Genomic DNA, 115,343 nt, shown 5'->3' on the forward strand with positions numbered 1-115,343 from the left:
GAATCTATACCCTCTATGGATGAGATTTTCATTAAATCCATCAAAGAAAGAGAAGCAAGAATATCAACACCAAACTCTGATTAGTACAAATGTATCACTGCACACAAAAAATTAAACGTAGAAATATCTAATGAAACACATAGGAATTATTACCAAACGAGAATATCTCAATAAAATACGCAATAAATCATTCATCATAATGACATTTGTAAGTCCACTAATAGTGGTAGTTTTTGGAACTTTGATAGGATATCTAACAACAATCAATAGCACAAGTAACGTAAAAAAAATCACTATTTTAGATGAAAGTGGTTTTTTTATGGACAGTTTCAAAGATTCTGAAACAATAAAGTATACTTTTCTTGAAAACATAACTCTTTCGGATGCAAAATTAAATGTTTTAACTGAAAATTCATACGGATTACTGCATATCCCCTCAAAAACAACACCTAAATGGAAAGAAAACATCGAATTTTTCAGTGAAGAAACTCCAAATATCACTCTTATAAACCAATTGTCGAACAGGTTGGAAGACACTCTTTTTGAATTGAACCTAACCGAAAAAGGAATTAATAAAAATCAAATTGACCATGCTCGTGAAAGCATACACATTTCTTTATCAAACTTCAGTGGAGAAAAAAGCTCTGAACTAAGTAGTGTCATCAAAATCGCTATCGGAGGCATCGCAGGATATTTGATTTTTATGTTCATTATCATCTATGGAAATATGATTATGCGAAGCGTCATCGAAGAGAAAAGCAATCGGATTGTGGAAATTATCATCTCTTCTGTAAAACCCTTTGAATTGATGTTAGGGAAAATTTTTGGCACTTCATTAGCGGGACTTACACAGTTTTTAATCTGGATGATTTTCGGTGGACTTTTGATGACTATTACAACAAATTTTTTAGGCATCAGTCCATCATCAACCAACGAAATTGTGATGACGAAATCGGGAATGGATAGAATTACTTCCGAAATTCTGGTTGCATTTTTCCAATTTCCGTTTATGGAAATGTTTGGAGCTTTCCTATTATATTTCATCGGAGGATATCTTCTGTACAGTTCTATTTATGCTACCATAGGAGCTATGGTGGATAACGAAACGGACACGCAACAGTTCCTGATGCCTGTCCTTATCCCCTTGATATTAGCAGTTTACATCGGATTTTTCAGTGTTATCGAAGAACCTCATGGCACTGTTTCAGTTGTGTTTTCGTATATTCCCTTGACCTCGCCTGTGGTCATGCTGATGCGAGTTCCCTTTGGAGTCTCGTGGTGGGAATTACTAATTTCAGTTGTAATTCTGTATGCTACTTTCTTCCTTTTTATCGGAATTGCTGCCAAAATTTACCGTATTGGTATACTAATGTACGGCAAGAAACCTACGTACAAAGAAATTTTAAAGTGGTTAAAATATTAAATGCGATTGTACTAAAAGTCATTAACATCTGACTTTTTGGCTTAATAGACATTTTTTGATTGAAAAGTACAAAGAAATAAAAATCAAACATATTTCAATCCATTACCAACATAAAAAAAGTAAAGACGCCACAACGGACGTCCTTACCGATAATTTTTTAATTTCTTATCCTTTTTTGGTCACAATGCCCAAAGCCTCAAGCTCCTGACTATGAGCAAATACAACTTTGGCGTAAGCTACAAACTCGCTGTACTGCGGATAAAGCTCATCGAAGAATTTGTCACGAATTTCGGTGGCTTTTTGAGCCTCGGCGGTTTCCTTTTTCTGACTTTCTTTCAGAGCGATGACCTCTGTGATTTTATTTTGTACGGCTTTTAAATCTTCTTCTTTGATGTTGATAGACTGCAACTTAGTTAGAAACGATGGGTTTTTAAGCAATTGCGAATAGAAGTTCCCCACTTGCACTAACCAATCGCTATATGCCGTTTTGCGTTTCCCTGCAAAATCGAGCGAAGCACCTGCTAACGTATCGCCCTTAAAAAGGATTTTACAGAAAGCCAAATGCTTGGTATACAAATCATTGATTTCGGAAAATTTTTGGTCAAACTTCTCCGTTTCGGCGTATTGCTGAGCGTATTCCGTCTTTTGGATTTGGTGTAACTCTTCCAAACGCACCACTTTTGTTAAAAGCTCATCAAGTTTTTCGGTAGTATAGCCCAACAGCCCCATCTTCTCCTGAATGTTAGGCAATTTCCCGTTAGAAAACGCTAATCGCATTCGCTGAATCCATTCTTCCATTGAAATATACACGTTTCGCTTCTTTGGAGTTGGTGTTTGCTCGTTTTGATTCAGATTTTGGTCATTCTGATTCAAGTTTTGTTCGTTCTTATGTAAATTCTCATTCATAATAATTGTGTTTTTGGTATTAAACTTTTAATTTTCTATTGATTTTATAGATTTTTACTTGCAAGAAATGGATTTTTACCGGTCAGAATTCATTTCTTATTGGTCAAGATTGATTTCCTGTCAGTCAAGATTGATTTCCTGTCAGTCAGAATTCATTTCCTGTCGGTCAGAATTCATTTCTTGTTGGTAAATACTTATTTCTTGTTGGTCAAAATTGATTTCTTATGGGTCAGAACTTATATAATGCAGGTCAAACCTCGCTTCTTTGCCGTTAGAATGCTTTTCTGTACGGGAATTATCAAAATCCTATGGGTAAACACTCATCACTTGTAGGGAATTCTTATGATATACGCAGCAATATCCGTGCCGTAAGTGGTAAAAATTCAGCAGATTAGTATTAAAATGCTGTTAAAAAGAAAAGACGCCGTGAGGGCGTCTGTGGGGGTGAGTTGTATTTGGTATTCTTTAAGAAAATAAAATTTTATAATTAATTCATCTGTAATAGCTTAGAAACATCTTCGGCGTGGATACGGCAATAGTACATCACATAAGCGATATAAGGAACAAAAAGCAAAATACTCCATAGCAATCCTTTGGCAAACGCCTGATAATTTGCGTTTTTCACAAAAAGATAAATCACCCATACAATGTTCAAGGTCATCACGATATGCGATATTTGAGCAAAAATATTGGCTCCGCTCCAACCGAAAGTAAACATTCCCATCGTTCCAAAGTAATACATCGGCAAGAGAGCAAGAGGCAACAAAACTGCTTTTTTCTTCCATATAAACAGCAAAAAACAAAGCAAATAGACCAAACTTGAAGGCGAACAAGCGTTGAACATTGCCCATTGTAACAGACTTACTTTCAGCTCTGTGAAGAAATACCACGAGCCACTTAGTGTCAGCAATAACAGCAAGAAAGCCAACACCATTCCGATTGTTTTTTCTTTTTTTGTAAGTATCATAGCTAATTATTTTATAGGTAAATAAATTTCTGTTTTAAGTTTTTCAGGCGGTGTTTTTCGGGCATCGTTCAAATATTTTTCAAACGGAACAATACTGCGAAGTTCGTAACCGCTTTCGGGCAACCATTTTCCGAAAATTGTGTCGTACACTTTCCCTAAATTGTCGTACGCACCCTGATAGTGAAAAACGGCGTATTTGCCTCCCTCAATTTCTTTCACCCCAACCTCGCTCTGAGGCTTGGCAGGTTTGTGAATCGCCAAACAGATGTCTGACCGCTGTTTGTCTCCCTCCGTAATTTTGGGGTCATCGTGCGAGATGCAAATATGTTCAATACCTGCCGTAAAGAGCTTATTTTCCTTAACGAAAGCCCAAAGTTTGGCGTAAGTATCGCCGTAATTGAGTGTTCCGTAAGTTCCTGTAAGGGCAATATAAATAACTTTTTTCGGCTCTAAATCAATGATTTTTGGAGCTTTAAGTTTGATTTCAGTGATAAATTCTTCTTTTCTCATAATATATAATGTTTTATTGTTTCTGTATTCGGTAGGACTTACATCATAAAACTTTTTAAAGGATTTGGACAAGGACGAAACCATCTCATAACCAACTCTTTCCGAAATCTGCTCAACCGATAGATTAGAATATCGGAGCAAAATCGCCGAAGCCTCTACCCGCAAACGCGTAATGTAAGCTCCTACAGATTCATTTACAAAGGCTTTGAAAATGCGATGGAAATGAAACTCCGAAAAATTGGCAATTTCGGCAAGGGTTTTCAGTTCTATTTTTTCATCTAAATGATTGCCGATATATTCGAGTACTTTGTTTATTCGTTCGTGATAGTCCGCTTGTGTGGATTTTGTATTCATCAGTATTGTATCTTTTAAATTTCTGAAACAAAGGTAATAAGGTTTAAAAGAATTTTGTTTTTCCTATCTTGCTAAATTGTTTTTTTGAAAAGATTTTTTATCTCTGTTACAAAAGAAATTTTGCAAAGTTTATAAATGTGTCAAGAAATTATAAAAAAATAAGGACGAAAAATACTTCGCCCTTACTATTTTCTATTTATTGATTTCTATTGCCTATTTGGAAAGATACATCTTCCTTCTTGCATAGAGTTCACAGAATTGGTCGTCTTTGAGGTCGTCTATGGAAAACAGACTTATATTTGGTAAAAGTTTTACCCCTCAAAAATAATCATCCAAGAGATTCCGAATTTATCTTTAAAATCTCCGAAATAGCCAAAAAACTGCTCTTCCATAGGCATTTCTATTTCGCCCCCTTCGGAAAGTGCGTGGAAAAGGCGGTCAGCTTCGGCTTTGCTATCTACGGCAATACTCACATAGTTGTGATTGCCCGTAACAAGTTTTTGCCCAAGCGATTCGAAAATGTCCGACCCCATTAGTTTGTCGTTTTCGCCTATCGGAAGTTCGATATACATCACGCGGTTTTTCTCATTTTCAGCCACTTCCATCGGAGTTTCATCAGAACGAACCACCATTGTAAAATCGCCCCCGAAAGCCTTTTTGTAAAAATTAAACGCCTCTTCGCAATTCCCATTAAAATTCAAATACGGATTGATTCTTGTTGCCATTTTTTTATCGTTTTAATTATTAAGAGCAAAAATAAGCAGTTGGAACGAAAAAAATCTTGTCATAAGGCAAGATTTTAAGTTAGAAATTAACTATTTTATCATACCTTCTTTTCCTAACAATCGGCGAGCATACCCGATTTGTCCACAATGATAAATCTCGTGCAGTGACAAAAATGAAAGTTCTACGATATTGCTTTTAGGTTGATTTTCAAACTGTTCCAAACCGTCCATTAAAGGTTTATATGTTTGCTGAAAATATGATTTAAGAAGTTCAAAATCAATGAGTTTTTCTGTTACATCCTTAGCGTTGATATATCTTCCGTAGAAAGCAAAATGTTCATCGTTCCAAACGGAATTTTTACCCAAAATTTTTAAAACCAAATTGCGAGAATAAATCAAATGCCCTAAAAGCCAATTCACACAATTAGCCTCATTCTGTGGAAAAATCAACGATTCTTCGGCTGAAATTCCTTCTAAATTCTTCAAAATCAAACCAAAATTGGCTTCAAATTGCGTTTTTAATATGAGAGTGTCCATTGTTATGTTTTTATTTGGGCAAAAATAAGCAGTTGGAACGAAAAAAATCTTGCCATAAGGCAAGATTTTGAGTTATTATACTACATAGTCTTCACAATATTCAGGTGGGTAAACTATCTTGAAATTCTTTCTATTTGAAGCGTTTTTTTTAACAAAACAAATTTGAACCGCTGGATCAAGATCAAGATATTGTGGCTTATTCCGGTTAAATGAGATTATATTAGAGAATTCGGATTCTCTCTTTTTAGAGAGTTTTCCCTCAGCCCTAACCGCTTCATAGGGAAAGAGTTTATTATTTTTCAGGAATTCAATTATTCTTCTAACTGTGTTATTATTTTCATTATATAATCCCTGTTTTTTTAACTCCTCTTTAACGCCTTTAAAAAGACTGCGATGTTCTGGGTTATCATACAAATCAAGGCATTTTTCATTCAAATAAAAAGAAGACTCACAAATAAGATAGCTTTTGTAACAAGCCCCTTCTTTTCCCCACCAATGTGCATTATCGATAGAAGAATCCCAAAAATAGTACCCATTGCCAAGCCACGCATCTTTACGATTGCAAAAAAAAGGACCCAGACTTTCTACCTCATCAGGATTGTTTCTGTCCTCAAGGGTTTGATAGATTTTTCTAATCATTTTTGAGTTGTATGTTCTCTTAGTTGATTTTCCAATCCCGACAAGTTATAGGTAGGCAGAATTATCCCTGGAACATTAGCTTGTGTGGTTACTAAACTAATGTAAGCCCTTATATAAGGAAAAAGTATGGCAATGCTATTTCTGTAAAAAAAATCTGGAATTTCTTCAAAGGAACTAGCATTTTCAAAGGCAAAAAATCCTTTGCATCTTATTTTAATAAAAGGACTTTCTTTCAACGAATTACTAACGGTTACGGTTACTACAAAAGTAAGCTCAAATATTTGTTTTTGATTATCGTATATCCCTTCAGGGGTAAAATCAATTTTTAAATCTCCCTCTTGAAAAGATTCAAGATTTATTTCTACTTGATCAAATAAATAATCTTTGATTGAAAAAGAAGCTTTTTGCATAATTGTATAGATTTAATAAAAAACCCGAAGAAAACTTCGGGCTATATGAATTTGTTATATTTTCACTCGTTTTTATAACAACCGACGATGGTTGATATTTCTGGATAGAATCTAAAAAATCCTCCATGAGAACCCCTCCTTGGTCAAATTCTTCAGTTTTTGCCCAATCTTCCAAAACCTTTTCACGAGAATTATTCTCAAAATAATGCCTCAAATTTTCTAAAAAATTGTTCATAACTGTAACTTTAATAAATTCATCTTCGGTGCAAAATTACATTTTATTTTTTATCTACGAAATTTTTTTCTATTTTTTTACCAAACCTCCTTCCGAATTCTACTCAGCGAAGTATCGGTAATTCCCAAATAGGTGGCGATGTATTTTAAAGGTACGCTTTGAATCACTTGTGGCTTGTCTTTGAGGAATTGTAAATAGCGGTCTTTGGCGGGAAGCGTAATCATCTCGAGGGAGCGTTGTTGGGTTTGGAAGAGTTTTTCGGTCATAAAAAGTCGCCCCCATTCAGAAACTCCCGCAATGGAATGGTACAACTGCTGAAAATCCTCGAAAGAAATTTCCCACACTATGCAATCGGTCAGGGCAACGATGTTTTCCAAACTTGGCTCTTGTTTAAAAAGCGATAATTCATTGATAACGAACTCCTGCTCACAGAAAAATCCCGTAGTAATGTCGTTTCCTTCGTAATCGTGGACAAAACTCCGAGCAATACCACTTTGCAAAGCGAAATAACTTTTGGAAACTTCGCCTTTTTGTAAAATAAAATCTCCTTTCTTGAAACTCACCTGCCGATGTACTGCCTTGATTTGTTCAAGTTGTTCACTCGAAATCAGCGGATGGGCATAAAGTGTGGAAAAATCAAAGGTGGTTTGCATTTTATATACGGTCTTTTGAGGTTTATGTTAAAAAAGGGCGAAAAAATTTTCACCCTTACTATTTTCTATTTGTTAATTCCTATTGCCTATTTGAACAGATACATCTTCCTTCTTGCATAAAGTTCATAGAATTGGTCGTCTTTGAGGTCGTCTATGAAAAGAATACTCTCGCCGGTAGATTTCATTTCGGGACCTAAACGCTTATCCACGTTCGGGAACTTGTTAAACGAAAACACGGGCTGTTTGATAGCAAATCCGTCCAATTTCGGTTGGAAATCGAAATCGGTTACTTTCTTCTCACCGAGCATCACTTTGGTAGCGTAGTTCACGTACGGCTCCCCGTAGGCTTTGGCGATAAACGGAACGGTACGCGACGCCCTCGGATTGGCTTCGATGATGTACACCGTGTCGTCCTTAATGGCAAACTGAATGTTTATCAATCCCACCGTGTTTAGGGCTTTAGCTATTTTGTGTGTATGGTCTTTGATTTGTTGCATCACAAACTCACCAATGTTAAACGGTGGCAGCGTGGCATTACTATCGCCCGAATGCACCCCACACGGCTCGATGTGTTCCATAATCCCGATGATGTACACGTTTTCGCCATCGCAAATAGCATCGGCTTCGGCTTCGATAGCTCCATCTAAATAATGGTCGAGTAAAAGTTTGTTATTCGGAATTTTACGAAGCAAATCCACCACGTGTTCTTCCAATTCGTGCTTGTTGATAACGATTTTCATTCCTTGCCCACCCAACACATACGACGGACGCACCAAAAGCGGGAAGTCCAACTCATCGGCTAACTTTAAGGCTTCGTCGGCAGTTTCGGCAACACCAAATTTCGGATACGGAATGCCCAATTCTTTCAATAAAGTAGAAAAACGCCCTCGGTCTTCTGCCAAATCCAACGCGTCAAAACTTGTTCCGATGATTTTAATGCCGTATTTATGGAGTTTTTCAGCCAATTTCAAAGCGGTTTGTCCGCCCAACTGAACGATAACACCTTCGGGTTTTTCGTGACGAATGATGTCGTAAATATGTTCCCAAAAAACAGGCTCGAAATAGAGCTTATCTGCCGTGTCAAAATCCGTAGAAACTGTTTCAGGGTTGCAGTTAATCATAATAGTTTCGTAACCGCACTCGGCAGCCGAAAGCACTCCGTGAACACAACAGTAATCGAACTCAATTCCCTGCCCGATGCGGTTCGGTCCTGAGCCTAGCACAACTACTTTTTTGCGGTCGGAAACGATACTATCGTTCGCTGTGAAAAGATTGCCGTTCGCATCACGAATTGGAGCTTCAAACGTAGAGTAATAATACGGCGTTTGTGCTTTAAACTCGGCAGCACACGTATCTACCAATTTATATACACGGTTGATACCCAATTCTTCACGTTTTTTATAGACTTCACTTTCCCAACATCCCAACATATGGGCGATTTGGCGGTCGGCAAAGCCTTTTTGTTTGGCTTCCAATAGTAAATCTTTCGGAAGTGTTTCTATTTTATAGGTTGAAATTTCTTTCTCAATGCTGTATAGTTCTTCGTATTGCTTCAAGAACCACATATCTATCTTAGTGATTTCGTGAATTCTCGAAAGCGGAATGCCCATCGCGATGGCGTCGTAAATCACAAAGACTCTATCCCAACTCGGATTGGTAAGTTTGTCGATGATTTGCTCATAGTTTTTGTATCCTTTGCCATCAGCTCCCAATCCATTGCGTTTAATTTCAAGTGATTGCGTAGCTTTATGAAGTGCCTCTTGGAACGAGCGACCGATGCCCATTACTTCTCCTACCGATTTCATTTGCAGACCGATAGTGCGGTCAGAACCTTCAAATTTATCAAAGTTCCAACGCGGAATTTTTACGATAACGTAATCCAATGTAGGTTCAAAAAGTGCCGAAGTGGATTTGGTGATTTGGTTGTTAAGTTCATCCAAGTTATAACCGATAGCCAATTTCGTAGCGATTTTAGCAATTGGGTAACCCGTTGCTTTTGAAGCCAATGCAGACGAACGTGACACACGCGGATTGATTTCAATGGCGATGATATCTTCTTTTTCATCAGGAGAAACAGCAAATTGCACGTTACAACCGCCGGCAAAATCCCCGATACTACGCATCATCTTGATTGCCATATCACGCATACGCTGGAAGGTTCTGTCGGAAAGCGTCATCGCAGGAGCAACGGTAATAGAGTCACCCGTGTGGATTCCCATCGGGTCCATATTCTCAATGGTACAGATAATTACCACGTTGTCGTTTTTATCACGAAGGAGTTCCAACTCGTATTCTTTCCAACCCATTAACGCCTTGTCAATGAGCACCTCGTGAATGGGAGAAGCCTCCAAACCGCGAGTTAGGAGCGTATCGAAATCCTCTTTTTTGTACACCACAGAAGCACCCGTTCCGCCCAAAGTAAACGACGGACGAATCACGAGCGGAAACCCGAATTTCTGAGCAATTTCTTTTCCTCGAAGGAAGGAATTTGCCGTTTCGGACGGAGCCATCGGAATGCCAATTTTGTCCAAAAGCACACGGAATTTCTCGCGGTCCTCGGTAATTTGGATAGCGTCAATATCCACCCCGATGATTTCCACCCCGAAATCTTTCCAAATACCCTTTTCGGCGGCTTCAATACACAGATTCAGTGCGGTTTGCCCTCCCATTGTGGGCAGAACGGCATCAATATTGGGGTGTTTTTTCAGAATTTCAACGATGGATTTGGTGTTCAACGGCTTTAAATAGACGTGGTCAGCCATTGAAGGGTCGGTCATAATGGTTGCAGGGTTGCTGTTGATAAGCACGGTTTCGATGCCGTCTTCACGAAGCGAACGCAACGACTGCGAACCTGAATAGTCAAACTCACAGGCTTGTCCGATAATGATTGGTCCTGAACCAATTAACAATACACAATTTAAATCTTTACGCTTTGGCATAATATTCAGATAAGTATTATTTTTTAAAATTTTAAAAAAAGGTGTTACCTAAAAAAGATAACACCTTCATATATTATAAAAATCAACCATCGACTTATTTTTTATGTCTTGGTTCTGAAGAAACTGTTAATTTTTTTCTTCCTTTAGCTCTTCTTCTTGCTAACACTTTTCTTCCGTTTGCAGTAGCCATACGCTCTCTGAAACCGTGTTTATTTCTTCTCTTTCTTTTTGATGGTTGAAATGTTCTTTTCATTGTCCTAAATCTTTAAAAATCTTATTTTAAATAAAAACTATTTTTCTCTACCTAATAAGTGGGGCAAAGGTAGTACTTTTTTTTGAATTGACAAATTTTATAAATTGAAAAACAAAAAAAAATAGAAAATACAGATATCTAACACCTGAACATTCATTTCCTAACCCTTAAAATTTAAAAAGAAAAAATAACTTTCCTTCTTTTATCTAACTCATTATCAGATTTCTAAAGTCATAACTATAGTTTAAATACAATTATCGATTATTTAAATACTTAAAAAATACACCCCCTATAAAGCAACAGATTAAGGAAAATTATATAGTCTTATACTTGACAACACATATATCCTATTCTCAACTATGAATAGCTAATCAGCACTGTTGACAGGATATTTATTAACAATTATATCAAAATATGTTGGGTCATACATCCCTACCATAGAATAAAATACACGTTTACGCTCTTCTGGATTTTTGGGTAATACGATTAGTTTTAGATCTACGTCCAAAATTTGCCAAATCATTTCGGTGCAATACATTTTTGAAGGTTCGTCGATCTCCCCTACCCTATCGAAAGGCACTCGTTTAGCTAAATAATATTTTGCCCGTTCCACTATTTTCTTCCCCTGTACTTCAGAAGTATTTTTCGTACGGACAATCATCATCTTTTCAGGCATGGAATAGGTCAAAAATTCGCGTAGTGGTTGCTCTTGCATTCCATCTGTATCACTGGCATCTGCCGAAAGAGAATGAATTACCCACCATTCATTGTCTTTTAGGTACAAAATTCCTGAATGAGTAACATCATAGACAGAATCATTCAAACGCTCAGCAATCAAATCACTAAAAAAACCATAGCCTCTGCGGAGAATAATATCTCCTTCTTTGATCTTAGCTATGTCTTGGCGAGTTAGTCGTGCCACTTGTCTGTTTCGTTTCACAAGTTTGACTTCCTGTTTTCGATCCACCCAAAAAAACAGATGAAACCCTCCTAAAAGAAACAACAAAAAAATCCCAAAATAAATCACTATCTTAACGGATATGTTCTTCATCTTGGGATTTATCTAAATAAAACACTAATTATCAATAATTTAATCTATTGACCTACAGCTTCCTGTACTTCTTCATTAACTTCTTCTAAAGAACTTTCTCCTAAGTCAACGTCATCCATATTTGGCATATTTTCCTTATTTGAATTTTCTTTATTGAACGTAACTTTCCATTTACCATCTACCTTTTTAAGGTCTATACTTTTTTCTTCCTCTTCACCCTCGACTTTATAGAACGCTTTGGCATTATCACCATCTTCTTCAACCTTAGTTATTGTTACTTTCTTTTTCTCATTTCCTTTGGGAAGTTCTTTTCCCATTCCACTTAACATACCTAACATCTGTTGCATCGAATCGTCAGCATATTTTTTAGCTTCTTCAAAATCAGAATTTTCCATAGAAGTTAAAAATTTTTCAGCTACCGATTTGGGTGAATTATTTGAACAAGAGGTCACTAAAAACGCTACAAATAGCGTCGCAATAAAAAATACTTTTCTCATTGTTTTTTTATTTTTAATAATTTAACTACGCAAAGGTAGTAATAAACAGCTAAGATTCCAAAAATAATTTTACAAAAAAAAAACGATTGATTCACATCAATCGTTTTTTAAAATAATAAAAAAGAAAACTTAAAAATAAAAATTATGAAAAAATTAATTTTATATCTTATTTTGATAGGTAGCTCGTTATACCCAATTTCTCTAATTTCGATTCTATTTCTTTTAATTGGGCATTGGTAAGCGTCGTGTGAGGATATCTTGCTACTCCACAATCAACACCTAATAATCTCATAAAACTCTTTCCTCCACCATTAAACCCTCCGTAGGAAGCAACAATATTAACAAACTCAATTGCCTTATGTTGTAAATCAGCAGCATCCTGATAATTACCTTTTTCAAAAAGTTCTTTAATTGTTAAATACAACTTAGCCAAATGATTATAAGTACTTCCTACCCAACCTGTTGCACCTAATGGTAAACTTGCTAAAAAAGCTTCATCTACCCCAAAAAGAACATTAAATTCCTGATTGTTACACAACTTTGCTTGAGTAAAATGAATCATATTATTCTGAGTAAATTTTAACCCTGCAAAGTTAGGTATCTCCTGTTTTGCCTTTTCCATAAACTGACACATATCAAAATTAGCTCCTGTGAGATCTGGTATGTGATAATAATAAAATGGAATATTTGGAGCAGCCTCAGCTATGGTTTTGCAGTAAGTAACTAATTTTTCTAAGTTAGGTTTAAAGTAGAAAGGAGCCAAAGTAGCTATAGCATCTACTTTATCCGCTGAATGTTTTGCCAAATCAACTGCATGATTCAAATTGATATCCCCAACATGGTTAGTGATGAAAAAATCTGGCGACTTTTGTTCTGCCCAAGCCTCTATAATTTCTTTGCGTTCTTCCACTGAAAGAGAAGCAAAATCACCTGTGGAGCCATTAGCGAAAATACCAGAAACTCCGTTTCTCTTTAAAAAATCAGCATACTTAGGAACAATCTTTGTTGATACTGCCCCTTTCGAATCCATAGGAGCATACGTCGCAGCGATTAAACTATTCATCTCATATATGTATTACATAGGACAAAGTTATAACTTTTTTTTGAAATTCAAAAGAAAAGTTGTTTTTTTTCATTTTGTTTCGTATAAAAAATGTTATCATAGATAAGAAGCGCTTATCATTTTGACACAAAATATTGTAAATCAATAGATAAATAATCTTTTATTTGGAAAATAGGTCTTGACAATATTTCCTTACCATATTACGGATGGAAACAAATCCTATTTCATCAAAGTTGATTGTATGGACTGACAACCAACGGAGAGCTTCGATCTCATCGGTTGCCGCTACCGACACTTGTGAATTGGTTAGTGGACATTCAAAAAATATATCCATCGTTCTGTAAGGAACATTTTTGTAAAGATAATCATTTGGATGTGTTCCTATGTACTTTAATTGCGATGGCAGAACATCTATCCCTAACTCTTCTTTTATTTCGCGACAAGCCGCCTCCTCTGCATTTTCTTTAGGATCGATAAACCCTCCTGGAAGATCTAATTTTCCTTTGTCAGGGTCAACATTTCGGACTGTGAATAATATTTTTTGTTCGTACGTAAATAGAACTGCCACGGCTGCTGCTATATTATGAAAGTAGGTGAACTGACAATCGTGACAAAAAAAACGTACGTTATTTGGAAATTCCACGTTGGTTGATGTGCAGTTCGGACAATGTTTAAATATCATTTTCAATGTTTTTAATATGGTATAAATTCAGAAAAAAAATTTATTCTTGTATAAAAACAGTAAAAGGGATTAGTCTTTGAACCAACCCCTTCTACTGTACATGGAAACTATCGATACAAAGTAAAGTTTCCGTAGAATTTACGTGTATCTTCTAACGTATTGAGTTCTAAGATGTACCAATAATCTCCTGATGGCATGTGCTTTTTATCGTAAATACCATCCCATGAGTCCATAGGTGTCAAAGTTGTTATTTTTCTTCCGTTTCGGTCGAAAATATAAATCACCGCTTTTGGATAGTTTTCTATATTAATAGGCTTCCAAGTATCATTAATACCATCTCCGTCTGGAGTAAAGAAATTAGGTACTCGGATGTCGTGATATACTTCCTCAATGGTTAAAGTACGTGTACAGCCTAACGCATCGACCACTTGTACATCTACTTCTTTGATTATCTGTCTAGAATCTGGGTCTACTCGTCCAGGGTCATTTATTTTCATAATATACACTGGATTCGATCCTTGTTCTCTACCATTGAAATAGTATGTATATGGTTCTACTCCACCCGTGGTTTTCACCTCAATGGTATTCAATCCTAAATTAGTAACTCGAGTAACGGTTAATGCTTGAATGTCTTCAATATCAGTCACAACATAGACTTGTTCGCATTGTTCAGTTTGTGAGCCATCGGAATGAGTATAGGTGTAGATTACCTTTAGTGTCTGCGTTTCACTGGTTCTGTCATAGTCATGGATGTAACCTATGGTAGTCACATCAGTAGTTCTTGACAATGTTCCAGAGGTAATGGCACCTGCTTGTGTTTTCAACTCATAGGTCACATTTGTTAAATCAATAGGTGTAGGGAATCGCACTTTAATAGCGTCCGTAAACACGTTTTCATCACAAGATTTTTCTTGATATACCTCACGTGGTTCTATATTCGGGAATTCTTCAACCGTAAATTTAACTGTTTGTGTTGAACAGCCGTTGACGTCTATGATTGTTACATAATATTCACCTGCTTCCAATATTGGATCGGTTACGATACTTACTGGACTGGCTATACGTGGGTCAGCAGGTACTCCTGAAACGTACGAAACTGGTGTTACACGTCGTCCATCCTTGCTATACACATCCATTTTATAGGGTTGTACACCTCCTTGAGCTGTAATAGCTACCCTTCCGTCAGCTTCTCCGTAACAAATTAATCTATCAGAACCTGATACGTCTACTGCTGCATATAGATAGTTAGGTTCCCAAACCTCAACTGTTGTTTGTGTCCAACATCCCATACCATCCGTAATTTTCAAGGTATAAATTCCTGCTTTCAAATTCTCAAACACAGGGGTTGATTGCTCTATTGCAGGAGTTGTTCCGTTATCTAACTCAAATAGGAATACTGTTGAGCCTGATCCTCCTTGTATGTTGGAGATGGTAATTTTCCCATTAGCTTCGTCCTTGCAATGTACGTCTTCAACGGTGATAGATGCTGTCAACGGATCTGGAGTTACCAACTCAGCGGTTGCAGTTCCTATAAAATCCATACAGCCCAAAGCATCTCTTACCGTAACTGAGTAAACACCTACCTCTAAATTATCAAATAATACGCGATTTCTGTTTACTGTTTTTGTGAATGTTGTCGCCAACGAACTCAAAGTAACCTCATACGGAGCTTGTCCTCCTGTTACCTCTACCATAATATTTCCTTTATCATTCAAACAACTCACTTGTGGAATTGGTGCTGGATAAGCATTTACGCTTATTTGCTCTGCCGAAACAGGTACTACGAATGAACTAGTTGCTTTACAACTATTTACAAAAGACTGTATTTCAATACTATACCTTCCTTCTTTTAATCCTGTAAGTGTTATAGATGAACTTCCCGCAACAATGGTTCCTGTGGTTGTAGCACCATTAACGGAATAGGTAACAGTGTAAGTGAATCCACTTGCAGATGTATCTCCTCCTATAGCGGGTTTTCTATCTACAACGGTAAGGGTTATCTCTCCATCATTACCTTGATAGCAGGTTGGTTGCTTCTGATTAGACATCGTAATATCATACTTATTAGTCAAATCAGCTACTTTATGTGTAGCTTTAGCTCTACCACAACTTGTAGCCATATTTTCGGCTGTTATTTCATAGTCTCCTGTACCCAAAGTAGTTGGCAAGGTATGAGTAATGTGAGTTGTAGCAATGGTTGATGAGTACACTGCGCTGGTTACGAATCCATCACTCAATCTTTTTACGGTAAACCTGATTTCGGTTCCTGGTATGTAGATTGGCGTTGCTTCAACACTAACTGCTATGGTTTCGTCCACAGCACAAGTCATTGGAGTTACCGTTGCTACTGTCATATTTGCTAATGTAAAGGCAGGATTTATGGTAACATCTGTTGTATCTGTTGCACAACCTCCTGAGCTATCTTTCACACGCACGTAATATGTCCCTCCATTAACATCGGATAACGAAACACTATTCGAATTTTCACCTATGACCGTATTGGTAGTTCTATCAATAAACTGCCACGTGTACGGTGGAACTCCTCCCGTGATTTTAGTAGCATCAAACTGCAATGAGGCAATCAACGCTGCACTTGTTGAACAAGTGAATTGCTGAGGAGTCAATGCAGTTGCTCCTACTTGCAACGGTGGCGGTGATTTAATAATTGCCTTATCATTGATAACACTACATCCGTTAGTTCCTTCAATTTTTATTTCATAAACAATTCCTGCCTCTGAACCTAACAAACCTGTGAATCGTGCTTGATTCGACACAACAGATGTAGGTGGTATGCTGGTGGCGGTCGTTACTCCTGTTCCCAAATCTCTCATCGAAATGATAGTGAAGGTCATAGGAGCAATATCAATTGGGGTAGCTATCAGTTCGATACTTCCTTCAGATGCAGAACCACAAGAGGTATTTGTCACCTTCAACGAACCATTGACAACTTGTGGAACCTTCTCAGGTTCTATAACAAACGGTCGTTTGATAGCATCAGAATTACAGCCCATCGTCACCATATCGGAATCCATCACCCAAAGCTCGTAACTTCCCGCTACATTGACAGTTACGGTTATTGTGGTTGCTGTTATAGTGGTTTGTCCTATGAATGGCGTTGTTGAGCCATCGTCTTCCACGCGTACCACTTCATAGGTGTAAGTGCCTGTACCCCCCGTAATGTTTGGTATCACGATTTCTGCTGGCGATGTCGTTGCACAGGTTAATCCTCGGGTTACGTTGGCATTTCCTACCTGCACTGGTGACTTAACCTCAAAGGTCGTTGATGTTTTACAACCTCTGATATTTGAATATGTCAAGGTATAAACTCCAGGATTTAATCCTTCCAACAAAATAACGTTATACGGATATTGTTGTTGTACTGGTGTCAATCCTCCTGGTTGTAACTTATAGAAGTGGATTAAGGACGATTGACTTTGGGTTACATTCAAACGTACATTATATTGGTTATTAATTGCCTGACAAACTTGCACTTGAACGCTATTGATTTTTGGTTGTGGTGCATCCTCAATCGTTAAAGTTGGACCTTGGTATTTAACAATACAATCTCCAGAATCTTTCACATACAAATCATACGTTCCTGATGTTGATACGATAATTTTTTGAGAACCTAAAGCAGAAACAAACTGTCCTGACTGAGGATGTGTAAAATCACCCACCGCTGGAGGTGTAGTAACTGAGGTTGGTTGCACCAAGAACAAATAGTCTGCTACTCCTCCTGAAACTCTATCTACCGTGATTTCCGCCTGATCTCCAATATCTGTTGTACAGTACACATGCTCTTTTGTTATGCTTACTTGATGTACTACCAATGGCTCCGGGCCTGGAATAGCAATAGGTGGAGTTGCATTAACGCAACCTCCATTATTCTCTTCAAAAACAATCACATAGCGTCCTGGTGCTAATCCATTTACGTTGCCACTTACTGAAGTCATTGAGCTACCTACAGTTATATTTCCTGACATTCCTGCTCCTGCTACAGGGTTATAATCAGGGTAGGTATAGACCTGCCAAGTAATACCAGTAGTAGACGACTTCCAATCTTTCAAAGTAAACAAAATAGTTCCACTTGATGTTCCTGAACAAGCTATGGTTCCTTGCGTTGTAGTCATAGACAAGGTTGAACTCGTAGGCACAGAAATCGTAGCCCCTCCCCGAAACCAACAAGGATCTCCTGAAGGAGTTTCTGAAACAATGATAAATTCGTACCACGCTCCTGGAATTAACCCTGTAAATGTATGCTCCAACTTTTCTCCTGCTTGCCCAGTAGTTGGCAAAGTTGTAGCTACTGGAGGATTGAACTGGTACCAACCTGGAGAGGTAGGATCATTCACATCTATAGTAGTCTTATAGATGGCTACATAATTTCCAGTATGTGTTAATCCTGTTCCCGCTCGGTATGACTGTACAATAAGTTCTCCTGAATTTGGAGTACATCCTACAACTGTTGTAGAAGCTGTCACAATGGCATCGGGAGCTAATCCTGTTTTGAATGTCTGTATATCTTGACAGGATGGCGAAGTCATATCTTGTAAGATAACTTCATACTCATCATAATGTAAATTTGACACTGTAATAGTTCTTGGCAACTGACTTGAGAGTATGTTTGTTGTACTATACACCGTTCCCGAAGCTGTTTTTACAATCAATGAAAAATTACTATTCGCATTACCTCCTGCTGAGATTTCAATATTTGCTTGAGCCAACACTCCACAGGCAATCGGCGTTGTTGTTACCGTTACTACGGTTGCCTTAGGTAATGAAGGAACGGTTACTGGTCGCGTAGCTTTACAACCTCGTGCATCGGTAATAACAACCACATAGTTACCCGTAGCCAAAGCTATTGGATTGAGCGCGGCTCCTGTTGGATTATCAGTTCCATCGTTGGCGTATACCTCAACATTAAACGGTGCTACTCCTGTCGATTGATTCACTATATCAGGAACGGACGTATTGATATATCCGTTATCTGCACAGTAAGCTCCTTTGACATTAAATAACGGTGTAGCATTGAATGCAGGTTGTGAAGCTACTCTGAAAGGTTGTGAATGTTGATAACTACATGTATGTCCTTTTTCAGTGTATTGTACATCAAATAGATAAGTGACTCCAAAATCGGTTGAAGTAAACGTATAGGTTGACCCCACAGTAGTTACTTCGGTGTATACGTTAGCTCGGTCTGTGGTGTAGATAATAAAAGTTCTATCACCAGGCACTCCACCATGGGCCGTCAATACAAACGTTGAGTTGGGCGAAGCTACACAATCAATTGCCGATGTTTGCGAAACGGTCAAAGTTAATGGCTCGTAAATAGTAACCACCGTATTTGTTTTACATCCTGAATTATCATTCAATGTAATGGTGTACGTTCCTACTTGCAATCCTTCGAAGGTATGCACGTAGTTCGAAACAGTATGCCAAATATGAGCTGGTTCATCAGAACGATTGATCACATAACCTCCATTACCATTGAAAATATCAATAATAACATCAGTTCCACTACCATCGTTACAAGGACTATAAATTACATCAAATTCAATTTCTTTTTTATACACCTCAAATTCAGTCTCAGTTGAACAGCCTTTCACATCGGTGACCGTAATGGTGTAAGTCCCTGGAGATAAAGACATCGGCTGTGAGTAGCGACCGTTGTAAATTCCTACCACTTGTGGTGTAGGCATAGTTGCACTTTGGTACGTAAAGTGACTGTACTCTGAATTACCTCCTGCTGCCTCAAAAGTAATCGATGCTATGTTTCCTGCATCACAACGCACAGGATTAATTGGTTCAACTACTCGTAATGAAAGCGGAACAGCAGGTTGTGTGATGACGTAGGTTGTTTCTACCTTACAAGCTTTTTTATCAATATCTCTAACATAGATTGTTCTACTTTGAGTTGCCTCTAAATTGGTTACGGTAAAAATTCCTCCAGCTAAAACTGTAGGTGTCCACGTAACCCCATTATCAGTTGAATACTCAACGTTCGTTGGTGGATTATGTACAAATATGCGTAGACTTCCATCATTACCTCCGTGACAACTTACAGCAGTAGTTCCTAATACCTCTAATTCTAATTTTTTACCATCTTCTATAACTACAGGAACAGACTCTGTAGTATCGCAAAGTTTAATATCTTGCTCAATCCCTATAGCATCCAACGCAACAACACCGTTACCAGGGACATTTTTGATTAGAACAATATACTCACTTTGTGTTACTTCCACATCTGTGAAATCTGCCGATGATTGCACCCAAGTAGGTGTTCCAGTGTTCGTTACTATAATTTGTTTGGAAATACCCGATGATGCACCTACTGGTACCAACTCAACATTGAACTGAGGAGTTGCTGTTGTAAGCATATTAAAATGGCGTACAGAAACTCGTAACGGTTCGTTTGGCACCACATTTTTGATATGTTTTCTGAATACTACAGCATTTTGTACCGATGCTTGGACTACCATATAACGTCCGTTATTGACTCCTTGTGCATCGCTTGGAACAACCCAAGTTCCTACAGGATGTGCTTGTTTAGTAATGGCATATTTACCCGCTCCCACAGCTACATTTTGTTCGCAAACCAAATCATTGATAGCGTTTGCCCCTGTAGGATACCCTAAATCACTACCACAAACATCATTACCTACACCAAAGTCTTCCTTGAACAATATATTTGGAGTAATTCCTGTTGGTTTGTAATGTACGTAAATAGTGTGAGCCCCTGGTGATAATGTAAATACCGACGCTTGTACAGCTCCCGTAGTTGTATTAACACTATATGTATAGGAATGGGTCTGCCCTGGTGGTGCAATAGCTGTAACTGACACAGTTCCAAAGCCAACACAATCATAGGTAGGTGTAGAAACATTCACTGTTGGTGCTTGTGGCGATTGCATCGTTACAGGTATTGTCAACTCACAACCTGAAAGTGAAAGATCTTTAATTTTTACAGTGACATTCCCGTCCACTTGAGCTGTCGGCTGATTTTGGTATCCTGTACCAAAATCGTACTGATAAGAACCAGAACCTCCAATTACATTATTTACCGAAACGGTATATTTCCCGTTAGTATCGCAAGTTTTATCTTTAGTTACACCGACAAAGGCACGTAACGGATTGGCTGGAGGGTTGATACTTATAGGTCTTTTTACAAAACTACACGTTTGTGAAGCTACCTGTGCTGTGTAAGCTACTTCATAATTTCCTACCTCCAAATTAGTAAATAAAGAAAGATTATTTCCTTGATAACGTGCAGGTAATATTCTGGCTCCTGTATCATCTAATTTGTACAAACTAACCTCACGCTGAACAGCCGAATTTTCGAATACTAATTGAATTTCCCCTGTTCCTGTTGCAGTTGCACAATCCAAATCGGTAACAGCAAAAGTAACGCTGTGTACTCCTACAGGTAGTATGTTAATTGGAGCTGAAAATGCTCGTTCTCCATTTTGTTGATGTCTCATCACAAATACATAGCTACCAATACGAGTAAGATTCATTAACCCTTCATAGTGAGTATCAAACTCACCTTGGTTGCCTACCCATTCTGAATCTGGAATATTCATGTGAGAACCTCCTGGAGCAAGTACCTCACCATCTACCGACCATACAGCAAATTGATACGGAGGATTACCGCCTTCACCTTTAAATTTAATTTTCGCTCGGTTACAACTTTCCCATTCAACAAATTCCGCAGTGAATTTTAAATTTGTATTCTTCTGTATAGTTATAGTTTGCGTATATTCAAGACATGATAATAAAGCCTCAGAAGAAGTTACTTCCACTACATACGTTCCCGCTTTCAGACCTGTAAAGCGGTACTGTGTAGTATTGGTGGTCATCGCTCCTGTAGCTCCTGTAGTAAGATTTTTATACGTATAGTTATAATTAACTCCTTGTGTAGACATGTTGATATTTATATATCCATCCACATATCCCGTTTCATCTCCGTGAGTTACGGTAGCAGCAGGAGTATTACTGTCGAACACATCAAAATAATAGAAGTCATAACAATTTGCCCCTGCTACTTTCAATCGATAGCGTCCTCCTTGTGAAAGAGTGAAAGTATTTGTATTGTTACTCACTTCTTCCCAACATCCGTCAATAACCACTGGACAAGTTTCGTGACGTGGCTGACAATTCAATCCACTGGCTGATGGGTTTAATTTCTCCCATGTCAAGGTTGAATTTACAAAATTGACCGCTATCGTTTTAGATGTACCACCGCATAGATAGAAATGGCTTGTCCACGTTCTATTGTCATTTCGACAAGTCACACCCACATTTGCTGCCAATGCCTTAATTGGGTCAGCAGAACTTCCTGGTTCATGGTAGTCTATAATTTCATAGCTTACTATTGTAGCGACTCCACAGTCAAATTTATATTTTTCAACGCGATATTCCCCTTGAGTAGTAGCAACAAATGTACTTGTATTGGTTCCTATAGGCGTTCCATTGAGGAACCACTTGTACTCATCAAAACCTGGTGTCACACTCAACGTCATTGGGTTGCCCACACAATAAATCTCAGTACGTTTGTTTTCGTTAGTTTTAATTTCTACTACGGTTGATGTCTGTATTGTAGCTGTTTGGGTACGAAGCGTACAACCTGCGACTCCTCCGGTGTAAACCATTGTAGGGATTATATTTACTTGGTTCATACATGGTTGCTGAGCCAAACCATACCCACCTACTATTTTTAACGGTATTCCTATGCTTCTTTCCTCGTGACCTCCTGTAGAGGGTAATGCTGCAGAGGGATAGGTAAAGGTATATTTCTTAGCTACTGAATCATAGGTATATGTCACATTAGAAACTCCCGAATTTGTAAAGTCTATTTGTTTACTTAAATCAGGTTGTACGTTAGCATTAGAAGGCAATTGCACTTCCAAAGTTGCCGATGTTAGGGTTACAATTCCTGTATTTCTATATTTTACGATATAATAAAATTCATTTTCTACTTGCAATGAATTCAATGAATACCCTTCCGTTAATTGCATTTCCATCTTAGGATCTTGGACCGTTACAATCAAGGTTCGTGAAACGGCATTTCCGAAAGCATCGGTAAATGTATATACCACAGAATGCACCCCAACACCGAATCTTCCTTGATGTTGCGTTCCTCCATTGAAATTGGTATCAATTGAAACTGTGGAAGTAACAGCCAGTTGCACTCCACAACGAACATTTTCATCCGTTACTTTCGGTTCATTCCAAGTTACCATAACATCACACCCCCCTATACTTGGATAGTCAACCAAATCAGCTGGGAAATACGTAACTGACGGCACTCCCGTATCAATAGCAAGTACTGATGTGGAGGTAGCCGTTAGCCAAACGTTTGTTGCACATCCAAATCGGTCTTTCAACTTTACTCTTACTTCATAGGTGGTATTGGTATACACTGCCTCCCCAAAAGTTTGGGTATTAGTTGCTACCATCACTTTTGAACCATCAGGATTGATTCTGTACCACTCCGCATCAAAGGAATTTATTGAAACTCCTCTCAATCGCATTTGAGTCGTTTCCCCTGGACATAATCCATTGGGATGGTCATAATTGATAATATGAGGAGTTGGAAATACACTCGAATCGGCTATCTCCTGTACACTAACAACAGGGGATCCCGCTATACACTCATCTTTTACGTATACTTTATAGGTTCCATCGGGTAGGTTTTTAAATTCGTAGTTTCGTTGTCCACCCGTCATCGTTACGCTTGCCACCTCTGCTTCAGTAGTTCCCGAAACACTTTTCAGTACATAAGTAACATCCCCAACGATCCCAACATTAGTATCATGCGGAAGATCCACCAAAATCATAGATGTTCCGTCCGAACCGCAAGCAATGGACGTAACCACAGGATCCATAGTTTGTGAAGGAACTTGGATTTCTGTGAAATAACGTAACAAATCTGGATTGTAATTCGTTTTATGACGATTCATCATGTTGGTAGATAACTTCCCGGGTCCTATCTCATTTGTAAAACTAGACAATAGTGTCCACGGAACTGTTGAAACCAAAGAAGAATTATTATGGGCTGTATATCCACCAAACTCATGTGTATATATTTTATAGGTTTCTCCAGGCTTCAATCCTGTAATTATACCATCTTTTCCTCGTATTCGTTTGATTTGCTCTAATCCAGAGTCAATAAAAACTCCTATCAAACCTGTCCACATTCTTTGGGTAAGAGTAGGAAAATTAGCATGTAATGCATCATGCGTAAACTCCAAATCGTAGTACCCACATCGTGGTACTAATTTATAGAAAGGTCGCTCGGTTTCTGTTACTCCATATCTTATTTCATTTCCCAATGTAATTGTCTTTGAAGCACTACCACACGCATCTTTGATAGTCAAAACATAGTTTCCAGGAGGCAAGTCACCAAATCCTATATGTCCATTGGGGTCTCCCATATAGGTAGGCGTTACCGTAGCTTCCTTTGGAAAAATAATAGTTTCTGTTTTGGTTTGTCCAAAAGGAAGCCTTGTTTCAAAGGAGACGGAAGGCTGTCCATCTGCTCGACCTAAGGAGATCGTTACTGTTGAAACCCCTGGATTGGCTGGGTCTTCATACATAAGCTCGTTTCTTTTTTCAATACGAAATGATGTTGTTCCTTCAGCGATCCCATAGTTAGACTGCAAAGTGTTAAAAGTCAATTCAAAACGATTTGTCGGAGTTGGTAAATAATTTATATTTGTAGTTCGTTCAAATGCAGAAACAACAGTTCCATCGGATTTTAAAAACTCCATACGAATCTTATATCTACCTGCTCCAGAACGATGTACGTCAATGGTTCGATAATCCACTATTGTATAGTCAGTCCCTTGGGTCAATGGTGGTCCATACGAATTTGGTGCGGTTTCTTTGTAAACTTTGTACTGATATGTCAACGAAGAGGTCGAAGAGGTCGCATTCCAAATATCTTCCAAATTAGATAAATACCAAGTGTAATTTATTTTCCTTTTTCCTCCTTCATTTAGATTAACTTCTCTTGCAGATGTTCCTGGACTGGCTACAATGTACAAAAAAACAGATGCTCCTGGACAAACAGATGTGGAAGGAGAAGTATTATTAGCAAGTACCAATCCTCGCGTAGGTGTTTCATTATGTACATCATGTAAGCCTGTCAATGTAAACGTATTGGTAACTATATTTCCTAAACCATCATCAACAACAATTTGAACCTGATCGTTTTCTTGAAAATCAGCACCATTGTATGAGTAAGCATATCCATTGAAACTTGATGTAATATCCGCTATAGGTACTGTTCGATTCAAGATTTGAACAGTAGCTTTTGCATTAGAAGTCCCTAATCCTTTGAAATGATTCCTAGGAATATCAGGATTAGCCTCTCCTCCCGTAAAACCTACCATAACATTGTTATTATCAACACCTCTCAACAAAGGGATTCTTAAGTTGAATTTGCCTGTAGGTTGTGGCACTGAAACTCCTGCTATCGTCCTTGCCTGAGTATGTAAACTCAGCGTCAAGTCGGATAAAGTTAGGGAATAAGTTCCCGGTAAATGAACCGATTCAGGAACTTGTATTTCTTGTGGGTGTGAAGGGAAGTTTCTACAATTATCTGGAGCTCCTAGAGGAATTTCTCTAACAAAAACGCTTATATTAGGGTGATCACTGTATGATATGCGCTCCCCTGTTCCTGGGACTATACTGAATACCTGATCTGCAAGTGGAGAATTGATAATTCTATCATTAATCAATACCTCACCAGTACTAGCAGACACAACTCGAACTTGATATTTTGAATTTCCAGTGGTAAACCGTTTAAGTCCAAGATATATTACTCCATTTCCTTCATCAATATTGGTATTTGTTACCGGGTCTCTACGGATAGTCGCAGGGGTAATACGTATCGATTTAACCTCAAAAGGAGTGTAAAGATCATTGATTGTTACAGGCTTTTCACAAGACATATTTACATCGTTTTCCAATGTGAAAGTATAAGTCCCTGCTGCCAAATTGGGAATGGTCATGGATTGTCCAGCAAGAACGGTGCCTCGTAATGAAGCCGAAGTTGCTCCTGGTTTTATCCAGTAAACACTAAACTCCGTCCCTGCAGGATGTTCTGCTGAAACTGGAGGTGCATTCAATGTTATGAGACCTCGATTCTCACACTGAATATCACCCGTTACAAGCTGAAAATTGTTAATAGGATGAGTTGAATCACATTGTGCATATATCCATGAGGTTGTTAGCATCATGAACGAAACGAAAATAAACAACTTTTTCATAACGTATTCGTTTTTAGTTAGTTTTTCAGCTAGTACTGTTAGATTAGATTAAGATTTTTCCCTCACTAAGTTGGAAATAAAGTATACAGGCGACAAAATTAAAAAAATGCCCTCCAATAAAAAAAATAATAACATTTCTATAACTAAAAAATAACAGTTGAAACATGAAAAATATACGTTTATCGGATTTTATTTAACATTGTTTAACTTTTTTAGTATGAAATTAAATATAAAAATAGTTCCATCAGAACTCTATTTTCTGCGAAAATAAAAACACTTCTAAAAAGAATTAATCCTATACGATGCTATCTTGTCTACTCTTACAAAACTTGACAGTTTTAAACGTTCTAAAATTTAAGACTCTTTTCCAAAATGTGGACTTATAAATCATTGATACAACACCGAGTAAGAATCTCTTTTTCACTGACTTTTAAAATGTAAAAGAACTATGTACAGCATAGTATAGTACTCTTTAAGAAAGTTTTTCTACATAAAAATATTATATTTCGGTAAAAATTGTATTTTTGCAACCTTGAAATCATACATACATATAGTGTAATCAAACTATGAAAATTTCGTACAACTGGATTAAAAAATTCATCAAAATTGATTTACCTTCAGAACAAACTGGAGCCTTACTTACCGACTTAGGACTTGAAGTTGAAGGAATTGAATCTTTCGAAAGCATCAAAGGAGGACTGAAAGGAGTTGTTGTCGGACACGTATTGGAGTGCCAACAACACCCCAACGCTGACCGATTGAAAGTTACCAAAGTAGACATAGGTCAGGGGAACATCGTGCAAATTGTGTGCGGAGCTCCAAACGTTGCTAAAGGGCAAAAGGTACCTGTTGCGACCATTGGAACAAAACTTTTTGATAAGGACGGAAACCCATGGGAAATCAAAAAAGGAAAAATACGCGGTGAAGAAAGTTTCGGGATGATTTGTGCCGAAGATGAACTCGGACTAGGTGAAGGACACGAAGGAATCATGATTTTGGATGACAAATACGAACCAGGAACCTTATGTAGTGAAATCTTTGAAGTAGAGAACGATGAGGTTTTTGAAATAGGATTAACTCCAAATCGTGCAGACGCCATGAGTCACTACGGTGTTGCGCGTGACTTACGTGCAGGATTGATACAAAGAGGTACTTCTTTGGAGTTGATAACCCCTTCGGTGACAAAATTTCACATTGACAATCGACTATCAAAAATTGATGTAGATGTTCAAAACAAAGAACTCGCACCTCGATATACGGGATTGACTATCAGCAATGTAAAAGTATCTGAATCCCCTATGTGGTTGCAAAACAAACTGAAATCCATCGGACTTACTCCTAAAAACAACATCGTTGATATTACCAACTATGTACTCCACGGACTGGGACAACCGTTACACGCTTTCGATGCAGATCACATCGTAGGGAAAAAAATTATCGTAAAAACGGCAGAAGCTGGTACAAAATTCAAAACCTTAGATGGTGTTGAACGTATCTTAGATGCAGAAGATCTAGTGATTTGTGATGCTGAAAAACCTTTGTGCATTGCAGGAGTTTTGGGTGGACTCAACTCTGCAGTAACCAGTAGCACTCGCAATATCTTTTTAGAAAGTGCCTATTTTAACCCTGTTTCGGTTCGAAAAAGCGCCAAACGCCATGCTATCAACTCCGATGCTTCTTTCCGCTTTGAACGAGGAATAGACATTAGCGAAGTAAAACACGCTTTAATGTACGCTGCTATCTTAATTGAGAATGTCGCAGGAGGACAGATTTCATCGGATATTATCGACTTATACCCCAAAAAACATGAGGATTTTCAGGTATTTTTAGCATTCGAACGCGTTCATAAAGTTATTGGACAAACCATTCCAAACGACACCATTAAAAGCATATTACATTCATTGGATATCAAAATCAACTCAGTTACAGAGCGCGGTTTAGGATTAGTTGTACCTTCATATCGTGTAGATGTACAACGTGAAGCGGATGTTATTGAGGAAATTTTGCGTGTCTATGGATACAATAACATTAATTTTTCAGAAAAAATTAATGCCTCAATGTCACACGCTTCAAAATTTGACGATCACAACGTTCAGAATGTAATAGCTTCCCAACTTGCCGGACAAGGGTTTTCTGAGATAATGACCAATAGCTTAGTATCTGAAAAAACAATTACTGATTTCGAAGAAGATCTTACAAAAGTGGTAAAAATTCTGAATCCTTTGAGTAGTGATTTAAATTTTATGCGCAAAAATCTCCTACCCTCTGGATTGGAGATTATTGAATACAACATTAACCGAAAGCGTTCCGATTTGAAACTATTCGAATTTGGGAAAAGTTATCACAAAATAGGTGATAATTTTGTAGAAAATAAACACCTAATGATTTATATCACAGGTAATCAACTTCCTGAAAATTGGAACATTATTCCTCAGAAAACAGATTTCTTCTTTTTGAAAGGAATTGTTGAATCCGTTTTTGAACGATTGCAACTAAAAAATATTCATACGCAACCTCTAGATAATAATCTCTTTATTCGAGAAGGATTTGAATGGCTTATCAATGGAAAATTGCTTGGAAGTATAGGCGTTGTTAAAGGTAAAATATTGAAAAAATTTGGTATCAAGCAAGAAATCTTTTTTGCCGACATCTGCTGGGATATAGTTCTTGAGAGCATTAAAAATCAGAAAAATACATTCAAAGAAATTGCTAAATTCCCAGAAGTAAGGCGTGACTTAGCATTACTCCTTGATGAAGCTGTTTCGTTCAGTGACATTCATAGAATAGCATTTGAAACCGAAAAATCCATCTTAAAAAATGTAGGCCTGTTTGATGTATACCAAGGCGAAAAACTTCCTACAGGCAAGAAAAGCTATGCAATTAGTTTCACCCTACAAGATGATTTTAAAACACTCACGGATAAACAGATAGAAAAGGTAATGCACAATTTACAAGAACGTTTCAAGGAAAAATTACAGGCATCTGTTCGCTCATAATAACTCATTAATGTTCTAAAAAAATAGAAGCTGTCAAAAAAATGTTTTTAAACAAAGTATATTTATAAAATCTTGATTATAAATATCTTTTAAATCTTCGAAATTAGTTTTTTGACAGCCTCTTTTCGTTTCAAATCGTAGAGATATTCCGTTATTAATCGACTTTAACTCTCCAACCAAAAGGGTCTTCAACTTTGTTATATTGGATATTCAAAATGGCTTCTTTGATTTTTGAAGCGTATAAATCAGCTGGAGGTGTAAACGTATATTTTTTGTCTTTATAACCAAATCCAGAAATTGGACTTATAACGGCTGCCGTTCCACTACCAAAAATTTCTTGAAGAGTTCCATTTTCAGCAGCTTCAATCAACTCTTTGACTCTTACTGGGCGTACCTCGGTTTTGATTCCCATTTTTTCAGCAATTGTAAGTACGCTTTTACGAGTAACACCGTCCAAAATACGTTCGCTTGCAGGGCAGGTCATCAATACATCATTGATTCTAAAAAATAGGTTCATCATTCCTGCTTCTTCTAAAAATTCATGTGTAGCATCATCTGTCCATATAACTTGCTGGTAGCCTTCTTCAATCGCTAATTGTGTTGGATAGAACTGACCTGCGTAATTTCCAGCAGCCTTGGCAGCACCAAAACCTCCATTAGCAGCACGACTATAGTAGTCTGCAATTTTCACTTTCACGTCGCCTGAATGATAGGCCTGAACTGGCGAAGTGATAATAATAAACATGTAATCCGTTGCAGGAGAGGCTTTTATTCCTGATGTGGTAGAAATCATAAAGGGGCGGATGTATAGTGAATTTCCAAATCCTTTTTGAATCCACTCACTATCAATTTTCAACAAAGCTCTCAACCCTTGGTCAAACCAACTTTCAGGAAACTCTGGAATTGCTAACCGAACCGCTGATTTATTCATTCGTTTGTAATTCTCTTGCGGACGAAACAAAAAGATGTCTCCAGCATCATCTTTATAAGCTTTCATTCCTTCAAAAATAGCCTGTCCGTAGTGAAAAACACTTGCTGAAGGTTCTAAAGTTATAGCTGAATATGGCTTAATTTCAGGTTGTTGCCACATTCCATCGGTGTAGTGGCATACGAACATATGATCTGAAAAAATTTTTCCGAATTGTAGATTCGAAAAATCTACTTCATTAATACGACTTTCTTTCGCTTTCTGAATACGTAAATTAAATGCAAGGTTATTCATAATTTTAAATATTTTCTGCGAATGTACTATTTTTTTTCGACATTTGGAAAAAATACGAAGCTCTGTTCAGATAAAAGCAGATTTTGAAATTAATTTTCGTTTTAAAAAGGCATTATGTTTTATGTAATAATAAAAAGAAGGAAAGGTCTTATGGGTTTTAAGGATAACTAATCATTTTCAAGAAAAAAATATGTAAATTCGATTTATTTGAGATTAGCTGTATATTCCTTGATAAATATTTATTACTAACAAAAAAATGAGGCTGTCCAAAAAGGTCAGCCTCATTTTCGATAATAGTTTGTTTTAATTTTGTCTAAACTTTTCCATGCACTATCTTGTGTATATTCATGAAAAAATTAGTCCCATCCAGGATTTTGTTTATACCCAACCAATTTTAACTCATCTGTTGGTATTGGATATAGATACATTTTATCATTCCACGTACGTCCGTTAGGAAATGCTGGGTAAACAATCAAATATTTCTCATTGTCCACGGGTAATTTATTGATAGCGTCTTTGTTATACTCCGCTTTCAACTCATCTGTTAATTTCATTCCTTTTATAGTTTTCGGATTGTTAAGCAGTTTTCCAGCCTTCCAACGTAAGATGTCATTAAATCGGAAACCTTCTCCTACAAGTTCTACACGACGCTCTCTGCGTATTTCGTAAAGAATGGGAGCTACGTCATACCCATAATCACTAGCGTTAGCATCTGCTACTGCATCCATCGTTAAATGGGGCATTGCAACTCTGTCTCTTATCTTGTTGATTGTTCTGTCTAAATCTGCTTGAGACAATGTTCCTAATTCATATTTAGCCTCTGCATAGTTTAACAGTACCTCTGCATATCGAAAGATAAACATATCTGTATCGCTACTGTACGCTTCTTCCTGTTTTGGATCGTTTGACATTCCTTTGATAAACCAATACCCTGTGGTAGTTACTGGTGTGCCTATTTCTGGAAGATTTACAATCACTGGCGGGGTAGAACTCGTTTTTACGAACCCTGGGGTGGCTACGGTTTGTGCATAGCGTGGATCTCTGTTTTCAGCTTCTTTACTTGGGGTGCTGTCGTCATAGGTGTAAGAGGTAGTACTAATTGGTTTTCCATCTTTAAAGAGGTAGTACTCCATAAAATCCTTGCTACATCCGTTGTTAGAGCCTTTGGCTGAACGGCTATATTCGTGTCTTCCAGTTTCAACAGCACGCAGATAATGTCTGTGGAATATAGCTTCTTTATTGCCTGCCAAATTATCCTGAATGAATAAATTGCGATAATCCTCATTTGGCTTTCCTGTGGAATAGATTTCATATCCTTTTGCCATCAGTTTTTCACTGGCATCAACGGCTGCTTCCAAAAATACACGCTCATCACCTAAATTGTGATACTTACGGAAAGTACCTTCCCAAAGTGCAATTCTTGATTTGAGAGCAAGGGCAGCATCTTTGTGTAACCTTCCTGCCTCTGCATTTGCCTTTTCGGGCAGATGCTCAATAGCAAAATTAAGGTCTTTCAAAACTTCGTCCATCACTTTTTTGTGAGGTTCTCTTGGACCGTATATTTCAGGTGAGGCATCACCTACTTTTTTGAGTATTAACGGCACATCACCAAAGCGAACTACTTTTTCCCAATAGTATAACGCCCTGAAAAAACGAACCTCTGCCGCATATTTTTCTTTGGTTGTTCCTGAAACTTTTTGGTAATTTTCTAAAAAGAAATTACAATTTCGTATGCCATTCCAAGCACCTGTGTCCCAACCTCCTCCTGATGAGGGAACTGTGTATGTCCCAAATAAAAAGTCATCAGGACTATTAGGTACCATATTATCCGACTGTACATCTCTATGTTGTAAGATGCTCAAAGGCAAGCTTCCGTAGAATCGGTTAGCAAAAAAACTCAATTCTTGTTCTGTTTTAAAATAGGAAGGCTCGGTAAACGCATCAGGAGGAAACTTGTCCAAAAAATCATCGTTTTTACAAGAAACGATTGTCAGCACAGCCGATAATCCTATTGCGATATGTTTAATTTTATTCTTCATTGTTTTGTTCTTTTTAAAATTATTAGAATCGTGCTTGTACCCCAAAGGTAAATACTCTGTTAAGTGGGTAAATCTGATTAAGCAATTCAGGGTCGTATGATTTTATGAGTTTGGTAAATTCCATTACATTTTCTCCTGTTACATAAACCCTCAAATTACTCATTCCAATGGCTTGCATTACGTCCTTAGGCAAGGTGTACCCCAATGTGATTTGTTTTACACGTAAGTAAGAAGCATCTTGCAAGTAGCGTGTAGAGGTTTGGAAGTTTCCTCCCCCGAAACGCTGTCTTGGAAAATAAGCATTTGGGTTTTCAGGTGTCCAATAATCCAATTGCTCGGTAGTAGGTACTGCCCATTGGTTGGTAAAGCCCCAAAAATAAGTGCCACCCAAAGCATAATCTCTTTTTGCCGTACCTTGTAGGAATAACGAAAAATCGAATCCTTTGTAATTAGCCCCCATATTTACCCCGAAAGTGTAACGTGAACGGTTGTTTCCTATAATGCTCATATCGCCAGGATTATCTAAGGTATTATCTCCATTATTGATTTTGCCATCAACTTTCAAATCCTCAAATTTTACGTCTCCCGCCAACCATTTGTAACCAGCCAATTTTTTCTTATCAAGTTTAGCGGCATCTTCATCGGTTTGGTACAAACCATTAGAAGTATACCCCCATATCTCGCCAATTTCAGCTCCTTCATACATAATATGACCATTTACTCGATGTCCAAGACTATTGATAGGGTTAAGATCATATTTGGTGATAAACGCCCTACTGTCCGCTAAATTGAAACTTATATTATAACTAAAATCTTCGGAAACTCGGTCTTTCCAGCCGATGGAAAACTCAAATCCTTTGGTTTCCAAATCGGCAGCATTTCGCTGTGGAGACCCTGTTCCCAACACTTTGGGCAAAGGAACTCCGTTCACCAACATTCCTTTAGTATTTCGGATATAATAGTCAAACGAACCTGATAAGCGGTTGTTAAAGAAGCCGTAATCTACCCCTATGTTACGCGTTTCTACGGTTTCCCAAGTAAAGTTATCGCTCACTAATCCAGGAGCATTTACGTAAGGAAGTCCTGCATTGCCGAACAGATAGCCTGTTTGTGCTCCATAGCCCATTGTTGCCAAATACGGGTAATTTCCTCCCACATATTGGTTGGGTAAATCACCGTAGGACACACGGAATTTCAAATCACTTACTACTTTGGTTAGAGGCTCAAAAAATCCTTCCTTAGAAATACGCCAACCCAACGAAGCCGAAGGGCTGAATACATATCTGTTATTTTTGCTGAATTTAGAAGAACCATCATAGCGTCCGTTGATTTCTAACAGATATTTTTCAGCAAATACGTAGTTCAAACGGAAGAAAGAACCTATCAAAGCCCAGTCAGAAATTCCACTACCTACGCGAGGTTTATCATCATTGTTTAGTTTCAGGTACGGATAATCTTGATTGATAAGGTTTTTCGCACTTGCCCAAAAAGATTCGTTGTGTTTTTCTTCTTGGCTATACCCTACCATTGCTTTGAAATAGTGTTTTTCAGCAAAGGTGTTTTCATACTGTGCATAAATGTTAGCTGCTTTGTAAATGTCTTGGCTACTGCTTTCATCTACTCGGGAAGTATTGGTGTGTGCGAAGAAGCCCAAATCAGTAGCTTTTGTAGAGTCAAAAATACTAACACCATCGGTAGGTGCTCCGTATTCTTTGAAACGTTTTACGTTTGTTTTACTATTGTTTCTATACGAATTCCAAGTATAGTCCCCTACCACTTTTACGTTTTTAATGGGTTTGAATACAAAATTTCCTGTTACCCATATATCATCAGAAGCGTACTTTTCTCTTCCTCCTGTGGCAATCATCGCGAACGGATTGGTAAAACTACCTTGTCCTGAGAAATTTCCGTCAGGGTGACGCACTGGCATCAAAGGTTTTAAATCACTGGCAAAACGTTCTGTCTCAACACCATTACGCCCGTTTGAAGTCTGGTCGTTTTGTTTGCGATTTAGGCTTGTTTTAACTCCAAGAGTAAGCCACTTGGTAACATCAGTAGTTAGCCCGAGATTTAAATTGTAACGATTGAATTTTTGATTAGACACTTTGAAAAGCCCTTGTTGCTCAAACATTCCTCCAGAAGCTATATAAGTAGTTTTTTCTGAACCTCCTGAAAGAGAAATGTTGTGTTGCGATTGTGGTGCCCAACCAGGGTACATTTCCTCAATCCAATCAGTATTGCCTACATAACGGTATTTTCGCGGATCGGTAGGGTCAATATACACAGCATTTTCGGGACGTGGGTCAGCCATATATTTTTTTACTCTGTCAATGTCTTCTTGCCCAAAACCTTGACCACCTCTAGAACCACCAGAGACGGCACCTGTTTCATCTGCCAAGAGATACATTGTTAAGTATTCTAACGAATTTACTAATTTAGGCAAACGTGTTGGGCGTGTAAGCGAGTAATTTGTAGAAATGCTCACTTGAAGCGGAGTTCCTTTTTTTCCTTGTTTGGTAGTGATAAGCACTACCCCAAAAGCGGCACGCCCCCCATAGATAGCTGCCGAAGCGGCATCTTTAAGTACGGTTACATTCTCTACGTCATTCGGGTTAATTTGATTAGGATCCATTTGCACTCCATCAACAAGTACTAAGGGATTTCCGCCATTGATGGAAGTAAAACCGCGAATATTGAAATTGGCACCTGTTCCTGGACGACCATTACCCACTCCGATATTTAAGTTAGGGACTAATCCCTGTAACCCTTGTCCGATGGTAGTGAGCGGACGGCTTTCTAATACTTTTGCATCAACGGTTGCTACCGCCCCCGTTAAGTTTTCTTTTTTCTGAGTTCCATACCCAACAACTACTACATCTTCCAATTGTTGAGCTTCTTCAACAAGTAAAACGTTGATAGTCAGGTTATTACCCCCCCCCACTACTTTTTCTTGTGTTACAAAACCTAAGTAACTGAAGACAAGAACCTCGCCTCGATTCGCTTTGATTTCGTACTTCCCATCAAAATCGGTAGCGACCCCACGAGTGGTGTTTTTGATCAACACACTTACGCCTGGTAGTGGCACTTTACTCTCGTCAGTAACCGTTCCTTTTACTGACACCGTCTGTGCAGAAAGTGTCAAACACCAACTGAACACAAACGCGAACAATGTTAAAATTTTTAATTTCATAAGCTGTTTGATTAATTTAAAATTCGAGTGTAAAGGTACATCTTTTTTTTCATTTCATGAAAAAAAACTATTTTTTTTTGTGAATATATTCTTAAATAAAAATCTAAATAAAAGAGCTTCATTTGATTATACTTCGAAAAAATACAACAGTAATATTCAAATATTAAGTATATAACCTCCTATAAATTATAGCACCTGGTCATTTAACTTATGTTTAAGAACACGAGGCTGTCTCAAAAGAGTTATTTTAAGCAAAATATTAAAAATAAAACACTTATTTTCAGTAGATTAATTTTGTGAAATTGCTAAAATTTGACTTTTTGGACAACTTCATTATCAGTGGCAAGGACGGACTTACTATAAACAAAGAAGCTACCCTTTTTGGACAGCTTCTTTGTTATAAATATATAAAAGTTTACCAACCGGGATTCTGTTTCCAATTATTACCTGTTAGTGATAACATACGTAACTGAATTGGCAATAAATAATCTCTGTTGGGATTAAATCGCAATCCATTACTATATCCAGAAGGGTTGTATGGATAAATATATCTCTCGGTGTCATTTGTAGAACCTGTCAAGAAAAAATTATTTCCACTTGCTTGGTCATACTTTAAAGAGTTACCGTATTGAGGATGTCCTTGCAAATTGCTACCTACAAATAATGCTCCTGTTGGAAGTTTTCCTACAATGAGCTCTTCGGCAGCTGCCCAACGTAAGATATCTATTAGACGTACCCCCTCACAAGCTTTTTCCACACGACGCTCTCTTCGTACAGCTTGGATATATTTGTCTAAATTACGGAAGGGATAATCCATTTCTTGATTATATTCTCTATCAAAATCCATAGAAGGCATCCCAACTCTGTCACGTAGTGGTTTCAATAAAGAAATAATAGTAGCTGCATTTGCTGCACCATCAAGTTCCGCTAGGGCTTCTGCATAATTTAACAATACATCAGCATATCTGAATTGAATAGCAGGTGTTGCTCCTTTGTATTCAGCATCTAAACTTCCTGCATAGTCAATTTGAACATGTTTAAGTAAAGAGTACCCTGTTACATTTTGATGGTATGCTCCACCTGTAAGTGGAGGGACAACATAGGAGCCTTCATCAGGACGTAACTTTTGCCCAGGTATACATACGGTTTGAGATAAACGAGGGTCTCGTACTGTTGGCAATAGTTCATTTCCGAAAACTGTTTTTGCGGTTTGTTTTTCCGTTCCTATGAATGGAGTTCCTGATATAGTAAGATAATCATCAACCAATGAAGCTGTAACTCCAACAGAACCACCGCCTTTGTTCAAATATCTATTTACGTTGTTACCTACTTGGTCTCCGTCATAAAGCTTAAACCATAAAACTTCCTTATTAGTTGACAGATTGGTTGTTTGAAAAAGTTTTCGATAGTCATTATTTACATCCCCCGTTGAATAGATTTGCCAAACACCTCTATCAACTACAGCTTTCGCTGCAGCAACGGCTTGTTGTAGATAGCTTTTAATTTTTTCATCTGTGACCGAAGGATCATAGAATGCATTTCCTTTGGCTTTATGATACTTTTCCCAGGTTGCTTCAAAAAGAGCTACTTCACTTTTTAAGGCACGAGCAACATCTTTGTGAATCCTCATAGTAGCACTGGAGTTTTGCTCAGAAAGCAACTCAATAGCTTTATCTAAATCAGAGAGGATGTTATCAGCGATGGTAGTACGACTATCTCTAGGAAGCTTCATTTGTTCTAAATCTGGGTCTAAAGGCTTTTCAACCCACGTTAGTTGTCCGTAGTTTATAAACATTTGGTAATAATACCACGCTCTAAAATAATACGCTTCACCAACACATTGGTTGTAAGCAACACTTCCTTTTTCTTGACTATAGTCTAAATTATTTAAAAGAAAATTTATATTTCGAATTTGTGTATAATTTCCTAAACTTTGGGCATTATTTAGTGTCAATTCTCCTGCAAGACGAGTACTCGCTGAACTTGCAGCCATATTGTCACTGTGTATGTCATCTCCTGCGATTCCACCACCGCCACCTGCTGCAAAACCTTGGTGACGAACGCCCGATTCATAAAACTGGTTGATGTAGTTTTGCATTTCACTTGCCGTAGCGAACGGGGCGTCCGTTGAGAGTACTCCCTCTGGTGATTTATCTAAATCATTACATGCTAACAATAATAGAGTAATGCTCACTCCTATATATTTTGTAAGTTTCATAGTCTTCAAATTTTAAAAATTAACAATTATTCCCATTGAAACAACTTTATTCATCGGGTAGTTTTTACCACCTTCGCCTGTATACGTATTTCCTGTAAAAATAGCTTCAGGGTCGTATATATCCATTAAAGATGTGAATGTCAATAGGTTTTCTCCTGAAATAAACATTTGTACCTTTTGGAAATTAAATCTTTTAATGATCTCTTCAGATAGCGTATAACTCAATGTAACATTTTTAAGTCGGCAATAAGCTGCATTTTGTAAATATCTGTCACTCACTGCTTTGTTCTTGCTCTGGAAAGTTCTTACTCCTCCTGCAGTATGAATATAAGGTTTTGGATAATAGGCATTAGGATTCGTTTCGCTCCAATAATCTAAATGTTGTTTAAAAACATGTACTTGTGCGTAAGGCCCTGAACCCCAGAAATAAGATCCGCTTTCAGGATGCCAATCGCGCTTGCCAACTCCTTGAAGCATTACATTGAGAGCTAATCCTTTCCAACTAATTCCTCCGTTTATGGTGTATTGATATCGTGGTGTTGTATTACCTATAATGGTCATATCTCCCATATTACTGAGTTTATTATCTCCTCGATCAATTTTTTTATCATTATTTAGATCTATGTATTTTACGTCTCCAGGAGTCCATGCCTTAGGACTTAAATAGCTCATATCGTAGGTTTTATTATATTCATCAGCCTCTGCTTGGGTCTGTATTAATCCTGACGAACGATATCCCCAAATTTCACCTACGGATCGACCTTCATACCAACTATTAGCAGGTGCAGTTCCTTCAGGATTCGTATATTTCGTAACTACTGAAGTAGCGTCAGAAAGCATTCCTCCAACATTAAAGCTAATGTCTTCTGTTATTTTTCCTCGATAATTGATTTGTAGCTCCCAACCTTTGTTTCGCATATTTGCATTGTTTGTTTTAGGGGCGTCTGCTCCAAAAAAATCAGGAAAGCTGAGAGCTGTTCCCAACATATCTTTAGTATCGCGTTGAAAAACATCAAACGAACCTGTTAGTTTATTGTCGAATAAACCAAAATCAATTCCAATGTTTTTGCTTTCTACTTTTTCCCAAGTTGTGTTTAAGTCAATCACCTTAGGTGCTTGTGTATATGAATGTCTTCCATCAGAAAAAATATAACCTCCTAATCTGTTACTCAAAGGCATGGTAGCGGCAAATGTGTACAGGTCTGCACCAGCTTGGTTTCCTAACAACCCGTAAGAGGCTCGCAATTTTAAATTAGATAGAAAATTGGAAGTCGTTTCCATAAAGCTTTCTCGACTTATATTCCAACCCATTGATAACGAAGGAAAAAAGCCCCATCTGTTGGCTTTTGCAAATCGAGATGAGCCGTCGTAACGACCGTTAATTTCAAGAAGATAACGACCATCATAATCGTAGTTAATTCGCCCAAAAATTCCTCGGGTTGCCCAACCATATCGACTATCAGTGATTACTTTATCCCCTGCTCCCATCCCTACATTAGGATTTATAGTAGAATAAAGTTTTGTAGTAGAATTTTTTAGGTAGCTATACGATAAATCTTCCTCCTGATAACCTGCCATAAAAGTAAAATTATTCTTTTCGGCTAATGTAAGTAGATAATTTGTGTAAAGGTTCATTGTTTTGTATCCTTCACGAGCGTAGTAGCGAGTAAATCGCCCATCAGGGGTAACGCTCAATTCGCTTCTTACACCCTTTGAAGTAGTAACCCCATCAGCAGCATAAATATTAGGCGCAACACTTAAAGCTTCGTATTCATCATTACCTTGACGATGAGTGTAGTCAAAAAATATGAACCAGTTTTTAAGAGGTTGCAATTCTGCCCCTGCAGTAATGTTCAGAGAGTTTCTGTCTAAAGTAGTGTATGTTCCACTTTGTAAATAAGGAATCATTGTCAGTTCTGTGAAATTTCCGTTAGGGTCTATGTGTGAAACTGTAGGACGGAAACGAGCTAATGAGTGATAAAATCCTTCTGACAAACCACCATCTCCAAAAGGAGTGTTATTTTGAGAAGACAAAAATTTTGTGTTCAATTTTATTTTTAACCAGTCGGTCATCTGTGAAGAAATGTTAGCAGTGAGTGTATGGCGTTTGAAATCCATTTTAGCATAGCGTAAAATACCGTCTTCCTCATAATATCCGCCCGAGAGATAATATTGAGCTTTTTTGTTTCCTCCACTCACGCTAAGATTATGGTTGATACGAACAGCATTATTCTTATAATGCAAATCAAAGTAATCAACGTTTCCTACACCTCGTTCAGAGTTTTCAAAAGCGGGATTCATAAGGCTGTTTGCAGGAAGTTCAAACCACGGATTTACGCTATTTGGATCAGTGATATACTGTTGCAATAAAGCCATTTTTTGGTCGCTGTACAGCCTTGTTGAGCCTGCATTTTTAACTCCAGCGTTCCAATATTGAGCGAATGAATAAGAATCAACCATATCAGGTAAAACGGTAGGTGAATGGAAACCCATTGTTCCTTGATAGTTTATTCTCATTTTGTCCTCCTGTCCTTTTTTTGTCGTCACCAAGATAACGCCGTAAGCTGCTCTTGCTCCATAAATTGCACTTGCCGCTGCGTCTTTCAAAACCGATATATTTTCTATGTCGTTTGGATTTACATCGGCTAAATTCATTTCAACACCATCTACTAAAACATACGGATTTGCGGTGTTACTCAAATTTCCTTGCCCCCGCAAACTGAGAGAACCATTAGCTCCAGGACGTCCTGAACCTGAATTGTTAACAAATAAACCCGAAACCATACCCTGTAAACTCTGCGTTGCGTTAGCAACAGGACGAGTTTCAAGAGTCTCTCCCTTTACAGAAGATACGGCTCCCGTTAAGTTTACTTTTTTCTGAACGCCATAGCCCACAACAACAACATCTTCCAGTTTTTCAGCATCTTCTCTTAATGATATGTTTATTATCAAAGATTTACTGCCATCTGCAATTACATTTTTAGTTTGAGATTGATAACCTATGTAGCTGAACTCAATAATATCGCCTTGATTAGCTTCAAGCGTATAGTTACCATCAAAATCGGTAACAACTCCTTTCATAGTCCCCTTTAGTATCACATTTGCACCAGGAAGTGGACTACTTGTCTCATCAGTAACTTTTCCAGTTACCTTAACCTGTGCCGTTAACGTTATTGCTGATAACATCAACAGCACTGCCAACAAAAACTTCTTAGTCATTTTTTAAAATTTTAGTTAAACTTTACTCATTGTACTCCACAATAGAGCTATGGCAAAGATAAAATATTATCTTAATAATAACAATAAAAAGTTTTTTTTTAACATTTTAAGGGTTGTAAATTTGTTATGACTATTTAGTTCATGTATTTTATGAATTTTATGAGGTGAAATTTTAGGAATTGAAAATAAAAAAACAATCCAATCTGAATAGTTTATCTCATAATTATAAGATATAAATTATTGATATTATGAGTTTTATATTTCAAACAGAAGACCTATAATCTTTACTTTATTTTTTGTTAACAATTCACAAGTTGATGTAATTATCAATTAAACCGTATTTATTTTGCCTTCTTCATGTTAGGAAAGAAATTCTGTTAGAAAAAAATCCGTTATATTTTATAGTACGTAAAAATAAAAAATGTATTTTTGCAAATTGAAGCTATTCGTATAAAATAGCAAACGACTAAAAGACAAATACTAATCGGACAAGGTTATTTTCTAACAACATCTATTCAAAACCTTGTTTTTCAATATAATAAATAACAAAGAATGAGTTGCAATAGTTGCACAACAAAAAATAAAAAAGGTGGTGGATGCAGTGGAGGATGTAGTTCTGGAGGTTGTAATAGCGGAAAATTAGCTGTCTTTGATTGGCTATCAAATGTGCGCTTACCAGGGGGACAAGATTTTTTTGACTGCGTAGAAGTCCGCTTTAAGAATAGCCGTAAGGAATACTTTAAAAATACAGAGAAATTATCGTTACAAATAGGTGATGTAGTTGCTACGGAAGCCAGTTCAGGACATGACGTAGGAGTGGTTACCCTCACAGGTGAATTGGTTCGTTTGCAAATGAAAAAGCGAAAAATCGATTGGAATGGAGAAGGAATTCCTAAAGTCTACCGAAAGGCAAATCAGCGAGATATTGATATTTGGCAAGAATCTCGGGATAAAGAGATTGAAGTGCAAAAACGCTCGCGAGAATTAGCAATTGCTTTAGGATTGGAAATGAAAATTTCAGATGTAGAATTCCAAGGAGATGGTTCTAAGGCTACGTTTTATTATACAGCTGAAGGTCGAGTCGATTTCCGTCAATTGATTAAGGATATGGCACGAGCCTTTTCGGTACGCATTGAAATGCGACAAATAGGTTTCCGTCAGGAAGCGGCTCGATTAGGAGGGATCGGTTCATGTGGGCGTGAACTGTGTTGCTCAACATGGCTCACTGATTTTAGAACTGTAACCACTTCAGCGGCTCGTTATCAGCAACTTTCACTGAATCCACAGAAATTAGCAGGACAGTGTGGAAAGTTGAAATGCTGTCTCAATTTTGAGCTGGATTCCTACGTGGATGCTCTGCAGGATTTCCCTCGTACAGAAACTAAATTACATACGGAAAAAGGGAAAGCAAGTTGTCAAAAAATAGACATTTTCAAACGTTTGATGTGGTATTCTTATGACGAAGACCCTATAAATTGGCATAAATTGTCGGTAGAAAGTGTCAAAGAAATTATTGCCAAGAATGGTGCAGGTGACAAAGATGTCGTATTAGAAGATTATGCCATTACAGCCGAAGCAGATGGAATAGGTTCTGAAATTGGAATGACAATGATCAAGGAAAATACCGAGGATAGTCTTACTCGATTCGACAAACCCAAACGCAAGAAAAAGAAAAATGACAAGCGTTCCAAGAATAACAAGGCAGGGAACCAAAATGGTAATGAAACAGGAAAAACAGAAAGTAAAGTAGAGATTCCTGAAAAACAGGTAGATGCAAATGTTCAACATAAAAATGAGCAGCGAAAACCAAATCAACAGGTAAAAATTAAAAAGACACAGCCCCAATCTCAAAAACACAATATTCCTATTGAAAACGAGAAGGACAAACAGAAGAATAATATCGCAAATCAGAAAAACTCAAAAAATCCAAAGCATTTGAAGGAAAAAAATCCAAATGCAAAACGAAAATCGAACCATTTTAATAAGAATAGCACCGATAATAATAAATAATGAGATTTTTAACCCTATTTTTGGCCGTCCTGATGTGGAGTAGCTGTCAGTCAAACATCGAATATAGCGAATATGTTTCACTTTCAGATGGAGAAGGTTGGCAAAAGGCATCGCCTGTGTCGTTTCAATTTCAACACTCCGATTCTATTGCTAAAAAAAACATATTCATTATGCTGAGAAATAATGAAAAGTATGAGTTTAGTAATTTATTTCTTATTACTCACATGGAATTGCCTGACAGAAGACTCATTATAGACACTTTGGAATACGAAATGGCAACCCCAGAAGGGAAATGGTTAGGTTATGGATATTCATCTGTAAAGGAAAATAAGTTGTGGTATAAAGAAAACTTTGTGTTTTCAGCCAATGGAACATATACTATAAAGGTAGAACAAGCCATGCGAAAAATAGGAGAAACAGACGGTTTGGAACAGCTCAATGGTATTACCGAAGTCGGATTGCAAATAGAAAATATTCAGGAAAGATAATCTACTGTTAGATAAATTTTGATATTAGCTTAAAAGGAATGAAAAAAGTTTATTTGATGTTCGAATTTATTATTTAAAAATATAATTATCAAGATATTACAAAAATACATAATGAAAAAGAATACAACGAAAGAAGGAAGTAAAAACAAGTTAGTTAAACTGTTTTGGTTGGTATTTTTCGGAAGCATTGGGTTTGTGTGTCTACTTTTTGCTTTTGGCTCATGGGGTTTTTTAGGAGAGATGCCTGATTTCAAACGATTGGAAAATCCAGAAACAAACTTGGCAACAGAGATTGTTACCGCTGACGGAAAAACATTAGGAAAATTCTATTTGGATGACAATCGAACTCCTGTAAGATATAAGGATTTGCCAAAACATTTGGTTGATGCTCTGATAGCTACGGAAGACGAGCGTTTTTATGACCATTCAGGAATTGATGTGCGAGGAACTCTTCGTGCCTTTGCTTATCTCGGAAGTAAAGGAGGAGCGTCAACAATCACGCAACAACTTGCAAAACAGTTATTTCACGGTACGAAGGCTCGTGGTTTGGAGCGATATACCCAAAAAATCAAAGAGTGGATAATTTCTACTCGCTTGGAAACACAATATACCAAGGAAGAGATTCTCACAATGTATTTTAATATATATGACTTTGGATATCAAGCAGATGGAATACGTTCGGCAGCACGTATTTTCTTTGATAAAGAACCTATGGAACTGAGCTTAGAGGAGAGTGCTGTATTGGTAGGAATGTTCAAAAATTCATCGCTCTACAATCCTGTACGAAATCCTGTAGGGGTTACTAACCGACGTAATGTAGTCTTGGCACAAATGGCAAAAAATAATTATATCACTCAGAAAGAAAAAGATTCATTGCAAAAATTGCCTTTGGAATTACGCTTTACTCCAGAAAGTCATAACGAAGGAATAGCAACTTACTTTCGTGAGTATTTACGCTCATTTATGAAAACATGGATAGACCAAAATCCCAAACCTGATGGAACGAAACATAATCTTTATTTGGACGGTTTGAAAGTTTACACCACCATTGATTCAAAAATGCAGACCTATGCTGAATTGGCGGTAGAAGAGCACATGCAACGACTGCAAAAAGTATTCGATGCTGAAAACAATCCAAAGAAAAACAAAACCTTTCCGTTTGTAGAAGTATCAAAAGATGAATTTAATTCCTTGATTAATAGAGCTATGAAACAATCGGAGCGTTGGAGAAAGATGAAATCTTTGGGCTATTCCGAAAAAGAAATAGAGCAATCGTTCAAAGAAAAAACCGAAATGCGTGTTTTCTCATGGCAAGGTGAACGAGATACGATTATGACACCTTTAGATTCGATTTTGTATTATAAAGCTTTTTTGCGAACGGGAATGATGTCAATGGAGCCTCAAACTGGGCATATCAAAGCATGGGTAGGAGGAATCAATTATAAACATTTTCAATACGACCAAGTGATTCAAGGTGCTCGACAAACAGGATCTACTTTCAAGCCCTTTGTGTACGCAACCGCCATTGACCAGTTACACTATTCACCTTGTCATGAACTTCCTGATATTCAGACATGTATTGAAGCAGGGAAATATCAAAACTTGACTGCTTGGTGCCCACGAAACTCTAACGGAAAATTTTCAGGTGACATGATGACTTTGAAGTATGCCTTAGCAAACTCAATTAACTCCATTACGGTGAACTTGATGGATAAAGTTGGGCCAGTTCCTGTGATTAATTTGGCTCGTGAATTGGGAATTTCAGCAGAAATTCCTGAGATGCCGTCCATCGCATTAGGGACAGCAGATATTACGGTTTATGAAATGGTTGGAGCTTATGGAACTTTTGCAAATGAAGGAGTATATGTGAAACCCACATTGGTAACGCGTATTGAGGATAAAAACGGAACCGTACTTTTTGAAAATACGCCTCAAACACGCGATGTGGTGAGTGCCGAAGTAGCCAGAGCTGTTGTTAACCTTATGGAAGGAGTTACACAGTATGGTTCAGGTGCCAGATTGAGAACCAAAGGAGCGGATTCTTATAACAGTATGTATAAAAACGTAATTACGGGCTATCCGTATGCTTTTACCAATCCAATAGCAGGGAAAACAGGAACTACGCAAAACAACAGTGATGGTTGGTTTATGGGCATGGTGCCAAATTTGGTCACGGGTGTTTGGGTTGGAGGTGAAGACCGAGCCGTCCACTTCAAAGGAATTACCTATGGGCAAGGAGCAACTATGGCGTTGCCTATTTGGGGAAATTACATGAAAAAATGCTATGCTGACAAAGATTTGAATGTGTCTAAATCACCGTTCCCTGCACCACAAAATATTGAAATTCCAATGGATTGTAAAAAAGTGGAAGCTTTGGAAAATGATAAAGACGACTTCGGAGACATCGATTTTTAGTGTATTTTTAGTAGCCTTAAATTACTATGAAAATTCAGCGAAAAATTATATCTTTGTGGACATCTAAACATACTATTTAAGGTGATGAAAAAATGTTATTTTCTTCTGTGGTTATTTCTTATACTTTCGATGAAAGCTCAAGAAAATCAAGGCATTACTCACTCCAAACAGCTTACAGGACAAGTTCCTTTTCCGAAAGAAACTTTTATAGAATTGCCAAATCCTGTGAAAGCCAACCCTCAGGAGTGGAAAAACTTCAAGGGAACAACTGCAGGTTGGGGTTCTACGGATGTCCGCTATAAAAAAGAAACTCCAGCTAAGGACTTAAAATTGGCTCAAACTTTAACCGCTTGGAAAGGAGAGCGTATTTCCGGACAAATTGTAGTAGTTAATGCCAACAAAGATGCTGAAATTTCAGTTGACATCAGTGATTTTAGGCATACGAAACTTAAAAATAACCTTAAAAAAGAACATATTTCAGCTGATTTTATTCGTTATGTGATGACGGACGAACTCAATAAGGATGGCAAAGGAGGCTGTGGTTATCGTACCGCAATTAACTTTGATTCTACTCTTGTAGCAGATGCAATTGATCACTACGCTAAAAAATTGGTCATCCCTGCACAAACCTCTCGAGGAATTTGGGTAAAGGTGCAAGTGCCTCAAAATGCAGTCTCAGGAAGCTACAAAGGATTTATTTCGGTAAAAAATAAAGGAAAAGTATTCCAAAAACTTCCGTTGGAAATAAAAATATTAGACCGAGTTTTACCCGCCTCAAAAGACTGGCACTTTCATTTAGATTTGTGGCAAAATCCGTATGCAGTATCTCGTTATCACAATCTAAGACCATGGAGTAAGGAGCATTTCGATAAATTGCGAATAGAGATGCAACCCTATGTGGAAGCGGGAGGGAAATCAATCACAGCATCAATCATGCATAAGCCATGGGGAGGACAAACTTACGACGCTTTCGGTTCCATGGTTACGTGGTTTAAAAAGCTAGATGGCTCTTGGCATTTTGATTTTGCGGTGTTCGACAAATGGGTCGAATTTATGCACGAAATGGGAATAACCAAACAAATCAATTGCTATTCGATGGTTCCTTGGAAGTTGTCTTTTCAGTATTTTGATCAAGCTACTAACCAAGTGCAAAAAATTGAAACACAACCAGGAAAACCTGAATACAACGAGGTTTGGGGAGCTATGCTCACCGCCTTTGCGAAACACTTAAAAGGTAAGGGATGGTTTGAAAAAACGTATATTTCTATGGATGAGCGTCCTATGAAAGTGATGTTAGAAACCCTGAAAGTTATTAAACAAGCTGATCCTAATTTTAAAGTATCTTTTGCTGGTGATTGGCATGAGGAAATTGAAGCCGATTTGGATGACTATTGTGTAGCTCTATGGAAAAAATTCTCCGACGATGTAAAAAACAAGCGTAGAGAGCAAGGTAAAATTTCTACTTATTATACATGTTGTACTGAACCTTACCCAAACACTTTTACGTTCAGTGAACCTGCTGAAAGTGAGTGGTTAGGTTGGTTTGTAGCCAAAGAAAACTTAGATGGATACCTACGCTGGGCATTGAATAGTTGGACAATTGAACCCCTTCTTGATAGTCGTTTTGTAAGTTGGGCGGCAGGCGACACCTATTTAACTTATCCCTTAGGTCGAAGTTCTATCCGCATGGAACGAATGATTGAAGGTATCCAAAATTATGAAAAAGTTCGTATTCTCCGTGAAGAATTTAAGAAATCGGGAAACATTCAGGCGTTGGAAAAAATAGAAGAAGTCTTACAGACCTTTGATGAATATGGTATCCCGAAAATCCCTGCTAAAGAAACAGTCAACAAAGCAAAATATATTATAAATTCATTGTAAATTCTTGTTTATCTGTTTTTTAGGAGCTGTAATATACTCAAATTAAATACGATTGTGGAGCAAATCCATCGAATTTTATAATGTAAAAATATCGTATACTTAAAATTTAAGGCATAAAAAACTAAGATACAAATCTTTACATCTGATTTTAATATCAATTTAAGGCTTGAAACGGAGATATATTACCAACAAATTTAAAGTCTTAACCATACTAGTAATCATTTTACAAATTATTTTGTAACAAAATGAAATATTCTGATACTAACAGGAAAGATTTGTTAGTAAATATATTTTTTAACACGTATTCTTAAATATTCATAGAAATTTTTACTTTTATCATATATGAAAAACAAATTATTTGTAACAGCAATGATGCTTTCAGGAAGTTTTGCTATGGCACAACAAGTTGCCTTTGAAGAATATGACCTGCCCAATGGATTGCACGTCATTTTACATCAGGATAATTCAGCACCTGTGGTGGCTGTGGGGGTGATGTATCACGTAGGAGCGAAAGATGAGGATCGTTCTCGTACAGGGTTCGCCCATTTTTTTGAACACCTTTTGTTTGAAGGAACAGAGAATATTGAGCGAGGAAAATGGTTCGATATCGTTTCCTCACACGGTGGAAAAAACAATGCTTTCACCACACAGGATAAAACCTATTACTATGAAATATTCCCTTCAAACAATTTAGAATTAGGACTTTGGATGGAATCAGAGCGTTTATTACATCCCGTAATAAATGAAATTGGGGTGAGTACGCAAAATTCGGTGGTTAAGGAAGAGAAGAAACAACGTTTGGATAATGCTCCTTACGGAAAAATTATGTATAGAACGGGAATCAATCCACATTTATTTAAAAAACATCCGTATGGAGAGTCTGTTATCGGGCAAATTGAGCATTTAGATGCTGCAAAATTGGAAGAATTTATCGCCTTCAAAAAGAAATTTTACAATCCAAACAATGCTGTTTTGGTGGTTGCGGGAGATTTTGAGAAAACTCAAACTAAAAAATGGATTCATGATTATTTTGCTTCTATTCCAAATACAGGTGATAAAATAGTACGCACAAAAATTGAGGAAGAGCCTATTAATCAAACAATTAAAGTAACAGACTATGATCCTAATATTCAGTTGCCAATAAAAATATACGCTTATCGGACGCCAGGTATGAATGAAAAGGATGCGTATGTTTTAGACCTTATTTCTTCTATTTTGACAGGAGGAAAGAGTTCTCGTCTCTACAAGAAGATGGTAGATGAGAATAAAAGCGCTTTGCAAGTATTAGCTTTTTCCGATTCACAAGAGGATTACGGTACCTACATTATGGGGGCTTTGCCAATGGCTGGAATTTCTCTTGAAACCGTTGGAAAAGAAATGGATGAAGAAATTGAAAAATTACAAAATGGTCTTATCTCGCAACGTGAGTTTGAAAAACTACAAAATCAAATTGAAAATCGTTTTGTGAGCACCAATTCTAACATGGAAGGAATTGCGTTGTCATTGGCGAATTTTTACACTTTCTACAAAGATACAAATCTGATTAATAAGCAAATAGATATTTATCGTTCTATCACTCGTGAGGATATTCAGCGTGTGGCTAAAAAATATCTAAGTGCTAATCAGCGTTTAGATCTTGACTATTTACCAGAAAATGCAAAACAATAATTGAAAAAAGAGTACGTATGAAATCGAATATAAAATTTGTTATAACGTTAATATTTGCATCAATAATAACAATGGCAACAGCTCAAATTGACAGATCCAAAATACCCACTTCGGGAAAAACTCCTGTCATTAATTTAGGAACTCCATATACTTACAAACTATCAAATGGAATGACCCTTTTGGTGGTTGAAAACAATAAATTACCGCGTGTCAGTATAAGTCTGAGTATTGACCAACCACCTGTGCTTGAGGGGAATAAAATGGGAATAGCAGACCTTACTTCATCTTTGTTGGGTAATGGAACCACTTCTATTTCGAAAGATACTTTCAATGAAGAAGTAGACTTTTTGGCAGCAAATATTTCATTATCAGCAGGTGGAGGATATGCATCTTCGTTGTCAAAATATTTTCCACGTGTGTTGGAGTTAATGGCTGATGCAGCTCTGAATCCAAACTTCACGCAAGAAGAATTTGAAAAAGAAAAGGCGAAATTACTCCAAGGAATTAAGTTTGGCGAAAATAGTGCTGAATCTATCGTAGGACGTGTACAAGGAGCGTTAGTTTATGGTAAAAATCACCCTTATGGGGAGTTTTCTACCGAAGAAAGTATCAACAGCATTACCTTAGATGATGTAAAAGCCTTCTACAAAGAACACTTTGTTCCTACAAATGCCTACATTGTGGTTTCAGGAAATATCAAGGTCAAAGAAGCTAAGAACTTGGTTACAAAATATTTCAAAAAATGGAAACCAGGAAAATCTACTCCAAAACCTATTACTACTCCTTCGGATGTGGAATTTACCCAAATCAATTTTGTAGATCTGCCAAATGCAGTGCAATCTGAAATACGCTTTAACAATTTAGTAGATTTGAAAATATCTGACAAGGATTATTTTCCTGTATTGATTGCTAATTACATTTTAGGAGGAGGGTTCGGAAGCTATATCAATATGAATTTGCGTGAGAAAAACGGATTTACTTATGGAGCCAGTACTTCTGTAGGTGCCAATAAATGGACAAGAGGAGATTTTGAAGGTGCTACTAAAGTAGGAAACGATGTATTGGACAAAGCTATTGTTGAAATATTAAAAGAAATACAACGCATTCGTAATGAAGAAGTTGCAGATGATCTTATTGCACAAGCGAAAGCTAGCTATTTAGGTAGCTTCATCATGGCAACAGAAAACCCACAAACTATAGCTCGATACGCGATTAACATCAAAACGCAAAACCTACCTGCTGATTTCTACAAAAATTATGTAGCAAATATTAATGCCGTTACCAAAGAAGATATTAAACGAGTAGCTAATAAATATTTCAAAAACAACAATTTACGTTTCACAGTAGTAAGTAAAGGAAGTGAAGTTGCAGACAAATTAGAAGCTATTACTTTCAACGGGAAGTCAATTCCTGTGTACTACTTCGATAAGTTAGGTAATCCAACAGCTAAAGCTGTATATACTAAGGAGATTCCAGCAGGTGTGACGGCTAAAACGGTATTGGAAAATTATCTAAAATCTGTAGGGAAGACACAAAGCGTTAAAACCATTGCTATCCAAGCGAAAGGTGAGATGCAGGGAATTGCTCTTGATTTTGAAATCAAACGTAGTGGTACTGATAAATTTTTACAACTTATCACAGGAATGGGTATGACCTTGTCAAAGCAAATCGTTAATGGTAAAACAGTTTCGGTCGAGGCTCAAGGACAAAAAATACCGGTTTCAGATGACGAAGTGGTAATAGCTCAAATGGAATCAGGTGTTTTCCCAGAAGTTAATATGCTGAACAATAACAATATAAAATTAGTTGCTATTGAATCATTTAATGGAGCTGATGCCTATGTTATCGCTTTGACAGATAAAAAGAATTTGTACTATGATGTAGTTTCAGGACTTAAAGTAGGAGAGAAAACCACAGTTGAAATGGGAGGTCAAAAAATTGAAAATATCGTTATTTATGATGATTATCGTGAAGTGAAAGGAGTAAAAGTTCCATATGCAATTTCGGTTTCATCTGCAGGAATGACTTTTGAATTCAAGACTTCTGGCGTAAAGATAAATGAAGGCGTTTCTGATGCTGATTTTAAATAATCCCTGTTAACATATAAGTTAAGCAAAAGGAAAATAATACCTTTAGAGCTATACCCCATAGAAACATAGAATTATTATGTTTTTATGGGGTTTAGAACTTAATTTGGGAGTTCTTTTAGGAGTAGATTACGTGTTTTCTCAGAATATTCACATCATTTCATACACCATTAAAAGCCCTAAAAGACTAATGCCTATCCATAGTAAAACGGAAAAAATCAGAGGTTTTACACCTACATTTCGTAGGGTTTCATAAGAAAGTGTACTGCCTATAAGAAATAGCGTAAGATGCAATCCTGCTTTTGCTGTGAGGGTAATGGTATTTGTAATCACCTCGGGAATAGGAAGGTAAGTATTTACCAATATGGCTAACACAAAACCACCTATAAACCAAGGAATTTTTATTCGGTTACTTTTGCCCTTGAATAGCCACATCGTCAGTAAACTCAGCGGAATAATCCAAAGGGCTCGGGCTAATTTTACCGTTGTAGCGATTTTTAGGGCTTCTTCGCCATAATTATTAGCGGCACCCACCACCGAACTCGTATCGTGAATCCCTATGGCACACCACAACCCAAATTGTTCCTGACTCAGTCCAAGCAAATGCCCCACAGGAGGATAAATGAAAAGAGCAATGGAATTGAGCGTAAAAATAACCGCTAAAGCCACCGAAATTTGCTTGCCATTGGCTTTAATAATGGGCGAAATAGCTGCAATGGCACTACCTCCACAAATGGCCGTCCCCACACCGATGAGGTAGCTGAGTATCTTATCGAGTTTTAATATTTTACCCAACAATCCGCACAGTATCAGTACAAAACCAATACTTATAATGGTAATCAAAAATCCGTTTTGCCCTGCTTTGAGTGCTTCATTGAGTTGCAATCCAAAACCTAATCCTATGATGGAAAACTTTAACAATCGATGAATGACTGGATTGATTTTAGGCAGTGGAAATGGTGTTTTCAGTGTAAAAGCAAAAGCAATTCCTAACGCCAAAGCAATGGGCGAAGACACCCAAGGAGATAATGAAAATACCGCGAGTATCAAAAAAAGGAATTTTCGCAGGGTGTTATTTTTCATAAATAAATATTTTTTTATCGGCTATATCAACGTACTAAGGATATTGAAGTGCAAATTTCAGTAGTTTTTTATTATTAACCAAATGAGCAAGAAACTATTTGTTGTGACTACATTTACCCCTTAAGTACAATTTCTTTTAACCAATCGTAAAAAGCAAAAATCACTTCTTGACTTACATCAATGACAGGGTAGAAAAAACCGCATACCTTTGCAGCGAATTTAAAAATAAACAAGATATGTCAACAGTAAAATGGTCATTAGATACCGCTCACAGTGAATTGAATTTCAGGGTAAAACACCTTATGATTTCTAACGTAAAAGGAAGTTTCAAAGATTTTTCAGTGGAAATTCTTGGCGAAGATTTTGCAACTTCAAAAGTAAATGCACAGGTAAAAACTACTTCTATTTTTACCAACAACGAAGACAGAGACAACCACTTGCGTAGTGCCGATTTCTTCGATGTAGAAAACTTCCCAGAAATGAAATTCGAAGGAACTTCTCTTACCAAAAAATCGGACGATGAGTACACTTTGGTAGGAAACCTTACTATAAAAGGTATTACCAAAGAGATAGATTTAGAAGTAGATTTTGGAGGAATTAGCAAGGATCCTTGGGGAAATGAAAAATTAGGATTTTCTGTAAGAGGACGAATCAACAGAAAGGATTTTGGACTGAACTGGAATGCCGCTTTGGAAACAGGAGGTGTGTTGGTAAGCGACGATGTAAGAATCGAAGGAGAATTGCAATTTGCAAAACAAAACTAAAATAAACAAAACTCAATCACTAACGAATGTCAGGGCTTTTACAATGATTGTAAAAGCTCTGATTTTTTGTTTCAAGAGAAAAATCCTAACCAAAATTGTATTATCTTTACCTCCAAAATTGATAGGCAATGATGGTTAGTGAATATTTTTCAAAGTTGGTGGAACTCTCTACAGAGGAAAAAAACTTGATAGATAATAGTTTTGAACTGAAATCCTTTTCCAAAGGAGATTTTCCGTTGCGTTCGGGAGAGGTTTGTGAATCTGAGTTTTTTGTAAAAAAGGGCTGTCTTAAAAATTATTATATCGACTTTCAAGGCAATGAAATTATCTTGTCGTTTGCCATAGAGCATTGGTGGATTGGTGATTTTGAAAGTTTCAATCGTCGTACCCCGAGTAAAATGTTTGTAGAGGCTTTGGAAGATAGCGAAGTTTACACCATTTCTTATAACAAAAAACAACAGCTCCTCAAAGATATTCCGCAATTGGAACGAGCCTATCGCATACTTTTAGAACGACACCTGCAAAACTATCAAGAGCGAATTTATTCCGTATTAGCACTCTCGGCACAAGAACGCTACGAACGATTTTTAGAAAAATACGCCAAATTGGTACAATGCGTTCCGCAGTACTCTATCGCTTCCTTTTTGGGTGTAACTCCCGAAACTCTAAGTCGTATAAGAGCTAAACAAACTAAGAAATAGAAAAATTCGTAGAAATAAAAACACATAGAAATATAGGAAAAAATCTATGTTTCTATGTGGTTTAAAAATGTAATTTCCGTTATTGCCCTATGTCAATGGTTGGGAATGAAAAATACGCTACTTTTGCATCATCGAACGATTAAAATCAAAAAAAATATGTCAAACATCGGAATGATATTAGAAGAAAAAGCAGCAGATATCGGCAACTTTTTGGTAGGAAGATTACTTCCTTTTCGCGAAAAAAGAGCAGTAGGACCTTTCGTGTTCATCGACCATATGGGGCCTGCCGACCTGAAAGATTATCAGAATTTGGATGTGGCACCGCATATTGGGCTTTCTACGCTCACTTATTTGTTCGAGGGATCTATCTTTCACAGAGATAGCATCGGTTCGCAAATGGAAATTCAGCCTGGAGCAGTCAATTGGATGACGGCAGGAAAAGGCGTGGTGCATTCCGAAAGAACACCTGATTACCTAAGAAATACGGAGAAAAAACTACACGGACTCCAAATTTGGGTGGCTCTACCGAAACATTTGGAAGATTGCGATCCAAGTTTTCATCACATCGAAGCACAAGAACTTCCGCATTGGGAGGAAAATGGCGTACAGGTAAAACTGGTTGCTGGAGAGGCTTTTGGGAAAAAATCGCCCGTGCCTGTGCATAGCCCGTTGTTTTTCATTGAACTGAAAGCCAAGGAGAAAACCAAACTCCACATCGGCGAAGACCTCTACGGAGAAGCGGCAATGTATGTACTGGAAGGCACAGTGAACATTGAGGGGAACGACTATGGTTCTAAACAATTGTTGGTGGCTAAAAATAGTAAGTTATGCGAGTTTGAGATGAGTGAAAATTCGGTGGTGTATATTTTCGGTGGAGAGCCTTTTCCTGAAGAGCGATTTATGTTTTGGAATTTCGTGAGCTCCGACAAAGAGAAAATAGAAAAAGCTAAACAAAACTGGAAAGAACAAAACCACGAAGCCTTCCCAAAAGTCATTGACGATGAAGACGATTTCGTACCACTGCCTACCTATCCGCTGAAAAGTAAGTGATTTTAATTAAAAACCGTCCTGAATAGGATGGTTTTTTGATTTTTTGGTGCATTTCATAATATTGAAGTTTTTTTGGTAAGGGAGTATATTTATTTTTGCAAAATCTATACACAAATCTATTATTCAGTAGGTAATGGTTTCGAAGTTATGAAAGTTTTTTTAATTTATTAATAAAAAATATATTATAATATGAAGAGAAATCATTGGATTATACACCAGGATTTACACATTCGTAAATAGTACTCCAATTATCGACCAAAAAAGGATTGATAAAATGGAAAAAGTAATTGAGCCGAATGAGGTAAAAATATTCGGGTATTGAACATAATTTGATAATTCACATCCATTTTTCATAAAACTTACGCCCATTTTTATATTCGTTAACAAGCTTTTGAAATTTGTATATCATATTGCTAAAAGACTTTCTTGACCCATATCAATGAAAACTCTAACGAAAAGAAGTACCTTTACACCCTGAAAAATTCAATATTAAAACAATGAAAATAGTAGCTTTTGCAGGAAGTACATCTTCTACTTCCATCAACAAAAAATTAGTAGAACACACCCTAAAGCATTTCGGGGAAAGCGACATCAACTTATTGGATTTGAACGACTATTCTATGCCGATTTACTCTTCCGATGAGGAGAAAAAAGGGACTCCGGAACGGGCACATAAATTTTTACAGTGTATAGAAGAAGCTGATGCCATCGTTTGCTCGTTTGCAGAGCATAATTCAAATTTTGCCACGGCTTTCAAAAATGTTTTTGACTGGGCTTCGCGTATCAATAAGAGCGTTTTCCAAGATAAACCAATGCTGATTATGGCAACTTCACCGGGCGGATACGGCGGAAAAAATGTTTTAGATGTAGCTCAAAAAACGCTTCCTCACTACGGCGGAAATATCAAAGGGGTATTCTCTTTGCCGAAGTTCGGACAGAATTTCGATGCCAATGAAGGAATTACCAATCCTGAATTGAAACAAGAGCATATCAACACGATAGAAAACTTTAAACAACAAATCGCACAATAGTGAAACCCGAATTAGAACATTTACCATTGGTGAAAAACGATGAAAAAAATCGTTTTGAACTCGAAAACAACGGTCATCTTGCCTTTATCGATTTTGAGGAAAGAGATAGTTTCATTGCCCTGACACACACCGAAGCGGCAGCGGAATTGGCAGGAACGGGAACAGCTGCAGCATTGGTAGAAAAAACGCTACACTACATCGAAGAAAGCGGAAAACAACTGATGCCGTATTGCCCGTATGTGTTTGCATTCATCCAAAAACATCCCGAATGGAAACGCATCGTAAGTCCGAAATTCCCCGCTTACGATAAATTGTAGAAATAAATAAACCACATAGGTACATAGAAAAAAATAAAATCCTATGTTTTCTATGTGGTTCAATTTTTGCAAAAAATAAGCAACTGCGTAAGAGCATAAAAAACTATGTACCTATAAGGTTCGAAACATTTAAACCACATAGGTACATAGAAAAAAATTAAAATCCTATGTTTTCTATGTGGTTTAAATCATACAAAAATAAGCAACTGCGTAAGAGCATAAAAAACTATGTATCTATAAGGTTCAAAAACATTTAAACCACATAGGTACATAGAAAAAAATTAAAATCCTATGTTTTCTATGTGGTTTAAATCATACAAAAATAAGCAACTGCGTAAGAGCATAAAAAACTATGTATCTATAAGGTTCAAAAACATTTAAACCACATAGGTACATAGAAAAAAATTAAAATCCTATGTTTTCTATATGGTTTAAGAAAAAATGAATTAGGTGTTTAAAAAACATATGATGATTACCAAAACATATTTGGATAGTTTGACCTACGAAATTATCGGAAGTGCGATAGAAGTTCACAAAATAATGGGAAGCGGACTACTCGAAAGTGTGTATCATCAATGTATGCGTGAAGAACTGAAAATTAGGGGTATTGATTTTCTAACCGAAATGCGTATCCCTATTATTTATAAAGAAAAGTATTTGGATATAGATTTTCGGTGTGATTTATTAGTAAATCAATCAATTGTAGTAGAGTTGAAAGCCGTACAGGAACTACTGCCTATACACGAAGCTCAATTGCTCACTTATATGAAATTGCTGAAATGTCCGAAAGGAATTTTAATAAATTTCAATTGTTCAAATATTTTTAAAGAAGGACAAAAAACATTCGTTAATGAATATTTTAGTCGATTACCTAGATAGCAAATAGTTAGAAATGTAATAGGTACATAGAAAAAAATTAAAATCCTATGTTTTCTATGTGGTTAAAACCTTTAAAAAACAACCTCATAAGTATAAAGTAATCTCTATGCTTATGTGGTTTAACTTAAAATATAAACCAATCGCATAAGTACATAAAATAATCTATGTTTCTATGTGGTTCAAAATCTTAGAAAAATGAAAGCAAGTGTAAAAGCAACATTAGGAAAAACCAATTTCTATACGGAAATTGTAGCAGGCGAAAATAAGATAATTACCGACGAACCTGTAAGTTTGGGCGGACAAAACAAGGGTTTTAATCCGCTGGAAGTATTGGCGAGTTCATTGGCAAGTTGCACGGCTGCCACTTTGAAAATGTACATAGACCGCAAGGAATGGGAAGTGGAAAGCATTGAAATAGATGTAGATATAGAAAACAACACCACCGAACGCCAAGCGGTATTTACCCGAAAAATACATTTCAACGGCAATCTGGACGATAAGCAAATCGAGAGACTGCACAAAGTAGCGGAATCTTGCCCAATACACAAGCTACTTACCAATCAGGTAGAAATACAAACCGAAATCGTATAAGTTTAGGTTTCGTAAGGTTTATAAATTTAAAAGTCGGTCAAAAACCGACTTTTTTACTAATTAACTAATACTTTTTGATAGTTTTAGAATTAAGTTTCTCCAATCCCTAAGTTGCATTTCTGGATATTTATTTTTGTAAAACTCTGCAACTAATTGCATTGCTGTCAGAGTTCGGTTTTCCTTGATGAGTGGCAATAACTGATTGATGATTTTTTGGTCAGTAATTTTTTCTAATTTGTTACTTTTAACGATTGTGTTTTTTGGTTTTGGCGATTCGTTTTCAAGAGGAAAGAACGAATCTATTTGTTCAAAAAACGAAACTAAATCCCAACGTTTAAATAATATAGGCTCGTCATTATTTTTTAGTTTTTTGCGTAAAAATTCTCCGAAAACCACTTCGTCTTGAAAAAATTGACGGGAATAGAACGATACACTTTTCTTTTCGTTCAATCTTGATTTAGCAATGTGAAAATTCCAACAAACCAATACATCATTTTTTTGGTCATAACCAAAAAACACAAAAGGATTTGGCGATTTTTTGATTTCATCAAATTCATCACGAATAGGCAATTGAGCTCGTGTGGTGTCTGGGCGGTCTTTAAAATATGCCGAAGATAGATTTTTTACATATACATAATACTCAACCTCTTTAAATTTCATTAAAAAAGGCTGTGTTCCACTAATAAACTGAAAATCAGATGATGTTTTTAATACTTCCAACATCAATTGTTTTAGTGTTTCAGGGTAAATTTTCTCTATCTTCATATTTTTAAACTCTTAAAAAGTGAACTATCTGAAAAGTATATTTGCTTCTCTTTTAATGTATTACAGTAAGACAAATCGACATCAAATCTTACATTATTTACTCCTTTCGGAATGGTTTTGGAGTCAATCGAAGGGACATCTTTAAAATCGTAAAATGCCAAAGTATCAATACCTTGCTGATAGTCAAAATAGGTATCAAATGCGTTTTCTAAATTATTGCTTAATGTATAGGCTACAACTTCCTTTAATCTTATTTGTAAGTCAGAACTTTTTAGTCTTTTACAAATATTGTTTATCAAATCAAAAATCGTTTTTCCCTGTCCTGTTTCTATTACAAAAACGGAAGCAATCCACAAATTGGAATGAACATTTGGGTTGAGTTGCTCTGATAAAAACCTATGTATTCTGTTTGACTTTGAGGTGCTTTTCACTTCTATTTTATCTTTTCCGTCGTTGAAATCAAATTTGCTTTGAGGTGAAATATGCCACGACTGAATGAGATATTCGGGATTTTTGGATTGTTCTATTACAAGCAGTTCTGCCCAAAGACCTTGAAGTGTTTTGCGTGGTGGTTGGCTGAATTTACTAAACAATTCCACCAACTTTTGTATTTCGGACTTTAATTGCTTGTGTGTTGGCTCGTCCGAAAGTTTTGCAATGACTAAGGCTACAATGTCAATAAAATATTTTTGAAAATCAATATTAATTGTTTTTAAAGAAATGATTGAATATACATTTTCTGACTGAAAATCATATTCATATAACTTACACGAACGATAAAATTGAACCGATATTTTTTCAAGATTGACATCAATCATCGGATTCACATCATTGCAAGAAATAAAAAATAGTGGATAACCCTCTATTGAAATGCCTATTTTGTGTTTTTTACTGAAAGGCAAGGAAGCAACCGAATAAAGACCTGTTTTACTCGGTTGTTGTTGTAATTTTCTGAATATTTCAAAAATAGAATCTTTCATTTACATTAATTTTCATTTGCTACATAATCCACAGCGAAATCTTTTGGGTAATAAATAGCCAAAGTATAAGCCTCTTTTCCGTTCCATTTCATAGATTCGGATTTGAGTTTTACTTTGTGAATTTGAATACAAATTGAATCTTCAAACTTTATATGAGAATCCCCAGGGTAAGGATTTGAGGTAGCAGTCCCTGAACGCCCTGAATGCAATTCTTTTAATCGTTCTGTATTTTCATCAAAAGCACGCTCACGAGCATCACCTGCGTATGCCATTTGAATAATGTATGCGTATTGCAAAGGCGATTTTTCTTTGTTGGCGAGATATTTCAAATAGCGAATAGTTGCTTGTTTTCTTGCGGCATCAGGCATATTTGAAAACTTGAAATTCGACAAAAACTCTATTACTGTTTGTATAGGTAACTTTATATAACGATGATTTCTGTCTGCTGTTCCGTAATCTTTTTCGTTTGTAAACGATTGGTTTTTAATGAAATTTTCTACAAAAACTTTATTTTCTTCAATATTTTGGAAAGCGTTCATCTTACGCCAACCTTTGAGTTTGGTATTTACGGTATTTGCTGTTAGTATGTTTTTTCGTGTAGCATTGAGTTTTGGAGTAATCAAAAGTAATTGTTCTACTTCTTCAATACTCGATTTTTCTTTGAGCCATTGACGCATTTCCTCTTCGTGTTGTACATATTCGGTATATTCCAAAATGGTATCTTCTGGGAGATATACTCTACACGATTTGAGATAATTAAGTTTGTATCCAAAGAAACGACATCTTTGCTGAATAGTGTCGGCAGTGGATTTGCTTACGCTATATCTCGGCATATAGGTAACTGCCAAGTTTTCAACGGTAAATCCTCTATTGAGCATTTCAGCACCTACCAAAATATGTGATGAATATCCATTCCAATCAATTTCTTTATCTGAACCTTGTTTTTTGGTTCTACTGATTATCAATTCAATATTAGTGTCAAAAATCACATCTTGTAAATGTGGTAACATTTCTTCAAATGAAGGAATTTTATCTTCCGAAGGATTATAAAATTTGATTACTTCTGGATATATTTTTTTGAAAGAATTAACCAAATCTATCTTTGCAAAGTCATTCTCTTCGCTTGTGATTTGTTCTGTCCACATTTGAATTAAATCTGTAATCCAACCGTGAAAAGTTTCGCTTGCATCTTGGTCTTTATCAGCGTGAACCATCATTGACAAAAAGTGTTCTTTTTGCCAAATTTTTACAACCAAAGCAACATTCATTAAGTGAATTTGCAAGGCTTCAATCAATGTTTTTGGACAATTCTCTAATTTGTTCTTTTTGCTATTAAAAACCTCATTTTCAGGAATGGTCAAAACCAATTCTGTATGGTCAACAAAAAAGGTTTTTCCTCCTGTATATTTCTTTCCTGGTGTGAGTACCGTATGATATTTAGGAGAAAGTAAATCCAACATACTAATCAATAGAGGTCCTTGAGGAGTTGCCGTATATTGAATGTAAGAATGATTTGGAATAGAGGATTTTAACTTTAAAATACTGCTGTATGTAGTTGTATAATCATCATCTTCCCATTCTTCTGATTTACTATTTTTATATGCAAATCCGTTCAAACTTGCTTGGTCTGCTTCATCATCAATTATTAGAACTCCATTATTTTTGAGAATCGCTTTTATTTGATTTGAATTGAAAATTTCAGTGAGGTTATTAATGTATTTATGATGTTTCAAAACCGTTATTAAAATTGTTGGTTTTGTGCTTAATTGCAAAGCATTTGTTATTTGCTGTACATCTTTTAGTGTTGGATTTTCAAATGATTTGTAATATTTACTATTAGCTCCGTTGTTTATCAAATCTTTTTTTAATCGCTTTGTAGTTTGCGTTAGAAGATTTGTTTTTGTACCTGCAAAATAAACAATAATTTTAAAACCATTATCATTTGCCATTGCTGATAAAGTAGTGAAAGACATAGTTTTACCACTTTGCACATATCCAAATACAAGATTTGTTGTAGATTGAGATTCGTCCAAATTCGGATTGGTACAATGTGAAAGTATATCAGATGTTTCTGACAATAAACTATTTAATTCATCTTCGTCAAGTTTATTTTTCAAACGACTGACAAGTTCAGTTGTTCTATCTCCAATAACCGGTTTAAATTTTTCCTTATCGTTTGAATTTAATATTTGTATTTCCATATTAATGGTTTATATAATTGTTGAACAAAAGTCTAATATTTGAAGCGTTTGTTGTACCTCTATTTGGTGCCATAATTTCAGCCAAAGCAAGTGCTTTAAAAACTGAAACTATGGGATGATAATTATTCGATTTTTTAAATATATCAAAATGTGTAAAAAATGAGTGAGCAAGATTTATTTTACAAACAACTGTCTTGTTGTTTTCTGTGTCAAATAGATTTTCACTTTTTTCCATTACTACGGAATATAATTTATCTGACATTTCCTCTTGTACCAAATCAACTTTTATGGTATAATCTTCGCCATTCAGTTGAAAAGAATCTGAATGTGTGCTAATTGTAGAAGCCGACAAAATAGATTCCTCAGATTTTTTAGTATGTTGAGTATCATCTATTTTCATTTCAGCCTCTTGCATTCGTTTCGTTAATTCACGAGGTTTAATGGCTTTTTTTAAAGATTTGGTGATGCCTTTTGCTATTTTTGTAATTTCCTCTTTTGCTCGTTGTCTGTAATTTTCTGCTTGACCATACAAATCAAATTCTGCATTTGTCAATTCATCTTTCAATCCACTGATGAAAACTTCCAAGTTTTCTTCATCTCTAAATTTGTTTTTGTTAAATGATACCTCAAACCCTTCGAGTTCTATTTCTCCAAAAATTCTTTTGTATCTCGGAGAACCAACTTGACCGCATAATGTAGGTGGAAAATATTTCTCTTCAATAATTCTTCCTCTTCGCATTAGTGCAATACCATTTGCAGCTTGTTGCATTGTTTTTAAAATAGCTATAAAACCTTTGGCTTTATAATCTCCAAGTTCAAAATCTATTTCTTTTTTCCAATAAACATCTTCTTTGTCAGGCGTTTTATAATATGGAGCGGTTAATATTTCATACTCTGGATGACTTAATAATTCGTCATTTACATAAATATCAATTTCATTATTTCGGATGAACTTTCGATAAAAACTTGATAAATGTCGTCTGATTTTATCCATTTGATTAACAGATGGTGCTTGGTCTGAAAGATTAGATAAAACTATTTTTGTATAATGTTCGTTAATAGGTTTGTCTGATAGAGTAACAAATAATTCTTCTTTGTTTTCTTTTATCACTTTTTTCAAATCAAATTCAACATATCTTTCTACTTTTTCGCCTAATGCTTTTGTATAAACACACCAATTGTCGGCTAACCATACAGAAGCCGTTTTCATTCCCATTCCAAATTCATTCAAACCTGTTTTATCAATAGGAATATGAGCAGGTTCAAAGGCTTTCTGATAGCTTTTAGTGTTGATTCCAGCTGCGTTATCAATAATAGTAATTGTTCTCTTTTCCCAATCAATATTAATCCTAACTTCTAATTTGTAATTAGGCTCTATTTTGTGCAAAATATCTTTGTTATTTAAATAACTTTGCAAGGAGTTATCAACATATTCACCCAATGCAAATGAAACAGTATTGTTCAAAGCTCGGAATGTTGAATATACATTAGGCTGTAAAGCAATTGATACTTTTTCGATTTGATTCATTTTACCTTATTACATAAACATTAATTTGCATAAAAAACTTGCTCATAAACACCGTGTTTATACACTATTTTTGAATTTTCAGATGAAAACACAAATGTTTTTCTCTTGCCAAAAAGAGCATTTTCATTTCTTAATTTTTGTAATTCTTTTTGAGCATCAAGTTTTGAATGAAAGTCATTCACTAAATGAAATTCTCTGCCGTCTCTGATTTTTATTTTTGGTAGTTTCATAATTCACTTTATTTTATTAGATTTTCAGCTATTTTTTTTACAACTTCCACATTTACAGCATTTCCAAATGCTCTAAATGCTTTTGCAATTGTATCAGGGTATTTTTTCAAATCTTCCATACATTGCAATTTTGCAGCTTCCTGCCTTGTCATATATCTTCCTTTTTCTCCATTTGGAGTTTCAACCCAAGGGAAAATTGGAATTTGTGTCGTAGTCAATACCAATGCAGGGGAAAAAGTTGGCTTTTTAACACGAATTCCCGAAGGTCTGAATTGAATAATTTTATCAAATAGATTTGGATTTTCTTCATACCCACAATTCCATTCAAACTTTTGATGACTGTTTTCAAAATCTTTGATTTTGTGTAGCCAAGTGTCTATCCAAGACTTGTTTTCTTCGTAATATGCTCTATTTAAACGAATAAATTGTTTTTTCCATTCTGGAAAGTGTCTGTTTTTTTGTAATTTACTCGTTTGAGCATAAATTGGTAAACATTGTAAATAGTCATCTTTTGAATGACCGTCTATTATTTCTCCAAATTTACCTTTTCTATCTTTTAGTTCATAACCTCGTTGATAATATGGTGCTATACCTTCAAATTTATAATCAGCCCCAAATTCCATAGCCCAAATCGGGAAAGTAGGTAATTTAGCATTGTTTTCTTTTATCAAATCCAAAAACTCTTGCCATACTTCTAAATGATTGCGTGTAACAGATTTTAAAGTCATATAATCAGTATCGTCTTCTACTATTATATCTTTAATACTACACTCTGGACGCTCGGAATGGTCAGGAAATTTAAAGTCTTTTAATCCTCCTTTTTTCTTTAATCGACCTACAATATAAATCCTAGAACGATGTTGTGGAATACCAAAATGATGTGGTGAAATAATTGCATCAGCAATTTCGTAATGTTTTTCTAAGGACTCTTGAATTACTTTATAAGTATTTCCCCCATCGTGCGATTTTAGATTCGGTACATTTTCGAGAATCAGAAATTCAGGTTTGTGAGCCTCCAATATGTCCATAATTCTATAAAACAAATTTCCTCTTCCTTGTTCGTCATTAAACCCTTGCTGTGAACCTGCTTGTGAAAAAGGCTGACAAGGAAAACCTGCACATAAAATATCGTGTTTTGGAATGTTGTTTATATTTACTTCATTGATATCTCCTTGAATTTCATTGCCGTGATTTTCAGTATATAGCTTTCTTAAATCAGGGTCAAGCTCACTGGCAAAAACGCATTGATGCCCCAATTTAGACAATGCCAAATGAAAACCTCCTAAACCTGCAAACAAATCAATAAATTTCATTTATGATGATTTTTCTCTAAAGAGTTTTATGAACATACAAAGTTACAATAATTGTTTTTAATAAAACAAACTCTTGCATATAATCAATAAAACTTCTACATTTGCCTTGTTTATACAGATTTTGTTCTTTTAGAGCGAATAAGTAATTATTTATATTTCAATATATTAGAGTGCTGAGGGGATAAGTTATTTCAGAAGATATTCTTTCTTGATTTATATCAATGTTTAGCGGTGGATGTCCGTAGTATCTTTGCATCATCAATAACAAAGTATTAAAAAATTAAATCGATGCGAAAAATTTTATTATTTTTAAGTGCAGCACTTTTGAGCAGTTGCAGTTTCGGACAAAAAACAAATTCAAACAATAAAAATAACAATCAAATGAAAGCAGTTTATCATAAAGCAGACAGCAGAGGACACGCAAACCACGGAGAATGAACTTCGGTGTTCTTCGTGTATTGAATGACGATACCGTAAAAGGTGGAATGGGCTTCGGAACACACCCCCACCGCGATATGGAAATCATCAGTATTCCTTTGGAGGGCGACCTGAAACACGGTGATAGTATGGGCAACGAAGGGATTATCCGCAAAGGAGAAATCCAAGTGATGAGTGCCGGAACAGGAATTATGCACAGCGAAATGAACGGCAACCAAGGTGAAACCGTGAAATTCTTGCAAATTTGGGTTCTTCCTCGTCAAAAAGGAGTTAAACCTCGTTACGATCAAATCAACATCGAAAAAGATAAGAAAATCAACGATTTCCAACAAATCCTATCCCCTAACCCTGATGATGCAGGCGTATGGATTCACCAAGATGCGTGGTTCAATATGGCGAACTTTACCGCAGGAAACTCAAAAACATACAAGCTAAATAAAGAAGGTAATGGGGTGTATGTATTCGTTATCAAAGGGAAAGCAAAAATAGGCGACCAAGTATTAGACCAAAGAGATGGTTACGGAATTTACGATACTTCAGAATTTGATTTAGAGGCTCTTGAAGATTCACAAATTCTATTGATGGAAGTACCAATGCAATTGCCATAAAAAAATTAAAATACAATGAACATATTTCAAAACAAAGATTTAGGACTTTTAATTCTTCGTCTTTCCGTAGGATTATTAATGATTCCACACGGAATCCATAAATTACTGAATTCAGGAGCGTTGGGATACATTCAGTCGCTCTTGGAAGCCAAAGGATTACCAACGTTTATCAGCTATGGTGTTTTTGTAGGAGAAATTATTGCACCGCTCCTCATCGTAATTGGTTTCCGTACGCGTATCTCGGCATTGGTATTGGCAGCCACAGGTTTGATGATGCTGTTCTTAGGGTACGACAATCTTTTTTCCCTCACACAGCACGGTGGTTGGGTCGCGGAACTTGCAGGATTGTTCCTCTTCGGAGCCTTGGCATTAGCTTTCACGGGCGGTGGAAAATACGCTCTATCCACGAATAATCAGTGGGATTAAAATAAATAAACAGCAGAAACGAAACGCCCTTTAATTGGGGCGTTTTTTAAGTTAAAATCTATTTGAAAAAATCTTGGAAAATACTCCTTTCGTTAAAAAAACATTTTTATTTCACATCTGATATTATGAAAAACAATTTTTTAGAATACTTAAAAACAGGTTATTGTGATAGAAAATATGATTTAAACAAACAGAAAATAGAACAATTTATAGATTCTTTTTTTCGGTTTATATTTTTCTTAGAGCCTCAAAGATGTGATTCTCAAACGGAGATTGAAAGCCGATTTGTCAGTTTTAAAAATCAGTTTAAAGAAATAATAAACGATGTAAAACAAGAAAATACCGCACAGATATGCGAAACTTTTTTTAATGAGATTCCTAGCATTTATGAAACATTAGAAAAAGACGCTCAATTTTTCTTGGAAAGTGATCCTGCTGCCACGCATATAGAGGAAATTAAAGTTTCATACCCAGGGTTTTATGCTATCGCAATTTATAGATTTGCACATCAGCTGTACCTTCAGAAAGTCCCACTCATCCCAAGAATTTGGACAGAGCTTGCCCATAGCAAAACGGGAATAGATATTCATCCAGGGGCAAATATTGGAGAATATTTCTTTATTGATCACGGCACAGGAATTGTAATAGGAGAGACCACTCAAATAGGAAATCGTGTAAAAATCTATCAGAATGTAACATTAGGGGCGTTGGCTGTATCTAAAAGCATTGCCAATACCAAAAGGCATCCTACCATAGAAGATGAAGTAACCATCTATGCAGGAGCTACTATTTTGGGCGGAAAAACCATCATTGGTAAGGGGGCTACCATCGGAGGAAATGTTTGGATTACAGAAAGTATATTCCCTTATAGTTTAGTATATTATAAAGACAAAACCATCATCAGAAGCCAAGAAAATTCACCCGAACCGATTAATTTTTCCATATAAACCTATTAAATGATATGGATACACCGATAAATTTTCCTGTAAAAAGGAAAAAATATAACAAAAAACATTCTTAATATTTAAAATCATACAGAATATGAAATTCAATAATGTATTAGAAACTATTGGGAAAACGCCGGTAGTCAGATTGAGTAAAATTTTTCCTAAACATAATGTTTGGATAAAATTAGAACGAAGCAATCCAGGGGGAAGCATCAAAGATAGAATTGCTTTAGCAATGATAGAAACCGCTGAAAAGGAAGGAAAAATCAATAAAAATACTCAAATCATAGAACCCACTTCGGGAAATACAGGAGTAGGATTAGCCATGGTTTCAGCCGTAAAAGGTTATCATTTAACATTGGTAATGCCTGAAAGTATGAGTATAGAACGCCGAAAATTAATGTCTGCCTATGGTGCTAATATTGTATTAACTCCAAGAGAATTAGGTATGAAAGGTGCCATTGAAAAAGCTCAGGAGTTGGCACAGCAAAACGAGAACACTTGGATACCACAGCAGTTTGAAAACATCTCAAACCCTGAAATTCATCGTAATACAACTGCTCAAGAAATTCTTAATGATTTTCCAGAGGGAATTGATTACCTCATCACAGGCGTAGGGACAGGTGGACATATTACAGGAATTTCGGAGATTATAAAACAGAAATTTTCTCAGTTAAAATCTTTTGCTGTAGAGCCAGAACTTTCCCCAGTTCTCAGTGGCGGAAATCCAGGAGCACACCCTATACAAGGCATTGGTGCGGGTTTTGTACCCAAAGTTCTCAATACTGAAATTTTAGACGGAACCATTCAGGTGAGTAAAGAAAATGCCTTTGCTTTTACACAAAAATTAGCTCAAGAAGAAGGTATTTTAGCCGGAATTTCCACAGGTGCATCTCTTGCTGCTATTTCTCAAAAATTAAATGAACTTCCAGAAAACTCAACTATTTTAACAATTAATTACGATACAGGAGAAAGATATTGGTCAGTGGAAGGGCTTTTTTAAATTTCTAAAATGATTGGAAAAAATTCCAATCATTTCGTTTAAATATATGCTTATTAGAAACGCTATTCCATATCTTTGTACCAATAAAATTTAGAACATGATGAAAAAAAATACATTGATTATTGCATTATCGGTAGTAGCAACTCTATGCAGTTGTAATAAAACTACCACCCCCAAGACAGAAACTCCACAAACTATATCTAAAAATACCCCACAGCCTTTTCTTTCTAGTATAGAATATTCTAATTTGGTAGATAAAGCCAGCCAAGAAGAAGTAAAAGAGGCAATGTTAAAGGCTGGAATTACACCTTTGGCAGTAGATACTTTTTTTGAAAATGTAAATACCTTTAACCAAACGGTTACTGATGTAGGAATGGTAGATAAAGGATTCGTCATTTCCAATGAATTAGCACCAGAATATGACGAAGCAGGTATACAGATGCAATGGGAATCCAAAAATCCAGTATTCCCTGGCTACAATTGTCGTATCACTTCGTTTGATATGTTTGCCGATTTTTTTACCGTTGATACAAAAAAAGCAATCAACAACAAGAAAAATCTGTTTTTAGACGAACATGCTCTTGATAATTGTCATAAAGAAATATTTTCAACAAAACAACGAGAGAAATTTACAATTTTTTATGCTCAAATCCCAACCGTAGAAGGTAAAGAAGTAACCAAACATGTGGAAATTGTTCAGAAATATTGGAAAGATAGAGGCATTACTTTTCTTCACAATCAAGATAAAACCAAGGCTTCTTTAATTTCTGTATTTTTCCATTCATTTTTCGATACCGAAGACAATCATTTGTTTATCGGACATATCGGGGTTTTGGTACCTACTGAAAATGGAAAACTTATTTTCATTGAAAAACTATCTTTTCAAGAGCCTTATCAAGCACTGAAATTCAACAATCGAACGGAACTTAATGATTACCTCATGAACCGTTACGATGTGGAATGGAACCAACCTACAGCCGCACCCTTTATCTTTGAAAATAATCAACTGATAGAAGGCTATAGACCCAATCCGAATAAAAAAATAGAACAGAGTTCGTAATGTCCAAAGATATTTGTTTTGCTTTTATAATATTTTTTCAAATCTTAAAATGATTATTCGCAGTTTGTAATCCTTAAAAAATGTCTTATAGCAATATTTTTTTGATTTGTTCTGACTATCTTTGCTCAGAATAATTTAAAAACAATAAAAATGGCAACAAGAATCAATCCGTATTTGAATTTTAACGGGAATTGCGAAGAGGCGTTCAATTTTTACAAAAAGGCTTTCGGAGGCGATTTTACAATGGTGGTTCGCTCTGATGAAACTCCGATGGAAGTAGCTGAAAATGAGAAAAACCGCTTGATGTACATCGAACTTCCGATAGGCGAAAACGATAAACTAATGGGGTCGGACATTTTCGAATCGCTTGGGCAGAAACTTACTACGGGCAATCACAACTATGTGAGCATAGCCGTAGATAGCAAAGCCGAAGCCGACCGCCTTTTCCACGTACTTTCCGAAGGAGGCGAAATAGAAATGCCTATGGAAGAGCAATTTTTTGGCTATTTCGGAGATTTTAAAGATAAATTCGGCATCTCTTGGATGATTATTTTTGAAGGGTGAAACTTTTACCACACATAAACCTATTTTCATAGACGACCTCAAACATGACCAATTCTGTGAATTGTGCAGAAGAAGGAAGATGTATTCTGTCCAAATAGGCGGTAGGGTTTAGATAATAGGAAATAGTAAGGAAGCTGTTGGAGACTTTTCCGACAGCTTCTTATTATTAAAACTATCGGATGAACCCTTATGGCTAAAAAAACTTATACTTCTAGATTTTTAAAATATAAGTACCACTTTATAAAGTTCTTTTAGCCCCAAAACGAAGCCCTCTATGCAAGGTTAATTTCTTCTTGGAGACAAAGTAAGAGTTATCATTAAAAAGGCTTCACTATAACTCTTATAAGTCTATAAAAAACAATAATTTACAAGGTTTTTAAGCTCCATTTTTACCACATTGTCTATAAAAGAAGGCTGTCCATAAAAAATCGGACAGCCTATATTTTTCATTCTTAAAAATTATTTTTTTGAGTTCATTATTTATTTTCACACACTGTTCTTTTCCTTAGATGAAGAAGAACCAAAAGTGCGATCCGCACGGGCATTAAAAAATAAGCAGTCGGCTTCCGACAAATTTTTCCAAACCTGCTTTCTGCGGTCGCTTCGAACAATGGAAAATTTTCCACATACTAAGCTCCAAGTTTTCGCTTACTTTGTTTTATTCGTTGATTTTCCTAACGCCAAATCTTCAATGCCGATGAAAAGTGGCCAAAATACTGAAAAATCAGTGTTGAACCATTAAAAAATATATCAATTAAGTACTGAACTCAAAAAAATTAATGCCACTGGTAAGTTATACCTGCAAAAACATTGATTCCCTTGGTATTGTTTGAAAATAAATTACTTATAATGCTACTTGAACCAACTACTAATGGCCCTACACGAAGTCCTGTACCTATTGTTGTTCCTACTTGTTGTGTATTAGCTATGGGTAAATAAAATCCTATCCATCTTGATTCGTATCGAGGTGTTAGTACAAAGCTATTAGCGTAGGCAGCGTTGTAGATTTTATCTTTCTTGTCAGATGAAGCAAATTGCCCTGAAAAATCAACGAAAAATTTTCGCAAAATACGAGCATCCGCATAAATTCGCAAAGCTACAGGAAGAGATGAAGTAAAGGTTTTCCCCTTTAATGAGGTTTGGCTAACCAAATTGCTTCTATCCAGATCACGTTGCAAATTGTCTAAGTTCAATGCTACGGATGTTACTGACGAATTAATTGAGTATTTTTTTGAATTTTCAGTGGTTGTATAATTCAATCTTCCTGCATCGGTGAAAGCTAATCCAAACTTAAAGTCGTAAGGAGTCTTTTCACAATCTGGACAAGGTTCTTTTCGGTATTCGTATGCAAATCCAGCATCAAAAACAAAAGTTGAAGCACTTGATTGCAGTCTAAACTTAGAGTCTGAATCTTCTCCCCAAATATTAATACCTCCGTTATTGATACTAAAATCACCTGTACCAGAGATGTTTAGAATAACATCATCCTTTTTTTGCTCCAATTTAATAGCTCCAGAAAAACCATCAAAACCAGCACGCGAACTAATAATTCCTTGGATAGCTTTCAAGGTAACTCCAACTTTGATTGTATGTTTTTCATTACTAAAAACAATACTTCCCCATGAAACTCCCACTTCGGAGAAAGCATTTACCAAAATATGCTGATTATCAATTTTAATAGAAGGATAAGCTGCTAAATCCATTAAATTTGTGTCAGAAAAATAAGATTCCAAGATTTTAGCATCTACTCCTCTTGCATCGGCAATGGCACGAACTCGTGAAGTAATAGCAATCGCATTTTTATTCCCTATATTAAAGAAAGCGGAAGGACCAAGTATGTCTAGATTGAAATCCGCATCAAGGTCATTGTGAGAAAACACGGAACCTTCTCCCGTTTTTGTAAATTTTTCAAAACTATCAGACAAACCGCTGAGTGATAAAGGCACCTTATTATTGGAAAAAATTCCATCAAATGATAAAAGATTAACTCCTTTTTTGTGCATTCCACCAACAGCTTCAGCTGGGTTATTGATAATTGAATAAATACCTCCGTACGGGCTGACTCTGAACCCCGAAAAAGACTGCTGAGCTCTTATACTAAAAGTACTCAGCATCAGTAGTAAAAAAAATATTTTTTTCATGTGCTTGGTGTGTTTAATTTAGGCAAAATTAAGACCTTTTATTTACATGAAAAAAAAAGTTATACTTAAAAAAAAGTTAATATTTTCACAAAGAGTTAGTTATAACAATATTTAGAAGCTAATTTCGGTTTATCCTGAACAACCATTCGCTTACACAAATTAAGAAAATACCACTTGCCAAACTCAGTAAAAGAAAGTAATTTTCAAAAAAAGCCCAACCTAACCAAAGACAAATACCTTTGTAAGCAATTAAAAACTCAGTAGTGAGAAATCCTGCAATGTATACAAGTATTGATATTCTACTCAAATTCAAAAGATTATTTTCTTTCAAAAGATATAACAACCCAAAATTGACAACTCCTAAGAAATTAAAGTGCAAATAACTCATTATAAAGTCATTATTGTAAAAAATAATCTCTTTGAAATAAGGAATAGAAGCGAAAAACATCATACAAACCTTAGTAATAAACAAAAAGAGAAACCCGTTGCTTAAAACATTTTTAAAGGGATATTTCTGTATGTAGAAATAGATGACAGCTCCTATCGAAAGCATCCAAACTAGGGAACTAATTGTAGCAATAAGATGTAAGAAAATACTATCAAAAATACTTATGTATGAAACAGCTATTGCTCCAAAAACACCTATTTGAAAGCCATAGAAAAATTTATTAATCCAAGGAGATGTAATTCTATCAGCATGATTTTTTTTAAGAAAAAGTCCCATTAGGGTTGTCAAAACCCAGCCATTATATTGAAAATCTAAGAAAAAGAAAATGGATGCTTGATACAGGTTTGAATCTTTTCCAGTGGTTGCAATCGCTACAGGAATCATCCAAATACCTACGCTTGAAAGAATTAAATAGAAAATACCCATTCGTACAAACCGGTATGAAATCAACTGCTTATGCTCTTGTGTATTTGAATTTTTAAGGAAAAAATAACTGTAGTAATATGAAAATAGAAGGAACAAGACACTAAATGAAATCGAAATAGCTCCGTATCCTTGGAAAGGGAAACTGAAAAGCATCCCCAATAGAGAGATTTGTGTCAGATAAAAAATACGACGATGTTGCTTAGCTTTTTCAAGGGGAATAAATGAGTAGCTAAGTAGGGCTGTAAGGGTTGTGTAAATCCATCCCAAAATGGCGATATGCGAGTGTGTATGTAGAACATATCGATAATTATAACTAAATAAATCAGGCACTGCATGTGTTAATCGCATGAAAGTCCCGAATCCTATAATAATTAAAAAATAGGAAAAAGACCAATACAAATCTTGCCGAATACTGATTTTCATTTAATTATTTTTTCGATGTAGCAAAGGTATAACTTTTATCGAATAAATGAAAATAGAGGCATCCGAAAAGTCAGAGTAATATCATTCTGAGATGGGATAAATCCTTATAAGTTGTGCTTCTTTTAAAGATTTTCCCTTTTGTTGGAATGACAAAATTTTACAAATACTGACTTTTCGGATAACCTCACTGGTTTATTTTATATTCCTAAAAACCAATTGACTATTGAAAGAATCTACAAGTATCACGCTGTTGGTGGTAATATTTCCCTGTAAAATTTCTTTTGAAAGTTTGTTGAGCAGTTCTTTTTGTAATACGCGTTTTACGGGTCTTGCTCCAAACTCAGGGTCATAACCCTTTTCAGCTAAGTAATCAATTGCTTCAGGGGTAGCATCTAGCACGATATTTTCACGTGCAACGAGCCTGATGATATTTCGGAATTGCAATTGCACAATTTCTTTAATATTTGCCTTTGAAAGAGGTGTGAACATTACGATATCATCAATACGATTAATAAACTCGGGACGTACGCTTTGTTTAAGCAACTGTAAAACAGCATTTTTAGCCAATTCAGTAGCCTTTTCAATATCCTTGCTATGATTTTCAAAACTTTCCTGAATCAGATGACTACCAATATTGGAAGTCATGATGATGATGGTATTTTTGAAATCGGCAGTACGTCCTTTGTTGTCGGTCAATCGTCCCTCATCCAGTACTTGCAATAGAATGTTGAAGGTATCAGGATGTGCTTTTTCAATTTCGTCCAACAGCACTACCGAATAAGGTCTTCGTCGTACAGCTTCAGTGAGTTGACCTCCTTCGTCATATCCCACATATCCTGGAGGAGCTCCTATCAATCGGCTAACAGAGTGACGCTCTTGGTATTCGCTCATATCAATTCGGGTCATAGCATTTTCATCATCGAACAAATATTCAGCAAGAGCTTTTGCTAGTTCGGTTTTTCCGATTCCTGTTGTCCCTAAGAAAAGGAATGATCCAATCGGTTTTTTAACATCTTGTAAACCTGCACGACTTCGGCGAATGGCATCAGAAACCACTTCGATAGCCTCTTCCTGACCAACCACACGTTTGTGAAGTTCTTCTTCCAAATGGAGTAATTTTTCACGTTCTCCTTGCATCATTTTGGTTACAGGAATGCCCGTCCATTTAGCGATAACTTCGGCAATGTCTTCACGTGTAACTTCTTCTTTAACAAGTGCTTTATCCTTTTGGTTATCCAACTCTTTTTGTAAATTTTCGAGTTTGTCCTGCTCTTCTTTTATCTTGCCATAACGAAGCTCAGCTACTTTTCCGTAATTGCCCTCACGTTCGGCTTTTTCGGCTTCCAATTTGTAATTTTCAATGTTGGTTTTTGCCTTTTGAACCTCATCTACTAAGGTTTTTTCGCTTTGCCATTGTGCAAAAATATGGTTGCGTTCTTCTTTAAAATTTGCTAAATCTTCATTGAGAGATTGAAGTTTTTCGATGTCATTTTCACGCTTAATTGCTTCAATTTCAATTTCTAATTGCATAATTTTTCTATCCAAGACATCTAACTCTTCAGGTTTAGAATTGATTTCCATACGCAATTTTGAAGCTGCCTCGTCCATTAGGTCAATCGCTTTATCTGGCAGAAAACGGTTGGTGATATATCGTTCTGAGAGTTCTACCGCTGCGATTATAGCCTCGTCTTTGATACGTACTTTATGGTGGGTTTCATACTTTTCTTTAATCCCTCGGAGGATAGAAATAGCACTTTCCGTATCAGGTTCTTCTACCATAACTTTCTGGAAACGACGCTCTAAGGCTTTATCTTTCTCAAAATATTTTTGATATTCATCCAAAGTCGTAGCTCCGATGGCTCTGAGTTCGCCTCGTGCCAAGGCAGGTTTCAAAATATTGGCAGCATCCATAGCTCCCTCGCCTCCTCCAGCACCTACTAAAGTATGGATTTCGTCAATAAACAAGATGATATTGCCATCGGAAGTTGTTACTTCTTTCACAACCGATTTGAGCCTTTCTTCAAATTCTCCTTTGTATTTAGCTCCTGCAATCAAGGCTCCCATATCTAAAGAAAAAATAATCTTATCTTTCAGGTTTTCAGGAACATCACCTTGTACTATACGATGAGCCAAACCTTCGGCGATAGCTGTTTTCCCAACTCCAGGCTCACCGACTAACATAGGGTTATTTTTGGTTCTTCGCGAAAGGATTTGTAGCACACGGCGTATCTCCTCATCTCGACCAATCACAGGATCGAGTTTTCCACTATCGGCTAATTGATTTAGGTTTTTAGCATATTTATTCAGCGAATTGTAGGTTTCTTCGGCAGAAGCTGAAGTCACACGTTCTCCTTTGCGGAGTTCGAGAATAGCCTTCTCTAATTCTTTTTCCGTAATACCTTGATCTTTAATAGCTTGTGATAATTTATTTTTTGTTTTTAAAATTGCTAATAACAAATGCTCCACAGAAACGTACTCGTCGTTCATTTCCTTGGCGATATTACTCGCTTTGTTCAACATTTCGGCACTTTCACGCGATAGCGACATACTACCTCCACTGACTTTAGCGTAAGAATCCAATGCTTTTTGAACGTTTTGATTCAGCATACTTACGTTTACATTCAGTTTTTTCAAGAGAAACGGAAGTACATTATTATCTACCTCTTCAATTCCTTTGAAAATATGTTCAATTTGCAAATCTTGATGCCCATAACCTTGAGCAATTTGCTGGGCTCTTTGAATAGCCTCCTGCGATTTAATGGTATAGTTGTTAAAATTCATCGTTTACATTTTTTAGATTCACTCAATTATTGTCAAGTTATATACCATTGGATAAAAAATGACTTTTTGTCAGTTTTTAAAATATTAAACTAACACAAAGCATGACAAAATTTACTTATTATCAATCATTAATGCATATATTTGAATAGTTTTCAACTCTAAAAACTTGTAAAAAAACAGAAATAGAGTCACTGTAAATTAAATCTAAAACCACATAGAGACACAGCGTAAAATCTATGTTCCTATGTGGTTTGAAGGATAGTAACTCTAAAGATAATATTTCATACGTTGCCCTAACCTAATGCGTAAATATGGGTTAAGAAGACGAATCACTAAGCTCTTTTAAGTCAATGGAAAGAATTTTAGAAATTTTAATAAGTTGTTCAGCTGAAAGTTTTTGTTTTCCTGTCTCAATTTTAGCATAGGCTGATTGGGAAATACCTAATTGAAAAGCAATATCTTCTTGGGATATTTTTTTCTCCAATCGGATTTTTTTGATTTTAGTTAAGTAATTCATAGTGTCATTTTTTAGGTTTGTACGAAGATACGAAAAAAATAATGAAATAAAAAGTTATTTTTATAATTATTTTAAATTTTAATGGAATTATTCTAAATTAGAATAGTTTTATTGGAATAAACCGTATACCTTTGCTTACGGATAATTTTAATAAAAACAACATGATTCGATTTACTACCAAAATTCAATTAAAGGCAATAGCTTTGACATTATCAGCTATTTTGCTAAAAACTTCTTGTTCAATAAAAACCTGTTGGGTTTGGAGATGGCGTGGTTTTAGAAGTGGATTGTACCGAGAAGTAACTCGAATGACAAACACAGATGCTTTAGCCGATGAAGCAAGACATCATTTAGGAAAAGAGTACGTAAAGTGGTATGAGTTTGCAACTGCCAAATGGGCTGCTCCAAGACGTTTTACTTGTACAACCTTGGTTTGGTGGTGTTCCAAAAAAGCATACGACGTGAATGTATCCAGTTGGTATAGCCCTTTGGTAAGCCCCAGTGGTCTTTTTACGGATAGCAACACTTATTTAATACGAGAGGTACGATGAAAAAACTTTATTTTTTATTCGCATTATTGGGTGTATTCGCTTGTTCGGAAGATAAAGATATGACCCCTGAACATTTTAAAGCCCAACAGCGAGACAGCCGTTTCTTTGGGAAATGGGCAGTAATAAATTCTAAAACATTTGAGGAAATTGTCACTGTTACGTTTTATAGTGAATATACAAAGATTGGGGAACTTTTTCTCATACATAGAGACACTGAAGAAAAAGATAAAAGTGTGGAATATTATTATACAAAAGGAGATAGACTCTATGTATTAAACCCTGGCTCTGGTTTTAAAGTTTCCGCTTCGGTATATGAATTTCGATATGAATTTTCTGATTCGGATAACATTTTGGTTTTACAAGAATACACAAACGGAGAACTAAGTAATTATAAACGATTTCTGAAACGTAAATAATACTTTTATGAAAAAGTTTTATTTTTTATTCGCATTGTTAGGCGTATTCGCTTGTTCGGAAGATGAACATATGACGGCTGATTATTTTAAAGCTCAACAACGGGATAGCCGTTTCTTTGGGAAATGGATATTTGTTGATTCTAATACATTAGAAGAACTTTCCGACTTTACACATAACTATATTGAGGATGGTGAATTACAATATTTCTACCTTACGGGAGAACCATATTATTCTCGAAAAGAATATTATTACACAAAAGGAGATAGACTCTATGTATTAAACCCTGGCTCTGGTTTTAAAGTTTCGGCTTCGGTAAAAGAATTTCGATATGAATTTTCTAATTCGGATAACATTTTGGTTTTACAGGGATGTACAAACGGAGAACTAAGTAGTTACAAAGAATCTTTCAAACGTAAATAACACTTTCATGAAAAAGTTTTATTTTATACTCGCATTGTTAGGTGTATTCGCTTGTTCGGAAGATGAACATATGACGGCTGATTATTTTAAAGCCCAACAACGGGATAGCCGTTTCTTTGGAAAATGGAATGACGTAGATATAAACACCTTAGAAGAAGTAATGACCACTGTCTATCCTGAATATTCGGAGAATGGAGAGTTGATTCATATATATCGAGAGACAGGAGAAAAAAATAAAAGAATAGAATATTATTATACAAAAGGAGATAGACTCTATGTGTTAAACCCTGGCTCTGGTTTTAAAGTTTCCGCTTCAGTATATGAATTTCGATATGAGTTTTCTGATTCGGATAATATTTTGATTTTACAACGATATACAAACGGAGAACTAAGTAATTACAAAGAGTTTTTGAAACGTAAATAATACTTTTATGAAAAAGTTTTATTTTTTATTCGCATTATTGGGTGTATTCGCTTGTTCGGAAGATGAAAACATGACGGCTGATTATTTTAAAGCCCAACAACGAGACAGTCGTTTCTTTGGGAAATGGGCAGTAATAAATTCTAAAACATTTGAGGAAGTTGTTACTGTTACGTTTTATAGTGAATACACAGAAACTGGCGAACATTTTCTCATATATCGAGACACAGGAGAAAAAAATAAAAGGGTGGAATATTATTATACAAAAGGAGATAGATTCTATGTATTAAATCCTGGTTCTGGTTTTAAAGTTTCTGCTTCGGTAAATGAATATAGATATGAGTTTTCTGATTCGGATAACATTTTGGTTTTACAAGACTATACAAACGGAGAACTAAGTAGTTACAAAGAATTTTTCAAACGTAAATAACACTTTCATGAAAAAGTTTTATTTTATACTCGCATTGTTAGGTGTATTCGCTTGTTCGGAAGATGAACATATGACGGCTGATTATTTTAAAGCCCAACAACGGGATAGCCGTTTCTTTGGAAAATGGAATGACGTAGATATAAACACCTTAGAAGAAGTAATGACCACTGTCTATCCTGAATATTCGGAGAATGGAGAGTTGATTCATATATATCGAGAGACAGGAGAAAAAAATAAAAGAATAGAATATTATTATACAAAAGGAGATAGACTCTATGTGTTAAACCCTGGCTCTGGTTTTAAAGTTTCCGCTTCAGTATATGAATTTCGATATGAATTTTCTAATTCGGATAGTATTTTGGTTTTACAAGACTATACAAACGGAGAACTAAGTAATTACAAAGAGTTTTTGAAACGTAAATAATACTTTTATGAAAAAGTTTTATTTTTTATTCGCATTATTGGGTGTATTCGCTTGTTCGGAAGATAAAGATATGACCCCTGAACATTTTAAAGCCCAACAGCGAGACAGCCGTTTCTTTGGGAAATGGGCAGTAATAAATTCTAAAACATTTGAGGAAATTGTCACTGTTACGTTTTATAGTGAATATACAAAGATTGGGGAACTTTTTCTCATACATAGAGACACTGAAGAAAAAGATAAAAGTGTGGAATATTATTATACAAAAGGAGATAGACTCTATGTATTAAACCCTGGCTCTGGTTTTAAAGTTTCCGCTTCGGTATATGAATTTCGATATGAATTTTCTGATTCGGATAACATTTTGGTTTTACAAGAATACACAAACGGAGAACTAAGTAATTATAAACGATTTCTGAAACGTAAATAACACTTTTATGAAAAAGTTTTGTTTTATATTCGCATTGTTAGGTGTATTCGCTTGTTCGGAAGATGAAAACATGACGGCTGATTATTTTAAAGCTCAACAACGAGACAGTCGTTTCTTTGGGAAATGGAATGTTGTAGATATAAACACCTTAGAAGAGGTAATGACTACAGTCTATCGTGAATACGCTGAGAATGGAGAGTTGAGTTATATATACCGAGAGACAGGAGAAAAAAATAAAAGGGTGGAATATTATTATACAAAAGGAGATAGACTCTACGTGTTAAACCCTGGCTCTGGCTTTAAAGTTTCTGCTTCGGTATATGAATTTCGATATGAATTTTCTAATTCGGATAGTATTTTGGTTTTACAAGACTATACAAACGGAGAACTAAGTAATTACAAAGAGTTTTTCAAACGTAAATAACACTTTTATGAAAAAGTTTTGTTTTATATTCGCATTATTAGGTGTATTCGCTTGTTCGGAAGATGAACATATGACGGCTGATTATTTTAAATCTCAACAACGAGACAGTCGTTTCTTTGGGAAATGGAAGGCTGTAAATCCTAATACCTTAGAGGAGAAAATAACATCCTTTTATAGTGAATATACCGAAGAAGGGGTGTTTGATTTGATAGACCGAGAAACAGGAGAAAAAGATGAAAGAAAGAGATATTATTACACAAAGGAGAATACATTGTATGTATTACACCCAGGTGCTGGTTTTAAAGTTTCCGCTTCGGTAAGTGAATATAAGTATACGTTCTCTGATGATAATAATATTTTAATCATTCAAACATTAGAGGAGTATCGAAAAGGCGATAAAGGAGGTTTTTTCAAACGTAAATAACACTTTTATGAAAAAGTTTTGTTTTATATTCGCATTGTTAGGTGTATTCGCTTGTTCGGAAGATGAACATATGACGGCTGATTATTTTAAAGCTCAACAACGGGATAGCCGTTTCTTTGGGAAATGGATATACGTTAATTCTGAAACATTTGAGGAAGTTGTCTCTACTACGTTTTATAGAGAATATACAGAAATTGGGGAACTTCTTCGCATATATCAAGAGACAGGAGAAAAAAATAAAAGGGTGGAATATTATTATACAAAAGGAGATAGACTCTATGTGTTAAACCCTGGCTCTGGCTTTAAAGTTTCTGCTTCGGTATATGAATTTCGATATGAATTTTCTGATTCGGATAACATTTTGGTTTTACAAGACTATACAAACGGAGAACTAAGTAATTACAAAGAATTTTTGAAACGTAAATAACACTTTTATGAAAAAGTTTTATTTTATACTCGCATTATTGGGTGTATTATCCTGTTCGGAAGATGAACATATGACGGCTGATTATTTTAAAGCCCAACAACGGGATAGCCGTTTCTTTGGGAAATGGAATGTTGTAGATATAAACACCTTAGAAGAGGTAATGACTACAGTCTATCGTGAATACGCTGAGAATGGAGAGTTGAGTTATATATACCGAGAGACAGGAGAAAAAAATAAAAGGGTGGAATATTATTATACAAAAGGAGATAGACTCTATGTGTTAAACCCTGGCTCTGGTTTTAAAGTTTCCGCTCGGTATATGAATTTCGATATGAATTTTCTAATTCGGATAGTATTTTGGTTTTACAAGACTATACAAACGGAGAACTAAGTAATTACAAAGAATTTTTGAAACGTAAATAACACTTTTATGAAAAAGTTTTTTGAGTTCCTCATATAATTTCATATATTTGCAGTTCATAAAATCAGGTAGTTATGGAAATTTTTAACGGTCAAAATCTTTTACAGTTCGTTGAACGCTTCAAAACTGACTTGGATTGTGAAGAATATTTAGTTCATTGGAAGTGGGAAAAAGGCTTTGTTTGTCGTAAATGTGGGCATACAAAAAGCCAAATCCGCAAGGATTTTTCAAGAACTTGTAACATTTGTTCTGATACGGAAAGCCCTACGGCAGGAACACTTTTTCACAAAGTAAAATTCGGGCTTCGTAAGGCTTTTTTTATTTGTTTTGAGATGTGTGCAACCACTAAAAACCTATCAGCTTTACAAATGTCTGTTCGTTATGGAATTACCGAAAATACGGCTCGATTGTTTATGCACAAAGTTCGTGAAGCAATGAAATCCAATGAATTACATAAAATGAATGGTCAAGTTCAAGTGGACGAGTTTACTGTGGGAGGGAAAGAAGATGGCAAACAAGGTAGGAGTTACGATTCAAAGAAAAAAAAGATTGTTTGTGCCATAGAACTAACTGATGATGGGAAGGTTAAACGATTCTATGCTAATAAAATAGAAGATTATTCTGCCAAATCATTACGGACAATTTTTGATAAACATATTGATAAAAGGAGTATCCCATAATCTGTGTAAGTTGAAAAGTTATTCTGAAATTTTTTGAGCCCTTAAAAGCTCAAAAAAAATTTCGGAAATAACTTTTTAACTATTTTTGACCCATAATTTAAACAGATATGATTAACAAGGAAGAATTGCTCAACAGCAAAGAATTTTACAAGTCATTTAAGACTGCTGAGGACTTGACAGGTTTCTTTAAAGAGCTCCACAAAAAAGCGGTGGAACATATGCTCAATGCCGAACTCGACGTTCACTTGGACAACGAAAAACACGACAAAACTAAAGATGGAAATTATCGTAACGGACACACTTCCAAGAAGATAAAAACTTCCTTTGGCGAAGAACAAATCCAAGTTCCTAGGGATAGAGACGGTAGTTTTAACCCAATGTTAGTCCCTAAACGCAAGAACGTTATCGATGGTTTGGAAAACATCATCGTATCGTTCTATGCCAAAGGAATGAGCGTGAGCGACATCGAAGAACAAATCCAAGAAATGTACGGCTTTGAAGTATCAACTTCCACAATATCAAGGATTACCAATGCGGTTACCAATGAAATGGTCGCTTGGCAGAACCGCCCGTTGGACGAGCTGTATCTGATTGTTTGGATGGACGGCATCGTTTTTAAAGTTCGTGAGAACTCAAAAGTTGTCAACAAAACCATTTACCTTGCTGTGGGCTTGAATCGAGAGGGAAAAAAGGAAGTTTTAGGAATGTGGCTCGGAAAGAATGAAAGTTCCGCCTTTTGGATGAGCGTTCTCACTGATTTAAAGGCTCGTGGAGTGGAAGATATTCTCATTACTGCCACCGATAATTTAAACGGATTTACGCAAACCATTCGCACGGTTTTTCCCCAATCACAAACGCAAATATGTGTGGTTCATCAGATTAGGAATGCTTGTAAGTATGTGGTTTACAAAGACAGAAAAGAATTTACAGCCGATATGAAACACATTTATACTGCCCCTAACAAGGAAGCTGCCAAGGTTGCTTTGGAGGATTTTGCCCAAAAATGGGAGTCAAAATACGGCTATGCTATCAAATCTTGGTATGACAATTGGGACGAATTGACCGTATTTTTCGATTTTCCGTTAGAGATAAGAAAAATTATTTACACAACCAATCTTATTGAGAATCTGAATGGTAAGATTCGGAAATACACCAAAAACAAGCTGTCTTTCCCAACAGACGAAGCTGTGCAAAAGTCCGTTTTCTTGGCTTTGAGAGAAGCTACCAAAAAGTGGAGTATGCCTATCCAAAATTGGGGGATTGTCTTGAACCAATTTATGCTTATATTTGCACAAAGACTCAAACTATAAAAACTTAACCCCAACTTTTTAACTTACACACTTAGAGGGATAGTGTCTTGATAAATCCGCCCAAGTGACCACTGATGATTGGAAAGGTTACAGACCTATTAAAGATTTCAATATCAAACAAATACCGAGTAATAAAGGGAAGAATTTCCCTATTTTACATACCATAATACACCAAGTAAAAAGTTGGTTGAGAACGATTTATTGTCGAGTTTCAGATTTCAATATGGATAGATATTTGGCTGAATTTTCATACCGAATTAACCGTTCTCAATCGAAAGATAATATATTCAATAATCTCATCAAACGAATGATTGAGAAGAAACCTGTTCATCACCGGAATTTGATATGTAGTTAAGTGTGGAACTCAAAAAGTTTTATTTTTTATTCGCATTGTTAGGCGTATTCGCTTGTTCGGAAGATGAACATATGACGGCTGATTATTTTAAATCTCAAAAAAGAGACAGCCGTTTCTTTGGGAAATGGGCTGTAATAAATTCTAAAACATTTGAGGAAGTTGTTACTGTTACGTTTTATAGTGAATACACAAAAATTGGGGAACATCTTCGGGTAGACCGAGAAACAGGAGAAAGTAATCAAAGAGTAGAATATTATTATACAAAAGGAGATAGACTCTACGTGTTAAACCCTGGCTCTGGTTTTAAAGTTTCTGCTTCGGTATATGAATTTCGATATGAATTTTCTAATTCGGATAGTATTTTGATTTTACAAGAATACACAAACGGAGAACCAAGTAATCATAAACGATTTCTGAAGCGTAAATAACACTTTTATGAAAAAGTTTTACTAAGTTGCTTATTTAATCAGATATCAAATCTGTATGGTAAATAGGTTATGTATCAATTATTCGTTTGATAATATTGTTATTTTTTTTGAATTGAGAATGATTTATTCGCATAAACATTTAGCCAAATATCTATGAATATTAAAGGCTGAAATCTTAGAATAAGTCATTCTCAATGAAGTTTTACTTTGAACGATAAATTAGCCATACCAAATATCAATTTCAAAACAAGTAAAAAAACTTCCAAATTTATCTTTTGAGTTCAGTACTTAATTACATGTATTTTATTAATGGTTAAACACTGATTTTCAGTATTTTGATCACTTTTCATCGGCCTTAAAAACAAAGTCCGCACTGCGGAATATGTGCCGTTAAAAAAATCAATGAATGTAGCCTAGAAAATCTATACTACCTGAGCGTAGCGAGTTTAGAAATTTTCAGCAAAGTATGTGAGAGTTGATTTTTGGTAAAGTATCCACAGCATTGAATTTTTGGTTCCACATACTAAGCTTTCGCTTACTACGTTTCAGGACAAAAGTACAAAATATGAAAATAAATAATGAACTCAAATTTATTTTTTAAAATCTTCATCATTATCTAATCTCATGAGTCGAAAAGAAATGAATTTATGTAAAAAACTCAATAAAACACATCCAAAAATAGCATAAAAACATTGAAAATAGGTTTTTTATGACAAATCTTTTTTTTGCAATATATCGCTTTTTTATATCTTTGCCACTAAAATATTTTATATGCTTACACTAAGAAAAAGTCATACCTCAATCTACGCTATTTTTGAAAAACATATTAACGCTACTACGAGTGAAGATATCGACTTTATTTTTGATTTGGTGGACTACTATCGTCAGCAGTACAATAAAAAAATAACAATTGATTTGACTGAATTGCTTTCTGAAATACGAAATGATAAAGAAAAAGCCCATTTTTTGAAAGCAAAACTCGTTTCTGTCTTCTCAGATAAAAAAAAGACCATACTCCTAACCGATGCAGGATTACTCAGTAGCACCTCATTTTTCAAAGAACTTCGACGCCGTGTGTGGCATAAATTGATTCCCGATCAGCCTTTGAACAACAGTATTCAGTACGTCCTAAACCAATTGTTTTACAAATCTTCCGACACAAATTGGTTGAGTGCTATTCCTATGGACAATTGGTTTGAATTTTTAGAAATACTTTCGTTATCAACCTTTTATGATGACACAAAAAACCGAAGAGTCACCAAGGAAATCCTTCTAGCAATTATGATTCTTTCCCAGCGTATGGGTGGTTTTGCTCTACAGACGGATGTAATGCGGATGGTTCCCGAGTATTCCTCTTTGGAAAGTCCATTTATTGCTTTGGACGATGAACTTAACGCTTTGCATCGGACTATAATGACCCAAGACAAGCCTTATTTAAGTTTAGAGGATCATCATTTAGATCTCAAACAACTGGACATCTTAGTAAAGCAGTGTGAGGATTTCGTAGAAAAAGCTGTAAACAACACTTCTAAATATGGGGTTTCATTCAATGTAAATCAAACTCTTTTGCTCATTCGTCAACAGGTACGTCGTATCCGGAAGTTATATAATTTCTTGTTTATCAGCGGTGAAGAAGAGAAAAAACGAAAAAGCATTGAATTTTACTTGAGTTTGGTACGTGTTAATTCTAAAAAGAACAATATCAGCAAATTAATTGACGATAGCGTGTATAATATCACCTATGAAATTACGAATTATACAGGCAAAACGGGAGAACATTACATAACCTCGAATGCAAAGGAATATTTTTTGATGTTCAACACCGCTTTTTGGGGAGGTATTATTGTGAGTTTCATGTGTTTAGTTAAGTTAGCACTTTCAAAAACGGAATCAAGTGAGTTTATCCATGCCTTGAATTATAGTTTGAATTATGCCATCGGATTTGTAGTCATCTATTTAATAGGGGCAACTTTAGCAACTAAGCAACCTGCAATGACAGCATCAACAATTGCTCGAACTTTAGAAAATTTAGAGTCCAAAGACACGAAAGAGAAAAATAAACGCTATTCAGAATTTTCGGCCTTGTTTGCTCGTTTGTTCCGTTCGCAATTCGTAGCCTTTGCAGGAAATGTACTGGCGGCTTTCCCAATGACGTTACTACTTATTTGGGGGCTTACTTTCTTGTTGGATGGATATAACTTGGCAGAAAGTAAACATGATAAATTATTAGCCGAGCTTGATTTCCGACAAACACCCGTTTTTTTACACGCTTGTATTGCAGGAGTATTTCTATTTCTTTCTGGAATTATTGCGGGAAATGTAGCCAGTGTAAATAATTTCAATAATTTTTACTACCGATTGTCAGAACATCCTGTCTTGAAAACCATTTTAGGCAAACAACGAATGATTAAAATTTCCAATTGGATGAAAAAGAAATGGCCCGGAGTGGTTTCCAACATATGGTTCGGATTTTTTATGGGGTGTACAGGAGTAATAGGTACCTTTTTAGGCCTAGATTTAGACATCCGACACATTACTTTCGCCAGTGGAAATTTAGCATTGGGCTTATTTGGTGCAAACTTTGACATAGGTTTAGAGCTATTGCTATGGTCAATTGCAGGAGTATTCATTATTGGATTTGGAAATTTTATAGTGAGTTTCTCACTTTCACTGTTCATCGCCTTGCGTTCAAGAGAAATCCCTGTGTTTGAACTTAAAAACCTAACCAAATCCGTTTGGATACGATTCAAACAGCGACCAATGTCATTTTTCTTTCCAAGTAGGGAATCAAAAACAGTAGAAAGTGTTTAGAATATTCCCGAGCTAATATCATTTTCTAAGACACTTAATTTTTAAAACAGATAATTTTTAAAAGTAGAAAACATATTTATAATGAAAAAATACATACTTGCATTAACCTCCCTTTTTTTTGCAATAAGTAAAGCACAGACCCCCAATCCATTATTAGCAGAAGATGCTGAAAATCAAAAAAAATGGGTAGAAGAAACCTACGCAAAGATGACACTGGAGGAACGTATCGGTCAGTTATTTATGGTTTCCGTATTTTCCAGTCAAATTAATACCCGAAATACCGAAGTGGTAAAAGATTTTATCAAAAAATATCACATTGGAGGAATAATTTTTTCCAAAGGAGGGCCAAAAAGACAAGCAAAACTTAATAATGAGTATCAATCCCTATCAAAAGTACCACTTTTTATGGCAATGGATGCCGAATGGGGACTGGCGATGCGTTTAGATTCTACCTATGCCTACCCGTGGAATATGACTATGGGAGCTGTAAAAGACGAAAAACTTATCGAAAAAGCCGCTTTCCGCATCGGGCAACACTGCAGACACATGGGGATGCAATTCAATTTTGCACCTGATATTGATGTGAATACGAACCCTGCTAACCCAATTATTGGAAATCGTGCTTTCGGTGAAGATAAAGAAAATGTAGCTATCAAAGGGATTGCTTTCACCCATGGAATGCAATCGGCGGGTGTGTTAGGCAGTGCCAAGCATTTCCCAGGACATGGCGACACAGCCAAAGATTCACATAAAACTCTTCCGCTCATTGAATTTTCAGCTCACCGTATTGACAGCATAGACCTTTATCCATTTCGCAAATTGGTGGATAGTGGAGTAGCAAGTGTAATGGTTGGACATCTAAATATTCCTGCTTTGGAACCCAAAAAAGGACTACCCTCCTCCCTATCCTATACCATCATTACCGAGCTTTTGAAGAATAAAATGGGATTCCAAGGCCTAATTTTCACCGACGCTTTAGGTATGAAGGGAGTAGCAGAATATATGCCTGTGGGAGAAGTAGAAGTAGCAGCTTTTTTGGCAGGAAATGATATTTTGCTAATGCCTGAAAATATGGCGGTAGGTTTTGAAGCTATGAAAAAAGCCTATCAGCAAAATCGGATTACTGAGGAGCGTTTAGCATATTCAGTAAAGAAAATTTTAATGGCAAAATACAAAGTAGGATTAACCTCATTCACCCCATTGGATGAAAAGACCATATACGATAATTTACATAGCTTGGAGGATGATTTGCTTACTGAACAGATTTTTGAAAACGCCTTAACAGTAGCTAAAAACAACAATAAAACTCTACCAATCAAGGATGTAGACAAAAAAATTGCTTACGTCAAATTTGGAAACGACAGTGGGTGGACATTTTACACAACGCTTCAAAAATATGCCGATATCTCTCTTATTGAACCCAAATCGATAGAACAATTACAAAAAGATATCGCATCCTTTGAAACCGTTATCATAGGGCTACACCGTCCGAATCGAACTCCATGGGATGCTTACCAATTCACCAAAGACGAGCTATTGTGGTTAGAAAATATCGCTAAGAAGAAGAAAGTGATTTTATCCATATTCACTCGCCCATATGCATTGTTGGATGTCAAAGACATTTCAAACATTGAAGCAATTATCGTTTCCTATCAAAATCACAAAGTAGCACAGGAGAAAACAGCTCAGTTAATTTTCGGTGCCATTGAAGGAAAGGGGGTGCTTCCAGTATCCGCACATCCACTCCTACCTGTAAACACATCTATACAAACTCCAAAAATAGGAAGATTATCCTATGGATTACCTGAAAGTGTCGGAATTAGCTCAACTAAACTGAATCGCATTGACAGTGTGGCAAAAGAGGTATTGTCGAAAAGAATGGCTCCCGGAATGCAAATTTTAGTTGCCAAACAAGGGAAAATTATCTACCGTAAAAATTTCGGAACTTTGGACTACAACGATAAAAATAAAGTTACCGACAACACCATTTATGATTTAGCTTCTCTGACCAAAATATTAGTAACCGTACCACAATTGATGAAAATGTATTCAGAAGATAAATTCAATGTAAATGGTACATTTTCAGATATATTACCCTATTTAAAGAACACCAACAAAGGGAAAATGAAAATTTTGGACGTATTGTCTCATTACGCCCAATTTCAGTCCTGGATTCCTTTTTACATGCAAACGCTCGACCCCGATAAAAAACCATTATCAGAGTGGTATAACACCCAAAAAACAAAGGACTACAACGTGCAAGTAGCAAAAGATTTATTTATGAAATCCGAGTATGTCAACATAATGTATCAACGCATCGACAGTAGCGATTTAATTAAGAAAAAACGCTATTTGTACAGCGATTTACCTTATTACTATTTTAAAAAATATATTGAAGAAACCTATAAAAAAACGTTAGACCAAGTAATTGATGAACATTTTTATGCAAAAATGGGAGCTTATCATCTGACCTATTTTCCTTTGAAACGTTTTTCGTTGGGAAGCATAGCACCTTCTGAAGTAGATACATATTTTCGTCATCAAGAAATCCGAGGCTACGTACACGATCAAGGTGCCGCTATGCTCGGCGGAGTGGGAGGACACGCGGGACTTTTTGGTACAGCAGACGATGTAGCCAAAATGATGCAACTATTTTTACAAAATGGCTACTATGGAGGCACTTGGTTTTTACAACCTCAAGCACTCACTTTGTTCAATACATGTACATTTTGTAGCGAAAAAAACCGAAGAGGACTCGGTTTTGATAAGCCACAACTCGAAGGAGAAGGCCCTACTTGTGGATGCGTACCAATGTCGAGCTTTGGACATACAGGTTTCACCGGAACATATGCTTGGGCAGATCCTGAGAATGAGGTGATTATCGTATTTCTATCGAACAGGACATTCCCAACAGCTGAAAATAATCTACTAATCAAAGAAAACATCCGTCCAAAGATTCAACGCATTGTGTATGAAGCGTTGAAATAATAGAAAGCATATTGTATTGCTTTTGTAGAGAAGATTTACTCCATATATAAATCAATCAAGCCTTCAGGGGTTTTGACGATGATTTTTTTGTGCTGTCTATCCACCTTTTCGATAAATTCATCGTTCATGGGGATAAGTAATTCCTTTCCGTCATTTTCGACCTCAAACAGAGCTTGTGAAGTAATGTCATTCACGCCGACAATTTTTCCAACGTAACCATAATTCACATCCTCCATCGTGAAGCCTATAATTTCGTGAAAATAAAACTTATTCCCTGTCAATTTTGGCAAGAAAGACAATGGTAAATAAAGTTTTGATTTCATTAAAGCATCAGCATCTGCTTCACTTGAAACATCTTCAAATTTGATACGCAGTAAGTCTGTTTTATGCAAGGAACATTTCTCAACAAAAAAAGGAACCAGATTATTACCTAAGGCAATAAAAACTGATTCCAAATTTTCATACAATTCAGGGTCGTCTGAGTCTAATTTGACTAAAACTTCGCCTTTAAAACTGAATTTTGATACAATTGTTCCTACATAGAAGCAATCTTTCAAAGTCATAATTATGCCTCAGTTTCGTTGTTTTCAGGTGTTTCAGCGTTTTCTTCTACTTGAGCCTCAGCTACGGCAGCATTTTTACGCTTTTCACTTACCTCTTTTTCAGCTGCCAAAGACTTAGCTTTTGCCTCTGCTTTGTCTTTCGCTAATTTTTCTTCTTTAGAAGTAATTTTTCCTGATTTTTCTTCCAACCAAGCGTTGAATTTAGCTTCAACTTGCTCTAATGTTAAAGCTCCTTTGGCAACACCTCCCAACAAGTGATATTTCAACAAAGCTCCTTTGTAAGAAAGGATTCTTCGAGCTGTGTCAGTAGGTTGAGCTCCGTTTTTTAACCATTTTACTGCAGCATCAACGTTTAAGTCGATTTGAGCAGGGTTTGATACAGGATTGTAAGTTCCAATTTTTTCAAGGAATTTACCATCTCTTTTTGCACGTGAATCAGCAGCAACCACCCAATAAAATGGTTTTCCTTTTTTTCCGTGTCTTTGTAATCTAATTTTTACTGGCATAAAAGTTTAATTTTTAGAGGTTCTCGACCTCAGTTATTAATTCAAGGTGCAAATATAGACTATATTTTTGAATTATGAAGAAAAAAGTAACTTATTTTCAAAAAGCAGCTACATTTTGTCCATTCTGATGATTTTTATGACGCTAAAAGGTTTTCCTCCTCGTCCACATAAGTAGTGAAACTTGGTATGAAGATAACTTACTTTTACATGTAATCCATTGGTTTGAAACTGATTATCAAAACCATCCATAGCAAAATATATCCCATTAATTTCTATGAGCCAACCACAACCGTCCGATGCAGGATTTCCCATATCAACGATTTTTCCATTACTTATGATGATTCCTTCAGGATCATCCTCAATTTTACTACCACTACATCCGATGATCATCAACCATATAGATGCTAAAAATAAAATCTTTTTCATCACTTTATTATTTTTGAGTTCCTATTATAATGAATCTATCTCTACTTATTTAAAAAAAATAATCATTAAAAAGTAAATAAAATTAAATATAATGATTCTTTCGTTAAAAATTCATAAAAAGATTTATGCAAGAGATTTAACTTAATGATTTTCATATTTTTGGTACTTTGCCAAAGTCTTAAAAACTTTGGTAAAGTGCTTTGAGATAGTAATTTAAGCAAAATAAAAAGTCAAGACGAGTTCAATCTAAAACAAAAATACAGCACCGATTTAATCAAAAATCCGGAATATTTTCTTTCAAACACGCTTTTATTTTATAACATTTGTTATAAAATAACTCTTAACACTATCAATAGACTGCACAACACACCTACAAAGGTAATAAAAAAAGGAACTATAAACAATTTATAGCTCCTTTTTTGTAATAACCTCAAAAAATATATTAGCTTTCGCTTGTATTTTTCTTATCAAAATCTTTTTCCAAAGTATCGTAAATCATAGGTGCTGCTATGAATAGTGAAGAATAAGTACCTACAAGTACACCTACAATCATAGCGAACATAAATCCACGCAAGGATTCCCCACCAAAGATAAAGATAGTTACCAATACTGCCAAAGTAGTAATAGAGGTGTTTAACGTACGGCTAAGTGTACTGTTAAGTGCTACATTGATTTTGTCTTTGGTAAAATTAGGCTCTTTCATATACTCACGTATACGGTCATAGATAATCACCGTGTCATTGAGCGAATATCCTACCACAGTCAAGATGGCTGCAATGAAGGCTTGGTCAATCTCCATATTGAATGGCATAAAACTATATGTCAATGAGAAAATACCTAATACCAAAATCACGTCGTGTGCAGATGACGCTACTGTACCCACAGAGAATTGCCATCTTCTGAATCGGAATAGGATGTAGAGAGCAATCACAATTAGTGAACCAATAACTGACCAGTAAGCACTACTCTTAATGTCTTCTGCTATTGTTGGCCCTACTTTCATTGACTGAACGATACCAATAGCATCGGTCTCAGCATTCGAAAACTCTTCGTAGCTATATCCTGCTGGTAAAAATTTTTGCAATCCTTTGTGAAGCAGTTCTTGAATTTCATTATCTACCTGAGTGCTTTCTTCCTCTACCTTATATTTTGTAGAAACCTTAATCTGATTTGCTGCACCAAATGTTTTTACTTCAGTAGTTCCTAAGTACTGCTGTAATTCGGCAGCCACCTCCGAAGCTACAACTGGGTGTTCAAAACGAATCTGGTAGGTTCTACCTCCTACGAAATCAATACCTTGATTCAATCCTCGTGTAGATAAAGATATGATACTTACCAAAACAGCTATTCCAGAAACAATATATCCTATTTTACGTTTTCCTATAAAATTGATATTTACGTTTTTGAATAAGTTTTTAGTCAAATTTGTAGAGAAAGTAAGATCATGTTTTTTCTCTAAGCTATATTCAATCAAAATACGTGTGATAAAAATAGCCGTGAACAACGAAGTGATAATACCTATTAGTAAAGTAGTAGCGAAACCTTGGATAGGGCCACTTCCAAAGAATAATAAGATAATAGCAGTCAATCCTGTTGTAATATTCGCATCTAAAATGGAAGAAAGAGCATTATTGAAACCGTCTTGAACAGCTTGTGCTACTCCTTTCCCCTTAGCCAACTCTTCTTTTGCACGTTCAAAAATCAACACATTCGCATCGATAGCCATACCGATAGTCAATACGATACCCGCAATCCCAGGAAGAGTCAATACAGCCCCTAAACTTGCTAATACGCCAAAAACTAATAAGATATTCAAAATCAATGCAATATCTGCATAAACCCCTGCTCTTCCGTAATAGAAAATCATCCAAGCAAAGATAAAAATAGTAGCAATCAAAAACGAATTAAACCCGCTATCAATAGCCTCTTGTCCCAAAGATGGCCCAACTACTTCCGATTGAACGATATCAGCTCCAGCAGGTAATTTACCTGCACGAAGTACGTTAGCCAAGTCAATTGCTTCGTTTAAAGTGAAATTTCCTGTGATTTCAGAACGACCACCCGCAATAGCTCCATTAGTAACTCCTGGTGCTGAATAAACTATGTCATCCAACACAATAGCTATATTTCCTTGTTCCTTAAATGCTTTATCAGTAAGGTTTTCCCATATTCTCGCACCTTTACCATCCATCTGCATAGATACCGCAGGTTGGTTTCTCATATCAAAGGTTTGAGAAGCATCTGTAATTACGTTTCCTGTCAAGGATGCTACATTGTCTCGGTTACCTTTCAGAGCATATAACTCAATCACATCCGTATTTTTAGCTGGTTTTCCCCAAACGAATTTTACGAATTGTAAATTTGGTGGCAACAAACGTTTTGCGTCTGTTGATTTTAAATAACTATTTACTTTTGCTGTATCCTTAATACTTGCACCGAATAGCACTGGAGAACCCTCGTAAGTAGGTACAGGTTTCAGTAAATCAAACAAAGGATTGACTTGATTTACAGAGTCTTTCTTAACATCAGTAAGTAGTGAGTCAATCGCAGAAGTGGTTTCCGTAGCCTGTGGTTTGATAGTTGCTACCAACTGTTGATTTAAAGCCTCTAAATAAGGAAATACCTCTACGTTTTTAAATGTTTCCCAAAACTCCAGTTGAGCTGTACTTTGTAACAAAGTTTTAACACGGGTAACATCTTTGGCTCCTGGAAGTTCAATCAGGATACGCCCCGAAGTTCCTAAACGTTGAATATTAGGTTGTGAAACTCCAAACTTGTCGATACGTTTACGCAATACCTCAAAAGCTGAAGTGATAGACTCATCCACTTTGCGTTTAATTATTGGACGAACTTCATTATCAGGCATTTGTATGTTTATCTCATCGCTCAACGCTTTATTAGCGAAAACCTCAGGAGATGCCAATTTTCCACCATTATTTTGGTATGCCTCAAAAAACAAATCCAAATAAGTGCGGTCTGTTTTTACCAAAAGCTCATCAGCCTCAGCTAATGATTTGTTAAAAATAGGGTCTTTTGAATTGTTCGCCAACCCTTTTAAGATGTCTTTTACAGAAATTTGCAGGATTACGTTAATACCTCCTTTCAAGTCAAGACCTCTGTTGAGCTCTTTTTCTTTGACTTCACCGTAGGTGTATTTCGTAACACCGATGTTATACACCGATTGTCCTAACATAGAGTCTAAATACTGAGATTCAACTCTTTCGCGTTTAGAAACATAGTCCGTTTCTGAACTTAACACCTTTGCCTCAGCAAATGCTTTAGCCTTGTTCTCTACCCTATTCGCCACAAACGTAAATGAAAGCTGATACACGCTCACAAGTCCGAACAATAGTGCAAATAGTTTAATAAGTCCCTTGTTTTGCATTTTAAATATTAATTACTAATTCTTTTTTTCTTCAATCGGCAAATATATACATTTTGAGGAATATACCACCATATGTAGTTGTTAAAATTTTTAAGTTTTTTTTAGTAACAAAAGCTTTATTTTATAAGCAATTGATTTTCAAAGTTTTTCAGATTCTTTTTTAAAGATATCTTCTTTAATTTAGTTTTTCATATGTATTCTTTTTCTGAAGTTTGTTAATTTTTCATCTATTCGAGACAAATTATTTTAGTTATTATATGTGTAATCTTACTTATATATTTTTGAATATCAAAAAATTATACTGATTTTACGAATCATAAATAAGTCGATGTCAAGCAAAAAAACAGACAACAGAAAAGAATAGTATTGGCTTGAAAAGATATTGCACATTACTTGATTTTTTCATACCTTTGTGCGTCCTTTATACAAAAAAATTATCCTACGTACGAAAACTTAAAAATTATAAATATATGAAAACATTTATCTTACTGCCTTTCTGTTTTTTATGGCTTTTTTCTTGTACTCCAAAAGGAGAGTTGACTGCAAAAGACGCTCAGGAACTGATTATTGATCATTTGGAACAGCACCCTATTTTTGAGCAAGGTAAATTTGACACTTCAAAACAACGGATTGACTCGAAAAAACAGCGGGAACTACTCACCTCTTTAGAAAAGTTACAAGAAGAAGGATTGATTGAAATCAACAACGAAAAAACCCGAAAAAAATGGTTTACAAAAGACTCCATTTTTGTGGTAACAACAAACTTAACAAAAAAAGCATTGCCCTATGTAGTACAACAGAACAAAAACCATACGTTGGTTAAAACTATTCTATACAAACTCAATGAAAGTAAGGAAGTTGTGATTGAGAAAAAATCAGAGAAAAATGCTGTTTGTACCGTATTTTTAGATAAAGAAAAAACTCCATTTTACTACTTTGGAGATGATTCAACCCCAAAATCAGATTTTATCTCTCGAAAATTCAAACTGAAATTCAGTGAACAAGAAGGATGGAAAGTAGCTAAGTGATTAACATATTTATGATTTACGAATGAAAAATGCTATCATACTGACGCTCTTTCAAGCTATAAGTAGCCTTGTTTCAGGGGTTCTTATTTCACAAATGTCTTTTCTTGGACGCGTAGGAATCAGCTTGAAATACAGAGAATATCTCGTTTTCAAAACATGGTGGAAAACTGCTTTATTGATTTTTGCTGTGCATTTGGCTATCATTTTGTTACTTTACCTCTTGCGAAAACTGATCGGCTTTTGGGGAATGAAAATTGTAGTTGCCTTATTGTTTGCCTTGGGTGTGGCGGGTGTCTACTTGACTTATCAGGACTTCACAACCACAATGCACAAGGTAATGAAACAGAAATTTCATTTTGGGTTCTACTTATTTTGGCTAAATTGGTTTATCACTTGTTTCTATTTTCTATTGATGAAGAAACCGAAGATAAAACCATATAAGGAAAATCAACAGCTTCATACCTCTAAAGAAAGAAATCACCATACGATTGTCGAATAAAAAACAATATCAAAAAAATAATGAAATTACCCGCTATCAAACTTGCACAACATATCATCCAAGCATGTAAGACGAAAAACATACAGCACATAGTCATCTCACCAGGTTCACGTAATGCGCCTCTGACTATTGGCTTTTCCAACGATCCTTTTTTCACGTGTTACAGCATTGTTGATGAACGTTGTGCTGCGTTTTTTGCATTGGGAATTGCTCAACAGAAAAAACATCCTGTAGCAGTAGTTTGTACTTCAGGATCGGCTTTATTGAATTATTATCCTGCTGTAAGTGAGGCTTTTTACAGCAACATTCCTATGGTAGTAATTTCTGCTGACCGACCTTCAGACAAAATTGATATTGGTGACGGGCAAACCATACGCCAACAGAACGTATTGATGAACCACAGTGGCTATAACGCTAATTTATCGGATAAACAACATAGTGATGCGAGTAACATCTATGAACTGAACCGAGCTTTGAATACTGCGATTGCAGAACGATTGCCTGTACATATCAACGCTCCTTTTGAAGAGCCTCTCTATACAACCACCAACGAAATTTTTCCTTTCGAGAATTTTTCGGAGAGAGAACGTATTTATAGTACAACACCCGCTCAGAACAAAAATTTCATACAGGCGTGGAATCAGTCAAAAAAGAAAATGGTATTGGTTGGAGTTTTATCGCCAAACGAATTAGAAAATAGATATATAGAAAAATTGGCCGAAGACCCTTCTGTTCTGGTTTTAACAGAAACTACCTCGAATTTACATCACGAAAAATTTATTCCCTATATTGATAAATTACTAACTTATACGGAAAAAGATGAATCCCTAAAAGCAGATTTACAACCCGATTTTTTACTTACTTTTGGTGGATTAGTAGTGTCAAAAAAGATTAAACAATTCCTACGGAAATATCAGCCTAAATTTCATTATCACGTTGATAGATACAAAGGTTATGATTCATACTTTTGTCTGACCGATCATTTAAAAACAGATATAAATTCATTTTTTACGGACATATCGCTGGAATTAAAAACCATTTCATCGAATTATCAAAAACGTTGGACTACTGTAAATACGGAAATTCACAAACGTCATCTGGAATATATTAATCAAATTCCTTATTCTGACTTGAAGGTTTACAAAAAAATATTTGAAAACATTCCTGATAATCAAATGGTTCAATTAAGTAATAGCTCTACTGTTCGCTATGCTCAGCTATTTCGCTTAAACCCTTCTTGGCAAATTTTTTGTAATCGGGGAACGAGTGGTATTGATGGAAGTACTTCAACAGCCATCGGAGCTGCCATAGGAAGCCAGCAACCGACCCTGTTGATTACGGGAGATTTGAGTTTCTTCTACGATAGTAACGGGCTATGGAATCACTACGTTCCGAAAAATTTTCGTATCATTCTGATAAATAACCAAGGAGGAGGCATTTTCAGAATTCTTCCTGGGGACAAAAACGATAAGCATTTCGAAACTTATTTTGAAACTCCACATCAACTTACAGCCATGCATCTTTGTAAAATGTACGAATGGGACTATGACCAAGCTGACAATATCACTGATTTAACAAATAAACTACATATTTTATTTGAAAAATCAGACCGACCACGCCTGTTGGAAGTACACACACCACGCACTGAAAACGATAAAGTTTTGTTAAACTACTTTCAGGTATTAAAAAAATAGGCTAACTTCACACTTTAATTTATAAACATTGATTGATATGAGTAAAAGAGACGAACTTATTGAGGTTTACGCCAAAGATTTAAAAGAAAAGTGTGGAGTTACTCCCGATTTAGATTTTCTAAAAAAAGTGACCGTAGGATTAGGTCCTTCCATTTACAACGCGGATTCATCAACTGTTGCAGGTTCTGACCAAATGGAATTGGATCGCGTGAAGCAAAACTTTTTAATTAAAAAGTTAGGATTAAGCGACGGGCCTGAATTAGACAAAGCTATTGATTCAGTTATCGAAACTTACGGAAGATCCAACAAAACAAAGCATCGTGCTGTAGTTTACTATCTATTAGCGAAACACTTCAAGAAAGAATCTGTTTACAACAAGTAAACCCGATTAAATCAACGATTTTAAAAAACTGTCTTCGGGCAGTTTTTTTATTTATGTTGAGTTTTAAAAAATCTTTTTTTAATCATTAAACAACATTTTTTTACTGAAAATCAAGTTATTTTCTTTGCTTACAAAATATTTTTTTCAAAAAACGAATTATCTATACAAAAAATTTGTACTTTTGTCTGAATATAAATCAAAATAGACTAGTGATATGGAGTATTTAGATTTTGAACTGCCAATCAAAGAATTAGAAGAGCAAATGGAGAAATGTGCCATCATCGGTGACAAAAGCGATGTGGACATGACGGATGCTTGTAAAAAAATTGAAAAGAAACTCAACCAAGTTAAAAAAGAAATATACGGAAATTTAACCCCTTGGCAACGAGTACAGATTTCACGTCATCTGGACAGACCTTACACGCTTGATTATATCAATGCATTATGTGGGGATTCCTTTTTAGAACTTCACGGTGATCGTACTGTAAAAGACGATAAAGCAATGATAGGAGGATTTGGAAAAATCGAAGATCAAAGTTTCTTGTTCATAGGACAACAAAAAGGGGTAAATACAAAAATGCGACAATACCGAAATTTTGGTATGGCAAATCCTGAAGGATATCGGAAAGCATTGCGTTTGATGAAATCGGCTGAAAAATTTGGCATTCCCATTGTTTGTTTGGTTGACACACCTGGAGCTTTCCCTGGAATTGAAGCTGAAGAAAGAGGACAAGGCGAGGCTATTGCCCGTAACATATTGGAAATGTCACGATTGAAAGTACCTGTTATTGTATTTATCATCGGTGAGGGAGCCTCAGGAGGTGCTTTGGGAATTGGGATTGGAGACCGTGTGTATATGCTTGAAAACACTTGGTATTCAGTAATTTCGCCTGAATCGTGTTCTTCCATTTTATGGAGAAGTTGGGAATATAAAAAAGAAGCTGCCGAAGCTCTGAAGTTAACCGCTCCTGACATGAAAAAACTTAAATTGGTCGATGAAATCATCAGAGAACCATTGGGAGGAGCTCATCGCGATAGAGAAACTACCTTTTTGGCTGTTCGCAAAGTTATTTTAGAAACCTACAACGAACTGAAAAAGTTACCAACAGACAAACTTGTTCAAAAAAGAATGGATAAGTACTTGAATATGGGGGTTTTCAAAGAATAGGGATACAAATCTATTTAAAAATAACAAAAAAGGTAAGTGTTGATAATCAATACTTACCTTTTTTTAATGAAGCTTTTCAGACTTTATCAACAGCTTATTAACAAACGATGTTCATAGATCTCTCTTCTTTGAATTGTTTTTTTTTCTAATTTCGCACTATGAAAGATTTACAACCATATACAACCATACAAGAAACTTCACCTGTTTCTTCTTCAATCATTAATTTAGAACGTGGAAAAATCCCTCCACAAGACATTAGTATTGAGCAAGTTGTACTCGGTGCTATGATGATTGACAAAAAAGGAGTAGATGACGTTATTGACAAACTCACACCTGATGTTTTCTACAAAAAACAACATCAATTTATTTACCAAGCTATTTACGACCTTTTTCAACAATCGGAACCTATTGACTTATTAACAGTAGTGGAGCAGTTGCGTAAAAATGGTAATCTGGAGGCTGTAGGGGGAGAATATTACCTAATCCAATTGACACAACGAGTGTCTTCTTCGGCACATATTGAGTTTCACGCACGAATTATCATGCAGAAATTCATCCAACGTAGGTTGATTCAAATATCATCAGAAATTATTGAGGAGGCGTATGATGAAACCACCGATGTTTTTGATTTGTTGGATTCGGCAGAGTCTAAACTTTATGAAGTAGCTCAAGGGAATTTAAAACGGTCGAGCGAATCGGCAGGAGAGTTGGTAATCAAAGCGTTAAAGAAAATCCAAGACATATCCAACAAAACCGATGGATTTAGTGGTATTCCTTCGGGGTTTACTAAATTAGACCAACTTACATCGGGTTGGCAGGCAAGTGATTTAATTATCGTAGCCGCCCGTCCGGGGATGGGAAAAACAGCACTTACTCTGTCGATGGCTCGAAACATTGCTGTTGGTCAAGGTATTCCCGTAGCGTTCTTCTCGTTAGAAATGTCGTCGGTACAGCTAATCACACGTTTAATATCTTCGGAGACAAGCCTTCCGTCAGAAAAATTACGTACAGGAAAATTAGAGCCTCACGAGTGGCATGTATTGAGTACGCGTGTGAAAGATCTGGAAAAAGCTCCTTTGTATATTGATGATACACCGTCCATTTCGATTTTCGATTTACGAGCGAAAGCACGTCGTTTGTCGTCACAATATGGTATCAAATTGATTATCATTGACTATTTACAGCTGATGACCGCAGGTGGAGGCTCTAAAGGTGTCGGGAATCGTGAACAAGAAATTTCGACAATCTCACGAAACCTAAAAGCATTAGCTAAGGAATTGGACATTCCTGTGATTGCTCTGTCTCAATTATCGAGAAATGTGGAGGCTCGTCCTGGACATAAGCGTCCACAACTTTCGGATTTACGTGAATCGGGAGCTATTGAGCAAGATGCTGATATTGTATCTTTTATCTATCGACCTGAATATTATAAAATCATGGAATGGGACGATGAGGCACAGTCCTCAACCAAAGATCAAGGGGAGTTTATTGTAGCTAAACACCGCAATGGAGGATTGGAAAACATACGCTTAAAATTCTTAGGTCAATTTGGTAAGTTCGACAATTTAGATGATTTCGATACGTTTGGAGGAGGAATTCCTCAGGAAATAAGTTCACGAATAAATGATATTGACACATCAAAACTTCCGTCCGTGGAACAGGCTTTTGGAACACCTCCGCAAATCCCAAATGATGAAGATATCCCGTTTTAGGAAAGAGTTTATTCAAAAAACTTCGCCAATATTATTGCTTTTGAGCAGACAACTTTGGCGAAGTTTTTGTATAATTCGGATTCTTATGGTGTTTTGTACATTGGCTCCACTCCTATCGAAAATTTATAAAACAAAGAAACTATATTTGCAACATAACTTCACGACTCTGAGTAGAGACAAGCAAAACTTAGATTAATGGAATGTTGTGTTTCAAACATTCTTCCCTCATAGATTCTGGCCAAATACTTGCTTGAATTTCACCAATATGAGCTTTATGTAGCAAAAACATACATAGACGCGACTGTCCAATACCTCCTCCAATAGAAAAAGGTAATGAACCTTCAATCAATCGTTTGTGGAAATAAAGTTCCAATCGGTCTTCTTTTCCTTCCAATTTCAACTGATGTAGCAGAGCAGCTTTATCCACACGAATTCCCATTGAGGACACTTCAAACGGAAGTTCCAACACAGGATTCCATAAAATAATGTCACCATTTAATCCGGCTAATCCGTTTTCTATTGTACTCCAATCATCATAGTCTGGAGCTCGACCATCGTGTTTTTCGCCATGACTCAATTTATTACCAATACCCATAATAAATACGGCTTTGTATTCCTTTGCAATAGCTGCTTCGCGTTCTTTAGGTGTTAAATTTGGATATTTTTGTAATAATTCTTCGGAGTGAATAAAATGAATTTCAGGAGGTAAAATAGGCTTTATACTCGAAAAACTTTCGCATACTAAATACTCCGTACGTAGTAAAGTTGCATAAATTCTGCGAACAATATTTCTCAAAAAATCGGTGTTGCGTTGTCCTTCGGAAATAACCATCTCCCAGTCCCATTGGTCAACGTACAGGGAATGCAAGTTACCAAGTTCTTCATCGGCACGAATCGCATTCATGTCAGTATAGATACCGTATCCTTGTTCAATGCCGTAATCGGCTAACATTACTCTTTTCCATTTTGCTAATGAATGTACCACTTCGGCACGAACTTCATTCATATCTTTAATAGGAAAATTCACAGCTCGTTCCACACCGTTCAAATCGTCATTAAGCCCTGTACCTCGCAATACAAACAAGGGTGCTGTTACTCTACGAAGACGCAGTTCAGCCGAAAGGTTGGCTTGAAAAAAATCTTTAATTTTCTGGATTCCTAATTCCGTTTGTTGTAAATCAAGTGAAGGTCGATAGTTTGTAGGTTTAATTAAATAACTCATCAATTATTAGTTTTTATCTTATTATTTAGAAACAAAATCTAAGGCTTTTGGAAGCGATTCTTTCCAAAATTGCCAATTGTGTTTTCCTTTTCGACGAATATAATCGTGTGAAATACCTTTATTTGTAAGCATCTGGTGGAATAGATCGTTTGAATGGATAACTAAGGTATCTTCTGTACCACATTCCATTATATAGCGGGGTAGTTTTGTCAATTCCTCAGAATTTTTCTCATCTAAAATTGATTGAATAACAGGAATAGCTGTTAATAAAAAGCCTCCACTCATGGAATAAACTCCTCCAAATTTCTTGTGATGCTTAAATCCAAGATAAGTAGCCCCAAAACCTCCCATAGAAAGCCCTGCAATGTGTCTGTTGGATTTATTGTCTAAAATCCGATATTTTTTTTCGATAACGGGGATAAATTCTTCCATAAAAAAATCTTCGTATTGCATCTGTTCTGTGTTGTAGTAGAGTGAATTATATCCATTTGGACAAATAACTATCACCTCTGGAAGCCCTTCGGAAATAGCCTTATCAACAATATTTTTCAAATCACCATACGTTACCCAATGCTTATAATCTTGATTCATTCCATGCAAAAGGTACAATACAGGGTATTTTTTCGTAGTATTGGAAGCATAATGAGGAGGTAAATATACCGAATAGGGTTGCTGTCCACCTAAAATCGTACTAAATATAGACTGTGACATATCCACTTTGCTATCATTATCAATCTCAACAACAAGCTGTTCTTTTCGACACGAAACGCTGATGAATATCAACAATACGAAGTAAATGTATCTCATATCTAATAGTTTTTTCAGTTGCAAATATATCATATTTTTACTTTGTAATGGTAAAATCCTTGCAATTATTAATTGTAAATATCTATTACGGTTATTAATAAAAATGCCGTGACTTCCTGAAAAAATGTCATTCAGTGTTTAAACATTAAAAAGTATACGCAATTAAGTACTGAACTCAATAAATTATAAAAAAGGCTGACCTGTTTTTTTGGTCAGCCTCTATTTTTATCTGAATAAAGTCATATTTCCGAGGAATTCACGACTATCGTCTTTATCCTCATTCAATCGGATAATGTACCAATAGTCACCCGTTGGTAGATGCTTACCTTTGTAAGTTCCATCCCAGCGTTGTCCTTTTTCCAATTGAGCTATCAATCGACCATATCGATCGTAAATTGCAATGGTCATATTCGGATAACTTCTCGGATCATTTGGCCCCCAATCGTCATTATTTCCATCTCCGTTAGGTGTAAAATTGTTCGGGATTTTGATGTCGATAAACTCTTTTTCAATGGTCAGTGTTCTCGTACATCCTAAATCGTCTAGCACCTCAACATCAATTTGCTTGATAACTTTTCCGTCAGGAGTAACATATCCTTTATCTGCTGGCATGATGTGATATTCGTTACCGTCGTCACTAATAATTCCATTGAAACGGTAAGTGTAAGGAGCTTTTCCTCCTGTTGCTTCTACCTTAATAGTATTCAATGATTTAGGATCTGTTTTATCTGTCAACATCAACGGATCGTACTCTTCAACATCGAAATACTGACCTACAGGAATGGTGTACGTACACGTTTTATAGAAAATAGTGAAGTACTGATCTTTACCCGCTGGAATATTTCGTATGATTGCTTTGTTACCTATGAACTCACTAAATGGTACAGCGTCTACTAAATTGGTACTATTCAATGCATAGAATGTGTTACTCGCTGTCAAAATCGTATTATCGAAGAACAACTCTATGTAATTTTCACTTACTGAGGTATTATCCCAACTTTCACGACACTGATACTGAACCTTGATAGCTTTTGAATTTATCGGTTCAATATTTGGTGCTTTGCCTACTTGGATTGTAGCTGTTTTCGTACACAAGGATGCATCGTCGGAATAAAGCAACTGATATGTTCCTGGAACTAATCCTGTTTTTGATATTACTTGCCCTTGTACTATTCCTGTTGCTGATTCCACTAACGTACCATCGGGAGCTGTCAACGTATAAGCATATTGAGGTCGTCCGCCTTTGATTTCAAAGAACAACTGTCCATCATTAACTTGATAACACGTTTCGGTGACAGAACCTGTTTCTACGTATAACACATCAGGCTCGGCAAACGTAAATATTTCAGTTAGTACACAACCCAATTGATTATCACGTACGGACACTTCATAAGTTCCTGCTGGTAAGCCTCTAAAGGTTCCTGTTGTTAGGTCAAAAGTTCCTATGTTAGGTGCTATTCGATAGGTGTAACTTGCTGAACCTCCGGTCACTTGCATTACGATACTTGCATCACTCTCTCCATTGCAGGAAACTTGGGTTGTACTTGTCACAACGGTCAATGGATCGTAATGAGGTACAAATACGGTTGTTTGAGTCGTACATCCATTCGGATGAGCCACAGTAATGGTGTGTGTTCCTGACGAAACATTTGTGAATATATTATTTCGCTGTGGTGTACCTCCATCAAGAGCATAAGTTACTAACGAAGCATAGTTCGAATTTACTAAAACAATTACTTCACTGCTAATTGTATTTGCGGAAACACATTCTACTTTAGCTGTTGCTGACAATTGCAAATCAACTCCTGCATTGATGCTCGGAATGACTACATAAGTACTACATCCATTGGCATCTTTAACAAAAATGACTTGATTTTCACCCGCAGGTAAGTTGTCATAGTACACACGACCATCATTGCTTTGCGTCCATGTTGCAGATACTGCGTTTGAATTGAAAGCTGTATGGTAAGGTGCTTTACCTCCCGAAATAGTGATAGATGCTGTTGCATCGGCTGCTCCGAAGCAAATCTCATGTGTTACAACATCCAACACAGCAGTTAAACGAGTGGCTGCTTGGATAGTTACATCAAAATCAACATAACATCCATTTTCATCACTTGCTCTTACCAAATAAGTGCCTGGTGCGTATTCCTGCTGATTGATAAATTCAACTGTCACGGCTCTATCCAATCGTGGTGAAATGGCGTAAGTAATGCTTCCTGTTCCTCCTGTAGCCATTACTTTTATCGTTCCATTATTCTCACCAAAACATGTTTCATCAGTGCTGGTAGCTGTTCCCCAAACCAAAGCTGGAGCTTCGTTGATGATTATCGGATGGATTGTTGAGGTTACACAATCGTCACTCTTCAGTGTAACTTGATAAGTTCCTGTAGCTAAACCTACAAAAATTCCGTCAAGAGTTGTACGTGTAACGACGCTTCCATCAGCTAAGGTACCTTTAAGTTCAAACTGATAGTTTCCTAAACCGCCTTGAGCAGTAGCTCTAATCTCTGCTGTACTCTCTCCATTACATTTCACATATGCATCGGTAGTATCTACAGTCAATGTAAGCGGTTCTATTGGTAATATCTCAATCGTATTTGAAACTTCAGATAAACATCCGTTACTATCTTTCGCATAATAGGTATATGTTCCCATTGGCACTGATAACACGTCAGCCACTGTAAACGTTCCTGTTGGCGATGTGCTGAATGTGTATCCAGTACCTGAACCTCCTGATGCAACCAAAGTAATTTCTGCATTTGTTAAACAAGTCAATCCTTTGGTAATAGTAGCATTCAAACGTACTGGAGTTGGTTCGGTGATAGTGATATGTATGGTTGAAACTTGGTCACAACCCCATCCGTCTATTACTTTCACTTGGTAGACTCCTGCTCCTAAATTAGTAAACGTTGGACTATCCTGAGCTCCAGATTCATAGACTTCAGTTCCAATAGTTGAAATCAACACATACTTGTAGTTACCACTTCCTCCCATGACACTTACAGCTGTGATACTGGCTGATTTATCACCGTAACAAGACACCTGAGTCACGCTCGAAGTCAAATTAAGTGTTATTGGCACTGGTGGAGCGATTGTAATAGTGGTCATGGTTGCCGTTGCAGATGCTGTAAGTTCACAACCTCCCATGTCGCGTACTTTCACTTCATAGTTTCCTACTCCTAAACCTACGAAAGTTGAGGTGGTAGTATAAGTACCGTACGTTGGGTGAGGAATTCCATTCATCCACAATTGATATTCGTAGTTACCCCATCCGTATTGAGCTTGGACATCTATTACAGCGTTGTTTCCTTCACAAGTTAATGGTGCTATGATGGTCGCCGTTGCTGTCAAGGCTATTGTAGGGCCTGATACGGATACCAACGTTGAGGTTACCGTACAGAATGGTATTCCATTTTCTGTCAATTCTACTTTATACATACCTGTCGGCAATCCACCAATATCCACACGGTGAGGCAAACTTGCCATAGTTGTCGTGGCCGTTCCTGAAGCTACCATCAATGAAGTAGCATCATCAATTACTCGATACGCATAACTACCTAAATAACCTGTTGTTTCTAACGTAATAACTCCGTCAGAAGCTCCATAACAAGATGTATTTACTTTTGGTGAAACCTTGATTTCAATGTTATTATACGGATGTACGGTATATGTAGTCACAGTATAACATCCTGTATGATTATCTATTATTTTAAATTCGTACATACCCACCTCGGTAATCTCAAAAGTGGTTGTTGAAGAACCTGCTATTATGGTTCTCGTTGTTGGTGACACCACTCCTACTCCCGAAATACGATTTCCTTCGACCGTATACCCTTGATTTGCTCCACCTGTGATGGTTACAGCTATGGTTTCCGGATTCGCACAGGTAATGCGATTCGTTCCCACTACCGACACGCCTTGGATAGCAGGGAATGGCTGCACTACTACAGTGGTTGTAGTTGCACATCCGTGCGAATCTTTAACGTACACCGTAATGGTTTGTGTGACTCCGGTATCGATAATAGTGAACACTCCTGAGGTGTTAGTGAAATCTGTTCCGTCGATGCTGTAATGGTACGGTGCCGTTCCTCCATTACCCACCGCCGTGATAATCACAGGTTGTGGTAAGTTACTTGGGTCACAAGCAAAAGGCGTTGTTGTCGCCGTAACCCCCACTACAGTTGGTTCGCCTATAGTTACTGTATCTGTAGTAACACAACCTCTTACGGATGTTACTACTACGGTGTAAACTCCTGCTGATAAATCTTTAAACAAGAGAGAAGTTGGCACATTCGCTACGGTTCGGGTTTGCGTAACGAAACCTGTCGCCGTACTTGTTACTACCACTTGGTAGTCCAAATGCTGTTGTGTCTGTGGCACATCGACCGTGAACCATCCATCAGCACCTCCGTTACACTTCACATCGCTACGCGTAGTTGTAAACGTAGGTGATACTGTTGGTGTTAGTTCAAAGGTAACAGACTCTGTTGCACAACCCGTAACCATATCGTACACCTCAACCGTATAAACTCCTGCCGTAAGTAAATTCGTAAACAAACCGCTATTAATTTGTGTTACAGTTGCTCCTCCCCCTGGAGGAGTCACTGCATAACGGATATTTGTTGAATGTCCTGCACTGTGGGTGATGGACACGGTTCCGCCTGTTGGTGTACTACACGTAATTTCTTTCATCACCGTTGCATGAACGTTTGTGATAGGTGTATGCAAAGTTGTTGAAAGCGTTGCCGTTGTGATGGTATGACAACCCCAAACATCGGATACTTTCACGTGATACGCTCCCGCATCTAAGTTTGTGAACGTTACTGTGGTTGCCGTTGTGGTATTCAATACCGCATGGGAATTTCCACCTCTGAATAATTCAAACGTGTAGCCCTCTCCTGCTCCACCGCTTACCGTTACACTCATCACTCCACTTCCTGCCACACAGTTTTGCGAAGCAATGGTCATTGTAGCTGTCAATGGCACTGGATTGGTAAGTACTACGGTCGCTGAAATTGTTTCTTCACATCCTGTACCTGCCTTATCACTGATTTCAACTTTATAGGTATCAGCTACCAAGCCCGTAAATCTCGGATTCGGTTGCCAAGCTCCTACAGTTCCTGTTGATTGTGGCGTAATTCGGTAACGATAGTCACCCCAACCGCCTGTAGCGTTAGTTACTTCAATCACTCCGCCATTCACACAAGTGATAGGCTCTGTGGTTACAGAAGCCATCAAGGCTGTAGTTGGTTCAACAACAGTGAACACGTACGATTTGTCACAATTTGGTACGGCTTGTTGTTTCACCGTTATTGTATATGTTCCTGCCAATAGGTTGGATAGAGAGATGTTCTGCGTTGTTGCTCCTGCCACCGTTGTTCCTACTGGTAAGGTTGTAGTTCCAAACTGTACGGTGTACTGATATGCCCCTGTATAAGTAGCATCGGTTAGCGTTATGTTCGCTGAACCTGTTCCTCCTTTACAGTTCGGATTGGTGATGACAGGTGTGTTAATCACAAAGGTATTCGGGTCTTTTACCGTATGTACCGCTGAAATCATACAACCTGTTTCAATGTGTTTCACCCAAAAACGATGTGTACCTACCAGTAAGTTTGTGAATAAAGTTGATGTCGCTGTATTCCAAACAGGGTCATTCGGTGCGGGTGGTGTATCGGCTTTAATATACCTAAATTTACCCAGATTCATCAAGGTTGAAGTCACAGCGATATTCACATCTTCTCTTGAAACACAAGTAATTGCATTGACTACTGCTACGGTTGCTGTTTTTAACTCGTCATACTGAGCAATAGCTACCGTTATTGGTGTGGCTGGTGGATTCAGACAACCATTAGCATCGGTAATAATTGCCTTCACAACGCCACCAATTCTGTTTGTAACAGTCATTGTTGTGCCGTTAACGGTAATATCATCGGTTGTAATTGCTGTTGTTCCGTTGTCATATACCAACTGGAAGGTGTAAGGAGGCGTTCCTCCTGTCACTTGCGTTGGGTCAAGAGTTACCACCACTGCATCGGAAGTATTGCCTGTCGTACATTTGAACGCCGTTGCGGTTAGTACTCCTGCTGCTGATGTTATCTGTGCTGGTTGCCCTACGGGAACAGTTACCGTTGTGGCACAGCCATTATTTATATCCGTCATTGTGATGTTATACACACCTGCTGATAACCCTTCAAAGGCTTTTGCAGCTGTATTAAACGTAGCTGGTGGCACTATAGCTGGTGTTATGGTATACGTGTAAGTGCTTCCCACTACTTGTTCGTGGATAAATATCTTACCATCATTGCCTCCATTACAAGTTACGGATACCGTAGTAGTCGTAAACGAAGGTACAACCGCTGGTGCAACCTCTACAGTAAAGGTTTTAGCTGGACAGTTTGTATGGTTATTGTATAGATGAATGTCATATGTTCCTGCAGTAGAAGTAGTAAACGTAAACGTATTGGTTGGTAACTGTACTTTTGGTACAACTACTACTCCTCCTACTTCAACTTCATAATCATAACTTCCTGAACCTGCAGTTACGTCTATCTTAATTTCCGCTGGATTCATAGTTCCACAACCTAACAATTTGGTTTGTTGTACGGTTGCTTGCATCATCGGATGTAAGGTTACCGTAGTTGTTCCTGTGGTTATACAACCCGTAGTAATATCCTTAATTGACACAATGTAGTTACCTGCCTGTAAATTAGTAAACGTATTGCTCGTTTGCCATGTGCGAAGTGTCGGCCCTGCAAGTGCATACTCATAGTTTGCCCCTGCTGGAGTAACCTGAATTGACAACGGTTCTGAACAACTGTTAGCTGTCCCCGTTGGTGCTGGCGGTGGAGCAGGTACGTTGAGTGTCAAAGGTGTAGTAAGTGTGAAACCACAACCATATTGGTCTCTCACATGCACCGTCACATTGATGGTTCCTGGTGCCGATGGATTGATGTTACTACGTGGAATTTCAATAGGATTATTGCTCGTCCAAGTTATTGTAGCAACAAAAGCAGGACTGGTCAATTGGTATTCGTAAACACCACCTCCTCCTAAAACGTTTTCAACCAAAATACGTCCTGAAATATCACAAGTTACGTCTTGCGTAATTACCCGTGCAGTTGCTTCAATCTGATCAAGTACTCTCATTTCCACATTTGCACTTGCCCACTCACAGTTAGTTACTGCTTCTTTTATAAGCATATAGTAGGTTCCAGGTGCTTGAACCGCTACAGGAGGCAAGGTTACTGACGCACCTTGTGCAGGCATCATTACTCCAGAACCTGTTGAAACTGGAGCTGTTTGTCCTATTTTATATACCTCCCATGTAAAGTTTCCTGCCGTTGTCGTTGATGAAGCTGAACGCATTACCGTAAATTCTATTGTTCCCGTTGTTGTTCCATGACATGCCGGCTTCACTTTGGTTGCGGTAATATGCACTGGTGGTACATAGTTCTCATAAAGATTTTGCGTATTTTCTTTAACACAATTAGTATTATCCAACACCAAGAAACGATAGCTACGACCTGGAACTAAGCCTGTGAACGTATGCGTTGTTCCATTGGCTGGTGTTGGCGTTACCCAAGCTGTTGAACTCCCCGCTGGTATTGGGTCAGAAGCAGAATGCAATATAGCGAATTTATACGGTCCTGTTCCGCCTTTTGCTCCAACGACTACTTCCATTCCTCCTGCTGTACAAGTATTGGTAAATGTTGCTAAATTCGTTGAAATAGTCAAATTATCCAATGGTAACGGCACGGTCTCCGTAGGCATTTTTTCAATACAAACGGCTGTTGCTCCTACTCCTGCTCCACTTGGCACAGTTTTAAACCAAACCGTGATTTGCTGTCCTGTAATGAATCCTGAAATTGTATTTGTTGGATTCAATGGACTCCATGTTCCTCCAAAATCTATTGAATAGAACAAATCGTACCCTGTCAAATTATACGCATCTATTATTGTCTGTGATACCGTCAATTCCAATGGCACTACACTTCCAATAGTAACACAATTGGTAGTCGTACTTTTGATAATACCCATAATCTGTGGTTTGCCTGTAACGGTTGCGGTGTATGTCGCCACACAACCATAGCGGTCAGTAACCGTTACGGAGTACGTACCCGAAACTACATTCACAAACGTATAGTTTGTAGCAATCACATTGTTAAATGTTTGTGAAATGGTTGGTGTTACGGTATTTTTCAATGCAAATGTATATGGAGCATGTCCTGTAACGTTTGTTAATGCTACCGTTCCATTGCTTCCGAAACAAGCAGGATCATTAGCCGTAACAGTAGCTCCTACTGCTGGAGCTGTTCCAATGGATACCGTTTGTGAAATTATACAATCTGCTGATTTCAAATACACCATGTAATTTCCTGCTGTGGTTACTGCAAAGGTATTCGTTGTACCCAATGTTGGCATTGGAGCTCCCACTGGTGCAAAACCATACTCATAGTTTCCGTTTCCTCCTTGAGCGGTTACCGTAATGCGTCCATCGTTACAACTCTTATCAATTGTTTGTAGATCCATGATCAACTTCGGATGAATAACTAATGTTTGAGTCGCTGTACAGTCGTAACTGTCAAGCACACGGATAGTGTACGTACCGTTTGATAATCCTTCAAAAGCATGTGTTGTTGGGTTTGTTGGTGTTATCCACGCACCACCGTTGATGCTAAACTTATAACCTCCGTTACCATCTGTTACATTCACTTGGATCGAAGCATCATTATTCCCTGAGTAACAGTTTTGTGTAGTAGCTGTAAACGACACGGTTTTTGGAGCTACCAAATTCACTGTGGTCGTAGCTGGACAACCTTTGGCATCTTGCACCGTAAAGATTTGTGTTCCATGAGGAACACCTACAAATTCTGGTGAATTTCGTGGTGTTCCCGTTCCTAATTGGTATTGGTAAGGAGGCGTTCCCCCACCTGCTGTTAGGCGTACGGTTGCTCCCGTATTGGAACATTTCTGTGGTGTAATAAGCGTTGATGTTAAGGTCAATGCCGTTGGTTGTGTTACTTTGAATGGCACTGTAACGATACAACCGCCACCTACGTGTTCCAATGTCAAGGTGTGAGAGCCTTCCCCTAAATTAGAAATCGTTAGGGTTGAATTGGTTGTAGCAGTACTCCAAGCACCTGCGTTCAAACGATGGCGATAGCCCGTTGCAGCAAAGTTTTCGACAAAGAACTGAGCCGAACCATCGTTACCTCCATGACAGGATGGTTGTGTAATTGTACCCGCTGTAGCTCTAAATTCTTTATCCGTAGCTACTTGTACGGTTTGGGTTACTGTGAAATCACACATTTCTGGTTCTTGATATACCAAAATATCGTCAAGAGCAAAGTCATTACCCGAAGTGGTATTATGTACAGTTCTTATACGGATAATCAAACTCGTATTATTTTGTGGATCTATCGTTCCATAGGCATCGGATGAAAACTCAGCCCATGCATCCGCATTTCCTCCATTAGGCTGTACGTCTGCTGAAAGAATTTGTTGCAAAACAGTTTCTGCATGCGTCATCGGGTCTCTAACTACCACTTGAATCTGCATACTCGGATTTACTCCTGAGGCAGTGCTGTACAAATTAAATCCAAACATTTTGAATTTAATAGGTTTATTTGGTAACACATCGTGTACTTCTTTCTCATAAAGCACACCTCCTGCCGCCAACTGTGTTCCTATATCCACAGCCATATAACGTCCTCTTGGGTCTGTACCTCCTGTCGTACGGTCATTAGGGGCAAGCCATCCTGAAACACAAGTGCCTGCATTTGAAAAATCTGTTTTATTCGTTATCGAATAAAGATTGTGATTCAAACAATTAGTTCTCGTATCCACAAATGAAAATGCACTTGTCACATTTGAACTTGGCTCTGGTGTTCCTGAACCGAAATCTTCGTGAATCAAAATAACAGGATTTGGTGCAGTCACCTGTCGATACTTAATCGTAATAATATTATTCCCTGTGGGTAAATTCGTCAAAACGTTGGTGGTGGTTGGTGTACCTCCATTCACTGAATAAGTGTACGAATACGTTCCTTGGTCGTTGGTAATGGTAACCGTTCCTTTTCCATGACAGTCGTATGCCACAGCAGTTTGCGTGAACACAGGTGGTGTCAGTTTTTGTGGTACGTTCACTTTCATTTCAAATGGACATCCGTTGGCATCGCGCACCCAAACACTTTGGTTATTGCCCGCTGGCATCCAACCTTCATTTTGATTTACCCAATCGCCATCAAAACGATATTTATATGGAGGAGTTCCGCCCGTTACGTTGGTTATACGCACTTTCGCCTTATCTGCGTTAGCTCCTGTACCACAGCCTATAAATTGAGACACTCCTGCAAATCCACGAATTGCCGTAGGTTCTGTAATAGTTACCGTTTGTGTTGCATCGCAATTTTTAGCATCGCGTACGGTAACGGTGTAAGTTCCCGCAGACAAGTTATTGAAAACATTAGAAGTTTGTGGTGTTCCTCCATTCAATATATAGGTATAGCCTCCAATTCCAGTAGTTACATTAACTGTAATTGAACCTTTACCTCCGTTACACAAAGCATTCGTTTGGGCGGGGGTGAACGTTGGAGGTACGGGAGTCGTTAAGGTATGTGTCGTTTGGGTTTTACAACCTTTGGAATCGGTAATTTCAATGGTGTACGTTCCTGCTACATCGCTTTCATAAATAATAGTAGCCCCTGTTACAGCCGTTGTTCCCTGCACTGTGGTTGTTCCGCGTTTCACTACGTAGGTTTCTGAACCATAACCACCTGCTATATTCACCCGAATACGACCCCGATTGTTAGGTGCTGGGTTACAGGTAATGTCACGCTGTACAGACGAAGCCGAAACATGCAAACGCGGTGCAATTCGAATGGTTTCCGTTTTCGTACAACGATGAGCATCGGTAACCGTAACGGTATAGGTGTTCGGTTGTAGGTTCGTAAGCGTATGACTCGTAGCGTTCGTAGTCGTATGAACAGCCCCATTAACTCTGAAAACAAACGGTGGCGTTCCAGTAACATTGAGAGTAATAGAAGCTCCTGTTCCCGTTGTTACGCAATAGTTAGAAGTCGGAGCAATAGTAATGTTCACTGGCGGTGCAGGATCAACTCTAAAACTTGTAGCCACTGAACATTCATTGATGTCCTTCACGTGAATTTTATAATTACCTACACTATTAATTTCAAATGAAGGGCTACTTTGATAAGGAGTTGTTGTTATAACTCCTCCAATGTTGGATTCTAACGCGTACGTAAACACTCCTGTTCCTCCTGAAGCCACCGCCGTTACGGTCACCTTAGCAGGATTGCAGCCTAAATACTGTGTCGGAATTGGAGTAACGGTAATGGCTGGTGGTGCTTTAATTTCGAATGTATCGGTAATCTCACAATTCGTTGAAGTAGCACTATAACGGAATTTCACCGTGTGATTTCCTACTGACACATCATTCCAAACGAATGGATTCGCGGTTTCTAACGTCCACGTTCCTCCGTCTTTTGACACATAGTAACCTGTTGCGGCTGCGTTTCGTAAATTAATTTGGTATTTACCTTTGCTGTTAGGTGTTGTTGTAGTGGTTGGATGACATTTTGCATTCTGAACGACACGTGTATTCGGATTTGTAGCAAACTGCTTGTCTGGCAACACAATAGCAGTTACTTGTGCATCAAAACCACATACCTTGGGCACTTGGTATACAAAAATATCGTCAATTGCCAAGTCATTACCATTGGTTTCAGGACTCATACTTACCACCTCAATACGCAATGAAGTTACATTAGGAGCGGCTAACGTTCCTGAGAAACGTTGCCACGCTCC

At 36.6% G+C, this 115,343-nt stretch carries 81 protein-coding genes and 3 pseudogenes (2 of these 84 only partly in view); 45 read left to right on the forward strand and 39 right to left on the reverse strand.

Annotated features, from left to right (window positions below; genetic code table 11):
* Both ACF3OB_RS02170 and ACF3OB_RS02175 read left to right on the forward strand, forming a co-directional pair.
* Positions 1–84 carry the final stretch of an ABC transporter ATP-binding protein gene (locus ACF3OB_RS02170; RefSeq protein WP_042009496.1) on the forward strand. 870 nt of this gene lie to the left of the window's left edge, so only the last 84 of its 954 coding nucleotides appear in the window; the start codon falls outside the window, past its left edge; the stop codon is at positions 82–84.
* Positions 85–130: 46 nt separating this feature from the next.
* Positions 131–1,423, forward strand: a complete 1,293-nt coding sequence (locus tag ACF3OB_RS02175) for an ABC transporter permease (protein ID WP_392448147.1) — start codon at positions 131–133, stop codon at positions 1,421–1,423.
* Between the two features lie 165 nt (positions 1,424–1,588).
* Here the strand turns inward: ACF3OB_RS02175 and ACF3OB_RS02180 are convergent, their stop codons facing one another.
* From ACF3OB_RS02180 to ACF3OB_RS02255, 16 genes are all read right to left on the reverse strand, one after another.
* Positions 1,589–2,329 (reverse strand): hypothetical protein, encoded by a 741-nt coding sequence (locus tag ACF3OB_RS02180; protein ID WP_392448149.1) that lies wholly within the window; start codon positions 2,327–2,329, stop codon positions 1,589–1,591.
* A 487-nt stretch (positions 2,330–2,816) separates the two neighbouring features.
* On the reverse strand, positions 2,817–3,296 hold the full coding sequence (locus ACF3OB_RS02185; protein WP_392448151.1) for a hypothetical protein: 480 nt from the start codon (positions 3,294–3,296) through the stop codon (positions 2,817–2,819).
* A 6-nt stretch (positions 3,297–3,302) separates the two neighbouring features.
* Positions 3,303–4,160 (reverse strand): GyrI-like domain-containing protein, encoded by an 858-nt coding sequence (locus tag ACF3OB_RS02190; protein WP_392448153.1) that lies wholly within the window; start codon positions 4,158–4,160, stop codon positions 3,303–3,305.
* Positions 4,161–4,471: 311 nt separating this feature from the next.
* Positions 4,472–4,885 carry a VOC family protein gene (locus ACF3OB_RS02195; RefSeq protein WP_392448155.1) on the reverse strand — a complete coding sequence of 138 codons (414 nt, stop codon included), beginning with the start codon at positions 4,883–4,885 and terminating at the stop codon, positions 4,472–4,474.
* A gap of 90 nt (positions 4,886–4,975) precedes the next feature.
* Entirely contained in the window at positions 4,976–5,422 is a 447-nt protein-coding gene (locus ACF3OB_RS02200; RefSeq protein ID WP_018278979.1) for a hypothetical protein, read from the reverse strand.
* A gap of 75 nt (positions 5,423–5,497) precedes the next feature.
* Complete coding sequence (locus ACF3OB_RS02205) at positions 5,498–6,061, reverse strand: hypothetical protein (protein WP_095894273.1); 564 nt, start codon at positions 6,059–6,061, stop codon at positions 5,498–5,500.
* A complete protein-coding gene (locus ACF3OB_RS02210) occupies positions 6,058–6,471 on the reverse strand; it encodes a protein-export chaperone SecB (RefSeq protein ID WP_095894272.1) in 414 nt (137 codons plus the stop codon). The genes ACF3OB_RS02205 and ACF3OB_RS02210 overlap by 4 nt, the downstream gene beginning before the upstream one ends.
* Complete coding sequence (locus ACF3OB_RS02215; protein ID WP_095894271.1) at positions 6,431–6,706, reverse strand: hypothetical protein; 276 nt, start codon at positions 6,704–6,706, stop codon at positions 6,431–6,433. The genes ACF3OB_RS02210 and ACF3OB_RS02215 overlap by 41 nt, the downstream gene beginning before the upstream one ends.
* Before the next feature lie 77 nt (positions 6,707–6,783).
* Positions 6,784–7,359 (reverse strand): Crp/Fnr family transcriptional regulator, encoded by a 576-nt coding sequence (locus tag ACF3OB_RS02220; protein WP_392448158.1) that lies wholly within the window; start codon positions 7,357–7,359, stop codon positions 6,784–6,786.
* 86 nt (positions 7,360–7,445) lie between these two features.
* The gene (gene carB / locus ACF3OB_RS02225) at positions 7,446–10,298 is read right to left on the reverse strand and encodes a carbamoyl-phosphate synthase large subunit (RefSeq protein WP_392448161.1); all 2,853 of its coding nucleotides are present in this window, start codon (positions 10,296–10,298) and stop codon (positions 7,446–7,448) included.
* Between the two features lie 94 nt (positions 10,299–10,392).
* Positions 10,393–10,551: a 50S ribosomal protein L34 gene (gene rpmH / locus ACF3OB_RS02230; RefSeq protein ID WP_002669412.1), complete on the reverse strand. Its 159-nt coding sequence runs from the start codon at positions 10,549–10,551 to the stop codon at positions 10,393–10,395.
* A 367-nt stretch (positions 10,552–10,918) separates the two neighbouring features.
* The gene (locus ACF3OB_RS02235; protein WP_392448163.1) at positions 10,919–11,602 is read right to left on the reverse strand and encodes a YiiX/YebB-like N1pC/P60 family cysteine hydrolase; all 684 of its coding nucleotides are present in this window, start codon (positions 11,600–11,602) and stop codon (positions 10,919–10,921) included.
* Between the two features lie 44 nt (positions 11,603–11,646).
* Positions 11,647–12,099, reverse strand: a complete 453-nt coding sequence (locus ACF3OB_RS02240; protein ID WP_042009505.1) for a DUF4878 domain-containing protein — start codon at positions 12,097–12,099, stop codon at positions 11,647–11,649.
* 166 nt (positions 12,100–12,265) lie between these two features.
* A complete protein-coding gene (locus ACF3OB_RS02245) occupies positions 12,266–13,162 on the reverse strand; it encodes a dihydrodipicolinate synthase family protein (RefSeq protein ID WP_392448165.1) in 897 nt (298 codons plus the stop codon).
* A 160-nt stretch (positions 13,163–13,322) separates the two neighbouring features.
* Positions 13,323–13,850 carry an NUDIX domain-containing protein gene (locus ACF3OB_RS02250; RefSeq protein ID WP_042009507.1) on the reverse strand — a complete coding sequence of 176 codons (528 nt, stop codon included), beginning with the start codon at positions 13,848–13,850 and terminating at the stop codon, positions 13,323–13,325.
* Between the two features lie 101 nt (positions 13,851–13,951).
* A complete protein-coding gene (locus ACF3OB_RS02255) occupies positions 13,952–26,116 on the reverse strand; it encodes a T9SS type B sorting domain-containing protein (protein WP_392448167.1) in 12,165 nt (4,054 codons plus the stop codon).
* A gap of 566 nt (positions 26,117–26,682) precedes the next feature.
* Here ACF3OB_RS02255 and pheT point away from each other — a divergent pair.
* On the forward strand, positions 26,683–29,112 hold the full coding sequence (gene pheT / locus ACF3OB_RS02260; protein ID WP_392448169.1) for a phenylalanine--tRNA ligase subunit beta: 2,430 nt from the start codon (positions 26,683–26,685) through the stop codon (positions 29,110–29,112).
* Positions 29,113–29,266: 154 nt separating this feature from the next.
* Here the strand turns inward: pheT and ACF3OB_RS02265 are convergent, their stop codons facing one another.
* From ACF3OB_RS02265 to ACF3OB_RS02285, 5 genes are all read right to left on the reverse strand, one after another.
* A complete protein-coding gene (locus tag ACF3OB_RS02265; RefSeq protein ID WP_042009511.1) occupies positions 29,267–30,334 on the reverse strand; it encodes a branched-chain amino acid aminotransferase in 1,068 nt (355 codons plus the stop codon).
* A gap of 356 nt (positions 30,335–30,690) precedes the next feature.
* Positions 30,691–32,373 (reverse strand): RagB/SusD family nutrient uptake outer membrane protein, encoded by a 1,683-nt coding sequence (locus ACF3OB_RS02270; protein ID WP_095894261.1) that lies wholly within the window; start codon positions 32,371–32,373, stop codon positions 30,691–30,693.
* 22 nt (positions 32,374–32,395) lie between these two features.
* Positions 32,396–35,563: a SusC/RagA family TonB-linked outer membrane protein gene (locus ACF3OB_RS02275; RefSeq protein WP_392448173.1), complete on the reverse strand. Its 3,168-nt coding sequence runs from the start codon at positions 35,561–35,563 to the stop codon at positions 32,396–32,398.
* 415 nt (positions 35,564–35,978) lie between these two features.
* Positions 35,979–37,781, reverse strand: a complete 1,803-nt coding sequence (locus ACF3OB_RS02280; RefSeq protein WP_212895988.1) for a RagB/SusD family nutrient uptake outer membrane protein — start codon at positions 37,779–37,781, stop codon at positions 35,979–35,981.
* Positions 37,782–37,793: 12 nt separating this feature from the next.
* The gene (locus ACF3OB_RS02285; protein ID WP_392448175.1) at positions 37,794–41,000 is read right to left on the reverse strand and encodes a SusC/RagA family TonB-linked outer membrane protein; all 3,207 of its coding nucleotides are present in this window, start codon (positions 40,998–41,000) and stop codon (positions 37,794–37,796) included.
* Positions 41,001–41,552: 552 nt separating this feature from the next.
* Here ACF3OB_RS02285 and ACF3OB_RS02290 point away from each other — a divergent pair.
* The 6 genes from ACF3OB_RS02290 (at position 41,553) to ACF3OB_RS02315 (ending at position 51,552) form a co-directional block, all read left to right on the forward strand.
* On the forward strand, positions 41,553–43,010 hold the full coding sequence (locus ACF3OB_RS02290) for a regulatory iron-sulfur-containing complex subunit RicT (RefSeq protein WP_212895990.1): 1,458 nt from the start codon (positions 41,553–41,555) through the stop codon (positions 43,008–43,010).
* A complete protein-coding gene (locus ACF3OB_RS02295) occupies positions 43,010–43,498 on the forward strand; it encodes a gliding motility lipoprotein GldH (RefSeq protein ID WP_042009516.1) in 489 nt (162 codons plus the stop codon). The genes ACF3OB_RS02290 and ACF3OB_RS02295 overlap by 1 nt, the downstream gene beginning before the upstream one ends.
* A gap of 111 nt (positions 43,499–43,609) precedes the next feature.
* Positions 43,610–45,913 (forward strand): penicillin-binding protein 1A, encoded by a 2,304-nt coding sequence (locus ACF3OB_RS02300; RefSeq protein WP_095912532.1) that lies wholly within the window; start codon positions 43,610–43,612, stop codon positions 45,911–45,913.
* An 84-nt stretch (positions 45,914–45,997) separates the two neighbouring features.
* Positions 45,998–47,794 carry a DUF4091 domain-containing protein gene (locus tag ACF3OB_RS02305; protein WP_392448179.1) on the forward strand — a complete coding sequence of 599 codons (1,797 nt, stop codon included), beginning with the start codon at positions 45,998–46,000 and terminating at the stop codon, positions 47,792–47,794.
* Between the two features lie 393 nt (positions 47,795–48,187).
* A complete protein-coding gene (locus ACF3OB_RS02310; protein WP_042009540.1) occupies positions 48,188–49,462 on the forward strand; it encodes a pitrilysin family protein in 1,275 nt (424 codons plus the stop codon).
* Between the two features lie 71 nt (positions 49,463–49,533).
* Entirely contained in the window at positions 49,534–51,552 is a 2,019-nt protein-coding gene (locus tag ACF3OB_RS02315; RefSeq protein ID WP_392448181.1) for a M16 family metallopeptidase, read from the forward strand.
* 147 nt (positions 51,553–51,699) lie between these two features.
* Here the strand turns inward: ACF3OB_RS02315 and ACF3OB_RS02320 are convergent, their stop codons facing one another.
* Positions 51,700–52,632 carry a YeiH family protein gene (locus tag ACF3OB_RS02320; protein ID WP_392448182.1) on the reverse strand — a complete coding sequence of 311 codons (933 nt, stop codon included), beginning with the start codon at positions 52,630–52,632 and terminating at the stop codon, positions 51,700–51,702.
* A 236-nt stretch (positions 52,633–52,868) separates the two neighbouring features.
* Here ACF3OB_RS02320 and ACF3OB_RS02325 point away from each other — a divergent pair, with 236 nt between their 5' ends.
* The 7 genes from ACF3OB_RS02325 to ACF3OB_RS02355 all read left to right on the forward strand — a co-directional run bounded on the left by ACF3OB_RS02325 (position 52,869) and on the right by ACF3OB_RS02355 (position 57,965).
* Complete coding sequence (locus tag ACF3OB_RS02325; protein WP_095912529.1) at positions 52,869–53,396, forward strand: YceI family protein; 528 nt, start codon at positions 52,869–52,871, stop codon at positions 53,394–53,396.
* Positions 53,397–53,524: 128 nt separating this feature from the next.
* Positions 53,525–54,097, forward strand: a complete 573-nt coding sequence (locus ACF3OB_RS02330) for a Crp/Fnr family transcriptional regulator (protein WP_095917684.1) — start codon at positions 53,525–53,527, stop codon at positions 54,095–54,097.
* A 156-nt stretch (positions 54,098–54,253) separates the two neighbouring features.
* The gene (locus ACF3OB_RS02335; RefSeq protein WP_392448745.1) at positions 54,254–55,147 is read left to right on the forward strand and encodes a pirin family protein; all 894 of its coding nucleotides are present in this window, start codon (positions 54,254–54,256) and stop codon (positions 55,145–55,147) included.
* 497 nt (positions 55,148–55,644) lie between these two features.
* Positions 55,645–56,178, forward strand: coding sequence for an NADPH-dependent FMN reductase (locus ACF3OB_RS02340; RefSeq protein WP_392448183.1), 534 nt, complete (start codon positions 55,645–55,647; stop codon positions 56,176–56,178).
* Complete coding sequence (locus ACF3OB_RS02345; protein ID WP_002664345.1) at positions 56,178–56,495, forward strand: GNAT family N-acetyltransferase; 318 nt, start codon at positions 56,178–56,180, stop codon at positions 56,493–56,495. The genes ACF3OB_RS02340 and ACF3OB_RS02345 overlap by 1 nt, the downstream gene beginning before the upstream one ends.
* A 465-nt stretch (positions 56,496–56,960) precedes the next feature.
* Positions 56,961–57,374, forward strand: a complete 414-nt coding sequence (locus ACF3OB_RS02350) for a GxxExxY protein (protein ID WP_013996603.1) — start codon at positions 56,961–56,963, stop codon at positions 57,372–57,374.
* Between the two features lie 195 nt (positions 57,375–57,569).
* Positions 57,570–57,965: an OsmC family protein gene (locus ACF3OB_RS02355; protein ID WP_392448185.1), complete on the forward strand. Its 396-nt coding sequence runs from the start codon at positions 57,570–57,572 to the stop codon at positions 57,963–57,965.
* A 60-nt stretch (positions 57,966–58,025) separates the two neighbouring features.
* Here ACF3OB_RS02355 and ACF3OB_RS02360 read toward each other — a convergent pair whose 3' ends face one another.
* The 6 genes from ACF3OB_RS02360 to ACF3OB_RS02385 are packed head-to-tail and all read right to left on the reverse strand — an operon-like array spanning position 58,026 to position 64,982.
* On the reverse strand, positions 58,026–58,730 hold the full coding sequence (locus ACF3OB_RS02360) for a hypothetical protein (RefSeq protein WP_392448187.1): 705 nt from the start codon (positions 58,728–58,730) through the stop codon (positions 58,026–58,028).
* Positions 58,727–59,710, reverse strand: a complete 984-nt coding sequence (locus ACF3OB_RS02365; protein WP_042343952.1) for a PD-(D/E)XK motif protein — start codon at positions 59,708–59,710, stop codon at positions 58,727–58,729. Before ACF3OB_RS02365 ends, ACF3OB_RS02360 begins: the two co-directional genes overlap by 4 nt.
* Before the next feature lie 5 nt (positions 59,711–59,715).
* Entirely contained in the window at positions 59,716–61,911 is a 2,196-nt protein-coding gene (locus ACF3OB_RS02370) for a Z1 domain-containing protein (RefSeq protein WP_392448189.1), read from the reverse strand.
* A 1-nt stretch (position 61,912) separates the two neighbouring features.
* Positions 61,913–63,439: an ATP-binding protein gene (locus ACF3OB_RS02375; protein ID WP_042347269.1), complete on the reverse strand. Its 1,527-nt coding sequence runs from the start codon at positions 63,437–63,439 to the stop codon at positions 61,913–61,915.
* A gap of 20 nt (positions 63,440–63,459) precedes the next feature.
* Positions 63,460–63,669 (reverse strand): hypothetical protein, encoded by a 210-nt coding sequence (locus ACF3OB_RS02380; protein ID WP_042347267.1) that lies wholly within the window; start codon positions 63,667–63,669, stop codon positions 63,460–63,462.
* A gap of 8 nt (positions 63,670–63,677) precedes the next feature.
* The gene (locus ACF3OB_RS02385; RefSeq protein WP_042347264.1) at positions 63,678–64,982 is read right to left on the reverse strand and encodes a DNA cytosine methyltransferase; all 1,305 of its coding nucleotides are present in this window, start codon (positions 64,980–64,982) and stop codon (positions 63,678–63,680) included.
* A 381-nt stretch (positions 64,983–65,363) separates the two neighbouring features.
* Here ACF3OB_RS02385 and ACF3OB_RS02390 point away from each other — a divergent pair.
* From ACF3OB_RS02390 to ACF3OB_RS02415, 6 genes and pseudogenes are all read left to right on the forward strand, one after another.
* Positions 65,364–66,028, forward strand: a pseudogene (locus tag ACF3OB_RS02390) (pirin family protein).
* Between the two features lie 15 nt (positions 66,029–66,043).
* On the forward strand, positions 66,044–66,454 hold the full coding sequence (locus ACF3OB_RS02395; RefSeq protein WP_392448190.1) for a DoxX family protein: 411 nt from the start codon (positions 66,044–66,046) through the stop codon (positions 66,452–66,454).
* Positions 66,455–66,579: 125 nt separating this feature from the next.
* Positions 66,580–67,401, forward strand: a complete 822-nt coding sequence (gene epsC / locus ACF3OB_RS02400; protein ID WP_002687357.1) for a serine O-acetyltransferase EpsC — start codon at positions 66,580–66,582, stop codon at positions 67,399–67,401.
* Between the two features lie 94 nt (positions 67,402–67,495).
* A complete protein-coding gene (gene cysK / locus ACF3OB_RS02405; protein WP_392448191.1) occupies positions 67,496–68,404 on the forward strand; it encodes a cysteine synthase A in 909 nt (302 codons plus the stop codon).
* 100 nt (positions 68,405–68,504) lie between these two features.
* On the forward strand, positions 68,505–69,464 hold the full coding sequence (locus ACF3OB_RS02410) for a DUF4300 family protein (protein ID WP_392448193.1): 960 nt from the start codon (positions 68,505–68,507) through the stop codon (positions 69,462–69,464).
* A 150-nt stretch (positions 69,465–69,614) separates the two neighbouring features.
* Entirely contained in the window at positions 69,615–70,028 is a 414-nt protein-coding gene (locus ACF3OB_RS02415) for a VOC family protein (protein ID WP_042009236.1), read from the forward strand.
* A gap of 776 nt (positions 70,029–70,804) precedes the next feature.
* On the opposite strand, the gene ACF3OB_RS02420 is transcribed toward ACF3OB_RS02415, so the two are convergent.
* The 4 genes from ACF3OB_RS02420 to ACF3OB_RS02435 form a co-directional block, all read right to left on the reverse strand.
* Positions 70,805–72,169, reverse strand: coding sequence for a hypothetical protein (locus ACF3OB_RS02420; RefSeq protein ID WP_392448195.1), 1,365 nt, complete (start codon positions 72,167–72,169; stop codon positions 70,805–70,807).
* 118 nt (positions 72,170–72,287) lie between these two features.
* Positions 72,288–73,466 carry a hypothetical protein gene (locus ACF3OB_RS02425; RefSeq protein ID WP_392448197.1) on the reverse strand — a complete coding sequence of 393 codons (1,179 nt, stop codon included), beginning with the start codon at positions 73,464–73,466 and terminating at the stop codon, positions 72,288–72,290.
* 192 nt (positions 73,467–73,658) lie between these two features.
* Positions 73,659–76,247 carry an ATP-dependent chaperone ClpB gene (gene clpB / locus ACF3OB_RS02430; protein WP_392448200.1) on the reverse strand — a complete coding sequence of 863 codons (2,589 nt, stop codon included), beginning with the start codon at positions 76,245–76,247 and terminating at the stop codon, positions 73,659–73,661.
* A 316-nt stretch (positions 76,248–76,563) separates the two neighbouring features.
* Complete coding sequence (locus ACF3OB_RS02435; protein ID WP_042005567.1) at positions 76,564–76,764, reverse strand: helix-turn-helix domain-containing protein; 201 nt, start codon at positions 76,762–76,764, stop codon at positions 76,564–76,566.
* Positions 76,765–76,925: 161 nt separating this feature from the next.
* Here ACF3OB_RS02435 and ACF3OB_RS02440 point away from each other — a divergent pair, with 161 nt between their 5' ends.
* From ACF3OB_RS02440 to ACF3OB_RS02520, 17 genes and pseudogenes are all read left to right on the forward strand, one after another.
* Complete coding sequence (locus ACF3OB_RS02440; protein ID WP_119652814.1) at positions 76,926–77,315, forward strand: hypothetical protein; 390 nt, start codon at positions 76,926–76,928, stop codon at positions 77,313–77,315.
* Positions 77,312–77,731: a hypothetical protein gene (locus ACF3OB_RS02445; RefSeq protein WP_095894242.1), complete on the forward strand. Its 420-nt coding sequence runs from the start codon at positions 77,312–77,314 to the stop codon at positions 77,729–77,731. Before ACF3OB_RS02440 ends, ACF3OB_RS02445 begins: the two co-directional genes overlap by 4 nt.
* 7 nt (positions 77,732–77,738) lie before the next feature.
* The gene (locus tag ACF3OB_RS02450) at positions 77,739–78,152 is read left to right on the forward strand and encodes a hypothetical protein (protein ID WP_392448202.1); all 414 of its coding nucleotides are present in this window, start codon (positions 77,739–77,741) and stop codon (positions 78,150–78,152) included.
* A 7-nt stretch (positions 78,153–78,159) separates the two neighbouring features.
* Positions 78,160–78,576: a hypothetical protein gene (locus ACF3OB_RS02455; RefSeq protein WP_172919296.1), complete on the forward strand. Its 417-nt coding sequence runs from the start codon at positions 78,160–78,162 to the stop codon at positions 78,574–78,576.
* Between the two features lie 7 nt (positions 78,577–78,583).
* On the forward strand, positions 78,584–79,003 hold the full coding sequence (locus tag ACF3OB_RS02460; RefSeq protein ID WP_392448204.1) for a hypothetical protein: 420 nt from the start codon (positions 78,584–78,586) through the stop codon (positions 79,001–79,003).
* A gap of 7 nt (positions 79,004–79,010) precedes the next feature.
* On the forward strand, positions 79,011–79,427 hold the full coding sequence (locus ACF3OB_RS02465; protein WP_392448206.1) for a hypothetical protein: 417 nt from the start codon (positions 79,011–79,013) through the stop codon (positions 79,425–79,427).
* A gap of 7 nt (positions 79,428–79,434) precedes the next feature.
* Entirely contained in the window at positions 79,435–79,854 is a 420-nt protein-coding gene (locus ACF3OB_RS02470; RefSeq protein WP_392448208.1) for a hypothetical protein, read from the forward strand.
* Between the two features lie 7 nt (positions 79,855–79,861).
* On the forward strand, positions 79,862–80,278 hold the full coding sequence (locus tag ACF3OB_RS02475; protein ID WP_392448210.1) for a hypothetical protein: 417 nt from the start codon (positions 79,862–79,864) through the stop codon (positions 80,276–80,278).
* A 7-nt stretch (positions 80,279–80,285) separates the two neighbouring features.
* Entirely contained in the window at positions 80,286–80,702 is a 417-nt protein-coding gene (locus ACF3OB_RS02480; protein WP_392448212.1) for a hypothetical protein, read from the forward strand.
* Between the two features lie 7 nt (positions 80,703–80,709).
* The gene (locus ACF3OB_RS02485; protein ID WP_392448214.1) at positions 80,710–81,129 is read left to right on the forward strand and encodes a hypothetical protein; all 420 of its coding nucleotides are present in this window, start codon (positions 80,710–80,712) and stop codon (positions 81,127–81,129) included.
* 7 nt (positions 81,130–81,136) lie between these two features.
* Positions 81,137–81,520 carry a hypothetical protein gene (locus tag ACF3OB_RS02490; protein ID WP_392448215.1) on the forward strand — a complete coding sequence of 128 codons (384 nt, stop codon included), beginning with the start codon at positions 81,137–81,139 and terminating at the stop codon, positions 81,518–81,520.
* Positions 81,521–81,624: 104 nt separating this feature from the next.
* Positions 81,625–82,221, forward strand: a pseudogene (locus tag ACF3OB_RS02495) (IS1595 family transposase); the annotation flags it as partial.
* Positions 82,222–82,337: 116 nt separating this feature from the next.
* Entirely contained in the window at positions 82,338–83,540 is a 1,203-nt protein-coding gene (locus ACF3OB_RS02500) for an IS256 family transposase (RefSeq protein WP_095893597.1), read from the forward strand.
* Between the two features lie 46 nt (positions 83,541–83,586).
* Positions 83,587–83,895 (forward strand): annotated as a pseudogene (locus ACF3OB_RS02505) (transposase); the annotation flags it as partial.
* A gap of 2 nt (positions 83,896–83,897) precedes the next feature.
* Complete coding sequence (locus ACF3OB_RS02510) at positions 83,898–84,323, forward strand: hypothetical protein (protein ID WP_392448216.1); 426 nt, start codon at positions 83,898–83,900, stop codon at positions 84,321–84,323.
* Between the two features lie 771 nt (positions 84,324–85,094).
* Entirely contained in the window at positions 85,095–87,134 is a 2,040-nt protein-coding gene (locus ACF3OB_RS02515) for a recombinase (RefSeq protein ID WP_212895796.1), read from the forward strand.
* An 81-nt stretch (positions 87,135–87,215) separates the two neighbouring features.
* Positions 87,216–90,122, forward strand: coding sequence for a glycoside hydrolase family 3 N-terminal domain-containing protein (locus tag ACF3OB_RS02520; protein WP_095912509.1), 2,907 nt, complete (start codon positions 87,216–87,218; stop codon positions 90,120–90,122).
* Between the two features lie 35 nt (positions 90,123–90,157).
* On the opposite strand, the gene rimM is transcribed toward ACF3OB_RS02520, so the two are convergent.
* The 4 genes from rimM to secDF all read right to left on the reverse strand — a co-directional run bounded on the left by rimM (position 90,158) and on the right by secDF (position 95,002).
* The gene (gene rimM, locus ACF3OB_RS02525; RefSeq protein WP_042007057.1) at positions 90,158–90,685 is read right to left on the reverse strand and encodes a ribosome maturation factor RimM; all 528 of its coding nucleotides are present in this window, start codon (positions 90,683–90,685) and stop codon (positions 90,158–90,160) included.
* Positions 90,686–90,687: 2 nt separating this feature from the next.
* Positions 90,688–91,191, reverse strand: coding sequence for a 30S ribosomal protein S16 (locus ACF3OB_RS02530; RefSeq protein ID WP_042007059.1), 504 nt, complete (start codon positions 91,189–91,191; stop codon positions 90,688–90,690).
* A gap of 108 nt (positions 91,192–91,299) precedes the next feature.
* Positions 91,300–91,617 carry a hypothetical protein gene (locus ACF3OB_RS02535; protein ID WP_042344908.1) on the reverse strand — a complete coding sequence of 106 codons (318 nt, stop codon included), beginning with the start codon at positions 91,615–91,617 and terminating at the stop codon, positions 91,300–91,302.
* A gap of 442 nt (positions 91,618–92,059) precedes the next feature.
* Positions 92,060–95,002 carry a protein translocase subunit SecDF gene (gene secDF / locus ACF3OB_RS02540; protein WP_392448218.1) on the reverse strand — a complete coding sequence of 981 codons (2,943 nt, stop codon included), beginning with the start codon at positions 95,000–95,002 and terminating at the stop codon, positions 92,060–92,062.
* A 470-nt stretch (positions 95,003–95,472) separates the two neighbouring features.
* Between secDF and ACF3OB_RS02545 the strand changes: the two genes are divergently transcribed.
* From ACF3OB_RS02545 to dnaB, 6 genes are all read left to right on the forward strand, one after another.
* Complete coding sequence (locus ACF3OB_RS02545; protein ID WP_052461530.1) at positions 95,473–96,030, forward strand: hypothetical protein; 558 nt, start codon at positions 95,473–95,475, stop codon at positions 96,028–96,030.
* 22 nt (positions 96,031–96,052) lie between these two features.
* A complete protein-coding gene (locus tag ACF3OB_RS02550) occupies positions 96,053–96,529 on the forward strand; it encodes a hypothetical protein (RefSeq protein ID WP_392448220.1) in 477 nt (158 codons plus the stop codon).
* 20 nt (positions 96,530–96,549) lie between these two features.
* Complete coding sequence (menD, locus tag ACF3OB_RS02555; RefSeq protein WP_392448221.1) at positions 96,550–98,223, forward strand: 2-succinyl-5-enolpyruvyl-6-hydroxy-3-cyclohexene-1-carboxylic-acid synthase; 1,674 nt, start codon at positions 96,550–96,552, stop codon at positions 98,221–98,223.
* A gap of 37 nt (positions 98,224–98,260) precedes the next feature.
* Complete coding sequence (locus tag ACF3OB_RS02560; protein WP_042007071.1) at positions 98,261–98,605, forward strand: DUF2853 family protein; 345 nt, start codon at positions 98,261–98,263, stop codon at positions 98,603–98,605.
* 214 nt (positions 98,606–98,819) lie between these two features.
* Positions 98,820–99,773, forward strand: coding sequence for an acetyl-CoA carboxylase carboxyltransferase subunit alpha (locus ACF3OB_RS02565; RefSeq protein ID WP_042007074.1), 954 nt, complete (start codon positions 98,820–98,822; stop codon positions 99,771–99,773).
* A gap of 158 nt (positions 99,774–99,931) precedes the next feature.
* Positions 99,932–101,485, forward strand: coding sequence for a replicative DNA helicase (gene dnaB, locus ACF3OB_RS02570; RefSeq protein WP_392448223.1), 1,554 nt, complete (start codon positions 99,932–99,934; stop codon positions 101,483–101,485).
* A 187-nt stretch (positions 101,486–101,672) separates the two neighbouring features.
* On the opposite strand, the gene asnA is transcribed toward dnaB, so the two are convergent.
* The 3 genes from asnA to ACF3OB_RS02585 all read right to left on the reverse strand — a co-directional run.
* Positions 101,673–102,707: an aspartate--ammonia ligase gene (gene asnA / locus ACF3OB_RS02575; protein WP_042347588.1), complete on the reverse strand. Its 1,035-nt coding sequence runs from the start codon at positions 102,705–102,707 to the stop codon at positions 101,673–101,675.
* Between the two features lie 21 nt (positions 102,708–102,728).
* On the reverse strand, positions 102,729–103,514 hold the full coding sequence (locus ACF3OB_RS02580; protein WP_095894234.1) for an alpha/beta hydrolase: 786 nt from the start codon (positions 103,512–103,514) through the stop codon (positions 102,729–102,731).
* 225 nt (positions 103,515–103,739) lie between these two features.
* Positions 103,740–115,343 carry the 3' portion of a T9SS type B sorting domain-containing protein gene (locus ACF3OB_RS02585; RefSeq protein ID WP_392448224.1) on the reverse strand. The gene runs 4,161 nt beyond the window's last position, so 11,604 of the gene's 15,765 nt are visible here — the last part of the coding sequence; its start codon lies beyond the right edge, outside the window — the gene reads right to left on this strand; its stop codon occupies positions 103,740–103,742.

The organism is Capnocytophaga canis, from assembly GCF_043187445.1.
In the GTDB taxonomy this organism is placed as follows: Bacteria; Bacteroidota; Bacteroidia; order Flavobacteriales; family Flavobacteriaceae; genus Capnocytophaga; species Capnocytophaga canis.

Bases quoted from the DNA above. Each gene is read 5' to 3' on its own strand.
- ACF3OB_RS02175 (WP_392448147.1), top strand. From the start codon at position 131: ATGAAACACATAGGAATTATTACCAAACGAGAATATCTCAATAAAATA.
- ACF3OB_RS02180 (WP_392448149.1), bottom strand. From the start codon at position 2,329: ATGAATGAGAATTTACATAAGAACGAACAAAACTTGAATCAGAATGAC.
- ACF3OB_RS02185 (WP_392448151.1), bottom strand. From the start codon at position 3,296: ATGATACTTACAAAAAAAGAAAAAACAATCGGAATGGTGTTGGCTTTC.
- ACF3OB_RS02190 (WP_392448153.1), bottom strand. From the start codon at position 4,160: ATGAATACAAAATCCACACAAGCGGACTATCACGAACGAATAAACAAA.
- ACF3OB_RS02195 (WP_392448155.1), bottom strand. From the start codon at position 4,885: ATGGCAACAAGAATCAATCCGTATTTGAATTTTAATGGGAATTGCGAA.
- ACF3OB_RS02200 (WP_018278979.1), bottom strand. From the start codon at position 5,422: ATGGACACTCTCATATTAAAAACGCAATTTGAAGCCAATTTTGGTTTG.
- ACF3OB_RS02205 (WP_095894273.1), bottom strand. From the start codon at position 6,061: ATGATTAGAAAAATCTATCAAACCCTTGAGGACAGAAACAATCCTGAT.
- ACF3OB_RS02210 (WP_095894272.1), bottom strand. From the start codon at position 6,471: ATGCAAAAAGCTTCTTTTTCAATCAAAGATTATTTATTTGATCAAGTA.
- ACF3OB_RS02215 (WP_095894271.1), bottom strand. From the start codon at position 6,706: ATGAACAATTTTTTAGAAAATTTGAGGCATTATTTTGAGAATAATTCT.
- ACF3OB_RS02220 (WP_392448158.1), bottom strand. From the start codon at position 7,359: ATGCAAACCACCTTTGATTTTTCCACACTTTATGCCCATCCGCTGATT.
- carB (WP_392448161.1), bottom strand. From the start codon at position 10,298: ATGCCAAAGCGTAAAGATTTAAATTGTGTATTGTTAATTGGTTCAGGA.
- rpmH (WP_002669412.1), bottom strand. From the start codon at position 10,551: ATGAAAAGAACATTTCAACCATCAAAAAGAAAGAGAAGAAATAAACAC.
- ACF3OB_RS02235 (WP_392448163.1), bottom strand. From the start codon at position 11,602: ATGAAGAACATATCCGTTAAGATAGTGATTTATTTTGGGATTTTTTTG.
- ACF3OB_RS02240 (WP_042009505.1), bottom strand. From the start codon at position 12,099: ATGAGAAAAGTATTTTTTATTGCGACGCTATTTGTAGCGTTTTTAGTG.
- ACF3OB_RS02245 (WP_392448165.1), bottom strand. From the start codon at position 13,162: ATGAATAGTTTAATCGCTGCGACGTATGCTCCTATGGATTCGAAAGGG.
- ACF3OB_RS02255 (WP_392448167.1), bottom strand. From the start codon at position 26,116: ATGAAAAAGTTGTTTATTTTCGTTTCGTTCATGATGCTAACAACCTCA.
- pheT (WP_392448169.1), top strand. From the start codon at position 26,683: ATGAAAATTTCGTACAACTGGATTAAAAAATTCATCAAAATTGATTTA.
- ACF3OB_RS02265 (WP_042009511.1), bottom strand. From the start codon at position 30,334: ATGAATAACCTTGCATTTAATTTACGTATTCAGAAAGCGAAAGAAAGT.
- ACF3OB_RS02270 (WP_095894261.1), bottom strand. From the start codon at position 32,373: ATGAAGAATAAAATTAAACATATCGCAATAGGATTATCGGCTGTGCTG.
- ACF3OB_RS02275 (WP_392448173.1), bottom strand. From the start codon at position 35,563: ATGAAATTAAAAATTTTAACATTGTTCGCGTTTGTGTTCAGTTGGTGT.
- ACF3OB_RS02280 (WP_212895988.1), bottom strand. From the start codon at position 37,781: ATGAAACTTACAAAATATATAGGAGTGAGCATTACTCTATTATTGTTA.
- ACF3OB_RS02285 (WP_392448175.1), bottom strand. From the start codon at position 41,000: ATGACTAAGAAGTTTTTGTTGGCAGTGCTGTTGATGTTATCAGCAATA.
- ACF3OB_RS02290 (WP_212895990.1), top strand. From the start codon at position 41,553: ATGAGTTGCAATAGTTGCACAACAAAAAATAAAAAAGGTGGTGGATGC.
- ACF3OB_RS02295 (WP_042009516.1), top strand. From the start codon at position 43,010: ATGAGATTTTTAACCCTATTTTTGGCCGTCCTGATGTGGAGTAGCTGT.
- ACF3OB_RS02300 (WP_095912532.1), top strand. From the start codon at position 43,610: ATGAAAAAGAATACAACGAAAGAAGGAAGTAAAAACAAGTTAGTTAAA.
- ACF3OB_RS02305 (WP_392448179.1), top strand. From the start codon at position 45,998: ATGAAAAAATGTTATTTTCTTCTGTGGTTATTTCTTATACTTTCGATG.
- ACF3OB_RS02310 (WP_042009540.1), top strand. From the start codon at position 48,188: ATGGCACAACAAGTTGCCTTTGAAGAATATGACCTGCCCAATGGATTG.
- ACF3OB_RS02315 (WP_392448181.1), top strand. From the start codon at position 49,534: ATGGCAACAGCTCAAATTGACAGATCCAAAATACCCACTTCGGGAAAA.
- ACF3OB_RS02320 (WP_392448182.1), bottom strand. From the start codon at position 52,632: ATGAAAAATAACACCCTGCGAAAATTCCTTTTTTTGATACTCGCGGTA.
- ACF3OB_RS02325 (WP_095912529.1), top strand. From the start codon at position 52,869: ATGTCAACAGTAAAATGGTCATTAGATACCGCTCACAGTGAATTGAAT.
- ACF3OB_RS02330 (WP_095917684.1), top strand. From the start codon at position 53,525: ATGATGGTTAGTGAATATTTTTCAAAGTTGGTGGAACTCTCTACAGAG.
- ACF3OB_RS02335 (WP_392448745.1), top strand. From the start codon at position 54,254: ATGTCAAACATCGGAATGATATTAGAAGAAAAAGCAGCAGATATCGGC.
- ACF3OB_RS02340 (WP_392448183.1), top strand. From the start codon at position 55,645: ATGAAAATAGTAGCTTTTGCAGGAAGTACATCTTCTACTTCCATCAAC.
- ACF3OB_RS02350 (WP_013996603.1), top strand. From the start codon at position 56,961: ATGATGATTACCAAAACATATTTGGATAGTTTGACCTACGAAATTATC.
- ACF3OB_RS02355 (WP_392448185.1), top strand. From the start codon at position 57,570: ATGAAAGCAAGTGTAAAAGCAACATTAGGAAAAACCAATTTCTATACG.
- ACF3OB_RS02360 (WP_392448187.1), bottom strand. From the start codon at position 58,730: ATGAAGATAGAGAAAATTTACCCTGAAACACTAAAACAATTGATGTTG.
- ACF3OB_RS02365 (WP_042343952.1), bottom strand. From the start codon at position 59,710: ATGAAAGATTCTATTTTTGAAATATTCAGAAAATTACAACAACAACCG.
- ACF3OB_RS02370 (WP_392448189.1), bottom strand. From the start codon at position 61,911: ATGGAAATACAAATATTAAATTCAAACGATAAGGAAAAATTTAAACCG.
- ACF3OB_RS02375 (WP_042347269.1), bottom strand. From the start codon at position 63,439: ATGAATCAAATCGAAAAAGTATCAATTGCTTTACAGCCTAATGTATAT.
- ACF3OB_RS02380 (WP_042347267.1), bottom strand. From the start codon at position 63,669: ATGAAACTACCAAAAATAAAAATCAGAGACGGCAGAGAATTTCATTTA.
- ACF3OB_RS02385 (WP_042347264.1), bottom strand. From the start codon at position 64,982: ATGAAATTTATTGATTTGTTTGCAGGTTTAGGAGGTTTTCATTTGGCA.
- ACF3OB_RS02395 (WP_392448190.1), top strand. From the start codon at position 66,044: ATGAACATATTTCAAAACAAAGATTTAGGACTTTTAATTCTTCGTCTT.
- epsC (WP_002687357.1), top strand. From the start codon at position 66,580: ATGAAAAACAATTTTTTAGAATACTTAAAAACAGGTTATTGTGATAGA.
- cysK (WP_392448191.1), top strand. From the start codon at position 67,496: ATGAAATTCAATAATGTATTAGAAACTATTGGGAAAACGCCGGTAGTC.
- ACF3OB_RS02410 (WP_392448193.1), top strand. From the start codon at position 68,505: ATGAAAAAAAATACATTGATTATTGCATTATCGGTAGTAGCAACTCTA.
- ACF3OB_RS02415 (WP_042009236.1), top strand. From the start codon at position 69,615: ATGGCAACAAGAATCAATCCGTATTTGAATTTTAACGGGAATTGCGAA.
- ACF3OB_RS02420 (WP_392448195.1), bottom strand. From the start codon at position 72,169: ATGAAAAAAATATTTTTTTTACTACTGATGCTGAGTACTTTTAGTATA.
- ACF3OB_RS02425 (WP_392448197.1), bottom strand. From the start codon at position 73,466: ATGAAAATCAGTATTCGGCAAGATTTGTATTGGTCTTTTTCCTATTTT.
- clpB (WP_392448200.1), bottom strand. From the start codon at position 76,247: ATGAATTTTAACAACTATACCATTAAATCGCAGGAGGCTATTCAAAGA.
- ACF3OB_RS02435 (WP_042005567.1), bottom strand. From the start codon at position 76,764: ATGAATTACTTAACTAAAATCAAAAAAATCCGATTGGAGAAAAAAATA.
- ACF3OB_RS02440 (WP_119652814.1), top strand. From the start codon at position 76,926: ATGATTCGATTTACTACCAAAATTCAATTAAAGGCAATAGCTTTGACA.
- ACF3OB_RS02445 (WP_095894242.1), top strand. From the start codon at position 77,312: ATGAAAAAACTTTATTTTTTATTCGCATTATTGGGTGTATTCGCTTGT.
- ACF3OB_RS02450 (WP_392448202.1), top strand. From the start codon at position 77,739: ATGAAAAAGTTTTATTTTTTATTCGCATTGTTAGGCGTATTCGCTTGT.
- ACF3OB_RS02455 (WP_172919296.1), top strand. From the start codon at position 78,160: ATGAAAAAGTTTTATTTTATACTCGCATTGTTAGGTGTATTCGCTTGT.
- ACF3OB_RS02460 (WP_392448204.1), top strand. From the start codon at position 78,584: ATGAAAAAGTTTTATTTTTTATTCGCATTATTGGGTGTATTCGCTTGT.
- ACF3OB_RS02465 (WP_392448206.1), top strand. From the start codon at position 79,011: ATGAAAAAGTTTTATTTTATACTCGCATTGTTAGGTGTATTCGCTTGT.
- ACF3OB_RS02470 (WP_392448208.1), top strand. From the start codon at position 79,435: ATGAAAAAGTTTTATTTTTTATTCGCATTATTGGGTGTATTCGCTTGT.
- ACF3OB_RS02475 (WP_392448210.1), top strand. From the start codon at position 79,862: ATGAAAAAGTTTTGTTTTATATTCGCATTGTTAGGTGTATTCGCTTGT.
- ACF3OB_RS02480 (WP_392448212.1), top strand. From the start codon at position 80,286: ATGAAAAAGTTTTGTTTTATATTCGCATTATTAGGTGTATTCGCTTGT.
- ACF3OB_RS02485 (WP_392448214.1), top strand. From the start codon at position 80,710: ATGAAAAAGTTTTGTTTTATATTCGCATTGTTAGGTGTATTCGCTTGT.
- ACF3OB_RS02490 (WP_392448215.1), top strand. From the start codon at position 81,137: ATGAAAAAGTTTTATTTTATACTCGCATTATTGGGTGTATTATCCTGT.
- ACF3OB_RS02500 (WP_095893597.1), top strand. From the start codon at position 82,338: ATGATTAACAAGGAAGAATTGCTCAACAGCAAAGAATTTTACAAGTCA.
- ACF3OB_RS02515 (WP_212895796.1), top strand. From the start codon at position 85,095: ATGCTTACACTAAGAAAAAGTCATACCTCAATCTACGCTATTTTTGAA.
- ACF3OB_RS02520 (WP_095912509.1), top strand. From the start codon at position 87,216: ATGAAAAAATACATACTTGCATTAACCTCCCTTTTTTTTGCAATAAGT.
- rimM (WP_042007057.1), bottom strand. From the start codon at position 90,685: ATGACTTTGAAAGATTGCTTCTATGTAGGAACAATTGTATCAAAATTC.
- ACF3OB_RS02530 (WP_042007059.1), bottom strand. From the start codon at position 91,191: ATGCCAGTAAAAATTAGATTACAAAGACACGGAAAAAAAGGAAAACCA.
- ACF3OB_RS02535 (WP_042344908.1), bottom strand. From the start codon at position 91,617: ATGAAAAAGATTTTATTTTTAGCATCTATATGGTTGATGATCATCGGA.
- secDF (WP_392448218.1), bottom strand. From the start codon at position 95,002: ATGCAAAACAAGGGACTTATTAAACTATTTGCACTATTGTTCGGACTT.
- ACF3OB_RS02545 (WP_052461530.1), top strand. From the start codon at position 95,473: ATGAAAACATTTATCTTACTGCCTTTCTGTTTTTTATGGCTTTTTTCT.
- ACF3OB_RS02550 (WP_392448220.1), top strand. From the start codon at position 96,053: ATGAAAAATGCTATCATACTGACGCTCTTTCAAGCTATAAGTAGCCTT.
- menD (WP_392448221.1), top strand. From the start codon at position 96,550: ATGAAATTACCCGCTATCAAACTTGCACAACATATCATCCAAGCATGT.
- ACF3OB_RS02560 (WP_042007071.1), top strand. From the start codon at position 98,261: ATGAGTAAAAGAGACGAACTTATTGAGGTTTACGCCAAAGATTTAAAA.
- ACF3OB_RS02565 (WP_042007074.1), top strand. From the start codon at position 98,820: ATGGAGTATTTAGATTTTGAACTGCCAATCAAAGAATTAGAAGAGCAA.
- dnaB (WP_392448223.1), top strand. From the start codon at position 99,932: ATGAAAGATTTACAACCATATACAACCATACAAGAAACTTCACCTGTT.
- asnA (WP_042347588.1), bottom strand. From the start codon at position 102,707: ATGAGTTATTTAATTAAACCTACAAACTATCGACCTTCACTTGATTTA.
- ACF3OB_RS02580 (WP_095894234.1), bottom strand. From the start codon at position 103,514: ATGAGATACATTTACTTCGTATTGTTGATATTCATCAGCGTTTCGTGT.